The 112,885-nt window shown below is 70.7% G+C and carries 110 protein-coding genes and 3 pseudogenes; 48 read left to right on the top strand and 65 right to left on the bottom strand.

Annotation, left to right across the window (positions count from 1 at the left end; all coding sequences use genetic code 11):
- Positions 1–112: 112 nt before the first annotated feature.
- Entirely contained in the window at positions 113–481 is a 369-nt protein-coding gene (locus ITP53_RS01385) for a hypothetical protein (RefSeq protein WP_207755402.1), read from the bottom strand.
- A gap of 60 nt (positions 482–541) precedes the next feature.
- Between ITP53_RS01385 and ITP53_RS01380 the strand changes: the two genes are divergently transcribed.
- Positions 542–988, top strand: coding sequence for a hypothetical protein (locus ITP53_RS01380; protein ID WP_195893464.1), 447 nt, complete (start codon positions 542–544; stop codon positions 986–988).
- Between the two features lie 130 nt (positions 989–1,118).
- Complete coding sequence (locus ITP53_RS01375; RefSeq protein WP_328813636.1) at positions 1,119–2,855, top strand: BCCT family transporter; 1,737 nt, start codon at positions 1,119–1,121, stop codon at positions 2,853–2,855.
- Between the two features lie 45 nt (positions 2,856–2,900).
- Here ITP53_RS01375 and ITP53_RS01370 read toward each other — a convergent pair whose 3' ends face one another.
- The 4 genes from ITP53_RS01370 to ITP53_RS01355 are packed head-to-tail and all read right to left on the bottom strand — an operon-like array spanning position 2,901 to position 7,254.
- Positions 2,901–3,632, bottom strand: coding sequence for an aspartate/glutamate racemase family protein (locus ITP53_RS01370; RefSeq protein WP_195893392.1), 732 nt, complete (start codon positions 3,630–3,632; stop codon positions 2,901–2,903).
- A complete protein-coding gene (locus ITP53_RS01365) occupies positions 3,632–4,282 on the bottom strand; it encodes a GntR family transcriptional regulator (protein WP_195893391.1) in 651 nt (216 codons plus the stop codon). The genes ITP53_RS01370 and ITP53_RS01365 overlap by 1 nt, the downstream gene beginning before the upstream one ends.
- Positions 4,283–4,297: 15 nt before the next feature.
- A complete protein-coding gene (locus ITP53_RS01360) occupies positions 4,298–6,055 on the bottom strand; it encodes a thiamine pyrophosphate-binding protein (protein ID WP_207755401.1) in 1,758 nt (585 codons plus the stop codon).
- A 50-nt stretch (positions 6,056–6,105) separates the two neighbouring features.
- A complete protein-coding gene (locus ITP53_RS01355) occupies positions 6,106–7,254 on the bottom strand; it encodes an NAD(P)/FAD-dependent oxidoreductase (protein ID WP_207755400.1) in 1,149 nt (382 codons plus the stop codon).
- A gap of 120 nt (positions 7,255–7,374) precedes the next feature.
- Here ITP53_RS01355 and ITP53_RS60910 point away from each other — a divergent pair.
- Positions 7,375–7,554: pseudogene (locus ITP53_RS60910) on the top strand (ankyrin repeat domain-containing protein); the annotation flags it as partial.
- Positions 7,555–8,330: 776 nt separating this feature from the next.
- Here ITP53_RS60910 and ITP53_RS01345 read toward each other — a convergent pair.
- Positions 8,331–8,966: an FMN-dependent NADH-azoreductase gene (locus ITP53_RS01345; RefSeq protein ID WP_195893388.1), complete on the bottom strand. Its 636-nt coding sequence runs from the start codon at positions 8,964–8,966 to the stop codon at positions 8,331–8,333.
- A gap of 127 nt (positions 8,967–9,093) precedes the next feature.
- On the opposite strand from ITP53_RS01345, the gene ITP53_RS01340 reads away from it, so the two are divergent.
- Complete coding sequence (locus ITP53_RS01340) at positions 9,094–9,711, top strand: TetR/AcrR family transcriptional regulator (protein WP_207755399.1); 618 nt, start codon at positions 9,094–9,096, stop codon at positions 9,709–9,711.
- Between the two features lie 48 nt (positions 9,712–9,759).
- On the opposite strand, the gene ITP53_RS01335 is transcribed toward ITP53_RS01340, so the two are convergent.
- A complete protein-coding gene (locus tag ITP53_RS01335; protein ID WP_195893386.1) occupies positions 9,760–10,908 on the bottom strand; it encodes an FAD-dependent oxidoreductase in 1,149 nt (382 codons plus the stop codon).
- Between the two features lie 123 nt (positions 10,909–11,031).
- Here ITP53_RS01335 and ITP53_RS01330 point away from each other — a divergent pair, with 123 nt between their 5' ends.
- On the top strand, positions 11,032–11,613 hold the full coding sequence (locus ITP53_RS01330; RefSeq protein WP_195893385.1) for a TetR/AcrR family transcriptional regulator: 582 nt from the start codon (positions 11,032–11,034) through the stop codon (positions 11,611–11,613).
- Here ITP53_RS01330 and ITP53_RS60905 read toward each other — a convergent pair.
- Positions 11,610–12,002 (bottom strand): ATP-binding protein, encoded by a 393-nt coding sequence (locus tag ITP53_RS60905; RefSeq protein WP_407941208.1) that lies wholly within the window; start codon positions 12,000–12,002, stop codon positions 11,610–11,612. The genes ITP53_RS01330 and ITP53_RS60905 overlap by 4 nt on opposite strands.
- On the opposite strand from ITP53_RS60905, the gene ITP53_RS01320 reads away from it, so the two are divergent.
- From ITP53_RS01320 to ITP53_RS01310, 3 genes are all read left to right on the top strand, one after another.
- Positions 11,957–12,361: a DUF5753 domain-containing protein gene (locus ITP53_RS01320; RefSeq protein ID WP_328813677.1), complete on the top strand. Its 405-nt coding sequence runs from the start codon at positions 11,957–11,959 to the stop codon at positions 12,359–12,361. The two genes, ITP53_RS60905 and ITP53_RS01320, sit on opposite strands and share 46 nt — an antisense overlap.
- Complete coding sequence (locus ITP53_RS01315; protein WP_195893382.1) at positions 12,352–12,570, top strand: DUF397 domain-containing protein; 219 nt, start codon at positions 12,352–12,354, stop codon at positions 12,568–12,570. The genes ITP53_RS01320 and ITP53_RS01315 overlap by 10 nt, the downstream gene beginning before the upstream one ends.
- Positions 12,571–12,648: 78 nt before the next feature.
- Positions 12,649–13,551 carry an NAD(P)H-binding protein gene (locus tag ITP53_RS01310; protein WP_195893381.1) on the top strand — a complete coding sequence of 301 codons (903 nt, stop codon included), beginning with the start codon at positions 12,649–12,651 and terminating at the stop codon, positions 13,549–13,551.
- A 346-nt stretch (positions 13,552–13,897) separates the two neighbouring features.
- On the opposite strand, the pseudogene ITP53_RS60900 reads toward ITP53_RS01310, so the two are convergent.
- From ITP53_RS60900 to ITP53_RS01295, 3 genes and pseudogenes are all read right to left on the bottom strand, one after another.
- Positions 13,898–14,086, bottom strand: a pseudogene (locus tag ITP53_RS60900) (hypothetical protein); the annotation flags it as partial.
- 558 nt (positions 14,087–14,644) lie between these two features.
- Complete coding sequence (locus ITP53_RS01300) at positions 14,645–15,475, bottom strand: carbohydrate deacetylase (protein ID WP_195893379.1); 831 nt, start codon at positions 15,473–15,475, stop codon at positions 14,645–14,647.
- Positions 15,472–16,872: an MFS transporter gene (locus ITP53_RS01295; RefSeq protein ID WP_195893378.1), complete on the bottom strand. Its 1,401-nt coding sequence runs from the start codon at positions 16,870–16,872 to the stop codon at positions 15,472–15,474. Before ITP53_RS01295 ends, ITP53_RS01300 begins: the two co-directional genes overlap by 4 nt.
- Before the next feature lie 273 nt (positions 16,873–17,145).
- On the opposite strand from ITP53_RS01295, the gene ITP53_RS01290 reads away from it, so the two are divergent.
- Complete coding sequence (locus ITP53_RS01290) at positions 17,146–18,816, top strand: glycosyl hydrolase family 28-related protein (protein ID WP_195893377.1); 1,671 nt, start codon at positions 17,146–17,148, stop codon at positions 18,814–18,816.
- Between the two features lie 92 nt (positions 18,817–18,908).
- Here the strand turns inward: ITP53_RS01290 and ITP53_RS01285 are convergent, their stop codons facing one another.
- Positions 18,909–19,535 (bottom strand): TetR/AcrR family transcriptional regulator, encoded by a 627-nt coding sequence (locus tag ITP53_RS01285; protein ID WP_328813630.1) that lies wholly within the window; start codon positions 19,533–19,535, stop codon positions 18,909–18,911.
- A gap of 82 nt (positions 19,536–19,617) precedes the next feature.
- Between ITP53_RS01285 and ITP53_RS01280 the strand changes: the two genes are divergently transcribed.
- Positions 19,618–20,820 (top strand): cytochrome P450, encoded by a 1,203-nt coding sequence (locus ITP53_RS01280; RefSeq protein ID WP_195893376.1) that lies wholly within the window; start codon positions 19,618–19,620, stop codon positions 20,818–20,820.
- 36 nt (positions 20,821–20,856) lie between these two features.
- Here the strand turns inward: ITP53_RS01280 and ITP53_RS01275 are convergent, their stop codons facing one another.
- Positions 20,857–21,492 carry an SDR family NAD(P)-dependent oxidoreductase gene (locus tag ITP53_RS01275; protein WP_207755396.1) on the bottom strand — a complete coding sequence of 212 codons (636 nt, stop codon included), beginning with the start codon at positions 21,490–21,492 and terminating at the stop codon, positions 20,857–20,859.
- On the opposite strand from ITP53_RS01275, the gene ITP53_RS01270 reads away from it, so the two are divergent.
- Positions 21,475–21,660 carry a hypothetical protein gene (locus ITP53_RS01270; RefSeq protein WP_195893375.1) on the top strand — a complete coding sequence of 62 codons (186 nt, stop codon included), beginning with the start codon at positions 21,475–21,477 and terminating at the stop codon, positions 21,658–21,660. The two genes, ITP53_RS01275 and ITP53_RS01270, sit on opposite strands and share 18 nt — an antisense overlap.
- 4 nt (positions 21,661–21,664) lie before the next feature.
- On the opposite strand, the gene ITP53_RS01265 is transcribed toward ITP53_RS01270, so the two are convergent.
- The gene (locus ITP53_RS01265; RefSeq protein ID WP_195893374.1) at positions 21,665–22,909 is read right to left on the bottom strand and encodes an ROK family protein; all 1,245 of its coding nucleotides are present in this window, start codon (positions 22,907–22,909) and stop codon (positions 21,665–21,667) included.
- A gap of 133 nt (positions 22,910–23,042) precedes the next feature.
- Between ITP53_RS01265 and ITP53_RS01260 the strand changes: the two genes are divergently transcribed.
- Genes ITP53_RS01260 through ITP53_RS01240 form a run of 5 tightly spaced genes read left to right on the top strand, consistent with a single transcriptional unit; the run spans position 23,043 to position 27,446 of the window.
- Positions 23,043–24,095: a sugar ABC transporter substrate-binding protein gene (locus ITP53_RS01260; protein ID WP_207755395.1), complete on the top strand. Its 1,053-nt coding sequence runs from the start codon at positions 23,043–23,045 to the stop codon at positions 24,093–24,095.
- Positions 24,096–24,138: 43 nt separating this feature from the next.
- Positions 24,139–25,122 carry an ABC transporter permease gene (locus ITP53_RS01255; protein WP_195893373.1) on the top strand — a complete coding sequence of 328 codons (984 nt, stop codon included), beginning with the start codon at positions 24,139–24,141 and terminating at the stop codon, positions 25,120–25,122.
- The gene (locus ITP53_RS01250; protein WP_195893372.1) at positions 25,119–25,874 is read left to right on the top strand and encodes an ATP-binding cassette domain-containing protein; all 756 of its coding nucleotides are present in this window, start codon (positions 25,119–25,121) and stop codon (positions 25,872–25,874) included. Before ITP53_RS01255 ends, ITP53_RS01250 begins: the two co-directional genes overlap by 4 nt.
- A gap of 25 nt (positions 25,875–25,899) precedes the next feature.
- Positions 25,900–26,769, top strand: coding sequence for a sugar phosphate isomerase/epimerase family protein (locus ITP53_RS01245; RefSeq protein ID WP_207755394.1), 870 nt, complete (start codon positions 25,900–25,902; stop codon positions 26,767–26,769).
- On the top strand, positions 26,766–27,446 hold the full coding sequence (locus ITP53_RS01240) for a nucleoside/nucleotide kinase family protein (RefSeq protein WP_195893371.1): 681 nt from the start codon (positions 26,766–26,768) through the stop codon (positions 27,444–27,446). Before ITP53_RS01245 ends, ITP53_RS01240 begins: the two co-directional genes overlap by 4 nt.
- Before the next feature lie 111 nt (positions 27,447–27,557).
- On the opposite strand, the gene ITP53_RS01235 is transcribed toward ITP53_RS01240, so the two are convergent.
- Together ITP53_RS01235 and ITP53_RS59970 are read right to left on the bottom strand one after the other, a co-directional pair.
- Complete coding sequence (locus ITP53_RS01235) at positions 27,558–27,773, bottom strand: hypothetical protein (RefSeq protein ID WP_195893370.1); 216 nt, start codon at positions 27,771–27,773, stop codon at positions 27,558–27,560.
- Positions 27,764–28,036, bottom strand: a complete 273-nt coding sequence (locus ITP53_RS59970; RefSeq protein WP_207755393.1) for a hypothetical protein — start codon at positions 28,034–28,036, stop codon at positions 27,764–27,766. Before ITP53_RS59970 ends, ITP53_RS01235 begins: the two co-directional genes overlap by 10 nt.
- A gap of 212 nt (positions 28,037–28,248) precedes the next feature.
- Between ITP53_RS59970 and ITP53_RS01225 the strand changes: the two genes are divergently transcribed.
- On the top strand, positions 28,249–28,926 hold the full coding sequence (locus ITP53_RS01225) for an SDR family NAD(P)-dependent oxidoreductase (RefSeq protein ID WP_195893369.1): 678 nt from the start codon (positions 28,249–28,251) through the stop codon (positions 28,924–28,926).
- A 497-nt stretch (positions 28,927–29,423) separates the two neighbouring features.
- A complete protein-coding gene (locus ITP53_RS01220) occupies positions 29,424–30,134 on the top strand; it encodes a sigma factor (RefSeq protein WP_236050258.1) in 711 nt (236 codons plus the stop codon).
- 83 nt (positions 30,135–30,217) lie between these two features.
- Here the strand turns inward: ITP53_RS01220 and ITP53_RS01215 are convergent, their stop codons facing one another.
- The 8 genes from ITP53_RS01215 to ITP53_RS01180 all read right to left on the bottom strand — a co-directional run bounded on the left by ITP53_RS01215 (position 30,218) and on the right by ITP53_RS01180 (position 42,114).
- Positions 30,218–32,812 (bottom strand): CBM35 domain-containing protein, encoded by a 2,595-nt coding sequence (locus ITP53_RS01215; protein WP_195893368.1) that lies wholly within the window; start codon positions 32,810–32,812, stop codon positions 30,218–30,220.
- 63 nt (positions 32,813–32,875) lie between these two features.
- Positions 32,876–33,727 carry a carbohydrate ABC transporter permease gene (locus ITP53_RS01210; RefSeq protein ID WP_207755392.1) on the bottom strand — a complete coding sequence of 284 codons (852 nt, stop codon included), beginning with the start codon at positions 33,725–33,727 and terminating at the stop codon, positions 32,876–32,878.
- Positions 33,724–34,671: a carbohydrate ABC transporter permease gene (locus ITP53_RS01205; protein WP_207755391.1), complete on the bottom strand. Its 948-nt coding sequence runs from the start codon at positions 34,669–34,671 to the stop codon at positions 33,724–33,726. The genes ITP53_RS01210 and ITP53_RS01205 overlap by 4 nt, the downstream gene beginning before the upstream one ends.
- 95 nt (positions 34,672–34,766) lie before the next feature.
- Positions 34,767–36,086: an ABC transporter substrate-binding protein gene (locus ITP53_RS01200; protein ID WP_195893367.1), complete on the bottom strand. Its 1,320-nt coding sequence runs from the start codon at positions 36,084–36,086 to the stop codon at positions 34,767–34,769.
- Between the two features lie 12 nt (positions 36,087–36,098).
- Positions 36,099–38,258, bottom strand: coding sequence for an alpha-galactosidase (locus tag ITP53_RS01195; RefSeq protein ID WP_195893366.1), 2,160 nt, complete (start codon positions 38,256–38,258; stop codon positions 36,099–36,101).
- A 192-nt stretch (positions 38,259–38,450) separates the two neighbouring features.
- Entirely contained in the window at positions 38,451–39,530 is a 1,080-nt protein-coding gene (locus tag ITP53_RS01190) for a LacI family DNA-binding transcriptional regulator (protein ID WP_195893365.1), read from the bottom strand.
- Positions 39,531–39,625: 95 nt separating this feature from the next.
- Entirely contained in the window at positions 39,626–40,090 is a 465-nt protein-coding gene (locus ITP53_RS55750; RefSeq protein WP_207755390.1) for a hypothetical protein, read from the bottom strand.
- Positions 40,091–40,251: 161 nt separating this feature from the next.
- Positions 40,252–42,114: a sensor histidine kinase gene (locus ITP53_RS01180; protein ID WP_195893364.1), complete on the bottom strand. Its 1,863-nt coding sequence runs from the start codon at positions 42,112–42,114 to the stop codon at positions 40,252–40,254.
- A 91-nt stretch (positions 42,115–42,205) separates the two neighbouring features.
- Between ITP53_RS01180 and ITP53_RS01175 the strand changes: the two genes are divergently transcribed.
- Entirely contained in the window at positions 42,206–42,865 is a 660-nt protein-coding gene (locus ITP53_RS01175) for a response regulator (protein WP_195893363.1), read from the top strand.
- Here ITP53_RS01175 and ITP53_RS01170 read toward each other — a convergent pair.
- Positions 42,862–43,236: a response regulator gene (locus ITP53_RS01170; RefSeq protein ID WP_195893362.1), complete on the bottom strand. Its 375-nt coding sequence runs from the start codon at positions 43,234–43,236 to the stop codon at positions 42,862–42,864. The genes ITP53_RS01175 and ITP53_RS01170 overlap by 4 nt on opposite strands.
- Positions 43,237–43,409: 173 nt before the next feature.
- Here ITP53_RS01170 and ITP53_RS01165 point away from each other — a divergent pair, with 173 nt between their 5' ends.
- A complete protein-coding gene (locus ITP53_RS01165; protein WP_195893361.1) occupies positions 43,410–43,961 on the top strand; it encodes an ATP-binding protein in 552 nt (183 codons plus the stop codon).
- Between the two features lie 76 nt (positions 43,962–44,037).
- Here the strand turns inward: ITP53_RS01165 and ITP53_RS01160 are convergent, their stop codons facing one another.
- Positions 44,038–44,688 (bottom strand): cytochrome b/b6 domain-containing protein, encoded by a 651-nt coding sequence (locus tag ITP53_RS01160; protein WP_195893360.1) that lies wholly within the window; start codon positions 44,686–44,688, stop codon positions 44,038–44,040.
- Positions 44,672–45,064: a hypothetical protein gene (locus tag ITP53_RS01155; RefSeq protein WP_195893359.1), complete on the bottom strand. Its 393-nt coding sequence runs from the start codon at positions 45,062–45,064 to the stop codon at positions 44,672–44,674. Before ITP53_RS01155 ends, ITP53_RS01160 begins: the two co-directional genes overlap by 17 nt.
- Positions 45,065–45,194: 130 nt before the next feature.
- On the opposite strand from ITP53_RS01155, the gene ITP53_RS01150 reads away from it, so the two are divergent.
- From ITP53_RS01150 to ITP53_RS01140, 3 genes are all read left to right on the top strand, one after another.
- A complete protein-coding gene (locus ITP53_RS01150) occupies positions 45,195–45,698 on the top strand; it encodes an RNA polymerase sigma factor (protein ID WP_195893358.1) in 504 nt (167 codons plus the stop codon).
- Positions 45,691–46,362, top strand: a complete 672-nt coding sequence (locus ITP53_RS01145; protein WP_195893357.1) for an anti-sigma factor family protein — start codon at positions 45,691–45,693, stop codon at positions 46,360–46,362. Before ITP53_RS01150 ends, ITP53_RS01145 begins: the two co-directional genes overlap by 8 nt.
- Before the next feature lie 149 nt (positions 46,363–46,511).
- A complete protein-coding gene (locus tag ITP53_RS01140; RefSeq protein WP_195893356.1) occupies positions 46,512–47,453 on the top strand; it encodes a metallophosphoesterase in 942 nt (313 codons plus the stop codon).
- 64 nt (positions 47,454–47,517) lie between these two features.
- On the opposite strand, the gene ITP53_RS01135 is transcribed toward ITP53_RS01140, so the two are convergent.
- From ITP53_RS01135 to ITP53_RS01125, 3 genes are all read right to left on the bottom strand, one after another.
- Complete coding sequence (locus ITP53_RS01135; protein ID WP_195893355.1) at positions 47,518–48,123, bottom strand: TetR/AcrR family transcriptional regulator; 606 nt, start codon at positions 48,121–48,123, stop codon at positions 47,518–47,520.
- Between the two features lie 40 nt (positions 48,124–48,163).
- Positions 48,164–49,357 carry a cytochrome P450 gene (locus ITP53_RS01130; protein WP_195893354.1) on the bottom strand — a complete coding sequence of 398 codons (1,194 nt, stop codon included), beginning with the start codon at positions 49,355–49,357 and terminating at the stop codon, positions 48,164–48,166.
- 120 nt (positions 49,358–49,477) lie between these two features.
- Positions 49,478–51,094, bottom strand: a complete 1,617-nt coding sequence (locus ITP53_RS01125) for a glycosyltransferase family 2 protein (RefSeq protein WP_195893353.1) — start codon at positions 51,092–51,094, stop codon at positions 49,478–49,480.
- Positions 51,095–51,523: 429 nt separating this feature from the next.
- Here ITP53_RS01125 and ITP53_RS58935 point away from each other — a divergent pair, with 429 nt between their 5' ends.
- Positions 51,524–51,655, top strand: a complete 132-nt coding sequence (locus tag ITP53_RS58935) for a hypothetical protein (RefSeq protein ID WP_268960877.1) — start codon at positions 51,524–51,526, stop codon at positions 51,653–51,655.
- A 179-nt stretch (positions 51,656–51,834) separates the two neighbouring features.
- On the opposite strand, the gene ITP53_RS01120 is transcribed toward ITP53_RS58935, so the two are convergent.
- The 4 genes from ITP53_RS01120 to ITP53_RS01105 are packed head-to-tail and all read right to left on the bottom strand — an operon-like array spanning position 51,835 to position 55,092.
- Positions 51,835–52,638, bottom strand: coding sequence for an ABC transporter permease (locus tag ITP53_RS01120; RefSeq protein ID WP_195893352.1), 804 nt, complete (start codon positions 52,636–52,638; stop codon positions 51,835–51,837).
- Positions 52,635–53,600 (bottom strand): ATP-binding cassette domain-containing protein, encoded by a 966-nt coding sequence (locus ITP53_RS01115; RefSeq protein ID WP_195893351.1) that lies wholly within the window; start codon positions 53,598–53,600, stop codon positions 52,635–52,637. The genes ITP53_RS01120 and ITP53_RS01115 overlap by 4 nt, the downstream gene beginning before the upstream one ends.
- 17 nt (positions 53,601–53,617) lie before the next feature.
- Complete coding sequence (locus ITP53_RS01110; RefSeq protein WP_236050256.1) at positions 53,618–54,553, bottom strand: DUF4097 family beta strand repeat-containing protein; 936 nt, start codon at positions 54,551–54,553, stop codon at positions 53,618–53,620.
- Complete coding sequence (locus ITP53_RS01105; RefSeq protein WP_195893350.1) at positions 54,553–55,092, bottom strand: toxin-antitoxin system HicB family antitoxin; 540 nt, start codon at positions 55,090–55,092, stop codon at positions 54,553–54,555. The genes ITP53_RS01110 and ITP53_RS01105 overlap by 1 nt, the downstream gene beginning before the upstream one ends.
- A gap of 141 nt (positions 55,093–55,233) precedes the next feature.
- On the opposite strand from ITP53_RS01105, the gene ITP53_RS01100 reads away from it, so the two are divergent.
- A complete protein-coding gene (locus ITP53_RS01100) occupies positions 55,234–56,208 on the top strand; it encodes a zinc-binding alcohol dehydrogenase family protein (protein ID WP_195893349.1) in 975 nt (324 codons plus the stop codon).
- Between the two features lie 9 nt (positions 56,209–56,217).
- Here ITP53_RS01100 and ITP53_RS01095 read toward each other — a convergent pair whose 3' ends face one another.
- The 6 genes from ITP53_RS01095 to ITP53_RS01070 form a co-directional block, all read right to left on the bottom strand.
- On the bottom strand, positions 56,218–56,715 hold the full coding sequence (locus tag ITP53_RS01095; protein ID WP_195893348.1) for a hypothetical protein: 498 nt from the start codon (positions 56,713–56,715) through the stop codon (positions 56,218–56,220).
- The gene (locus ITP53_RS01090; protein WP_236050254.1) at positions 56,712–57,983 is read right to left on the bottom strand and encodes a molybdopterin-dependent oxidoreductase; all 1,272 of its coding nucleotides are present in this window, start codon (positions 57,981–57,983) and stop codon (positions 56,712–56,714) included. Before ITP53_RS01090 ends, ITP53_RS01095 begins: the two co-directional genes overlap by 4 nt.
- Before the next feature lie 171 nt (positions 57,984–58,154).
- Positions 58,155–59,567 (bottom strand): glycosyltransferase family 87 protein, encoded by a 1,413-nt coding sequence (locus ITP53_RS01085; RefSeq protein ID WP_207755389.1) that lies wholly within the window; start codon positions 59,565–59,567, stop codon positions 58,155–58,157.
- A 90-nt stretch (positions 59,568–59,657) separates the two neighbouring features.
- The gene (locus tag ITP53_RS01080) at positions 59,658–60,635 is read right to left on the bottom strand and encodes an NAD-dependent epimerase/dehydratase family protein (protein WP_456238089.1); all 978 of its coding nucleotides are present in this window, start codon (positions 60,633–60,635) and stop codon (positions 59,658–59,660) included.
- A gap of 53 nt (positions 60,636–60,688) precedes the next feature.
- Positions 60,689–61,339, bottom strand: a complete 651-nt coding sequence (locus ITP53_RS01075; RefSeq protein ID WP_328813608.1) for a TIGR04282 family arsenosugar biosynthesis glycosyltransferase — start codon at positions 61,337–61,339, stop codon at positions 60,689–60,691.
- Entirely contained in the window at positions 61,336–62,001 is a 666-nt protein-coding gene (locus tag ITP53_RS01070) for a glycosyltransferase family 2 protein (protein WP_195893346.1), read from the bottom strand. Before ITP53_RS01070 ends, ITP53_RS01075 begins: the two co-directional genes overlap by 4 nt.
- 355 nt (positions 62,002–62,356) lie before the next feature.
- Here ITP53_RS01070 and ITP53_RS01065 point away from each other — a divergent pair, with 355 nt between their 5' ends.
- The gene (locus ITP53_RS01065) at positions 62,357–62,968 is read left to right on the top strand and encodes a methyltransferase domain-containing protein (RefSeq protein ID WP_195893345.1); all 612 of its coding nucleotides are present in this window, start codon (positions 62,357–62,359) and stop codon (positions 62,966–62,968) included.
- Between the two features lie 129 nt (positions 62,969–63,097).
- Positions 63,098–63,358: pseudogene (locus tag ITP53_RS60895) on the top strand (hypothetical protein); the annotation flags it as partial.
- Between the two features lie 29 nt (positions 63,359–63,387).
- Here the strand turns inward: ITP53_RS60895 and ITP53_RS01060 are convergent.
- Both ITP53_RS01060 and ITP53_RS01055 read right to left on the bottom strand, forming a co-directional pair.
- Positions 63,388–63,918, bottom strand: a complete 531-nt coding sequence (locus ITP53_RS01060; RefSeq protein WP_195893344.1) for a hypothetical protein — start codon at positions 63,916–63,918, stop codon at positions 63,388–63,390.
- Positions 63,919–63,952: 34 nt separating this feature from the next.
- Entirely contained in the window at positions 63,953–65,113 is a 1,161-nt protein-coding gene (locus ITP53_RS01055; protein ID WP_195893343.1) for an epoxide hydrolase family protein, read from the bottom strand.
- A 137-nt stretch (positions 65,114–65,250) separates the two neighbouring features.
- Here ITP53_RS01055 and ITP53_RS01050 point away from each other — a divergent pair, with 137 nt between their 5' ends.
- Entirely contained in the window at positions 65,251–66,222 is a 972-nt protein-coding gene (locus ITP53_RS01050; RefSeq protein ID WP_195893342.1) for a helix-turn-helix transcriptional regulator, read from the top strand.
- Between the two features lie 54 nt (positions 66,223–66,276).
- On the opposite strand, the gene ITP53_RS01045 is transcribed toward ITP53_RS01050, so the two are convergent.
- The 6 genes from ITP53_RS01045 to ITP53_RS01020 form a co-directional block, all read right to left on the bottom strand.
- Positions 66,277–66,528 carry a hypothetical protein gene (locus ITP53_RS01045; RefSeq protein ID WP_195893341.1) on the bottom strand — a complete coding sequence of 84 codons (252 nt, stop codon included), beginning with the start codon at positions 66,526–66,528 and terminating at the stop codon, positions 66,277–66,279.
- Between the two features lie 138 nt (positions 66,529–66,666).
- Positions 66,667–68,163, bottom strand: a complete 1,497-nt coding sequence (locus ITP53_RS01040; RefSeq protein WP_195893340.1) for a sodium:solute symporter family protein — start codon at positions 68,161–68,163, stop codon at positions 66,667–66,669.
- Between the two features lie 35 nt (positions 68,164–68,198).
- Positions 68,199–69,323: an N-acetylglucosamine-6-phosphate deacetylase gene (locus ITP53_RS01035; RefSeq protein WP_207755388.1), complete on the bottom strand. Its 1,125-nt coding sequence runs from the start codon at positions 69,321–69,323 to the stop codon at positions 68,199–68,201.
- Positions 69,320–70,576 carry a neutral/alkaline non-lysosomal ceramidase N-terminal domain-containing protein gene (locus tag ITP53_RS01030; RefSeq protein ID WP_195893339.1) on the bottom strand — a complete coding sequence of 419 codons (1,257 nt, stop codon included), beginning with the start codon at positions 70,574–70,576 and terminating at the stop codon, positions 69,320–69,322. Before ITP53_RS01030 ends, ITP53_RS01035 begins: the two co-directional genes overlap by 4 nt.
- Positions 70,577–70,668: 92 nt before the next feature.
- Entirely contained in the window at positions 70,669–71,421 is a 753-nt protein-coding gene (locus ITP53_RS01025) for a sugar isomerase domain-containing protein (RefSeq protein WP_195893338.1), read from the bottom strand.
- 90 nt (positions 71,422–71,511) lie between these two features.
- The gene (locus ITP53_RS01020; protein ID WP_195893337.1) at positions 71,512–72,501 is read right to left on the bottom strand and encodes a LacI family DNA-binding transcriptional regulator; all 990 of its coding nucleotides are present in this window, start codon (positions 72,499–72,501) and stop codon (positions 71,512–71,514) included.
- 97 nt (positions 72,502–72,598) lie between these two features.
- Here ITP53_RS01020 and ITP53_RS01015 point away from each other — a divergent pair, with 97 nt between their 5' ends.
- From ITP53_RS01015 to ITP53_RS01000, 4 genes are read left to right on the top strand one after another with little or no spacing between them, the layout of a single operon-like run.
- The gene (locus tag ITP53_RS01015; RefSeq protein WP_195893336.1) at positions 72,599–73,855 is read left to right on the top strand and encodes an AGE family epimerase/isomerase; all 1,257 of its coding nucleotides are present in this window, start codon (positions 72,599–72,601) and stop codon (positions 73,853–73,855) included.
- Positions 73,852–74,625, top strand: coding sequence for a glucosamine-6-phosphate deaminase (locus ITP53_RS01010; RefSeq protein WP_195893335.1), 774 nt, complete (start codon positions 73,852–73,854; stop codon positions 74,623–74,625). The genes ITP53_RS01015 and ITP53_RS01010 overlap by 4 nt, the downstream gene beginning before the upstream one ends.
- Complete coding sequence (manD, locus tag ITP53_RS01005) at positions 74,622–75,830, top strand: D-mannonate dehydratase ManD (protein WP_195893334.1); 1,209 nt, start codon at positions 74,622–74,624, stop codon at positions 75,828–75,830. Before ITP53_RS01010 ends, manD begins: the two co-directional genes overlap by 4 nt.
- Entirely contained in the window at positions 75,827–77,173 is a 1,347-nt protein-coding gene (locus tag ITP53_RS01000) for a mannitol dehydrogenase family protein (protein WP_207755387.1), read from the top strand. Before manD ends, ITP53_RS01000 begins: the two co-directional genes overlap by 4 nt.
- Before the next feature lie 57 nt (positions 77,174–77,230).
- On the opposite strand, the gene ITP53_RS00995 is transcribed toward ITP53_RS01000, so the two are convergent.
- Together ITP53_RS00995 and ITP53_RS00990 are read right to left on the bottom strand one after the other, a co-directional pair.
- A complete protein-coding gene (locus ITP53_RS00995; protein ID WP_195893332.1) occupies positions 77,231–77,863 on the bottom strand; it encodes a response regulator in 633 nt (210 codons plus the stop codon).
- A complete protein-coding gene (locus ITP53_RS00990; protein WP_207755386.1) occupies positions 77,856–79,091 on the bottom strand; it encodes a sensor histidine kinase in 1,236 nt (411 codons plus the stop codon). Before ITP53_RS00990 ends, ITP53_RS00995 begins: the two co-directional genes overlap by 8 nt.
- A gap of 141 nt (positions 79,092–79,232) precedes the next feature.
- Between ITP53_RS00990 and ITP53_RS00985 the strand changes: the two genes are divergently transcribed.
- The 5 genes from ITP53_RS00985 (at position 79,233) to ITP53_RS00965 (ending at position 84,591) form a co-directional block, all read left to right on the top strand.
- Positions 79,233–79,778 (top strand): hypothetical protein, encoded by a 546-nt coding sequence (locus tag ITP53_RS00985; protein WP_207755385.1) that lies wholly within the window; start codon positions 79,233–79,235, stop codon positions 79,776–79,778.
- A gap of 47 nt (positions 79,779–79,825) precedes the next feature.
- Complete coding sequence (locus ITP53_RS00980) at positions 79,826–80,305, top strand: PH domain-containing protein (RefSeq protein ID WP_195893330.1); 480 nt, start codon at positions 79,826–79,828, stop codon at positions 80,303–80,305.
- Positions 80,302–81,912 carry a PH domain-containing protein gene (locus ITP53_RS00975; RefSeq protein ID WP_195893329.1) on the top strand — a complete coding sequence of 537 codons (1,611 nt, stop codon included), beginning with the start codon at positions 80,302–80,304 and terminating at the stop codon, positions 81,910–81,912. Before ITP53_RS00980 ends, ITP53_RS00975 begins: the two co-directional genes overlap by 4 nt.
- A gap of 72 nt (positions 81,913–81,984) precedes the next feature.
- Complete coding sequence (locus tag ITP53_RS00970) at positions 81,985–83,403, top strand: M20/M25/M40 family metallo-hydrolase (RefSeq protein ID WP_195893328.1); 1,419 nt, start codon at positions 81,985–81,987, stop codon at positions 83,401–83,403.
- Between the two features lie 135 nt (positions 83,404–83,538).
- A complete protein-coding gene (locus tag ITP53_RS00965) occupies positions 83,539–84,591 on the top strand; it encodes a sulfite oxidase (RefSeq protein WP_195893327.1) in 1,053 nt (350 codons plus the stop codon).
- Positions 84,592–84,609: 18 nt separating this feature from the next.
- On the opposite strand, the gene ITP53_RS00960 is transcribed toward ITP53_RS00965, so the two are convergent.
- Together ITP53_RS00960 and ITP53_RS00955 are read right to left on the bottom strand one after the other, a co-directional pair.
- A complete protein-coding gene (locus tag ITP53_RS00960; protein ID WP_195893326.1) occupies positions 84,610–87,228 on the bottom strand; it encodes a helix-turn-helix transcriptional regulator in 2,619 nt (872 codons plus the stop codon).
- A gap of 337 nt (positions 87,229–87,565) precedes the next feature.
- A complete protein-coding gene (locus tag ITP53_RS00955) occupies positions 87,566–88,501 on the bottom strand; it encodes a LysR family transcriptional regulator (RefSeq protein WP_195893325.1) in 936 nt (311 codons plus the stop codon).
- 279 nt (positions 88,502–88,780) lie between these two features.
- Between ITP53_RS00955 and ITP53_RS00950 the strand changes: the two genes are divergently transcribed.
- The 8 genes from ITP53_RS00950 to ITP53_RS00910 all read left to right on the top strand — a co-directional run bounded on the left by ITP53_RS00950 (position 88,781) and on the right by ITP53_RS00910 (position 97,378).
- Positions 88,781–90,088 carry an MFS transporter gene (locus tag ITP53_RS00950; protein ID WP_195893324.1) on the top strand — a complete coding sequence of 436 codons (1,308 nt, stop codon included), beginning with the start codon at positions 88,781–88,783 and terminating at the stop codon, positions 90,086–90,088.
- A 90-nt stretch (positions 90,089–90,178) separates the two neighbouring features.
- The gene (locus ITP53_RS00945) at positions 90,179–90,835 is read left to right on the top strand and encodes an RraA family protein (RefSeq protein WP_195893323.1); all 657 of its coding nucleotides are present in this window, start codon (positions 90,179–90,181) and stop codon (positions 90,833–90,835) included.
- Between the two features lie 4 nt (positions 90,836–90,839).
- Complete coding sequence (locus tag ITP53_RS00940) at positions 90,840–91,778, top strand: sugar kinase (RefSeq protein ID WP_195893322.1); 939 nt, start codon at positions 90,840–90,842, stop codon at positions 91,776–91,778.
- Positions 91,775–93,046 (top strand): mannonate dehydratase, encoded by a 1,272-nt coding sequence (locus ITP53_RS00935; protein ID WP_195893321.1) that lies wholly within the window; start codon positions 91,775–91,777, stop codon positions 93,044–93,046. The genes ITP53_RS00940 and ITP53_RS00935 overlap by 4 nt, the downstream gene beginning before the upstream one ends.
- Positions 93,039–94,847 carry an Hsp60 family chaperonin gene (locus tag ITP53_RS00930; RefSeq protein WP_195893320.1) on the top strand — a complete coding sequence of 603 codons (1,809 nt, stop codon included), beginning with the start codon at positions 93,039–93,041 and terminating at the stop codon, positions 94,845–94,847. Before ITP53_RS00935 ends, ITP53_RS00930 begins: the two co-directional genes overlap by 8 nt.
- Before the next feature lie 98 nt (positions 94,848–94,945).
- On the top strand, positions 94,946–95,818 hold the full coding sequence (locus tag ITP53_RS00920; protein ID WP_328813593.1) for an SDR family NAD(P)-dependent oxidoreductase: 873 nt from the start codon (positions 94,946–94,948) through the stop codon (positions 95,816–95,818).
- 40 nt (positions 95,819–95,858) lie between these two features.
- Positions 95,859–96,362, top strand: coding sequence for a 2,4'-dihydroxyacetophenone dioxygenase family protein (locus ITP53_RS00915; protein ID WP_195893319.1), 504 nt, complete (start codon positions 95,859–95,861; stop codon positions 96,360–96,362).
- A 74-nt stretch (positions 96,363–96,436) separates the two neighbouring features.
- Positions 96,437–97,378: a LysR family transcriptional regulator gene (locus ITP53_RS00910; protein ID WP_195893318.1), complete on the top strand. Its 942-nt coding sequence runs from the start codon at positions 96,437–96,439 to the stop codon at positions 97,376–97,378.
- 66 nt (positions 97,379–97,444) lie between these two features.
- On the opposite strand, the gene ITP53_RS00905 is transcribed toward ITP53_RS00910, so the two are convergent.
- From ITP53_RS00905 to ITP53_RS00880, 6 genes are all read right to left on the bottom strand, one after another.
- Positions 97,445–98,740, bottom strand: a complete 1,296-nt coding sequence (locus ITP53_RS00905) for an amidohydrolase/deacetylase family metallohydrolase (protein WP_195893317.1) — start codon at positions 98,738–98,740, stop codon at positions 97,445–97,447.
- Positions 98,741–98,750: 10 nt separating this feature from the next.
- A complete protein-coding gene (locus ITP53_RS00900; RefSeq protein ID WP_207755384.1) occupies positions 98,751–99,236 on the bottom strand; it encodes a RidA family protein in 486 nt (161 codons plus the stop codon).
- Positions 99,237–99,343: 107 nt separating this feature from the next.
- On the bottom strand, positions 99,344–100,891 hold the full coding sequence (locus ITP53_RS00895; RefSeq protein ID WP_207755383.1) for an aminotransferase class V-fold PLP-dependent enzyme: 1,548 nt from the start codon (positions 100,889–100,891) through the stop codon (positions 99,344–99,346).
- Between the two features lie 178 nt (positions 100,892–101,069).
- Positions 101,070–102,296, bottom strand: coding sequence for a cytochrome P450 (locus ITP53_RS00890; protein WP_195893315.1), 1,227 nt, complete (start codon positions 102,294–102,296; stop codon positions 101,070–101,072).
- Positions 102,297–102,386: 90 nt separating this feature from the next.
- A complete protein-coding gene (locus tag ITP53_RS00885; RefSeq protein ID WP_207755382.1) occupies positions 102,387–103,520 on the bottom strand; it encodes an FAD-dependent oxidoreductase in 1,134 nt (377 codons plus the stop codon).
- Positions 103,517–103,882: a hypothetical protein gene (locus ITP53_RS00880; RefSeq protein WP_195893314.1), complete on the bottom strand. Its 366-nt coding sequence runs from the start codon at positions 103,880–103,882 to the stop codon at positions 103,517–103,519. The genes ITP53_RS00885 and ITP53_RS00880 overlap by 4 nt, the downstream gene beginning before the upstream one ends.
- 295 nt (positions 103,883–104,177) lie before the next feature.
- Here ITP53_RS00880 and ITP53_RS00875 point away from each other — a divergent pair, with 295 nt between their 5' ends.
- Positions 104,178–106,052, top strand: coding sequence for a DUF2264 domain-containing protein (locus tag ITP53_RS00875; protein ID WP_195893313.1), 1,875 nt, complete (start codon positions 104,178–104,180; stop codon positions 106,050–106,052).
- 55 nt (positions 106,053–106,107) lie between these two features.
- Here the strand turns inward: ITP53_RS00875 and ITP53_RS00870 are convergent, their stop codons facing one another.
- On the bottom strand, positions 106,108–106,659 hold the full coding sequence (locus ITP53_RS00870; protein ID WP_195893442.1) for a GNAT family N-acetyltransferase: 552 nt from the start codon (positions 106,657–106,659) through the stop codon (positions 106,108–106,110).
- A complete protein-coding gene (locus ITP53_RS00865) occupies positions 106,646–107,080 on the bottom strand; it encodes a DUF3159 domain-containing protein (protein WP_195893312.1) in 435 nt (144 codons plus the stop codon). Before ITP53_RS00865 ends, ITP53_RS00870 begins: the two co-directional genes overlap by 14 nt.
- A gap of 77 nt (positions 107,081–107,157) precedes the next feature.
- Between ITP53_RS00865 and ITP53_RS58925 the strand changes: the two genes are divergently transcribed.
- Positions 107,158–107,280 carry a hypothetical protein gene (locus tag ITP53_RS58925; protein WP_268960875.1) on the top strand — a complete coding sequence of 41 codons (123 nt, stop codon included), beginning with the start codon at positions 107,158–107,160 and terminating at the stop codon, positions 107,278–107,280.
- Between the two features lie 92 nt (positions 107,281–107,372).
- Here the strand turns inward: ITP53_RS58925 and ITP53_RS00860 are convergent, their stop codons facing one another.
- Entirely contained in the window at positions 107,373–108,842 is a 1,470-nt protein-coding gene (locus tag ITP53_RS00860) for a DHA2 family efflux MFS transporter permease subunit (protein ID WP_195893311.1), read from the bottom strand.
- A gap of 78 nt (positions 108,843–108,920) precedes the next feature.
- Here ITP53_RS00860 and ITP53_RS58920 point away from each other — a divergent pair, with 78 nt between their 5' ends.
- Positions 108,921–109,322 carry a MerR family transcriptional regulator gene (locus tag ITP53_RS58920; RefSeq protein ID WP_195893441.1) on the top strand — a complete coding sequence of 134 codons (402 nt, stop codon included), beginning with the start codon at positions 108,921–108,923 and terminating at the stop codon, positions 109,320–109,322.
- Positions 109,323–109,425: 103 nt separating this feature from the next.
- Here the strand turns inward: ITP53_RS58920 and ITP53_RS00850 are convergent, their stop codons facing one another.
- The 4 genes from ITP53_RS00850 to ITP53_RS00835 all read right to left on the bottom strand — a co-directional run bounded on the left by ITP53_RS00850 (position 109,426) and on the right by ITP53_RS00835 (position 112,728).
- Positions 109,426–109,620, bottom strand: a complete 195-nt coding sequence (locus tag ITP53_RS00850) for a ferredoxin (RefSeq protein ID WP_195893310.1) — start codon at positions 109,618–109,620, stop codon at positions 109,426–109,428.
- Positions 109,621–109,645: 25 nt separating this feature from the next.
- Positions 109,646–110,197, bottom strand: coding sequence for an aromatic-ring-hydroxylating dioxygenase subunit beta (locus tag ITP53_RS00845; RefSeq protein WP_195893309.1), 552 nt, complete (start codon positions 110,195–110,197; stop codon positions 109,646–109,648).
- Positions 110,194–111,483: an aromatic ring-hydroxylating dioxygenase subunit alpha gene (locus tag ITP53_RS00840; protein ID WP_195893308.1), complete on the bottom strand. Its 1,290-nt coding sequence runs from the start codon at positions 111,481–111,483 to the stop codon at positions 110,194–110,196. Before ITP53_RS00840 ends, ITP53_RS00845 begins: the two co-directional genes overlap by 4 nt.
- Positions 111,484–111,552: 69 nt before the next feature.
- Positions 111,553–112,728, bottom strand: coding sequence for an NAD(P)/FAD-dependent oxidoreductase (locus ITP53_RS00835; protein ID WP_195893307.1), 1,176 nt, complete (start codon positions 112,726–112,728; stop codon positions 111,553–111,555).
- Positions 112,729–112,885: the final 157 nt, after the last annotated feature.

The raw sequence follows: 112,885 nt of genomic DNA, 5'->3' as shown, positions 1-112,885 counted from the left end.
GTCTGCATTCCACGAAATGGGGCATCGACGGCGTCCACGATGACATTCGCGACTACCTGGTCGACTACCTAGCGATCTTTGGTCGCGGGTTTCTGTAGGTTTGTGTCAACTTTCACGACACCCGGGGAAGTCGAGCTTGGGCGGCGTAGTCGTCGACGTGCTGGGTGATGGTCTTGAGCGCCGACCGGAGTTCGAGTGGCGCTTGGGGCTGATCGGCCGCAGTGAGCGGGACGAGTAACCGGTTGTAGATCTTGGTGTAGAAGACGGCGATGCGCACGCCGTCGTCGGTCAGCACGTAGCGGTTGGACCGTGGGAGTCGGCGGATCAGGCCGTTGAGCCGCAGTCTGCGGAGGTCGTAGGTCATCTGGCCCGTGCTATAGCTGGTGGTGCCGAGCAGTCCGGTCATCAAGACGCGAAGGTTCTTGTTGGTGAAGCCGGTCGCGGCGAGCAGCGTCTGGCACAGGGCGCCGGCCAGGGCCATGACCCGAGGATCGCCGAAGCGTAGCGCCGGGGTCCTCCGCCCCACCTCATCGGTGGTGGGGTGCGCGATCCGCTCAAAGGCTGGACTCGCAAGGACGCAACCCTGGCCGGCACGTTCGACTTCCGCTCGATCAGCGTCAAGGTCAACGCCTTTCAGGATCATGAAAGCGCCCTGGACGACGCCGACTTCATGTGGCGTTCGATGCGTGAGTTCTCCGGCCAGACGCGCGAAGCGCCGTACAACACGAAATATGGGGAGATCAAGCAGCTCTCCGACCTGGGTGACGAGGCGTACGCGATCTACAACGAGCACACCGTCAGGCACAACGCGACAGCCTGGACCTACATCGTCAGAGGCAACGCCACGATCGAGATCCGCTTCCTCGGCACCGACAACAAGGGGCGCGAGATCCTCTCGGACGAGAACAGCCGGCCGGTCCCCGAGGAGGAACTGCTCGCGGGCCTGGAGGAGATCGCCAGGGAGGTGGTCAACGGACTGACGGGGTGATCCGGTAAGGAGGTTTACAAGATCGCAATACTTTTCTTTTGGTTCTTCGAAGATCGTTCGGTAGCGTCGGCGAAAGTCGCACATGTACATCGAGGACAGACGCGGACACGAGAGAAGGCCAGAGAAGCTCGTGGAACAGGAAGCGCAGCACACCGAAAAGATCATGGAGACCTCGGGAGGTCTGAGGGGCGCCCTCCCGCCCCGGACGGACTGGGTGGTGTTCGGGGTGGCCGCCGCGCTGACCCTCGCCTTCGTCGTCTGGGGAGCCGCCGACACCGGCTCGCTGGAGGGCGTGTCGACCTCGCTGCTCAACTGGACGATGCACAACCTGGGCTGGGCCTTCGTGCTCGCGGCCTCGGGCTTCGTGGTGTTCGCGCTGTGGCTGGCGTTCAGCAAGTACGGCAAGATCACCCTGGGCAAGGAGGGCGAGGAGCCGGAGTTCCGGACGGTGTCCTGGATCGCGATGATGTTCAGCGCGGGCATGGGCATCGGGCTGATGTTCTACGGGGTGAACGAACCGCTCACGCACTTCACCGAACCGCCGCCCGGCACGCACGCGGCCACCGCGGCCGCGGCCGAGCGGATGGAGACCTCGCTGGCCACCACGCTCTTCCACTGGACGCTGCATCCCTGGTCGATCTACGCCGTGGTCGGCCTGGCCATCGCCTACAGCTGCTTCCGCCGTGGCCGGCGGCAGACGATCAGCGCGGTGTTCACCCCGCTGATCGGCGCCCGGCACGCCAATGGGGCGACCGGCAAGGTCATCGACATCCTGGCCATCTTCGCCACCTTGTTCGGCTCGGCCGCCTCGCTCGGTCTCGGCGCGCTGCAGATCGGCAGCGGGGTCAGGGAGGTCGGCTGGATGTCGGAGGTCGGCGAGGTCCTGCTCATCGTGATCATCGCGGTGCTGACGCTGGCGTTCGTGCTGTCGGCGGTGTCCGGGGTGGAGAAGGGCATCCAGTGGCTGTCCAACATCAACATGGTGCTGGCGCTGGGGCTGGTCCTGTTCGTCTTCGTGGCCGGCCCGACCGTGCTGATCCTGGACCTGGTGCCCACCTCCATCGGCTCGTTCGTCGGTGACCTGGCCCAGATGGCGGCCCGCACCGAGGCCACCGGCGGTGACGAGGTCGCCACCTGGCTGTCGGGGTGGTCGGTGTTCTACTGGGCGTGGTGGATCTCCTGGACGCCGTTCGTCGGGATGTTCATCGCGCGTATCAGCCGGGGCCGTACCATCCGGCAGTTCGTCGGCGGCGTGATCCTGGTGCCCAGCGTGGTCAGCCTGGTCTGGTTCGTGATCTTCGGCGGCACCGCGATGGAGCTGGAGGCCGGCGGTGCGGGGCTGACCCAGGAGGCCACCGCGGAGGGGCAGCTGTTCGCACTGCTGAACCAGTATCCGATCGTGGGCGTCACGACCCTGGTCGTGATGATCCTGGTGGGCATCTTCTTCGTCTCCGGGGCGGACGCCGCCTCCATCGTGATGGGCACGCTCTCGCAGCGCGGCACCATGGAGCCCACCCGGGTCGTGGTGGTCGTCTGGGGCGTGCTGACCGGCGCGGTCGCGGCCGTCATGCTGCTGCTCGGCGGTGGCGGCGACTCGGCGCTCACCGGCCTGAAGAACCTCACGATTTTGGCGGCGGTGCCGTTCATGCTGGTGATGGTGGGCATGTGCGTGGCGCTCACCCGCGACCTGCGGCACGATCCGCTGATCCTGCGCGGGCAACGCGGCGAGGAGGCTGTGGAGAACGCCGTCATCAGCGGCCACGAGCTCTACGACGGCGACTTCGAGCTCGGGATCGTCCCCACCGACGGCAACAGCGCCGAGGACGCGGGCGAGACGGCCGTCGCCGGTAGGCCGCGCGAGGAGTAGATCTACTCGGCCGCGCCGATACGTCAAGGACCTGCGGAAACGTTGCTAACTGCGCACTACGGCCGAATGCAGTGAGTGCACCAGGGTGACCACGTCCCAGACGGGACGACCGGTCGCGGCGCGTACGGCGGCCGAGTACGGCGGCATGTTGGTGCATTCGACGACGAACGCGCCAATCGATTCGTCCTCTTCCACCGCCCGTGTCGCGGCATCCACCATCTCGCGCTCGGCGGCGGCGACATCCAGCATGCGCGCGCCCTGAATGAGCGCGGGATACAGGTGCCGTGACTTTTCCAGGCCGACCACGGTGATCCGGTCGAGAAGTTCCGGCCCCACGCCGGCGCCGGCGAAATGACGATGATCCAGGGTGCTCGCGTTGATGGTCAGGACGCACACCCGCCGGCCGGGTGAGATGAGCCGGAGTGCCTGCGGGATCTGGAGCAGGCTGGACGTGGCGACGGGGACGTTCACCGCCTCGGCGAGTTCTTGCTGGTAGATGGCGAGAAAGCCGCAGGCCGTGGTGATCGCGCGGACACCCGCGCGTTCGAGCCGTCGTGCGCCCGCCATGAAGTCCGGCAGGAGCCCTTCCGCGGCGCGCTCCACCACCAGGTCGGGCGCCGCGGGGGCCACCACCTCGTACAGGACGGGGAAGCCCCACGTCGCGGCATGCCCGATGTCGCCCACCGGGCGGGGCGTGTCGTTGTTGAGCAGGAGGATCCCCACGTCGAAGCCGTAGAACGGCAGGCCGCCCCGCAGGGTCCGAGTGTCCTCCGCCATCAGAACATCTTGTCCATGACCTGGTTCAGGGCATCGGTGACGTGCTGGGACGCGATCTTCCTGGCGCGCTCCCCGTCGCGCTGCACGATCGCCGCCACGAGTTGCTCGTGCTGACGTGAGGACGCCGCGAGCTCGTCGGCGCTGTACATCGCGGCTATCTGCCGGTTGAAGAAGTAGAGCTTGTTCTGCTCGAGCATGTCGGCCAGCCGGGGGTTGTGCGCCGACTCGGCGATGTGCCGGTGGAACTGATCGTTGATCGCGACCCGCTCGTCGCGGGCGACCATGTGGAAGCTCGTCGCCTGCGGCTCGAGCTCCTTCAGCCGGGCCAGGTCACGCTCGGTGATCCGCTCGCACGCCAGCTTGGCCGCCTCGCCCTCCAGCGCGGCGCGCACCTCGTAGATGTGGCGCACCTCCTCGGCGCTGTGCTCGTAGACCACCCAGCGCCGCCGCTGCGACACCACGAGCCCGTCCATGGCGAGGCGCTGCAGGCTCTCCCTGACGGGGGTGCGGGACATACCGAGACGCTGGGCCACGTCGGCCTCGACGATCGGCTGGTTCGGCCGGAGCTGCCCGGTGACGATCTCTTGGCGTAGCCGCTTGTACACATCGAGGACGAGACGGCTTGACGGGGTGCCTTCCTGGACACTCATCCGATGAACCCCTGGCTAGTAGACGGGACGGGCTCCGCCATTCTCGACGGCATCGCGCCAGAACGGCACCGGCGGCAGGTAATCGATCATATGCGGTACCGTCACGTCGACATACAGCGGCGACGGCGCGTTCCTGAAGGCGCGCAGTGCCTCGCGGAGCTCCTCTGAGTCATGTGCGCGCAACGCCCTCAACCCGGAGGCCTCGGCCACGGCCACGGCGTCGATGGGGCCAGGATCAACCCCAAAGTACCGTTTTTCCGCATAAAGGTGCTGGAGCATTTTAATCCATCCGAAACTATTATTTGTCATCTGAATCAGGCATATAGGGAGTCCTAGCCGGGCGATGGTCTCCAGCTCCCCCGACGCCATCGCGAAGCTTCCGTCGGCCGTGAAGCCGACGACGGGCCGGTCAGGCACCGCCAGCGCGGCCCCGACGGCGGCGGGGATGGCCCACCCCATCGGACCGTGCCCCCGGGGGATCAGGACGGACCGGCCGGGCGCGGTGCAGGTCCAGTACGCCGCGACGTTCGGCGTCGGCGTCCCGGGATCGGCCACGACGGTCATGTCGGAGCCCAGGACGGCGGCCACCTGCCGCACCACCTCCTCGGGAATGATCATGCCCTCGGGAGCGGGCGGGAACTCCTCCGGTCGCGCCGCGCGACCGGTCCACCACGGCGGTTCGGTACGCCGGCCGGCCACCTTCTTGACGAGTTCCCGGAGCGTCGCGGCGGCGTCGCCGACGAGCGGCAGGGAGCCGGGATAGTTCCGTCCCGCCCGGGACCGGTCGATGTCCAGATGGATCACCTCGACCCCGCTGCGAGGTGGCGATCTGAAGCTGTTGGTGTCGGTGGCGTTGGCCCGGGTGCCCACGAACAGGACCACGTCGGCCTCGGAGAGAGCGTCGTTCGCGGGTGGCGAGCCGCCGTTGTTCCCCGCGACGCCGAGGCTCAGCTCGTGCGTCTCGGGGATCGCCCCCTTGCCGTGGATGGACGTGGCCACCGGTGCGGACAGCTTCTCGGCCAAGGCCAGGAGTTCGTTCGCGGCTCCTGAGGAGTGCACCCCTGAGCCGGCGTAGAGGACCGGGCGCCTCGCGTCGGCGATCAGGGCCGCGGCGGTCTCGACCTCGTCGACTTGTGGGACGGGCCGATGAGCGGGCACCCGCGGCGTCGTACGACCAGGCGCCGATCGCAGGTCGAGCCCGGACACGCCCTCATCGAGGACGTTCTCCGCGATGATCAGCGCCACCGGTCCTGGACGTCCGGTGGTGGCCTGGGCCATGGCCTCGGACAGCAGGCCGGGAATGTCAGCGGCCACGTCGACCCGGGCGGACCATTTGGTGACGGCCGAGAACAACGCGATCTGGTCGATCTCGGTCAGCGCTCCGGAGCCGCGGCTCGACTCGTGGATGTCGGAGCTGATGACCAGCACCGGAACCCCGGAGGCGTACGCCTCTCCGAGGCCGCCGATCACGTACGTGCAGCCTCCCCCGCTCGACACCTCCACGACCCCGACCTCGTTGGTCGCGCGCGCGTAGGCATCGGCCATGATCGCCGCGTGCCGCTCGTCGCGCGTGAGCACATGCCGCACGTCACCCGTACGCTGTGCCAGCGCGTCGTAGAACATCACCCCCGTGTCCCCCGGGAGGCCGAAGATCACCTGCACTCCCGCCGTGACGAGGCACTCCACCAGCAGGTCGGCTCCGCGCCCGGTGAAGCTCGTGATCGTCTCGTCGATCAAGGTGCCCGGCTGATCGTCTGGGGCCATCGACTCCATCGACCATCTCCTCTCCAGCGGTGTGTCACCGCTCGATCCGGCTGCGATTGCTAGAAGGTGAAGGACTCCTCGGACGGGACGCCGCCCGAGAACCGATCAGGATCGAGAGCGCTCAGATCGATGATCGGGCTGCCGTGCAGCAGCCACGCGGCGACCGACTCGCCGATCGCGGGCGAATGCATGAAGCCGTGTCCCGAGAAGCCGGCGGCCACCCACAGGCCGCGTACGGCACCGATCGGGCCGACCAGCGCGTGATCGTCGGGAGTCATCTCCCTGACGCCGGCCCAGCCACGGGTGACGGCCGAGTCGCCCATGGCCGGGATGCGTTTCGTCAGCGCCTTGATGAGGATCTCCAGACGATCCCAGTCGACCGCGGTGTCGAACCCGGGCGGTACGTCACGGTCGGTCCCGCCGACGATGCCGCCGGAGAACTCCGGGTGGAAGTAGCCACCGCTGGCGAGGTCCACGGTGAACGGCAGCGACGGGTTCATCCAGGGCATCGGCCCGACCGCGAACGCCTGCCGGCGCCGCGGGGACACCGCCAGGTCGACGCCGAAGACCGTCCGCGCCCGTGCGGCCTCCGGTCCCGTGGCGATGACGACGGCGTCGGCGCCCAGGGTCGTCCCGTCCGCCAGGCTCACTCCCGTGACGCCGCCGTCGGCGTCCTTCTCGAGTCCGCGCACCTCCGTCGCTTCCCTGAAGGTGACGCCCGCGCGCCTGGCCGCCGACGCGAACCCGCGCACGGCGTCCTGCGGCGACGCCGACCCGTCCGTCGGGCAGTACGCCGCCGCCACCAGATCGTCGGTCCGCACCTCGGGAAAGATCCCGGACACCGCCTCGGGCGCCAGCAGCTCGGCGGGCACGCCCAGCTCGTTCTGCAGCGCCACCGCAGCCGACAGTTCGGCGGCAGCCGCCTCGTCGTCGATCAGGAACAGGTAACCGTGCCGGCGGAAGTCCAGCGGCTGCCCCGTGGCCTCCTCGAACCGGCCGAAGAACTCGACCGATCCGCGGGACAGCTCGATGTTCACCCGTGAGGAGAACTGCTGCCGGATTCCTCCCGTACCGCGCGCGGTGGTGCCTTCCCCCAGCCGGCCGCGCTCCAGCACCACGACGTCGCCGTGCCCGAGGACGGCCAGGTGATAGGCGATGGAGACACCGATGATCCCACCCCCGACGATCACGATGCGACTGTCCCCCACCACATTTTCCCTTCAGCCGTGCGGCGCGCATTGCATGCATAATCGCATGCGGAACCCCTGACGTAAACACCAAGACCGTGGCCGAGATCGCGCCGGACAGTCGGGGAGGCCGAGGAGGTCAGGCGGCTGCTGGGCCGCGGCGCGTCCTCGGACGCGCGCGGCGAGGATGGCGGCACGGCCCTCTACCAAGCCGCGGTGCGGGGAGACGCTGACATCGTGCGGCTGCTGCTGGACGCCGGCGCCGACCCCAACGGGGAGAGCAGGGGAGACAGCCAAGGGCTGCCCCTGTGCGCCGCCGCGTGCTGGGGACACACAGGGGCCGGTGACCGCGCTGCTCCACGCCGGTGCCGACCCGGACCGGCGGGAAGACGTCGACAGGAGCGCGATGACGGCACTCCACTGGGCGGCCTCCACGAGTGCCTGGCCGTCGTGACAACGCTGCTGGACAGAGGCGCCGATCCGGACATCACCGACTCCGCCGGGCGCACGCCCTCTCCCACGCCGCCGAGCGCGGGGCCGCGGCCGTCGTCCGAACGCTGCTCGCCTCTGAGGCGGACCCCGCATCGGCCGACGGCCAAGGCCCGCGCCCCATCGACCTCGCGAGGCGATACGCGGGCCGCGACATCGAGGCGGAGGTGGTCGCGCGGGCCACGGAGCACGCACCGCGGGGAGCGCGGATCACGGTCCGCCGCGAGAGGTCGGAAGGGGGCGACGTGCGTGTGGTGGCGGAAGTACGCGACCACGCGGGCGACCTCCGCTCGGAGTCGTGGCTCGGCACCGGCCACGCGGAGATCGTCCGCCTCCTGGAGGCCCGAGCCCGACCGGCACGATGCTGGAGAAGCGCGTCGACGCCAACCGCGGCGGTCCGCTGCGACCGCTCACCAACGAGGAACTGGGCGCCAAGTTCGCGCTGGGCGCGCGGCGCGTGCTGCCGGATGAACGGGTCAGCAGGCTCAAGCAGGCCGTGCTGTCACTGGCGTCGGCCCCCTCGGTTCGCGACGTGGTCGCCCTCACCCGGCAGGTGGGGCGTACGACATCGAGAGAAAGGAGCTCTCAGGGTTATTCGGCTGTCAGGGCTATTTGGCGGCCAGGGAGCGGCCGGTGTGGTGGGCGGCGGCGCGGGCCTCGTCGTGTCGTTGGGCGGCGAGGTCCTTGAGATGGTCCAGGGCGGGGTTGACGCCGACGAGGGTGAGTTCGCGTTCGACGATGGTGAGGTCGGCCTCCCAGATGTCGGCGAGTACGCGCCGCAGGTAGGGAGTGGAGTGGTCCCAGCCCTCGCGGGGGGCGCCCGGCCCGTAGCCGCCGCCGCGGACGGTCACCAGCACGGTGGGCTTGTCCTTCAGCATGCCCTGGACGGCTGGTCCCGCTGCGCCGATGACCAGGTCGATCCAGACCTTGAAGTGCTGGGAGACGCCGTAGTTGTAGAGCGGGACGGCCAGCAGGACGGCGTCGGCCTCGGTCAGCTCCGCCTTCAGGCCGGCGGCCAGGGCCAGGGCGTCGCGCTGGGCCGGGGTGCGCCGGTCTTCGGGGGCGTAACCGGCGGTGGTCGCGAGTGTCCAGGCTTCGGCCGGCAGCGGGTCGGTGCCCAGGTGGCGGCGGACGATCGGCTCGCCGGGGTGGGCGGCGGACCATTCGGCTTCCACCAGGTCGGCGAGCTCGGCGCCGGCCGAGGTGGCGGGCATGATGCTGGCGTCCAGACGGAACAGGCTCATCAGTTTTTCTCCAGGTCGGTGCATGGCACATCCGGGACGGGGCCCGGCTGGTGTGCCGGCGATGTCGCCGTACGCAAGAATAAGCGGACTTTACCCCGCTTGTCATTCCGGCGGTAGAGTGAGTCCCGTGGATCGACCCGTCCTGCCCCTGGTTGGAGCGCCTCGCGCCGAGCGTGCCGACGCCGTACGCAACCGACGGCAACTGCTGGCCACGGTCCGCGAGATGCTCGCCGAGCAGGGTGTGGACAAACTGACCATGGACGCGCTGGCCGAACGGGCGGGCCTGGGCAAGGGGACGGTCTACCGCCGGTTCGGCACCCGGGCAGGGATCTTCCAGGCGCTGATCCACGACGACGATCAGACCTTCCAGCAGCAGATGCTGTCCGGGCCGCCACCACTGGGCCCGGGCGCCCCGCCGGTGGACCGCCTGATCGCCTACGGCCAGGCCCGAGCCGCATTCATGATCGAACACCGCGAGATCTTCTGTGCAGCACTGGACGGCCGCCAACCTGTACCGGTCGGAACGGAGATGAACCTCTCCCGGATGCATATCCGCATGCTGCTCAGGCAGATCCCCCTCGGCGCCGCCGACGTCGACGTCCTGGCCGTCCAGCTCACCGCGGCCCTGGAAGCCCCCCTCCTGCTCTACATGTCAGAGGCCGACTTCACCGACGACGCCCGCCACACCCAGGAAGCGGCCGCCCGCGGCTGGCAAGATCTCATCCAACGCGTCTGCCGCCCCTGACCGGGGCTCGGCGATCTGGGCACCCGGCAAGCTCGGTATGTCGAGCGATCACCGCTGGGGCGGGCCGAACACTGCGATTTCGCCGCTGTCGTGTCGCTCGAGCAGGGCCTCGGCGCCGTTTTCGAGGATCCGGGCCGCGTCCGCCGAACGGGGGAGCATGGTCTTCTCGTAGGTGGCGATGGCGTCGCCGACCGTGGTGGAGCCGGCCAGCGCGAGGGCAAGTTCGCAGGCGTCGAGCATGGCCAGGTTGGCGCCGACGCCGAGCGGGGGCATGAGGTGGGCGGCGTCGCCGAGCAGGGTCACGGTCGGTGTTTGTTCCCAAGCGTGTGGGACCGGCAGAGCGAACAACGGACGATCGACGTACGGCCCGTCGTTGTCGTTGATCATCTGGAGCATGGGTGGCGACCAGCCGGAGAAGGCGTCGAGCAGCCGGGCGCGGATCCCGGCGGTGTCGTCGGCACTCAGACCGCTCGCGGTGATCCAGTCGGCGGGTAGGCGCTGAATGATGTAGACCCGGATGTGGTCGCCACTGTTGCGCTGGGCGAACAGAGCGCGGTCGCCGTCGGCCGCGGTGGCGCTGCCCTGGCCGACGAGAGCGGCGAGGTCGGGGTGCGCGTTCTCGACATCCTGGAACCATGCCTCCAGGAAGCCGACGCCGGTGTACTGCGGCGCGGCCGGCGACACCGCCGGGCGGACTCGCGAGAATGCACCGTCGGCACCGATCACCAGGTCTGTCTCGACGGTCGTGCCATCGAGGAAGTGCACCCGTCGCGGGCCATCGGCCGGGCCGCCGACCTTCTCGACGGCGTGGTCCCACCGCACGGTCCCCGGCTCCAGCGAGTTGAGCAGCAGATCGCGCAACTGGCCGCGGTCGCTCTCCGGTTTGAAGAGCTCGTCTTCGGCCGGGACGTGGTGGCTCAGGATCGACCCCGTCGGATCCAGATGGCGCATCTCCTGTCCCTCCGGGCGTGCCAGCCTGAAGAACCCGTCGATCAGGCCCGCCTCACGCAGGGCGAGCTGCCCGTCGTCGGCGTGCAGGTCGAGGGTGCCGCCCTGGTTGCGCGCCTCCGGGTGCGGGTCGCGGTCATAGACCGTCACGGGGATGCCGTGCTGCTGCAGGATGCGGGCACAGGTGAGGCCACCGGGACCTGCTCCGATGATGCCGATCCTCGCGGTGGCCGGTGCTGGTGAGTTCATGGCTGGTCCTCTCGTTCATGACTGTGTACGAGCCGCGGCCCGCCCCCTTAGAAAAGCAGAACGAGTAAAAAGGTGCAACTGGTCAACTAATTGACCATGACCACCTTTTGGTAGGATGCGCGCATGGACAAGCCACCTGTCGCCGGTCGCCGCGAACGCAAGAAGGCGGCAACCCGTCAAGCGATCGCCGACGCCGCCCTGCAACTGTTCCTGGAGCGGGGCTACGACCGGGTGAGCATCAGAGACATCGCCGAAGCGGCCGACGTGTCGACCACAACGCTGTTCAAGCACTTCCCCGGCAAGGAGGCGCTCGTCTTCGACCAGGAGGCAGACCGAGAGGCGGAGTTGGTCGCCGCGGTACGTCAACGCCCCGCCAGTCAGGGCATCGTCGATGCGCTCCGCGAGCACGTCCTCACGTCCTGGCTCCCGGTCGCGACCCACCCGCGCCGGGCCGAATTCACCGATCTCGTGAACTCCACACCGGCGCTGCACGAGTACGCCGAACGTATGTGGACCCGGCACACCGCCGCCCTCAGCGCGGCCATCGCCGATGACGCCGGCACAAGCCACGACAACATCGCCTGCCACGCACTCGCCCGGTTCATTCTGGAGATACCGGCACTCACCGGAGGCCGGCAGGACCTTCGAACGGCCGTCGAGGAGATCTTCGACCTCCTCACACACGGCTGGCGCCCGCCCGGCTAACGGCTGGGCCCCGAGCCGGACTTCACACTCCCGGCGACCGGGACATCAGAGGGGATGGGGAGTTCGAACCACACGGTTCTTCCGAGTCCCTTTCTCCTGACTCCCCACCTCGTGGCCGTCGCCTCGACGATTCGCAGGCCACGGCCGCTGGTTTCGGTGGGGTCGTTGCGGAGTCGCGGTCCCGACCACCAGCCCTGGTCCAGTACCTCGACACGGACCTGGCGGTCGCTGAGCCACATGCGGACCCGGAATGATCCCCGCCTCCATCGGCCGGAGATCGTGTGTTTCATGGCGTTGACGGAGAGTTCGGTGGCCAGGAGACGCAGATTGTCAGAAGTTCTGGATCCAGGCGCGAATGGAAAGGCAAGCCATATTCGACAGGCCGACACCTCCACAGTTTCTTGCGGTGCTGGACGAAGGCATTCTGTACCGCCCGGTTGGAAGCAATTCCGTGACGCTGCGACAACTGGAACACCTGATCGCGCTGACCGAAACCGAGTGGTTCACCCTCCAGCTACTCCCCTACGAGGCTCTGTGCACAGCAATGCTGGTGGGCTCAGTTCTCTTGGCGCAGGAGAATGGAGTGACCACCGCCGCGTACGTCGAATCAGCCGCCCTTGGTCAAGTTGTGGACAAACCCAGCGAGATCAAGCGAATCGTGGATCGGCTCGAGCGTGTGCGGAGCGCTGCGCTTCCCGAGTACTTGTCAGTGCAGCGGATCAAGGAAAGAGTGACAACATGGAGCTGAGCGAGGAAATCATCAGGCAGATCGCTGACCCAACCGGATGGATCACCGCGTCCAGCGACCAAGGCGGTGACTGCCTGGAGGCCAAGCACTTGTCCGATGGCCGCGTCGCGCTGCGCGACACTGAGCAACCCGACGTCCAGCCATGGGTCCTCCGCCGGGCTGTCTGGGAAAAGTTCATCACCGGCGCGAAGACCGGCCTGTTCGACTGACCACGATGGCCCCCGGCCATCTGCCCGGGGGCCATCGTGCGTCTTGGCCCCTATCAGCACACAACTACCCGGGACGGCATGACCACGCTGCTGACGATCGTGGAGCACCGCAACATCCCCGGCCACGTGCCCACCGCCGGCCCGGTCGGGCGTCGCCTCGCCGCCCGGCTGGCCGCGGCCGACGAGGCGACGCGGGTGCTGACACCGCCATTCGAGGCCGCCGGCTGGCCGGACGGCGTCGAGGTGGTCGTCGGGGACGTCACCCGACCCGCGGAGTCCGCGGCGGCGTTCGCCGGCATCCGGCGACTGTTCCTCGCCGGAGCCGTCCCCGAGACCGCGTACGAGCTGGTCACGCTGGCACGGGAGGGCGGCGCCGACCGCATCGTGGTGTTGTCGTCGCACGGCCCCGAGTTCGAGATCCAGTACGAGCCCGAGGCATGGCACTGGCTGGCGGTCGAGGTGGTGGTCGAGCGCTCCGGGGCGGGGTGGACGCACCTGCGCCCCTCCCCCGTGATGGCCCACCAGACCCTCCAGGACGGCTACTCCTACACCGGGTCGAATTGGGCGGACACCATCAAGCACGGCGGAGTCATCCGCGAGCCGTACGCCGACGCGCGCTACCCCCTCATCCACGAGGACGACCTCGCCGCCGTCGCCGTGACGCTACTGGCCGACGACCGGTACGCGGGGCGGACGGTGACGGCGTACGGACCGCCGATCAGCCCACGCGAGCAGATCCGGCTCATCGGCCAAGCGCTCGGCCGGGAGATCCCGTTCGAGGAGATCACCCTGGAGCAGGCCGCCGAGCGGGACCGCCAGGCCGGCGTCGCCGAGGAGCTGATCGCGCTGGGTCAGTCGGTGGGCGCGGACCTCCTCGCCAATCCGGTGGAGCCGGACGACACCGTGGCGCGCCTGCTGGGCCGCCCACCGCGCAGCTACGCCGAATGGCTGGCCGACAACCTCGACGCCTTCCGCCCCTGACCGCCCGTGCGTTCGTCGCGGTGATATTGGCGCTTGGAGGGATGATGATCTTTGAAGGCGCCCGGTGCCGAAGCCGGAGCATCGACGGGTAGCCGTCCTCCGCTCGGACGACGTACTGGAGATAGTCGGTCACGATCTCGCGGATCACCTGCTGTCCGGTGCTGCCCTCGATCAGTCCTTCTCCTTCCGGAGAGGTCTTCGAGAAGTCCCAGAGGACATCGATGCCGTCCGTGGCCAGTTCCGGGGCGACGAGAACGTACTGTCCGTATTCTCGCTGGAGCCGCTCCAGGGCGGGACGGATCTTGCGCGGCTTCACTCCTGCGGCTCGCAGCGCATCCAGCACGTATGCCTCGGCCATGGCCACGAAAGGAACGGTGGCCATGCGATGCTCGGCCGGCTGCGGAAGGACGTGCAGCAGCGGGCGGCCTCTTTCGTAGCCGCGCGCCCAGTGATTGAACGCCTGCTGGGGGATGCTGAGGAAGCGGGCGGCGTCGCTCTGGTTGAGCAGGCCGTTCCGAGTCCTGATGTCGTCCATGCCGCGCACCTCCTCTGTGGCTCGCTGTCATCTTCTCTCACCGACTCGATGGTGCACAGGGTGGCCCGCCGATTGAGCTTGTACAGGGCCGCAACGCTACACGCACATCCATAGGTCCTGATGGTGATTCCGAGTTGTGCGGCAGTCGATATTCCGGACTCCACCGCGTGCCTGACAACCGTCAGGCGCTCACCTTCAACTGGTGGACGCGTTGCTTTGACAGGCCCATGACCCGTGCCGTATCCGGCTCCGACCAGTGGCTCGTGAGTACCTTCGCAGTCTTGACGGCCAGTTCCGCGGCGCGCTTGGTGTGAGCTTCACGAAAGAGCTCCGGGTCGCGAGTTCAGGATCGATACGAACATAGCGGCCTGGAATTCTGGCCTCGTTGAGATCGCCATTTTCGCCTGTCACCAGGAGGATGGCGACGCCCCTGAGACGCTGGCGCTCGCCGGCCGACGAGGTACGCAGGGCATCAGTCCTCCTGTAACACCTGGGCGGCAAGGGGCACCACCGGCGACAGATCAGCGGCAAGCCAGGGGCCGTCGGCCGGCTCGTGGGTCAGGTCCACCAGCCTCCGACGAGCTCGATGCCCTCGCTCTCGAGGGCGTCGTGCCACGCCGGGTCACGCAGCAGCCGCGCCTCCCAGGTCCGCACGACGCCGTCCGGTCCCGTGACCGCGTTCTCGCGCGACGGGTGGAGGAACAACTCGCTCGTGCCCTCGGGCAGGGTCGCGAGCCGGCGGAGGTAATCGTCCCGCAGTCGCTCGTAGGCACCGAGTTCGTGTGCGCCGCGCCGGTTGGTCGCGATCGTCTGCGGGATGGACACACCCAGTGCGTCGGCGAGGGCGACGGCGCGCTCGTGCGCCGCCGCGAGCGGCGGCGGCAGCGGACCGCCGAAGTACGGCTCCGGGTCACGGGGCAGCCGGAAGGCCAGGCCGTGGTGCGCGCACCACTCAAGCGCCTCGGCGAGCCACGATCTGCCGTGCAGGCCGTAGAGGGTGCCGGCGTGGGAGTCGGCCGCCTCGGGCACGGGACCCCGGTCGCGCATCCAGTGCAGCTGTGCGTCCGCCTCCCGTATGACGTCCTGGGCCACGCCGCGGGCTCCGAGAGCCAGCGGATCGTCGCTGAGTGTCCCGTCCGGATCGACGAGGCTCGCCGCGCCGTCGAGGGGCCGCCAGCGCGGGAGCCCGCGCTCGCTCGTGAGCGTCACGTGCAGCCGGGGCACGACGCCGAGCTCCCAGACCCGGCTCGCGGCTTCCTCCGCGGCCGGCGAGACGCATATGAGCGTCGTCGCGGTGACATGTCCCTCGGCGAGCAGTGCGGCGATGACCTCCGTCGTCCCGGGTTCCCGGCCGAGATCGTCGGCTGTGATCACGAGGCGGCGGGTCATCGGGGGCGCTCCACGGCGGACTCCTCCACGGGACCGGAGGGCGGCTCGGGCGGCGGCTCGACCGGTTCGGCCGCCTCGGGCGGCGTCTCGATCGGGACCGAGATGAGCCGCGCCGCGAACGCGCCGATCGTCGTCAGCACGAACGGGTACACGCACAGGTACACCCGGAACGCGAGCCCGGGGTCGGTCCCGGGGTCGTCGCCCGAGTTGTAGCCGAAGAACACGCCCAGCGAGGTGAGCGCGAGTCCGGTCACGATCCCGTTGAGCCGGCCGAAGAAGCCGAACGCGGACAGGAAGAGCCCTTCGCGGTGTTCCCCGTTGCGTGCCGCGTCGGCGTCCAGCACGCGCGCGACGATGAGGTCGTTCGTCGCGAGCATTCCCGACCATCCGGCCCCGACGAGCACCCCCGCGGCGATCCCGGTGGCGAGGTCGGTGGCGAAGAACAGGGCCGCGAAGCTCGCCGCGAGGACCGCGAAGGCGAGCCGCCAGGTCCACAGGGCGCCGCGGCGTGCGATGACGCGCGTCCACACCACGAGGCCACCCGCCGAGACGAGGATGACGATGCCCTGAAGGTAGAGCGCGTTCACGACAGGAAGCCCGAGCGAGTAGCGGACGTACAGCTGGATGCCCGAGAGTACGAGCGCCATGGCTATCCCGTAACAGGCGCCGGTGAGCCCGACCGTCCAGAACGTCGGGTTGCGCACGATCGACCACACGCTGGGCAGCAGCAGCGGCCGCTCGCGCGTGGAGTAGCGGGGACGCTCGCGCGCGCCGAGCGCCATGAACACGATCACGACGAGGGCGATCGCGCCATAGACGATCGCGGTGATCTGGAAGCCCTGGGTGGATTGCTCGGTGCCGAACACGCCCGTCGTGAGCAACGGGGTGACCGCGAGCGAGATCACGAGCGCCACGAGCTGGAAGCCCTGGCGCAGACCGTTGGCGACGGCACGGTCGCGCTCCCGCGGGTAGAGCTCGGGGAGCAGCGCGCCGTAGTTCGCGTTGAGCATCGAGTCGAAAGCCTCGCACAGGATCGCGAACACCGCGAACCAGAGCACGAGGCCGATCCCCCGCAGTGAGGCCGGCGCGGAGAAGAACGCGATCATGCAGGCCGCGAGCATCGGCGCGCCGACGAGCAGCCACGGCCGACGCCGGCCGAACCGGGTTCTGGTGCGATCGGAGAGGTGGCCGAGCAGCGGGTTGTCGAACGCGTCGATGACCGCGTAGATGACCATGACCACGCCGTAAGCGCGAACGTCGAGCCCGAGAATGTCGACGTAGAAGAGGATCATCGACCCTTTGATCATGTTGATCGGGATGGAAGTGCCTAACATCCCGATGGCGTAGCGCCACGCGGGAGTCCGTCCCGGGGCGGAGGCCGTGCCGGGCTGGGACACGCGATCACCTTCCTTGCGGATTCCGACGCTGTGCGCGGCGCCACCTTCGCACTCGAAGGCGAACAGCGGGTGAAGCGGAGTCGTGCCGCGCCGGACGTCGACTGCCGGTCTGTCCCAGTGTTGCCGGTCTGCGATCACGGGCAAGATCAAGGACATGCCCGGCCACGAGACAGACCACGCCGACGCCGATCGCCGGCGTGTGCAGGTGCACAGTTTGGCCGGTGCGGACAGGAAAACGAAAGAGCTTTGAGGAGTTCCATGCATCCTTCCCACATGAGCCGCCGCGCGCTGATCGGTGGCACGGCGGGCGCCGCGCTCACCACCATGGCCGCACCGGCATCGGCACCACCGGCGGGGGCGGCGGTCACGGGCGGGGCGGAGGACACGTCGGCGGCGCTGCTGGACCAGTGGGCGCAGGCGGAGGGCTCGCACCCGGTGGTGCCCGACGTCGCGCGGGCGGGCTACCGTCTCGGCTCGCCCTTACCCACGCCCCGCACGGTGGCCAGGGTGACCGACTTCGGCGCCCGCGCCGACGGGACGACCGACTGCGCCCCGGCCTTCAACGCCGCGCTGCGCTCCGTCGGGGAACGCGGCGGCGGTGTGGTGCTGGTGCCACGAGGCACCTATCGGCTGTCGTCGCCGGTGTTCGTGCACTGGTCGAACGTCGTCCTGCGGGGCGCCGGGCGCGAGGCGACCGTGCTGCACTTCACCCGGACGCTCGACGACGGATACCGGCCGGCCCGGCAGTCCAACGGCAACAGCCGCTGGTCGTGGACCGGTGGTCAGATCTGGTTCGTCGCGGCCGAGCGGCGGGCCCGGTCGGAGTCCGAGGACTACGCGGGGACCGAAGGCTGGCTCCTGGGCGACACCCTGGCCGAGGCCGGCGCCGCCTCGCGGGGCCAGCGGACGCTTGTGGTGTCCGACACGAGCGGGCTGCGCGCGGGCGACATGGTGGTGCTCGAATGCGACAACCCGCCGGACGCGACGCTGCTGATGCACCTCGCCGGCGACGTCCCCGGCACCAGGTCCTACGACTGGCCGCGCCGTGCGCCACAGCTCGTGACCGGCTCGGGCGGGCAGTATGTGCAGTACGCGACCCTCCAGTGGCCGGTCCGGGTCGAGGCGGTGCTGGGCGCCCACCTGGTCAGGCTGGCCCAGCCGCTCAGGTACGACCTCCGTCCCGGCTGGCCCGCCCGGCTCCGCGCCCCCGGGCCGACGGTGCACGACAGCGGCGTCGAGGAGCTGACCGTGCGCAACGAGCTCGTCGCGATGACCGCGCACAACAGGCACCCCGGCTCGAACGGCGTGTGCTTCCAGGCCGTGCACGACTGCTGGGCCAGGGACGTCCGGGTGGAGAACTGCGACCTCGGGTTCGGCTTCACCACGGCCAAGTCGAACACCCTCCACCGCGTCGCCGTCGGCGGCCGGTCCGCCCACCACAGCTTCGCCTGCCGGATGCAGTCGCACGACAACCTGGTGGACGACTTCGAGATCGAGGCGTTCACCGTGCCGGTGCCTTCTGGGGCGGTTCACCACGGCCTGAACCTGGAGGGCCTGTCGTCGGGCAACGTCTGGCGGCGCGGGCGGATGGCCGAGGGCACCTTCGACACCCACCGGGCCATGCCGTTCGAGAACGCGCGGACGAACATCACGCTGGTGAACAACGGCAGAGTCGGCGGGTCCGCCGCCTCCGGCCCGCTGTTCGGCGCTCGGATCGCGCACTGGAACGTCAGGCTCACCAACGGCAGCCCGTACGCCGTCACGATCGCGGACGTCGCACCCCGCAGCGTGACGGTCGGCGTCCAGGGCGCGACCGGGACGGACAGCGAGCTGACCCCCGACTTCGCCGGGGACCTGGAAAGCGTCATCGCCGACCACGGCAGCCGCCCCCGGGTCACGGACCTCTACGCGGCCCAGCGCGAACGCCTGCGCCTCATGGGCTGAGTTCGGGAGACGGGGACGGCTCGACACCCCGGCCAAAGCGCCGGGCAGCCCCCTACGAGGGCGCCCTTCGCGAGTAACCCCGGCCGACGGCTTCAGGCCGTCGGCCGGCCGTCTCTGCGGTAGAGGGCCACCAGCAGCGGCCGGGTCAGGGCGGCCATCTCGGCGGGCGAGCACGGGCATCCGTGCTCGAGCCAGTCGGTGGCGACGCCGATGAGCGCTCCCGCGGTGAACGCCGCCGGCACGTCGTGCGGGATGCGCGCCGTGTAGTCGACAGGCGATGGGGCGTCGTCTCCTGTGGTGGCACGCCGCGCGCCGACATAACCCGCCACGGTGGCACGGCGGCGCACGTGGTCGATGACGCGCGCGCTTCCCTGGGGCCCGAGCACGCCGCGGTAGAGGCGGGCGTGCTCGGCGAGGTGGGCGAAGAAGGTCAGCAGCGTTTCGGTGGTGGTGTCCGGGGTGTCCTTGGTCCCGGGGTTGGGTATGGCCTCGACGAGGTCGTCGATCATCGCGGTGCAGGCGGCCTCGGCCAGTTCGTGCACGTCCCGGTAGTGGTCGTAGAACGTCGAGCGGCTCACACCTGCGCGCTCGGCGACGTCGGCGACGCTGATCCGAGGCAGGTCGCGGTCCTGGACGAGGTCGATCAGCGCGCGTCGCAGGGCCGCCTGTGTGCGACGCACTCGCGGGTCGCTCAGCTCGCTGTTCCTCTCGTGTGCCACGCCTCAGCGTACTGTTCCCTACACATGTAGGTTAACCTACATGTGTAGGGAAGTTGGAATGGCATGTTGATTGGGGACAATCGTGACCGCTGACTCCGCTGAGACGCTCCAGATCGCCCGCATCTGCCCGTACGCTCCGCCCGAGCAGCACCTTCGCCTCCTGCGCGAGGAGCCGGTCGCCAAGGTCGCGCTGCCGGGTGGTTCGGCCGCCTGGGTCGCCGCCCGTTATCAGGACATCCGCACGATCCTGAGCGACCCGCGATTCAGCGCCGACCGCCGCCATCCCAACGCCCCCAAGTTGAACGGCGAGATGGGGCCGGGCGAGTCGCCGCTGCCCAAGATGATGCTGGAGATGGACCCGCCGGAGCACGGTCCAGCACGTCGCGCCGTGGTCGGGGAGTTCACCGTCAGGCGGATGGCGGCGCTGCGGCCGCGCATCCAGCAGATCGTGGACGAGCACCTCGACGCCATGCTCGGCGGCCCACGCCCGGTCGACCTGGTGCGGGCGCTGGCCCTGCCGGTTCCCTCGCTGGTGATCTGCGAGTTGCTCGGCGTGCCGTACGACGATCATGACTTCTTCCAGATCCACTCCGCGCAGTTGCTCAACCACACCATCTCTGCGCAGGAGCGGCAGCACGCGGCCCTCGAAATCGCCATTTACCTGGACAAACTGATCAAGGCCAAGGAGGAGGACCCCTCCGACGACCTGCTCAGCCGCCAGGTGCTCAAGCAGCGCGAGAGCGGCGCGGTCGACCATGGCGCGCTGCTCAGCCTGGCGTTCCTGCTGCTGATCGCCGGGCACGAGACCACGGCGAACATGATCTCGCTGGGCACGTACATGATGTTGCGGCATCCCGACGCGCTCGCCGCACTGCGTGAGGACCCGGGCAAGACGCCGGGCGCCGTCGAGGAGCTCCTGCGCCACTTCACCATCGCCGAGTTCGCGATGATGCGGGTGGCCATCGAGGACGTGGAGCTCGGCGGCACGGTCATCCCCGCGGGGGAAGGCGTGCTCACGCTGACCAACACCGGCAACCGCGATCCCGAGGTGTTCGCGGACCCCGACACGTTCGACATCGAGCGCGACGCTCGCAGCCACCTGGCGTTCGGCTACGGCCCGCACCAGTGCCTGGGCCAGAGCCTCGCCCGCGTGGAGCTGGAGATCGTCTTCAACACCCTGTTCCAGCGGGTCCCCGGCCTGCGGCTGGCCGTCCCCGACGAGCAACTCTCGTTCAAGGACCACTCCAACGTCTACGGGATGCACGAGCTGCCCGTCACCTGGTGACGAGGACACCATCAGCACCGCGGCCGGCGCGTTCGGCTACCAGGGCACGCGCCCCTGGTCGTTGAAGAACCCGCCGGTGGGACCAGCGCTGTCCAGCGTGGCCAGATCCACGATGACCCGGGCGCCCTCCTCGACGGTGCGGGTGCCGCGGTGCCCTGTGAGGTCGGTAGCGGTGTACCCGGGCGTCGCCGAATTGATCTTGATGTGGGACAGGCCAGGGTCCTTGGCGAAGGCGTGAGCGTACTGGACGGTGAGCATGTTCAGCGCGGTCTTCGACGACGAGTACGCGATCCGGCGCTCGGCGTCGCCGCCGAAATCGGCACCACCGCTCGTCAACCCCAACGAGGCGGTGGTGCTGGACACGTTGACGATGCGCGGCGCGAGCGAGGCGCGCAACAGCGGCAGCATCGCGTGAATGACCGTGACGACGCCGAAGACGTTGACCTCGAAGGTGTGGCGCATCTCGACCGCCGTGGTGTCCGCGGCGAGCCGATCCACGACGGTCCCGGCGTTGTTGACCAGCACATCGAGCCGCCCATGTTCCCGGCGCAGCCGATCTTCCGGCGGCTGATCAGCCTCTCGGCCGTGGATCCCGAGGCCCAGCAGGTCATCGCCGGCCGAGAGCACTGGCGATACGAACAGATCAGCACGTTCGTGCAGCGCCTGGCCCACGCCGGCCGTCTCCAGGCCCCCTTCGACGTACGGCAGGCCACCGCCGTCGTCGGGACCGTGACGAGCTTCCCAGCGTGCGACGAGATCGCCACACGGCTTCAGACGGACCTCACCGAGTTGGACCGCATATTCCTGCCCTTGCTCGCCGGTGTCGTCCGACTCGACTGATCCCTTACGCCTTCAACCGCGAAATTTCCGGCGTATGACAGCCGGCCACCGCGCCCTCCACGAGCTGCTGGACCCGCGCAGGGGTGTAGATGCCGTCGACCAGCAGCTGCGCCAGGCCGAGCACGCCCGCGTGCGGGTCGAGGTCGCTGCGCACGATCTGCAGGTTGCGGGTGGCCAGGGGCAGTGAGCGCCGGTAGACGATCTCGCGGATGCCGGCGAAGAGCTGCTCGTCGGTGTGGGCGAGCTGCCCGCCGATGGCGATGACGCGCGGGTTGAACAGGTTGACCGTGTCGGCGATGGCACCGCCGAGAATGCGCGCCGCGCGCCGGGCGAGCCGCACCGCGACGAGGTCGCCGCTGCGGATCAGGCGTACGGCGTCGTCCACGGTGCTCACGTCACGGCCCGCCTCGCGCAGGTCGCGCACTATGGCCCAGCCCCCGGCGTACGCCTCGACGCAGCCCGCGTTGCCGCATCGGCAGATGGGCGGCTCGGCCACGTCGCCCACCGTGACCTGGATGTGGCCGACGTCGCCGGCCGCGCCGTCGGCGCCGCGGTGCACCTTGCCACTGGCGACCAGGCCGGTGCCGACGCCGGTGCCGATCTTGAGCATGAGCAGGTGGGGCACGTCCGGGTAGCGCAGCCGCTGCTCGCCGTACGCCATGGCGTTGACGTCCTTGTCCACCAGGACGGGGCAGTCGAAGCGGGAGCGGAACCAGCCGGGGATGTCATAGCGGTCCCAGCCCGTCATGATCGGCGGGCTGACGACCCGCCCGGTCTCGAAGTCCACCGGGCCCGGCACGTCGAGCCCGATGCCGAGCACCTCGTCGGGCTTGCGCCTGACCGCTGAGAGTATCTCGGTGAACAGGTCGTCCACGATGGTGAGAACGGCTTGTGGGCCCGCCGTCACCTCGGCGCGGACCTCGCGTTCGGCCCGCACCTCGCCGGCCAGGTCGCACAGGGCGGTCCTCAGGCCGGTCGCGCCGATGTCGGCCACCAGCAGCACCCCGCGGTCGCGGTTGACCACGAACTGGCCCGCCGGGCGGCCGCGGGTACGCGCCTCCTCCTCGGCGGGCATCAGCAGGCCGGCCGCCAGCAAGCCGTCGAGCCGCTGGTTGACGGTGGTGCGCGACAGGCCGGTGTGGCGCATCACGTCGGCCTTCGTCAGGCCGTCGGGGGCGTCGCGGAACAGGCTGAGGATCTCGCCTGAGCTGGCCCCCAGCCGCGGGCTCGGCAGGCTCGGTGCATCCATACGAGTCACTCTAGCTATGTCTCCCACTACACGTAAGTTAGTGATGTTTCGACATAAAAAGTCGAAAGAAGGGTTGTCATCTATCGGAAACACTGGTTACGGTCATGTCATTGACGCCTGAAAGGGACATCCGATGATGGCCAACACCAGAGGTCGCCGCACCGCGGCCCTCAGCGCGGTTCTCGCCGCGGGCGCGCTCGCGCTGTCCGCCTGCGGTTCCGGCGAGACCACCGGCACCTCCCCTGCGGCCGGGGGAGCGAGCACCGCGACGCCCAAGATCGCCGCTGTGATCAAGGGACTGGACAACCCGTTCTTCCAGACGATGAAGCAGGGCATGGACGAGCAGGCCGCCACGGCCAAGGCGCCTGTCACGGTCCAGGCGGCCAACGCCATCACGGACACGACCGGTCAGGCGGACAAGCTCAACGGCCTGGCCGGGCAGGACTTCTCCTGTTACGTGATCAACCCGATCTCCGGCACCAACCTGGTCCAGGGCCTGGCCCAGCTCTCCGCCCAGAACAAGACCGTGGTCAACATCGACAGCCCGATCGACGCGGCGGCGGCCAAGAGCGCGAACGTCAAGCCGGCGACGTACATCGGGACCGACAACGTCGAGGCCGGCAAGATGGCCGGGCAGCGCATGACCGAGTTGCTGCCCGACGGCGGCGAGGTCGCGGCCATCGGCGGCATCGCGGGCGACGTGACCAGCGGCGCCCGGATCGAGGGCTTCCAGCAGGGCATCGGGCCCGAGGTCAAGGTGCTGCAGACCGTCGCGGCCAACTGGGAGCGGCAGACCGCGCTCACCGCCGCCACCGACGTGATGCAGGCACACCCCGAACTGGCCGGCTTCTTCGTCGCCAACGACGACATGGGACTGGGCGTGGCGCGCGCCGTCGCCAACGCCGGCAAGACCGGCAAGGTCAAGGTCATCAGCGTGGACGGCATCAAGGACGCGCTCAACGCGGTCAAGGCCGGCACCCTGGACGGCACCGTCGCCCAGTACCCGTACGCGATCGGGCTGATGGGCGTGGAGGCGTGCCAGGCGGCGGCGGCCGGCAAGACGCTGCCCACCAACGTCAAGGCCCCGGTCGAGCTGGTCACCAAGGAGAACGCGGACAAGGCGCTGGCGGCCACGCCCAAGCCGTTCGGCAGCTATGACGACCCGTTCACGTCCCTCATCAAGTAGCGCCTACCGCCGTCCTGCCCGGCAGGACCTGGAGTGACAGACAGTGACAGACAGGGCAAACGCAACGCTCGTGGCCGGCGACGGGGAGCGCTGGGCCGCGAAGCTGAAAGACGTCGGGTTCTGGGCGGAGTGGGCGGCCCTCGTCGGACTGATCCTCCTGGTGATCGTGTTCCAGGCGCTCAACCCGACGTTCCTCAGCCCCGGCAACATCACCTCCATGCTGCTGGCCGCCGCGATCCTGATCGTGCTGGCCGTGGGCCAGACGTTCGTGATCGCCACCGCCGGCATCGACCTGTCGATCGCCTCGGCGATGACGCTGGGCGCGGTGGTCTTCGGCCAGGCGTACACGGCGCAGTGGGGGCTGGCGCTCTCCGCCGTGGCGGGCGTGTTCGCCGCGGCGGTGGCGGGCCTGGTCAACGGCCTGATCACCGCCTGGGGGAGGATCGCGGACTTCATCGTGACACTGGGCATGCTCTCGGCGGCCTCCGGTCTGGCGCTGATCCTCGCCGACGGCAAGCCGGTCACGATCATCGACCCGGCGCTGCTCACCCTGTCCACCGGGAGGGCGGGGATCTTCGGCTACTCGTTCCTCATCGCGATCGCCGTCGCGATCGTGGCGCACGTCGTGCTGTTCCACAGCAGGTTCGGCACCCATCTGCTGGCCACCGGCGGCTCACCGGAGTCGGCCAACGCGATGGGCATCAGCACCCGGCGGATCAAGATCGCCGTCTACACCATCAGCGGCATGCTGGCCGGGCTGGGAGCGCTGCTCCTGGTCGCCCGCGTCGGCGCGGCCGAGCCCGCCTCCAACACGTCCTTCCTCCTCAACTCCGTGGCCGCGGTCGTGCTCGGCGGGGTGAGCCTGTTCGGCGGGCGGGGCACCATCATCGGCCCGGTCGTCGGCGCGCTGCTGCTGACCGCGCTGGTCAACGGGCTGACCCTGCTCGGAGTCTCCCAGTTCTACCAACCGCTGGCCGTCGGCGTCGTCGTGGTGCTGGCCGCCCTGCTCACAAGGTTCCAGCGATGACCGAGAACGACACTCCCCTGCTCGAGACGCACGACGTCTCCCTGGCCTTCGGCAACGTACGCGCACTGGTCGACGTCTCCCTCACCCTGCGCCGCGGCGAGATCACCGCGCTGGTCGGCGACAACGGCGCGGGCAAGTCCACCCTCGTCCGCTGCGTCTCCGGCATCCACCGGCCGCAGAGCGGGCGCATCGTCTTCGACGGGGCGGAAACCGACTTCCGCTCCCCCGAGGACGCCCGCGACGCCGGGATCGAGACCGTGCACCAGAACCTCGCGCTGGTGGAAGACCTCACGGTGTGGCAGAACCTGTTCCTCAACCGCGAGATCGTACGCAGGCTCGGCCCGGTCGCCCTGCTCGACCGGCGCGCCATGCAGGCCCGCGCCCGCGAGATGGTCTCAACGCTCGCCGTCAACGTGCCCGCGGTGAGATCTCGGGTACGCCGACTCTCCGGCGGCCAGCGCCAGGCCGTCGCCATCTGCCGCGCCGCCGGATTCAGCTCCAAGCTCGTGATCATGGACGAGCCCACGGCCGCGCTCGGCGTGCAGGAGACCGCCCGGGTCGAGGAGCTGATCCTCGGACTGCGCGATGAGGGGCATGCGATCCTGCTCATCAGCCACAACTTCGCCCAGGTCATGCGGCTCAGCCAGCAGGTGTGGGTGATGCGGGCCGGGCGGTGTGTGGGCGGGCGGCGTACGGCCGAGACCACCGGCGAGGAGATCGTCGCCCTGATCACGGGCGCGCTCAGCAACTGACGCCCCAGAAAGGCGGGCCATTCACATGACCATCAACCCCATCGGTGTCCACGCCCTCGTCTGGGCCGGGGACACCAGCCCGGCGTCGCTGGCGTACGCGATCGACAAGACCAGTGCGGCCGGCTTCGACCTGCTGGAGATCTCGCTGCACGACTCGGTGAACCTCGACGTCGCGGCGGCGCGTGAGGCCCTGCGCGCGGCGGGGCTGGGCGTGGCCTGCTCCCGCGGCCTCGCCTTCGACGCCGACGTCTCCAGCGACGACCCGGCCGTGGTCGAGCGCGGCGAGAAGCTGCTGCACGACTCCCTGGCCGTCACCCGTGCTCTCGGTGGCACCCACTTCACCGGCGCGCTCTACAGCGCGCTGGGCAAGTACGGCCGCCCGCTCACCGAGGCGGGACGGCGCAACGTGGTCACGGTGCTGCGCCGTCTGGCCCAGGAGGCGGGCGGTCACGGCATGACGCTCGGCCTGGAGGTCTGCAACCGGTACGAGACCAACGTGATCAACACCGCCGGGGACGCGCTGCGGCTCGCCGACGACATCGGCGAGGACAACGTCCTGATCCACCTCGACACCTACCATATGAACATCGAGGAGGACGATCTCGTACGCCCCGTGCGCGAGGTCGGCGACCGGCTCGGCTACGTCCACATCGGGGAGAACCACCGTGGCTATCTCGGCTCCGGCCACCTGGACTTCACCGCGTTCTTCCACGCCCTGGGCGACATCCGCTACCAGGGGCCGATCACCTTCGAGTCGTTCTCCTCGGCGGTCGTGATGGAAGGGCTCTCCAACGACCTGGCGATCTGGCGCAACCTGTGGGACGACGGCGAAGACCTCGCCCGGCACGCCCGCGCCTTCATCGCCGGCCACCTCCGCACCAGCCGGGCCCGATGACCCCTCCTCAGAGCCTGGACGATCTCGTGGCCCGGGCCCGCGCCTGGAGCGGCCGGCGGGCCCTGCTGGGCATCACCGGCAGCCCGGGCGCGGGCAAGACCACGCTCGCGGTGACCCTCACCCGCCTGCTCCGCGGGGAACCACCCCCCGGCCTGACCGCCGACTGGGTGGCCCACGTCCCGATGGACGGCTTCCACCTGGCCGACTCCGAGCTCGACCGGCTCGGCCGCCGCGACCGCAAGGGCTCCCCCGACACCTTCGACGCCGCCGGCTACGCCGCCCTCCTCCGCCGCCTGCGCGCGGACGAGGAGGACATGGTCTACGCCCCCGCCTTCGAACGCGACCTGGAGCAGCCCATCGCCGGCAGCATTCCGGTCCCCCGCGCCGCCCGCCTGATCATCACCGAGGGCAACTACCTGCTGCTCGACGAGGGCGACTGGGCCCGCGTACGCCCCTGGCTGGACGAGGTCTGGTACTGCGATCTGGACCACGCCGAGCGCCTGCACCGCCTGATCACCCGGCACATACGCTTCGGCAAGCCGCCCGACCACGCGGTGAGCTGGGTGGAGGAGGTCGACCAGCGCAACGCCGAGCTGATCGCCGCCACCAGACCGAAGGCCGACCTGATCGTCCCCGACGCCGTCATCCAATCGATCGAGCACCCCGGCGGCATGTGAGCGGGATGCCCGCGCCGGTAACTTCTTTCGTCCAACATGCATGACGCGCATCAATGCATGATGTGCACGTTTCCTATGGACAAGAGCCACGACGGGGAACACCATGGCCGCTCACAGCCAGCCGTCCTCGCCGGCGCCCGGGTGTACGCGGCCGATCCCAAGCGTGATGCGTGGGGACCGGCCAAGCAGCAGCTCCGGCAGCCAGGCCGACCAGCCCCGGCCGGTCAGCGCGGCCACGCCGGCCACCGCCGCGAGCGCGCCCCCGGCCGCCGTCAGCAGGCCCACCAGCAGTGGCCGCGGCCGGACGAGCGCCACGATCACCGCCATCCCACAGGTCGCCAGGTCACGACCAGGGCGTCCGCGTGGCGAGGCGAGGCCACCAGCCGCGCGCCGTAGCGCTCCGCGTCGTACACCGGCCCGAAAGCCGACGCGATCTCGACCTCGCAACCGTTGCACGAGCCCGCGTCCACATGCCGCAACTGGACCGACCCGCCCAGCTCCGCCGCCTTCGGCGGTATCTCGCTGTTGGCACGCTCCGGCGCGGGCTCGGCCACCCGGCCCGTTTTCACGATCTTTCGCCACAACCGCACTGCAGTGTCTCCCTGCCTTGCACAACCTTTCAGGCCATCACGTCGGCAGGAAGTCAGCGACGTCTCCCGTTACGGGCCTCCCGACCCTGGTGGAACCGACGAAGCCATGAGGTCCCGGCCCACCGCGTCGCTGCTGTCGCCGTCGCCGACGTCGTGGTCAGGCGGTGAGACGTACGATGATCATGCTGTCGCGCCGAGGATGTGGAGCTGTCATGGGACACGTACTGGTGACCGGGGCCACTGGCGGGATCGGGGTGGCGCTGGTCGGCGCGCTGGTGGAGGCCGGGCATCGGGTGACCGCCGTGGGGCGCGACGTGGGGCGGCTGAACGTGCCGGGGATCGAGGCGGATCTCTCCGAACCCGAGACGCTGGCCGCCACGGTGGGAGCGCTGGAGGATGCCGGCGACCTGGAGGATGTGCAGGCGCTGGTGTACTGCGCCGGTACCTCCCCCGTCGCGTCCGTCGCCGACGCTGGTCCTGAGACGTGGCGGCGGACGCTGGCGGTGAACGTGGCCTCCGCCGCCGAACTGGTACGGCTGACGCTGCCCCCGCTACGGCGCTCCCGCGGTCACGTGATCTTCGTCAACATCGCGCCGGGAACGACCGGGGTCGCCGGATGGTCGGCCTTCGTCGCCAGCAAGGCGGCGTTGCGCGAGCTGGCGGATTCGCTGCGCGAGGAAGAGGCGGCCTCCGGGGTCCGGGTCACCACGGTCTACCCCGGCGCGACGGCGACCGACCTGCTGGGCGAGGTCAGGAGCGCCTTTGGCCGCCCACACGATCCCGCACAGTGCATCCGGCCGCAGTCGCTCGCCGCGATGATCGTCTGGATGCTGAGCGCACCCGCCGACGCCTACGCCTGCGAAGTGTCCGTACTGCCGTCGCCACGCTGACCGCCGCCTGCCGTCGCGGGAGGCGCTCCTGTCACCCGCGTGGTCTGGTGGCGCCGGCCTTCTCCTTGGGCTGTGCGGGTGCTTCGATGATCACAGGGCACAGCGCACCGAGGCGACCGCCATGCCGCTGGCCGCCATGCCGGCCATGAACGCGGCGAGCAGGCCCGTCAGGGCGATGCCCAGCAGCCGTTGGGTCGTCCACGGAGATTCTCCCCTTTCCGGTCAACCGGTCGCCACTAGGACAGGACAGCCTCCGGGCTCGTGACAGGAAGGCGACCGGCGCTACGCCTTGCGTCGACAGCGAAGATTACCGCTCTGATGTCGATCACGGCGAACAAGCCCTTTACACCGGTTCAAACCCCAGTGTCGCGTGGGCGGCCGCAACCAGTGGACCAGGGTACCCACCAGGGTCTCCCAAGGGCGCGATGGAGGGGCCGGAGAAGCGACCGTGATCGCAGTGGCATCGCCGGATGCCGTGTGTGAACGGAGCCGATACCATGATCATGAATTTGCTGGAGGCGCGCAGACACGACGCGGCGCAGACCGGTCCGACGGTCTCCGCCGCTGAAGAGCGGTTGGTCAGCCGGTTGGACGCGGCCACCGCGGTGTTCGTCACCACGGCGCCCCGGCTCTCCGCGATCGGTCTGCGCATGCTCGGAGACGTGGGTGAGGCCGAGGACGTGGTGCAGGAGACGTGGCTGCGGTGGGCACGCGCCGACCGCTCGATGGTCATCAGTCCGCCCGCGTTTCTCGCGATGACCACCACCAGGCTCGCCATCAATGTGACCCAGTCCGCCCGGCGGCGTCGCGAGACGTGCGCCGGCCCCTGGCTTCCGGAAACGGCGGACCGTGGCGTCAGCCCCGAGACGGCGGCCGAACGACATGAGGCCGTCGAGGCGGCGGTCCGGCTCCTGCTGGAGAACCTGACGCCGGCCGAGCGGGCGGCCTATCTCCTGCGCAAAGCGTTCGACTATCCCTACCGGCGAATCTCCGAAATCCTTCACCTGGGTGCCGACCACACGCGGCAACTCGTGCGGCGCGCCCACGAGCACATCGCCACCGGGCGACGTCAGCCGGTGAACGCCGCCGCGCATCGGCGCATGGTGCGGACGTTCCTCGCGGCGGCGCAGACCGGCGACCTCGCCGAACTGGAAGCCCTTCTCGCCGCTGACGTGTCCGCCAGGTCGACGACGGCGACTCGGGGGTGAGGTCCGCCTCGAGTCGCCGTCGCCGCACCGGTGACCGGATCTCCACAGAGCCGGCGCGAGCCGGAACGGTGCGCCGTCGCGTGTCAGTTGTCGATCTCGACGACCAGCCGTGCGAGTTCGAGCCGGTCGATGTTCGGGCCGTGCGCCCCGGCGTTGCCGAGGACGATCGTGCCCTCGCGCGTGGTGAGGGTGAGGGGTGTCGCCTGCGGCCAGAAGTTGTCCCAGGCGTAGTTGTGCCGGAACACCCCGCGGGTCGTCGTGCCACCGGTCTCGGTGATGTCGAGGAAGCGGCTGATGACGTCGGTGTTGTACGGGTGGCCGGTGTTCCTGTCGGCGTTGGCGTAGCGGATCAGCAGGACATACTCGCCGGGGCCGAATCCGGCCGGGCGGGTGAGGGTGAGGGTGTTGCCCGCGCCGTTGCCGAGGTCGCCGACGTACGCGCCCGCGGAGGCGTTCGAGCCGCTCGTGGCGGGGACGGTGACCACGTTCGCCGTTCCGGCCCGCTGCGCCCGCTCGGCCTCGACCCCGTGGACCGCGGTGTCCGCCCGCTCGGCCCGGACCGTGGTGAGCTCGCGCAGTTCCAGGCCGGCCGGGCCGCCTATGTCGATCTTTGAGATGCCGACCGGGAGGTATACCCGCACGCGGGAGGTGCCCTCGCCGGGACGCGTAGCCCGCAGGCCGGTGATCTCTCGCCCGTCGAGGCGGACCCGGAGGTCACCCCTGCCGCCGGCTCGGTAGGAGAGCTTCACGTCGTGGTAGCCGTCCTCGCCCGCGGCGACGAAGAACGTGGCGCGTGCGCCCCCGCCGAGAGCGATGGCCGGTCCGTTGCCGTGGCGGGTGATCCGCGCCCCGCCGGACAGCCGCGCCTCGTCGGCGGGGTATGCCGCCCGCGCTGCCCCGGTGGTCTCCGTGAGGTCGAACCTGTCGAGCGTGATGTCGCTGCCCGGCAGTCGCGTGGTGCCGTCGGCGCCGGCGCGCAGGGACAACTGATGGGTACCGGCCGTCAGTTCGATCTCCACGTCGGTACGGCCGCGGTAGGTCCAGCCGAGGTTCGCCGAGTACTGCACGACTTGGTCGAGTACGCCGTCCACGAAGAGCGCGTGCCTGCCGGGCACCTTGTTCGCGCCCTGGTAGATGCCCAGGCGGTAGCGGCCGTCCCGTGGCACGGTGACCGGGAACGTCACGGCCGAGTCCGCCCGGTTCATGGCACCGACGTCCCGCTTGCCGGAGGTGGCGTAGCGCTGGGGGTCCGCCGTCGTGTCCTGGTCGAAGACCTGCGCGGAGGTGAGCGTGGCGGACTCCGCCTCGACCGAGACCGTCCACGGCGCGTCGGGCGCCGGGGCCGTGCCGCTGGAGGGGACGATGGTGACCCGGTAGGCGGCCATCACGTCGCCGCCGGGCAGGTCCACCTGGAGCCGCCCGCCCCGTACGGCGACGCGACGGGCGTCGACGACCGGCGGCTTGAGCGCGTCGCCCTCGTATCCGGTCCAGGTCGTCTTCGACACGACGACGTCGACCTGCTTGCCGAAGACGCCGGGGCCGAGCCCGGAGACGTCGAGGCGAACGGGCTCCGAGCCGCCGCCGACCAGGACGGTGCCGCGCCGTGCGGACTCGTCGATCGCCGCTACGGCCTGGATCGTGTCGGCGACGTTCAGCCGGGGCGGGACGGCCCTGACGGTCTGCCCGGTCAGATCCGCGTACCACTTGAGCAACCACCAGCCGCCGTTGGCCTGACGGGTGCGCACCGCGTGGTCGTCGAGGTTGCCGGCATAGGTCCAGTACGCCATGTCGGCGTCGACCTTGGTGTCCTCGAACAGGGAGATCCACTGGATCATCTGGCCGGGGACGGACATGTCGCGCCGGTTGCCGTACTCGTCGATGTTGATGGGCAGCGGGCCGATGCCGAGCTCGCGTTCCATCCGGCGGTAGTGCTCGTGGTGGCCGCGGTAGTCGGCGAGACGGCTGCGCTGCAGTTCGTGCCAGGCCATGATGTCCGGCAGGCAGTCGCCCTCGGGGTCACCGGCGCAGGTGGCGTCCCTGGCCCAGGTGAGGAAGTCGCGGAGCCTGCCGGGGTTGTAGTTCGCCTCGTTGGGGCCGACGATGCGGGCGGTGGGATCGATCGAACGGATGCGCTCGAACACCGCCTTCCAGTCGCTGAAGAACTTCTGCTTCAGAGTGGCCCAGTCCCGGTACCAGATGCCGTCCGGCTCGTTGAACGGCACCCAGACGAACTTGTCCTTGTCCCGCGGCCGCTCTCGGACGACCTTGCGCACCATGGTGTCGACCTTGGCGAGGTAGTCGTCGATGCCGAGGTTCTCGTACGGCCACTGGCTGTATACGTCCTGCATGTAAACGACGATCTCCTCGCCGCCCGCGGCGAGGAAACCGTCCGCGATCGCCAGCGCGTCACCGTTGGGATGCTGGTCGCCGTCCGGGGCCTTCTGCGCGACGGTACGCGGCCGGGCGCCGGCGAGGAGGGTGTCTCCCGGCACGCCCGGGTCCGACAGGCCGTACAGCATGCCGGTCGCCCCACCGTGGACGGGACCGGTTCGCTGCGCGAAGTCCACGGTGACCACGCCGGGAGCGGCGGCCGTGGCGGCCGGCGCGGCGGTCAGGGCGGCGAGCGCCACGACGGCGGCCACCGCGTGGGCATGCCGGAAAATCCGATGTCGATGCATGACTGTCCTTTCCTGGTACCGGGCGAATCCTGGTGCCGGGCGAACGCTCTTTCCTGCGGCGCCTTACTTGACGGCGCCGCCGGTGATGCCGGAGATGATCCTGCGCTGGGCGACGGCGAAGAGGACCAGGAGAGGCAGGCTCATCAGGATGATGTAGGCGAAGATCAGGTGCCAGTTGTTGAGATAGAGGCCGGCGTTGGCGACCTGGAAGAGGTTCAGCGGGAGGGTGTCGAGGCGGCCGCCGACGACGAAGAAGGCGTAGAAGACGTCGTTCCAGACGTACAGGCAGATGAGGATGGTCGCGGTGGCCAGCACCGGCCGGAGGAGGGGGAGGATGACGGAGACGAACACGCGCACGGGCCCGGCGCCGTCCATGCGGGCGGCCTCCTCGATCGACAGCGGCACGGTGCGGACGAAGCCGGTCACGAAGAAGATGACGGTGGACATGTAGATGCCGGCGTAGACGCCCACCATCCCGACCGGGCTGCCCGCCAGGCCGAGCTGGCGCAGCAGGAGCACGATGGTGACCACGGCGGGCGGCAACACGATTCCGCTGATGGCCAGTGCGTACAGCACGGCGGTGAGCCTGCCCGCGCGGCGGGCGAGGATCCAGGACGCCATCGAGCCGAGCGTGAGCACCAGCACGACCGCCGGGGCGACGACGAGCAGGCTGCCGAGGAAGGCCGCCGGCACCTCGCCCTGCTGCCAGACCTGGGCGAGGTTCTCCCACAGTCGCCAGCGCGAGGGCGGGGACAGGTTCGGTGACAGGGCCTCGCTCTGCGACTTCCCCGCGGTCACGACGATCAGCCACAACGGCACGCCCATGACGGGCACGACGAGCGCGACGACGGCGACGGGACGCAGCCTGGCGGCAAGTCGCCGGGCTCGGAGAGCTCCCTCGCCTCGCTTGGTCACAGGATCTCCTCCCTCTTGCGCAGGACGCGGATCACCGGGAAGGCCAGCGCGGCCACCATGAGGAACAGCACCAGGCTCATGGCCGTGGCCTGGGCGAACAGGCCCTGGCCGAAGGTTCTGTAGATGAAGATGTTGAGGATCTCGGTGCTGCGCGCGGGCCCGCCGCCGGTGAGCGCCTGGACGATGTCGAAGCCGTTCATGGAGCCGAGCAGCGCGGTGGCGACGTTGAAGGTGACGGCCGGGGCCAGCAGCGGAAAGCGGACCGACCAGAACGCCTGCCAGGCCGAGGCGCCGTCGATGCGGGCGGCCTCCGCGACGTCCTCGGGGACGGTCTTGAGCCCTGCCAGGTAGATGAGCATGGACAGGCCCATCCACTTCCAGGCGTGGATCACCGCGGCCAGCACGAGGGTCCAGGTGGTGCTGCCCAGCCAGGCGATGGTCACCGGCTGCCCGGTCAGCGCCGAGAGCAGGTCGTTGAGGCTGCCGTCCGGTTTGAGCAGGGCCTGGAAGACGTAGCCCACGGCCAGGGCGGACATCAGCACGGGGATGAGGAAGACCAGGCGGGCGGCGCGGTTGAGCCAGGTGTCCCGCTCCAGCAGGACGGCCAGGCCGAAGCCGAACAGGTTCTGGAACAGCGCTACCAGGACGGCGTAGATCACGGTGATGCGCAGCGCGCCGAACAGGGTCCCGTCCGACAGCAGGAAGCCGAAGTTGTCGAAGCCGACCGGCCGGATGTCGCTCTTGAAGCTGGACCAGTTGGTGAAGGCGTAGATGAAGTTGAACAGGGTCGGCAGGAAGAAGAAGAGGAACAAGATCACGAACGCCGGCGCGAGGAACCACATGGGGTGGGTACGGTTGCGCCCGGTCATCGCCGGCACCGGCCGCTTGGCGGGTGCGCGGCGTGCGGCGAACGGACGGGCGAGCGTCTCCTGACCGGTCGGCACGAGCGGCTCCTTGCTGGTGGGTGGCGCCGGTGGATGGCGGGAGTGGCGTCGGTGGGTGGCGGGAGGCGGACGGCCTCCCGGGGTCGGGTCGCGGGTCAGAAGCCGGAGGCTCCGGCCGCCGTGGCGAGCTGGGCGAACTGCTTCTGCGTGGCGGCGGCCACCTGCTCGGGGGTCAGACCGCCGGTGATCATGTCAGCCAGGTTGAGGTACAGGTCGGGGTTGGCCACGGCGAGCGCCTGCATGGAGCCGACCGCCTGGCCGAGTGAGGCGTGCACGTCCAGCAGCGCCCGCGGCACGCCGTCGGGGGTGGGCACGTCGGTGCGCAACGAGACGGTCTTGCGGTCGGCGACGAAGCCGGCGTAGCCGGGCCCCATCCAGTACGCCAGCAACTGCCGGGCGGCGGCCTCCCGCCTGGCGTCGCCGGTACGGAAGGCGACGAGCGCGTTGGACTGGTCGGGGATGAACGTGCCGACGTTGCCGGACGGCGAGATCGGGAAGAAGCCGATCTTCTTGTCCAGCTCCGCGGTGCCGGCCTTGGCCTGGAGCTGGCCGAAGAACGAGTTCACCTGGATGACCATGGCGGCCTTGCCGGACAGCAGCGCCGTTCCCTGGTCCTCGAACGTGGCGGTCTTGATGTCCGCGTTGAACAGGCCCTCGTCGATCAGCGCCCGGTACTTCTCGATGGCGTCCAGGATGGTCTTGTCCTCGAAGGTCTCCTTGCCGGTGTTGATCCGCTCCCACAGGCCTTCCTTGGCTGCGTCGGCGAGCTGGACCTGCACCCACCACTGGGTGGCCCACTTGTCGCCGGCCATCTCGAAGAACGGCGTGACGCCCTTGGCCTTGAGATCGCGTGCGACCTCGAGCATCTCGTCGAAGTTCTCCGGCGTCCCGGTGATGCCGTTGGCGGCGAGGACCTCCTTGTTGTAGTAGACGCCCTCGACCGCGGGACTGGTGACGAGCGCGGCGTAGCGGGTCTTGTCCAGCAGTCCCGTGATGTCGCGCAGTTCGGGCGAAAGGGAGGAGATCCAGGGAGCGCCGTCGAGCGGCTGGAGGTTGGCGCGGGCGTTCAACGCGGTGAGCATGGACGCGGTGGGCTGCCAGAACGCCAGGTCCGGCTTGTCGCCGGTGGCGACCTTGGTCTGGACGCCCTGCTCGTACGGGTCGGGGATGGTGACGACCTCGACCTTGGCGCCGGTCGCCTGGGTGAAGGCGTCGGTCACGGCCTTGGGGGCGGTGTTGCTGTTCTGCGCGGCCCAGATGGTCAGCGTGACCCCGTCCAGGCGGCCGGCGGGCGAGGGCCAGGCGGCCGGCGAGCCGCCCGCGGCGGGCGCGGCGGGTCCGGAGGCCGGGTCGCTGCAGGCCGTGATGGCCAGGATGAGGGCCGCCGCGGCGGCGAGATGCTGTGCGAGCTTCACGGTTCTCTTCCTTTATCCGTGTTCGGCCTGTCCGTGTTCGGCCACCGTGGGCGGCCGAGCGTCCCGTTCAGCGGGCTGGAGGGGACGAAGGCGCAGGATGCGGGCGGTGGGCGCGGGCAGCGCGGCGGTGACGGTCAGCTCGGCGGTCCGCGGGTTCCACGCGTACGTCCAGCCACCGGCCGCCGCGGGATAGGCGATCTCCACGCGCAGGTCTCGCCCGGTCAGGTGAGGAAGCGAGAGCACGGTGGTGTCCGCGGCTCCGGGTCTGCGCCAGATCCCCAGATGGGTGCCCTCCCCGGCGCGCAGGCCGAGGGCGAGCCACGGGTCGTCCCAGCCGGGCAGGCCCAGCGGCCAGCACGGCATGGCACGCAGGAGGTCGGGCCTGAGGCTCTGGTGGAGCCGGACGCCGTCCCGGACCAGGGCGAGCTGTTCCCGCGTCATCCGGTGCAGGTTGCCGGACAGGTAGAGGCGCCCCAGGATGCCGGTGCACAAGGTGAAGGCGATCTCCTCCTCGGTCATCTCGGGCTGGGGGTAGGCCCAGTTGGCGGCCTGCTCGGGCAGCATCGCCAGCGGCGCCGCCACTGCGATCGGCGGGTAGCGCAGGAAGTCCTGCTGGTCGCTGGTGGACTGCAGCTGCAGGCGCGACAGCATCGCGTAGTCCATGCGCATCGCACCGGAGCCGCAGTTCTCCAGCACCAGGTGCGGGTGCCGGTCCAGGACGTCCTCCAGCCAGGCCAGATGGGCGCGGTTGTGCGCGAGCAACCCGGCGCCGACGCTCGTGGCGTCCCGGTCGGTGCCCGCGCCGGGGTTGACGTTGTAGTCGAGTTTGAAGTAACCGGCGCCCAGCTCCTCCACCAGCCGGTCCACGACCTGGTCCAGGTGTGCGACGGCGGCCGGGTGGCGCAGGTCCAGGTGATAACGGCCGTGCTCGGCGACGCGGGCGCCCCCGCGCTGCAGGAACGCCTCGTCGGGCAGCTTGCCGGCCATCGGGCTGCGCACGCCGATGACTTCCGGCTCCACCCACAGGCCAGGCGTCATGCCGTGGCCGGCGATGCGGGCCAGTACCTCCTCCAGGCCGCGCGGGAAACGTGTCTGGGAGGGCTGCCACTCCCCCACGCTGTCCCACCAGTCGCCGCCGTCGTCGTACCAGCCCGCGTCCACGCAGAACACCTCGGCGCCCGCGGACGCCGCGGCATCGATCAGGGGCAGCAGCTTGTCCGTCGTCGGGTCGCCCATCAGGGTGTTCATGTAGTCGTTGAACACCACCGGCAGCCGGGCGCGGTCGGGATGGGGGCGCAGCAGGGCGCGCCGGTGCGCGGTCAGCGCCGCCGCCGCACCCTCCAGGCCGCCGGCGGAGACCGCGATCGAGACCGGCACGGTCGTGAACGACTCGCCGGGCGCGAGCAGTTCGCTCCACTGGTGGTCGAGGTCGGTCGGCCCGGTCAGGGCGACGTACGCGCCGTCCAGCCGGTCGCCGGTCTCCCACCGCCACGGGCCGTTGTGCTCGATCTGCCACAACCAGGTCTGACCGGTGCCACGGTCGGTCAGGCCGCCCATCGGCACGTACCGGCCGCTGGACCAGGTGCCCGAGCTGGTCAGGGCGAACGTGCCCTTGCCGTGCTGACCGTGCGCGCCCAGGCCGAAGTCGGCCAGGTGCCCGCCGAGCGACCGGCTGGTCCAGCGGCTCTCGCCCAGCCACTCGCTGTCGGCGTACAGCACGTCCAGCTCGCTCGCCGGCCGGCCGCGGAAGCCCGCGGCGAAGGAGGTGACGGCCAGCAGCAGGAGCGGCTCCTCCCCCAGGTTGGTCAACCGGACCGACGACTGCACGGCCGCCACCCCCTCACGCGAACGCAGCGTCACCTCCGCGCCCAACGCGGATCCCTCGTCGCGCATCAGGATCCGCAACTCGTGCCATCCGCCCTCGGCCGACTGCTCGGCCCCGGCGTAGCGCAGCCGGCAGCCCACCGCCGTCTCCGACAGCCGCTGCGAGGCCCTGGCCCGGCCCTCACCGGGCACAAGCACCTCCACCAGCGGCTGCGACACCTGCGCCGCCAGGGTGGGCGGCCCTGGCGACAGCTCGCGCAGCACTACCGGGTGATCCGGGTGGATCTCCACGATGGCGGTAAGGCCGGCATGCCCCCAGCGCAGGTGTTCGACGACGTCAGCAGGCATCAAGGGCTCACTTTCTGGAGGTGAGGTCGCCCGGCGCCGATGGCGAAGGACCCGCGGCGGACCGTCGTAGGCGTGACGAGGGCACGGATCCCCCTTCCTGACGAAGACGGCGGCAGTCGGTGTGACCGGTCACATTCTGAGCGCCAGTGTGAGCGGTCACATGTCGTGAGGGAAGTCCCCTATGCGGGATCGTTACGTCCGTGTTTCAGGAATGGGGCGTTTCAGGAACGGGGGCGGCGGCGCGGTGGACTCGCGTACCACGAGGCTCGGCGCGACGAGATCCGCCCGGGGCTGCTCCTGCCCGGTCAGTTCGGCCACGGTCGCACGGAAGCATGCCCGTCCCAGTCCCGCGAAATCCATTCGTACGGTGGTCAGCGCCGGCGTCCAGAACGCCGAGCCGGGAATGTCGTCGAAACCGACGATGCTCACGTCCACCGGCACGTCCTTGCCCGCGTCGTACACCGCCCGCCGCACGCCCTGCGCGATGTCGTCGTTGCCGCACAGGATGGCCGTCACGTCGTCCCGGGCGGCCAGCCGCTGCCCGGCCGCATAGGCGGAGGCGATGTCCCACCCACACGCCAGCACCTCGGGAATCTCCGCATGAGCCTGCCGCAGCGCGTCGCGCCACCCCGCCAGCCGGCCCCGGGGACCGCCCTCCGACGGAATCGCCACGTGGTGCACGGTACGGTGACCCAGCTCCAGAAGATGCCGCGTGGCGTCGGCCGCGGCACGCCGCTCGTCCAGTGCGATCGCCACCCGTCCACGGTCGGGCGCGGCCGGCTCGGCGGCGGCGACGGCGGGCACGTGATCCGGCAGCGCCTCCAGCACCGCCACGCCCATCGGGTCGAACGCGATCACCACCACGCCGCCCGCGCCGGCGTCGCTCACGTAGTCCACGGTCTGCTTGACCTCGGCCGGCTCGGCCGACTCCACCACCCGCACGCCCACCGCCATGCCCTCGGCGCGAGCGGCCTCCTCGATTCCCTGCAACGTGGCGGCGTAGCCGTACAGCACTGTGTTGGACGTCACCACGGTGATGCCGCGGGCGCGGCCCAGGCTGAGCGCGCGGGCCACGCGACTGGGCCGGAAGCCGAGCCGCTCGATGGCCGCCAGCACAGTGGCACGCGTCTCCGGTCGCACCCGCGGCGACTCGTTCAGCACGCGCGAGACGGTCTGGTACGACACTCCCGCCGCGGCGGCGACGTCCCGAATGCTGGGCACGGCCACATCGCGGGCGCCAGAACGGGACACACGCCGGGGAGTCGAGGTCACGGTCACATGGTAGGCCCGGCCAGGCCGGATCCCTTCCCGATCTTGTGCTGGCCGGCGGGACGTGGCGCCGATCGGCTTTATGGCGGGGCGCGGGTTCAGAAGTCTATGAATCCGTACAGCGCCAGATGGTTTGACTTCGTACCGCTTACCGTGTGATCGATGCTCGACGGTTGTACGGCGCCCTTGACGAACAGATAGTCGATCTTTCTGGAGGCCATGGTCGCCTTTGCTCCATAGCCGGTCATGCCGAAGCCGCCGAGTGTCGCAGGGGCGATGTTCGTGCGATTCGCGTCAATCCCGATCACGCGGATCGTCGACGCGTTGTGGTCGTAGTGGCGAGTGCGACGGCCGCCGCGAGCGCCATCGAGCGATAAGTGAATGACATTGTCGCAGAGTAGCGACGTCCCGGGCCGGCGGCAGCGCTGGGGTAACGCCTTTGTCTTCCGCCGCTCATGATGGCGGGGAGTACGGAACGCCGGTGTTGATGAGGGCGAGGAGACGGTCGAGGACCGGGCGGTACTCGACCGGGAACGGGTCACCGGCCCGCTGGATGTCGTCATCGCCGGGGACGAGGACCAGGTCGAACGCCGGCTGCGACGGCTCGAAGACGCAGGCGTGACCGAGTTCTTCGCCGCGCCTTTCGGCGGCCGGGAGGAACAGGACCGCACCATCGAAGTGATCGCGGCCCTGGCCGAAGCCCAGCGCCGCACTTGAGTGATCTTCAGTGCGGGTCTCGTGGATCGATGTCGAGGGGGATCTTCACCAGCAGCGTCGTGCCGCTTCCAGCCGGGCTCGAGATCTCGAGCGTTCCGCCGAGCGCCTCCACCCTGTCCGTCAGGCCGATGAGGCCAGAGCCGCGGCTCGGATCCGCGTTTCCTACCCCGTCGTCGCGGATGGACAGCCGCGCCACACCCTCCTCCGCGGTGACGGAGACCTTCGCGAAGGAGGCGTGCGCGTGTTTGGCGATGTTCGTCAGGGCCTCTGACACGACGTAATAGACGGTCACCTCGACCCGCTCGGCCAGCTGCCGGCCGATGTGCAGATCGAGCTCGACCGGCACCGGGGATCGGCGGGCCAGCATCTTCAGCGCGGGGTCGAGGCCGCCGCTGGACAGGATGGCCGGATGCAGGCCGCGGGACACCTCCTGTAGCTCCTCGACCACGCTCTTGACGGTTCGCACCGCGTGCGACAACTGATGCCTGAACTCCGCGCACTCGGGCGGCAGCCCGACCTCGGCCGCACGGAGTTCGAGCCCGAGGGAGATCAGGCGCTGCTGGGTGCCGTCGTGCAGGTCACGCTCGATGCGGCGCCTGGTGTCGTCGGCGGCCGCCACGACACGGGCGCGGGACTCGGCGAGCTGCGCGTGCGCCTGGGCGTTCCCGATCGCCGTGGCGAGCAGCTCGGTGAACTCCAGCATGCGCTTCTCCACGCCCTCGGGCAGCACGTCAGGATTGGAGGAGACGGCGATCATCACGCCCCACATCCCTCCCTCCACGACGATGGGACAGCCGACGGCGCAGGCCACCGCCCGCCGCCGGGCCCAGTCGGCGATCTCGCCGGTGGTGGCGGCGTAGTCCGTCTTGCGCGCCGGCTGCCCGGTCTCCCACACCAGCGCGCCCACGCTCGGCTCGTCGACCGGCCACCGCGAGCCCACAGGCATGCGGTATTCGTCCCCTCGTGCGCTCCAGGATCCGACGTAGACCATCGTGCGGTCCTGGTCGTAACGCACGACCGCGGTGGTCTCCACGTTCAGGATGCGGCCCATCTCACTCGCGACCGCGCTGAACAGCTCCGACGGTGAGACGCCACGGGCGACCAGCGTGGCGACACGCCGTAGCGCGGCCTGTTCCTCGATGATGTGCCGTAGCTCGTCACGGCTGCTGTCCAGGGCGCGCGAGATGTCGGTACGGTCGCTCACCGCGCGCAGGAGAGCCACGAGCGAGGGCATCAGCCGCTGTGCCGAACGTGTCAGCGTCGCCTCGGCGCGGGCGGGGACGAGGAGCGTCCCGAAGCGTGACGGGCCCTCCTGGATCGGCACGGCCGCGCGCCCCTCGGGGGCGCTCACCGTCCCGAGCTCGATCGTGAGGCCGGGCGCCTCCAGTGCCTCGGCCAACAGGCACGAGACCGCCGAGAGAGCCTCGCGCAGGTCCTTCGCGCCCAGCATGAGCCGGGCCATCCGGGCGGCGAGGTCGGCCTGGCGACGGCGCTCGTCGATCTCCGCGACCAGCGTCCGCACCATCGCCGCGACCAGGGCGACCATCAGCGCGACGACCAGGAACACCCCTGCCTCCAGCCACTCTCTGGAGCCGGCCAGGCCGGGGGTCATCAGAGGTGCCACATAGAGATGGGCGAAGACCAGGCCGCTGGCGGCGGCGGTCGCCGCTCCCAGCCACAGGCCCCACACCAGCGAGATCGCCAGAATCCCGGGAATGTAGACTTCCGCCAGAGCGCGAGCCGGCGTCATCTCCACCAGTGCCGCGGCCAGCAGGGTTTCGGCTGCGACGCAGAGTGCGCCGACCACGATCCCAAGGGCGATCGGCGGACGTCTCGGGCGAAGCAGCGACGGCAGCAACCCTTCGCTCATAATAGGTAACTATACGCTCATCAGTGCTGGTAGAAGCCTTGGTGGAGTCCGGTGCGGGGTGCCCTGCCAGGCCAGGAAAACGGGACGGGACATGAACGCAAGCCCGACGCGAGTGGTGCTGGCGGACGATGACGTCCTGCTCAGGGAAGGGCTCTCCATGCTCCTCGAACGCGCCGGATTCACCGTCGTCGGCCAGGCCGGGACCGCGCCGGAGCTGCTTTCCCTGGTCCGCGACCAACGGCCGGACCTGGTAATCGTCGACATCCGGATGCCCCCTGGCCACTCGACCGAGGGTCTCGACGCGGCCCGCGAGATACGCGCCGAGTGGCCGGACACGGGGATCCTGCTGCTGTCGGCGCACATCGAGGCGGAGCGGGCGATGGAGTTGCTGGCGACCGGCCACCGGGTCGGTTACCTGCTCAAAAGCCGGGTGATCGATGTGGCGGACTTCATTGGAACGATCCGGACCATCGCCGAGGGCCGGTCGGTCGTCGATCCCAGCCTGGTCCAGGAGCTCATCGCCGCCCGCCACAGGAACGACCCGCTGGAGCAGCTCACCGAACGGGAGCGGGAAGTGCTCGCCTTGATGGCGGAAGGCCGCTCGAACGCCGGCATCGCCCGCCAGCTGTGGATCACCGAAGGCACCGTGGAGAAGCACGTACGCAGCATCATGACCAGGATGCGGCTGCCCGAGACGGAGGACGACCACCGGCGCATCCTCGCGGTCCTGGCCTTTCTCGAATCCCGCTAGACGCCCTTGTGATCCGCCCTGCGGAGGATGGCATGGATCGCTTCGGCGGACAGATCGGACTTCGACAGGAATGCGAGGGCGGTGCTCTGTGCGATCAGGTCCGAGAAGTCGCTTTCCGAGTACGCCGAGATGAGGATGACGTTCGACGGCCCTTCCGCTCGCTGGCCGGCCAGTCGCCGCGCCAGCTCGAAGCCGCATTCCTCGCCGAGCTGGACATCGATCAGGGTGACGTCCGGGCGGCACTCGCCGAAGCGCTCCATCGCCTCGGCACTCGTTGAGGACACGCCGACGACAGTGATCCCCTCTCGTTCCAGCAGCCCGCGTGCGGCCTGGAGAAAGTGATCATTGTCATCGACGATGAGGCAACGCACAGCCACACCTCCAGAATCTCAGCTGGCGGCACTCCCCCACATTGCAGGTGGCTGGAATCCGCGCCTTCCCGCTGCCTGCCATCCAAGATGGAGGCTGGCATCGAAGACGGCGCGTGCTACCAGGCGAATCCTTGATAGAGAGAGCAGCTCTATCAAGAAGGCGACACGATCCGATGAGTGCAACATACCTGTTCGATGGGGTCCCGATGGCCGCCCCGCATTGTGGCGTGCGCCGTGCCGGCGGCGACCCCGGCCGTCCGGGGATTCGGCTGAATCAGTCACGCGCGCTCCGCTGGCCCGACTCGATCATCCGGCGGCTTCGCGAGTTCACCGGGATCGGCGGGCCCGTCACAGACCACCGGGCATCGTGGGTCCTGCCGGACGATCTGTCCTCGGTACCGGCCGGACGGCGATTGATCCACGCGCAACTGTCCGAATGGGAGTTCCCCGGTGAAACAGACGTCGTGGAGCTCCTCGTCGACGAGTTGGTCACCAACGCGTTGCGGCATGCCCGGGGGCAGCCGGTTCTCACCCTCTCCATCAGGGCGGGCGTGCTTCGATGCGTGGTCGAGGACGAGACCTCCGAGCTCCCGCACGCCGAGTCGCCCACCGGCTGCGAAGAGAGCGGCCGCGGGTTGCAGATGGTCGAACTGCTGTCCCGCCGCTGGGGCGTCGAGCCCACGCGTACCGGCAAGGCCGTGTGGTTCGAGGTTCTCTCGGATTGACGAACCATGACGGAGAGCCCGGCCGAAGCGGCGTGGCGAGCGGTTTGCTCCCACAGCCTCCGGTGCTCTCCCGCCTTCAGGACTTCTGGCGGGCCGCCCACCCCGGCCACAGCCGGAACGCCACCGATCTGTCAAGGCGCCCGCCCAGGTGCATTGAGCGCCAGACCCCGCGATACCCGGGCAGCACTCCGGACGCGACCGCGATGTGGCCGGCGATCAGCCAGGTGATGAGCTGCGTCGTCCAGACATGGACCTGAGCGAGAAGCGCGAAAACCGGTCCGCCGTGGAGCGACGCCATCCCGGCTCCCGTGCCGGCGAGCACGAGCAGTCCGCCGGCCAACATCAGGTTGATCAGCCGCTGCCCCGGATCGAAATGCCCGTCGTGATGGGCGAACCGGCCGGTCAACGTCGCGGCAGGCCAGCGGGCGAACCACCACAGATCCGTGCGCGTGAAACGTACCGACTCTCTCACGAACGTGCGCGCCCCGCGGAAGCCCCATGCGGGTCCCGCCACAGCGAGTGCCACGAATGCCCAGCCCACCGCCGTGTGCAGGGTGGTGTCGGGGATGCCGGTCAGCCACGCGAGCGGGCTCGGCCGGCCTTCCCGGCCTGCCAGCAGCCACCAGCCGGTGCCCAGCAGCGTCAGCGTCGTGAGGTAGACGCCGGCATGGAACCATCTGGTCCGCCGGTTGTGGCGGCGAACCCAGCGGTCAGTAGCCGCCGCCATAGCTCTGCTCGGGCTCAGGGGAGGCGCCGCCGCCGGATCCGGTCACGTTCACGGTGATCTCGTCCGACGCGCCGGCCGCGGAGTGGTCGGCGTGCTGCAGGGTGACGCTCACCGTGTGCCGCCCAGGGGGCAGCCCCGTGACCTGGAACGGCGATGCGGTGACCACGGTGTAGTCGTCGGCCTGGCCGTCGGTGGAGACGTGCACGTGGTGCTTGCCCGAGGTGGTCGGGCCGATCTCCTCGCTGGAGCTGAAACGCAGGGCGAACGACGACCCGACGTCCGCGCCGTCGGCGGGGGCCGAAATGGTGACCGTCGGTGAGCCCGAGGTCCCGGTCGCCGCGCCACAGCCCGCGATCAGCAGGCAGGTTGCGGCCATCAAGGAAAATCTTGTCATGTGAGGTTGTACGGCCCGCGACACGAAATCGGATTCACTGTGAAGCCAAAACGCTGATCGTCTCCGTAGAACGGTCATGTGGGCTCTTTCCGATGAGTCGCTCCTCGTCGGCATGGCTTCGGGGGACGCGCAGGCGGCCGCCGCTCTGGTGCGCCGCTACCAGGCCAGGGTTTTCGGGCTGGCGCGGACCATCGTCCGCGAGCCCGCGCTGGCCGAGGAGGTGGCCCAGGAGGCGTTCGTCAGGGCGTGGCGGCACGCCTCGGCCTACGACTCGCGCCGTGGTGCCGTGGCGACGTGGCTGTTGACCATCACCCGCAACCTGGCCATCGACGCGTTACGACTCAGGCGCGAAGAGCCGGTCGATCCCCAGGTGCTGCTGACCAGACTGCTCGCCGTCGAGCCGGCCGACGAGGCGCCGCAGGACGAGGAGTTCGTCCGGCATGCGCTGCGCGGGCTACCTGAGGCGCAGGCCAGGGCGATCGTGCTCGCCGTGTTCTACGGGATGTCGGGTAGCAAGATCGCGAAGATCGAGGGGATACCTTTGGGTACCGCCAAGACCCGCCTGCGCAGGGGCATGGCGAAGCTCCGCGACCAACTGGAGGTGAGCGATGACTGAGCCCTCCGGCTGCCGGCGGGCCCGCGATGTGATCCCCGAGTTGGCCACCGGCACGCTGTCAGGGGAGGAACGCGCGGCAGCGCTGCACCATGTCAATGACTGTCCGGGCTGCCGCCGGCAGTTGGAGGAGGCGGCCAGGCTGGTCGACGCCCTCACCTCGATCGCACCCGCCGAGGAGCCGCCTCCCGCGTTCGAGTCACGCGTCTTGGCCAGGATCGCCGAGGTCAGGAAGCCCTCACTGCTGCGCAGGCTGACCCCGTATCTGATCACGGCCCTCGTGGTGAGCATGGTCGCAGGCGGGACGGTGTGGCGCGTGACGGAGGCGGACCGCGAGCTGGCGGCAGGCTACCGGGCCACGCTTCAGGTGGCCGACGGCCGCTATCTGACGGCCGCCGGCCTCTATTCCGGCCGGGAGGCGGTCGGCCATGTGTTCGGCTACCAGGGCTCGCCCAGCTGGCTCGTGTTCACCATGGAGGAGGCGGAGGGGTCGTACCAGGCCATACTGGTCGGCCTGGACGGCGGGCTCGCCGACCTCGGCCGGTTCACGCTCTCTGGACGGCAACGGTCGTGGAGCACCACCGTCGAGCAGCCGATCGGACAGATCGCCGAGATCCACCTGCGGCGCCCCGGTTTCCCGGACATGGTCGCCAGATTCCGCCGCTGATCGGCAGAAGGGCGCGCGGCGACTCGCGACGCCGAGGCACAGCACCTCCGGATAGTTCACAGTTTGTCCAGTTTGGGATTAGACGATCTTTGCTCAGGGGTGATGCCATTGGCCCAGCCGATTACCGCGAACATCTTGGAGTTTTGCCGATGAAGGCGCTACCCATGGCCCTCTGTGCCGCGCTCACCCTGTCGCTGGCGAGCGTCGCCCCCACGACCGCCTGGGCCGATGGCCGGCATGACGGTCCGACCGGCCACGGCAACGCGGCGTTCTCGTTCGGCTTGATCGCGGACCCACAGTATTGGAGCGGCCCCGCCCAGGGCACCCGCTACTACGCGGACTCCCTCCAGAAGCTGGCCGAGAGCGCCGCCACGATCAACGACGCGAAAGTCAGCTTCACCGTCCAACTCGGTGACATGGTCGACCGCGATCCCAAGAGCTTCGACGAAATCCTGCCGATCTTCGAACGGATCCACGGCCCCCGCTACAGCGTGCTCGGCAACCACGACTTCCCGGGCATCTCGAGTGACGAGGCCGTCGAGCGGCTGAGCATGCCCAACGAGTACTACGACTTCACCCACCAGAACTGGCGCTTCGTCGTGCTCGACAACAACGACGTCTCGCTCTATGCCAACGCACCTGGCTCGGCGGACTACGTCAAGGCGCAGGAGATCATCGACGAGCTGCGTGAGCAGGGCGCGATCAACGCCCAGACGTACAACGGCGCCCTGGGCGACGAGCAGATGGCCTGGCTCAAGGCGACGCTCGCGGACGCGGACGAGAAGGGGCAGCAGGTCATCGTCATCGGTCACATGCCGCTCGCGGGAGGCGAGACCGAGGACGCCCTTGACGCCCCGGTGATCCGGCAGGTGCTGGAGTCGTACCCCAACGTGGTGGCCTACCTCAACGGGCACTATCACCCGGGCGCCTACCAGGTGGTCGACGGAATCCATTACGTGACCATGAAAGGCATGGTCGAGCAGCCTTACCCGGCCAACGCGTACTCGGTGGTGACCGTGCAGCAGAACAAGGTACGCATCGACGGCTTCGGCCTCCAGCAGGACCTCGTGCTCGACGCCCGTACTCACTGACCGGCCCCGCACGCGAAGCATCATGAGAGCCCGATAGGGCCGCTCCTCACCATGGCGGTGAGCGTCAGGGGCTCGGGTCCAGGATGCGGCGCGCGGAGGGCGCGGGCAGGTCGTCGTCCGACGGTCGCAGGGTGGTCAGCAACAGGGCCAGGTAGCGGCGGGGATCGTGGTGGGCGGGATCGGCCGGGTGGGCGGTGGCCAGCGCCATGACGACGATCGCCGCCAGGTCTCGTACGGACAGGTCGGCCCGCACCTGCCCCGCCCGCTGGGCGCGGGCCAGCACGCCGCCGAGCGGCCCCATGAACCGCGCCGCGATGTCGACGGAGAACGCGCCCGACCGCCGCGCCGCCTTCAGCAGCCCGTGGTGGGCGGCCAGGGTGTCGACCGACGCCGCCAGCGCCCCGGCCAGCGCGCTCCCGGCGTCGGCGGCGTCGCGGGCGGCCAGCACCAGCGGCTCGACCTCCTCGGCGAAGTACGTCTCGAAGGCGGCCCTGATCACGCCGTCGCGGTCGCCGAAGCGCCGGTAGACTGTGGCGCTCCCGATGCCCGCCTGCCGGGCGATCTCGTCGAGGGAGACCTCGGGGCCACGTTCGCGCAGGATCTCGATCGCGGCCCGGACGATCTTGTCGGCGTTACGCAGCGCGTCGGCTCGCTGTCGCTGCTCGTGCACAGGCGAACGCTAGCAGCCGTGGCGCGACGGGCAAGACCGCCTACCAGGCGACCTCGAAGGACGCCAGGCCGTACACGACGTTGAAGGAGCGGAACTCGGGCGCGGTGCCGGCCTCGCGCAGCCCGGGGAAGCGCTCGAACAGCGCCGGGAACGCGACCCGCATCTCCATCCTGGCCAGCGGCGCGCCCAGGCAGTGGTGCACGCCGTGGCCGAAGGCGACGTGGCCGAGGTCGCCGCGGGCGATGTCGAGGCGGTCCGGGTCGGAGATGAACGCCGGGTCGCGGTTGGCCGCGGGCAGCGCGCACATCACGAGTTCGCCGGCCGGGATGCGGGTGCCGGACAGCTCGACCTCGGTGGTCGTGATCTTGCCCGTGCCCGAGTGCACGATGCTGAGCCAGCGCAGCAGTTCCTCCACCGCCGGGCCGATCCGCTCGGGGTCCTTCCTGAGCAGGTCGAGCTGGTCGGGGTGGCGCAGCAGGGCCAGGGTGCCGAGCCCGAGCATGTTAGAGGTGGTCTCGTGGCCGGCCAGCAGCAACAGCCCGGCGATGCCCACCAGTTCGTCGGTGGACAGGTCGTCGCCGTGCTCGCGGACGAGCATGCCGAGCATGTCGTCGCCGGGCTCGGCCTGGGCGCGGGCCACGAGCTCGGACATGTAGGCGCGCTGTTCCATGCTCGCCGCCGTCCGTTCCTCGATCGGGAGCGAGATGTTCAGCAGCTTGCCGGTACGCCGCTGGAAGTCGTCGCGGTCCGCGTACGGCACGCCCAGCAACTCGCAGATGACCAGGGAGGGGATCGGCAGGGCGAAGGCGGAGACCAGGTCGACCGGCGATCCGGTGCGCTCCATCGCGTCCAGGTGCTCCTGGACGATCTCGTGAATGCGCGGCTCCAGGCGGCGCATCCGCCGCATGGTGAACTCCGGCGTCAGGATGCGGCGCAGCCGGGTGTGCTCGGGCGGGTCGAAGGCGAGCAGGTTGCCCGCCCGCATCGTCGCGAGCTGCTCCTCGGTGTACTCCGGCCCGCCGACCGGGCTGAAGACGCGCTGGGCGTTGCTGAAGCGCGTGGCGTCCCCGAGCACCTCGCGGACGTCGGCGTGGCGGCTGACGACCCAGGCGTCGACCCCGAACATGGTGGGCACCCGCCGGACGCCCTCCTCGTCGCGCATCGCCGACAGCTCGGGGTCGGGATCGAACGCGTTGCGCCGCATGTGCAGGGGCAACGTCACGGAATCGCTCATGTCATCTCCCGAGAGGAGTCGGCCTCGGTCGTACTTGACTGACAGCGTGTCATCAAAACGAGAGTAACCCATCACTTCGGCGGTCCGCGCGGCGACTCGGCGCTTCGCCGTCAGGAGTGATCAGGTGAGCGGTTTGCGGCGGAGGGCGCGTTTCACCGTGCCGGACAGGATGGCGCGCATGCCGCGCTGGGCACGGGTGGCCGCGTGGACCTGGCGGCGCAGCGTGCCGACCTCGCGGCGAAGCTCCACGGCGCTCTTGCGCCAGCGCGCCGCCTCGTCGCGCCACTTGGCGACCTGGGCGCGCAGCCGCTCGGTCTCCTTGGCCAGGCGGGCGGCCTCCGCCGCGGCCTGGGTCCCGGCCTGGTAGGCGGCCCGCCGCCCGTGCAGCTCGGCGGGCTCGCGGGTGAAACCGTACTTCTCCCCCTCGACCCACCGGACGGCGGAGACGTCGTCCACGGCGTCGTCGAGCGGCTCGCCGGGCCGGGCCACCAGGCGGGCGCGGGCGAAGGCGGACACGCGTTCGAGCCGCGCCGGCACGACCCCCTCGGGCGTCTCCTCCAGCAGCACGTTGACCAGGCCCGCCCCGTCGGCGCGGGCCACGTTGAGCAGCCGGCTCACGCTGTCCTCGCCGGGCACCCAGCCCGGCGGCAGCCGCAGGACGAAGGGGACGGACGGGTGCACCTCCTCCTCGACCACCAGGCGCACGCGGCTCTCGTGCTCGTAGTGCCCCTGGACCAGCACGAGGTCGAGGTCCGGGTCCTTGAGCGGGGCGCGGCGGTCACGGTCGAGCTTGTCCCACGGCCCGACCAGGACAACGGACAGGTCCGTGACCGTGCCGGCGAGTAACGCGTCCACGGCGGCGCGGACGGCCTCGTAGCCGGCCGTGCCGTCCAGGACGGCCGTCACGTTGGGGATCTTCCACTGCCGGTACGGATGCGTGCGCAGCCACTGGTAGGCGGGGATGCGGTCGGCGACGAAGGCATGGCTGACCCGGTCGATGCGCTTCTGGTGCCGCATCCGCATGGTGGGGCCCAGATGGTAGGCGCGGGCCCGCGGCTCGGGCACGAACACCGCTCCGGCCTGCGCCAGGCGGTAGCCCATCTCGGTGTCCTGGCCGACGATCAGCTCGTCGTCCATGGGGCCGGCGGCCTCGACCAGGCGGGCACTGACCGAGGTGGCGCCGCCGACGTGCAGGCTGAACGGGCGCGGCGAGTAGGCGGTGAGGCCGTCGGTGCGCTCGACCAGACCGACGAGCCAGGCGTGCGGCTCGGCCGGCTCGAACGCCTGCTCCAGGTCGTCGGGAAGGACCGCCGGCGGCTCGACCTCGGTGAACCTGATGTAGCCGGTGACGGAGAGGTACGGGGCGGCGTGATGCCAGCGCATGTGCGCCTCGATCGCCCCAGGAGTGAGCACCACGTCGGAGTCGAGCCAGTGGATGACGTCGCCCACGGCCTCGGCCAGCCCGGCGTTGCGCGCGCTGGCGCGCCCGGGCTCCTCGCAGCGGACCAACCGGGCGTCCACCCCGGCCGGGAGCCGCAGCGGGGGCACGCTGCCGTTGTCCACGACGATGATCTCGGTCAGCTCCGCCGGGTACGTCTGCCGCGCCAGCCCCTGCAACACCAGGTCCAGTTTGTTCTGGGCGCCGTAGGCCGGGATGATCACGCTGACCCGCAACTCGGGGGTGAAGTGCTCAGGCGGCTCAAGGACTCTGTAGTCGTTGCCGCGTACCCGCTTCACGCCGCCACCATCAGCGGGCTCAGGCGGAGTCCGGGCCACTGATCGGCCCCGCCCTCCGGCGTGCGCGTGAGTCCTCGGGGATATGCGGACATGCGTGGTGGCGCTCCTTGGCGGTCGGCTCGGGGACGGCGACAGGTGACTTTACGCCGCTTTCCTGAAGATCACCTGGTCATACCGCTTCCGACCGCTGTTTACACAGGTCAGCCCCTTCAGCAAACACACTGGAACCGGGCCGCGCGCGACCATCGACCACTACCTCGAGCACCTGTTCCGGTGGAGAGGGCTCAGGTGGTGAGCTGCTTGCCGGCCGTCGACACGTCGCCCGGACTGAGCGAGGAAAGATAACGTCATCATCACAGGTGCTTCTCACTGCGATCCGGACCGGTCCGTTGCCCGAATGCGGGGCAGAGACCCGAATGGAGGCACTCCATGGCCAGACGATTCCCCGCGCTGCTCGCCCTTACCGTCTCGGCGCTGGCGCTGTTCACCGGCCACGCCGCCGGACCCGCCAACGCCGCGACAGCCATCGAGTACGGGCTGATCGCCGCCCTGTGCCCCTGACCTCCCGGACTCCGAGACCACACGGCCGCCGATCGCCGTAGTGAATCACCTGCGAGGGCCGCGGACGGCCAGGCGGCCGCAGGTGAGCTCTCCGGTGACCTGCACGTGCGGTCTGCCCGGACGTCGATGGTCGGTTGCCTTGCAGGTCACGACCACGCCCCCGGTCGCCTCGCGCGGGGTCATCGGCTGACAGCCCTCTTGTACAGCCGCGTGGCCAGCGGCACGAACACCACCAGGAGCAGGGCCGACCACAGCAGCGACGCCGTCACCGCGTGCCGCAGCGGCCAGGCGCCGGACACCGGCATGGCCGCGTTGGTGTTGCCGAACAGCTCGCGGGCGGCCTGGACGAGCGTGGAGACGGGGTTCCATTCCGCGATCGGCTTCAGCGGGCCGGGCAGGCGCGCGCTGTCGGCGAAGGCGTTGGACAGGAAGATCAAGGGGAGCGACACGAGGGTGGCCACGTTGTTGAAGACCTCCGGCGTGCGCAGGGCCAGCGCGACGGTCGCCGTCACCCACGAGAAGGCGTACGCGAACAGCAGCAGCGTCAGGAAGCCCAGGGCGGCCTCGAACGGCGAGGTGTGGATTCGCCACCCGACGAGCAGCCCGACCAGCGCCATGGTGACGATGCTGGTCACGTTCATGATCACGTCGCTGACGGTCTGGCCGGTCAGCACCGCCGAGGGCGACATCGGCAGCGTGCGGTAGCGGTCGAAGATGCCCTTCTGCAGGTCCTGCGTCAGCGTGTAGCCGGTGATCTGCGCGCTCTGGACGATCGTCATGACGAAGATCCCGGGGACCATGTATTCCCCGTACGACATGCCGGGCAGGCTGATCATGCTGCCGAAGACGTAGGAGAACAGCAGCACGAACACGATCGGGAGCAGGACCACGCCGCCCAGCAGGTCCGGTGCCCGCCTGATCTTCAGCGCGTTGCGCTTGGCGATCGTCACGCCGTCGGTCATCGCCAGTTGCAGGGTGTTCATCGCACGGTCTCCTTGATCTTCTCGTCGGCCTCGTGTCCCGTCAGGGTCAGGAACACGTCGTCCAGGGTCGGCCGGCGCAGTCCGGCGTCGCGGACGGGGATCCGCTCGGCGGCCAGGTGGCCCAGCGCCGTGGTGAGCGTGGCCGCGCCGCCGGCGACCGGGATCGTCACCTGGAAGGCGGTGGCGTCGGTCTGCACGTCTCCGGCGGCCAGCGGCGCCAGCAGGCGTCGTACGGCCTCCAGGTCCGCCACGCTCGTCACCGACAGCTCGATGCGGTCGCCGCCCACCCTGGCCTTGAGCTCGTCGGAGGTGCCGAGCGCGATCACGTGACCGTGGTCGACCACCGCGATGCGGTCGGCGAGCCGGTCGGCCTCCTCCATGTACTGGGTGGTGAGCAGCACCGTCGTGCCGGCCGCGACGAGCTCGCCGATGACGTCCCACAGGCCCGCCCGCGCCCGCGGGTCCAGGCCGGTGGTCGGCTCGTCGAGGAACAGCACAGGCGGGCTCGCGACCAGCGCGCCGGCCAGGTCGAGCCGGCGCCGCATGCCTCCGGAGTAGCCCTGCACCGGGCGGTCGCCCGCCTCTGCCAGGTCGAAGCGTTCCAGCAGTTCGCGGGCGCGTTGCTTGCTGCGCCTGACGCCCAGGTGGTAGAGGCGGCCGACTATTTCCAGGTTCTCGGCGCCGGTGAGGTGGTCGTCCACCGCGGCGTACTGGCCGGAGGCGCCGATGTGGGCGCGCAGCCGGTGCGCGTCGCGTACGACGTCGAACCCGCCGACCGTGGCGTGGCCCGCGTCCGGTCTCAGCAACGTGGTCAGGATCCGCACGGTGGTGGTCTTGCCCGCGCCGTTCGGGCCGAGCAGCCCGAACACCGTCCCCTCGGGAACGGTCAGCTCCATCCCGTCGAGGGCCACCACGTCGCCGTACTTCTTGACCAAGCCCTCGGCGACTATCGCGTCTGGCATGAGATTCTCCCTGGTTGTCAGGAACGGTGGATGATGATGTCGCCGTAGGTGGTGTGGGCCCGCACCTCGACGGTCCTCTCGGACTGCGCGGGGCCGTCGCCGGCGTCCAGGGCGACGTCCACGGTGCCGTGCTGCGAGCTCACGTCCAGCCAGGCGGGGGTGCCGCCGGGAATCCCGAGCTCCAGCCCGCCGCCGGTGGTCTCCATGACGACCGAGCCGGACACCGCCTCGCCGATCCTGAGGCTGCCGTACGCGGTCTTGGCGGCCACGCCGGACAGGGCGCGATCGACGGTGATGTCGCCGTACGCGGAGTTCAGCCGCAGTTCGCCGGCCACCTCACCGAGGGTGATCTGACCATGGGAGGTCTTGACCAGCGTCGTGCCCCGCATCTCACCGATGCGGATGTCGCCGTGGGTGTTGGTGACCTCGGCGTGCCCGGCCGCGCGGGTGACCGAGATGTCGCCGTGGGTGGAGCTCAGCCGCATCCTGCCTGCCTGCTCGACCCGGATGTCGCCGTAGGAGGTGGTGAACCTCAGCTCATCGAGGCTGCCCCGGCAGCGCAGGCTCGCCCCCGTGGTGGCGTCGACACGGGATCCGGCGGGCAGGTCGATCGTCACGTCGACCGAACTGCCCGAGGCGACCAGCGAACGGAGCCATTGCGCGGGCGCCTCGACCAGCTTGTCGAGCGAGCCCCACCCGGACATCGACGCGGCCGGCCTCTTGTCCGCCTTCACCAGCAGCCTGCCGCCGGCGTAGTAGACCTGTGCCTCCTCGGCCATCTGCACGCTGGTGTCGTCGAACTCGTCGCTCGGGCGTATCTCGACGACGGTGTCGGTGCGATCGCTCGCGTTGATCCGGATGTTGGCGGCCGCCACGTCGATGATGACGGAGATGGGTTCAGGGGTGTCGAAGGCCGGCATCTCGGTGCCCTCCTCATGGATTCGAGTGGTCATCAGCGCACCCAGCCCGTGTAGCGCGTGCCGGTCTGCGGGGCCGCGCGCGGGCCGGAGCGCCGGCTTCCCCCGCCGGGTTCGAGCGCCGCGGAGACCGCGCGGACGAGCCAGGCGTTGACCGAGAGCCCGTCCCGGGCGGCCGCCTCCTCGATGCGCGGCTTGAGGTGCTCGGGGACGCGCAGCGAGATCCGCGCCGTCCCGCCCTCTTCACCGTCCGGCGGGGGCGGCGCGGCAGGCGGCCCGGCGCCTCCCTCGGTGTCCCCGGTCTCGCCCGCGGGCTCGAACGGCCGGCCGGCCGGCGGTGATGTCACGACGAAACCGGGGTCGCGGCCGCGCAGGCGCACCTCGACCGAGCCGGGCGCGAGGTCGCGGGTGATCTCGTCCGCGGCGGCGGACAGTGCTTCGAGCAGGGCGAGCCGGGCGGCCGACTCGAGTGCGGCGGCGAGCCGCTCGGCGAGCGCGCGAGCTTCCTCGCCGCCTGCTCCGGCGGCGATCGCGAGTTCGCGGCGGAGCTGATCGACATACGGCGCAAGGTCCATGACGTCATGGTGACATCAAATTGACGCCATACGCAACCCAAGCGAGGCCGGGGATGACGTCAGCTGGGTCAGAATGGTCCTCATCTGCTGTGCCGGGCCGCTCGACGACCTGGCGCTCGACCTTTGTCTGGAGGGGCCGCCATGCGTGCCATCGTGATCGAGAGGTTCGGCGGGCCGGAGTGCCTGGTGTACCGGGACCTACCGAAGCCCGAGCCCGAGGTGGGCCAAGTCGTCATCGAGGTGAAGGCGTTCGGCCTCAACCACGCCGAGATGCACATGCGCAGGGGCGAATGGGCGGAGGCCGCGCCGGTGAGCGGCATCGAGTGCGTCGGCCTCGTCCACGCCTGCCCCGGCGGCGAGTTCCCCCTCGGAGCAAAGGTCGCCGCCCTGATGGGCGGCCTCGGGCGCACGATCAACGGCAGCTACGCCGAGTACACCCGGGCGCCCGCGTCGAACGTGGCACTCATCGAGTCCGGCCTGCCCTGGGCCGACCTGGCCGCCATCCCGGAAACCTACGCCACCGCGTGGACCTGCCTGTTCCGCAATCTGGAGATCGCCCCAGGGCAGACCCTGCTCATCCGGGGCGCGACCTCCTCCTTCGGGCAGGCGGCGATCAACCTCGCGGTCGACGCCGGCGTGCGCGTCATCGGCACCACCCGCGACCGCGACCGCTTCGCTTTGCTGGAAGACCTCGGCGCGGAGCGCGGCGAACTGGAGGGGCCTGATCTCCACCTGCGGATCGCCGAGGCCAAACAACTGGACGCCGTGCTCGACCTGGTGGGCAACAGCACCATCCTGGACTCCCTGGCGATACTGCGCCGGGGCGGACGGGCCTGCCTGGCCGGATGGCTCGGCGGGCTCGACCCGATACCCGACTTCAACCCGCTGTCGCAGATGGCCAGTGGCGTCCATCTCACCTTCTTCGCCAGCTTCGTCTTCGGCACGCCCGGCTTCCCGCTGTCCGACGTGCCGCTCCAGGCCATCGCCGACAAAGTGGCGGCCGGCCGCCTGCGGGGCAAACCCTCGCGGGTGTTCGCCTTCGAGGAGATCAGGGAGGCCCATCGCGTGATGGAGGCCGGGGAAGCCGGCGGCAAGATGGTGGTCGTCCACGACTGAACCGGGCGCTCAGCGGCCGATCCGCCCGGCGGCCAGGCGTCGCAGCACGTAGAGCAGTGCTGAGGCGGCGAAGAGCACAAGGGTGATCAGGATCCATCGGGTGAGGTATGGAAGGGTGCTCAGCCCGACCGCTGCCCTGTAGTTGGGTTCGGCGCGGCGCAGGATGAGCGGGAACCACACGAGCAGCAGCAGGCCGGAGAACACGGCCGGCACGCGCAGGTAGTTGATCGGAGCCGACCGCCGCCGGTACCGAGCAGGTCTGCGACTGCGGCGACGGGCATGGGCGGTGACGGACCCGGCGGCGAAGTCGGCAGCGGAGTAAAGAGGAAACAGCACCAGATCGTGGATGATGACGGCCCCGAAGAACCACCCCAGAAACCCCAGCCAGATTCCCGCTTCGACCACCCGGGTGGCAGCGTAACCGGCGACCAGGAAACAGAGGGCGAGTGCGAGCAGGTGCCACGGCGAGGCGCCGTAGGCCCTTGCCCACCGGCTCCGGCCGTTCATGACCTCTCCTGGGTGAAGTCGAGCTCGCGCACCCATTTCGTGTTGTGCACCCCGGGGGCGTTGGGGACGATGACCCGCGCGGGGTATCCGTGATCGAGGGACAGGTCGGCGCCGTTGACCCGTAGCGCCAGCAGCGAGCGCGGGTCGGCGACCTGCGCGGCGCGGAGCGAGGCCTGACCGAAATAGCCCCAGCGTTGCAGGGACCTGGCCGTGACACCAGTCGAGCCGGTCCGGATCCCGGCGAGGCGGGCGAGGTCGGCCAGCCGTACACCAGTCCAGGTCTGCTGGGTCGACCAGCCTTCCACGCAGGCGATCGGCAGGGCGTAGGTGTGCAGCGGCATCGCCAGCAGGTCCGCGCGGGAGAGTTCCAGCCGATGCGGTCCGATGAGTGTCAGCCGCCAGGACTCACCGGTTCGGGCCGGCGTGACGCCGAGGCCCGCCGCCGTCTTGTTGACCTGGAAGTCGTTGGGGCCCGTGCCGTAGTCGCGCCCGTGGGGAGCGAGCAACGCGGTACGCCGCAACGGCCCGTCGAGGCACTGGCCGGCCGACAGGCCGAACATGATCAGCGAGCCACCGCCCGCGAAGGCCAGCAGGCCGCGCCTGGACATCGTGGCGGGTGCCGGGTCGGTGGCGACCAGGCCGTCGGGGTCGGGAGGCTCCGGGCGGGTGTCCGCCAAGGAGGTGCGCAGGTGGTCGCGCAGGCCCTGCGTCCGCAGGGTGTCGATGACGCGGGGCAGCTTGATGGCCACGTGTACGACGAAAGCGGCCAGGAAGATCCATGCGCCGTAGAAGTGGGCCGGGTAGAAGGAGAACGGGAAGACGTAGAAGAGCTGGACGTTGAGGATCCCGGTAGCGAACTGGAATACCGCGCCGCCGACCAGGAGCAGCAGGCTGGCCCGCTCGACGGCCTGGGCCACGGAGCGGGCGGGCGGCCAGGAGAACAGCTTGGGGATGACCGACCACAGCTTGGCCAGCAATATCGGCACCAGCGTCAGCCCACCGATGACGTGCGCCCCCTGGGTGACCCGGTACATCCAGACCGGGTCCGTGGGCCAGTCGAACAGGTAGAAGCCCAGCAGGCCCTTGCCAGGGGTCATGTCGTTGCCCGGCAGCCGAGGCTCGTAAGCGGCGTACGACAACAGCCCGGTGATCACGACGACGGTGATCCCGGCGAGCAGGACCAGCCCGAGCACCGAGGTCAGCCAGGGGCCACGCAGCGGGCTACGCCAGAACTCCGGCCGGAAAGGCCCGGCGGGCCCTTCCCGCAACCATGCCGCCAGGCGGCCTGTCCTAGCGGATGTGCCCTCACGGCCACGTGACGCATCCGGCACTGACTCCCCCCGAATCCAATGTCAGCCGCTTGTTGTCCTTACCGGAAACGCTCTTTCCAAAGCAAACGCCCCAGTACGTATTCGGCAATGTCCGGCTGCTCGGCGGATTCAGAGAGACGACCTTCCGTAGATCCGCGCCGGCGACGAACGAATCCGTGCACGCGCGACGAACCCCCCTGTCACCACCAGCGCGGCGAGGGCATAGGCGACGGTCCCGGAAACGGCGCCGGCGCCCAGGTACGCCGCGCCGCTCGCCAACGGGACGCCGAGCCACTCCCACCGGCCGTCAAGGGCGACCAGCGCGACGACCAGCACGGCGTACCAGGAATAGCCGGGCGTGAACACGAGCAACGCGACCCCGGTCACCACCAGGGCGCCGCGCCATGGCCGGTCCGCGTCACCGTGGCGGAGCACGTGGAGGACCGCGATCCCGAGGATGAGGAGGGCCGTGGACAACGCCCACGAGTCGGGAAGAACCAGCCGCAGCAACGCGTAGCGGTCCTTGCTTCCGGCCTCGCCGTAACCCTCCTCGTCCACGTAGCCGGAGAAGTAGCCGAGGACCGAGCCGCGCGAGGCCAGAACGTACGGCAGGTAGGCGAGCGCCACGACGAGAGTGACGGCTCCGAGGATGGCCAGGGCGTCGAGCATCCGGCGCGCCGGTGTCTTTCCGCCTGCGGCCAGGATCCCGGAGAGCGCTCCGGGCACGGTGACGGCGGGCAGCAGCTTGACAGCGGTCGCCGCGCCGAGCAGCGCGCCGCCGAGGACCCTGTGTCTGTTCGTGACGGCCAGGGCGATGACGGTGAGCAGGACCCCGAGCGCGTCGACGTGGGCGTTGTTCACCAGTTCGAGCGGGACGGCGGGACACCACGCGTAGCAGGCCGTGTACGCCGGAGCCCGGTCCCGGAAGCCGGCCCGTCCGCTGAGCGCGATCAGCAGCACGGCCGACGTCGCGAGTGCCAGGAGGGCACCACCGATCTGCAGCGGCTTGTGCCGCGCTCCTTCGGGCGAGAGCCCGTGCACCAGGAGGAAGTACGCCTCGGCCAGGGGCGGGTAGATCGTGTGCACGCCGGGACGGTTGATCCGCGTGCACGACGTGGCCCCGCCGGCGGAGGGGATCGGATAACGATCGGGCCCCCCGCAGCCGGTGCCGCTGGGGAAGAGCCAGCGGTCGCGCAGCGGGGCCAGCGCGGCCTCGGCCGGGGCGTGATCGTAGGGCGAGACGCCCGCGGCCTGGACACGTCCGTCCCAGGCGTAGCGGTAGGAGTCGGTGCTGGTGGTGGGCGCCGCGAGGAGGCCGGTGGCGGTCACGGCGATCCCGCCGGCGATCATCAAGCACATCGCCTGACGCCTCGGCAGCCCGTGGACGGCCCACACCGCCACGCCGAAGAACACCCACGCGAGCATGTACGGCCAGAACAGGCCGAGGCGATCGATGTGGGCGGCGTCCTTGCCGACCGCCCGCGCGAGCGTGCAGACCAGGGCGGCCAGCAGGACGGCCGTCCCCACCGCGCGGCGGGTCACGCTTGGCGAAAATTCATGGTCATCCCCGTGGCGTGGGTCGTCTTGGAGGTCCAGTGGACGGTGCCGTGGCACGGCCGTCGGTGCCGGCGGTCAGGCCAGTGGCGCGGTGGCGAACTCCTTCATCCCCTCGTCGAAACCGATCCGGGCATGGAAGCCGAGCTCCGCACCGGCCCTGTGCGGCGCGGCCACGATGTGACGGACATCGCCCAGCCGGTACTCCCCCGTCGTCACCGGCTCCGGGCCGCCACGCTGCGTGGCCAATGCCACGGCCATGTCGCCGACGCTGCGCGGCTCCCCGCTTGCGACGTTGTACGCGGCCAGCACGCCCGGCCGGCCGCCGGCGAGGGCGGCGACGTTCGCGCGGGCGACATCGCGGACGTGAACGAAATCCCGCAACTGCCCGCCGTCCTCGAACACCCTGGGGGCGCGCCCGGCCTCCAGCGCGGACCGGAAGATCGCGGCGACCCCGGAGTACGGCGTGTCCCTGGGCATCCTGGGCCCGTACACGTTGTGGTACCGCAAGGCGACGGCCGTACCGCCGGTCTCCCGCGCCCAGTTGGCGGCCAGATGCTCCTGCGCCAGCTTGCTGGTGGCGTACGCGTTCCGCGGGTCCGCCGGCGCGTCCTCGTCGATGGGGACGCAGACCACCTCCGCGTCGCACCGGGGGCACCGAGGCTCGAAGAGCCCGCGCGCGAGAGCGGCGGCGGAACGTTGCGCGGGCCGCACCCGGCCATGCCGCGGACAGTCGTAGGCGCCCTCGCCATAGACCACCATCGACGAGGCCAGCACCAGCCGCCCGACCGCGTGCCGCGCCATCGCGGCGAGCAGCACGGCGGTGCCGTACACGTTGACCGAGGCGTAGTCCGGCAGGTCCGCCACGTTCACGCCGAGCCCGACCTTGGCCGCCTGGTGCACCACGACGTCGGCACCCGCCATCGACCGGTCGAGCGCGGCGGCATCGCGCACATCGTCGCCGGTCCTGATGTCGAGACGGACCACCTCGTGTCCGGCCGCCTCCAGCGCCTCCGTCACATGGCTCCCGATGAACCCGGCGGCACCGGTGACCAGCACCTTCGCCTGTCGAGCCTGTCGAGGCTGTCGAGGCTGTCGAGGGGCGGTCATCACCACACCGCCGTTCCGGCGAGCGCGGCCGCGAAACGTGACCGCGGAGCCAGCGCCGCCACCTCGACCGCGTCCGCCATGGTGTCCACATCGGTAAGGCAAGGCATGCGGGCGACGCTCAAATCGGCCTCTCTCAGTCTGTTCAGCTGGATCTCTCCCGTGGTCGGTTCGGACATCGGCACGCCGAGCAGCAGGCCGGGGTCGGGGGCGCGCAGCCCGAGCAGCCAGAACCCGCCGTCCGTCGCGGGGCCGAACACCGCGTCGTGGGTGCCGAGGAGGGACACGGCGTCGGCCAGCATGCCGGCGGAGACCTGCGGGGTGTCCATGCCGATGAGCACGATCGGGCCGGGCGACAGGCGGTGGGCGTCGTCGAAGGCGGCGGCGAGCCGTTCGTCCAGACCGCCGCCGCGCTGCGGAAGGACCGTGAACCCGGCGGGAAGCCACGCTCCCGGAGCGCCGTCGAGCACGATCACGCCGCGGGCCGCCGGAACCCGGGCGACCGTCAGAAGCGTGTCCTCCATCGCGGCGCCGGCCAGTGCCGCGGCCTCGCGCGGAGTGCAGGGCGGGGTCAGACGGGTCTTCACCTTTCCCGGTACGGGCTCCTTGGCCATCACCAGGATCTGCGCGCCGGTGTCGTGGTCCGGCCTCACGCCGTGCCGCCCTTCCCGGCCATGACCCGGCGCATGTCGCCGATCGCCCGTAGGGTGCCGCGCACCGTACCGGTCACCTTCGACCGCCCCGTACGGGCCAGATAGTCGACCTCGACCTCGGCGATCCGCCAACCCGCCGCACCGGCGCGCAGCACCATCTCCAGGGGGTAGCCGAACCGCCGGTCCGCCAATTCCAGCCCCAGCAGGGCGGCACGTCCGCACGCCCGCATCGGCCCCAGATCGTGCAGGCCGGCGCCGGTGCGACGGCGCAGCTTCCGAGCCAGCACGGCGTTGCCGAGCCGGGCGTGCAGCGGCCAGGAGGCGCCGGGCCGAAGAACCCGGCGACCGAGCACCAGATCGGCCGCACCCGCCAGGACCGGTCCCGCGACCCGCGGCAACTGCTCGGGATCGAGCGACGCGTCGGCGTCCATGACGCACACCACGTCCGCCGTCGCGGCCGTCAGCCCCGCGTGGCACGCGGCACCGAATCCGGGCAGGGGCTCGCTCACCACCCTCGCCCCGAGTCCGGCCGCGACCTTCGCGGATCCGTCGGTCGATCCGTTGTCGACCACGATCGGGCGGAAGCCGGACGGCATCCGCCCGAGCACCCAGGGCAGGGCTGCCTCCTCATTCAGGCAGGGCAGCACCACGTCGATCTCCATGGGCCGACGCTAACGCGGCGCCGGCGCCCCCTCCCCTGAGGAAGGAATGATGTCTTTCCGAAAAATGACCAGTTCAGGTCCACGGAGATACGGTGCAGGGAAGGACACCGCGGTTCAGGCCGCCGGATCCCGCGCCCCCGGCAGGCAGGTAACTCGTCCCGCTCCACCAGATTTGACTTTCCGCTGAAGACGTTATGGCGGCGTTTTACCAAGACGGTCATAGCCGCGCGTCCGTAACGGTTCCCCAGGGATCGGCACCGACCTGTTGCGGGCAATGTCCCAGCATGATCAGCCGTAGTGGCCCGAACGTTCGGGCAACCCTTCTTCCCATCGCCTTCTGCTGCGGAAAAGCCGCATGATGGGCGCTTTCTACGAGGATTCTCTGAAGGGGGAAGACGTAGACGTCGAATATGCGGACGGCCGGGTGCGGCCGCTCTCCGCCGAGCGCTGGCTCCGGCACAACGAGGGCGACGAGCACGTTCTGGCCCGATGTGGCGGGCCCACTCTCGACGTCGGTTCTGGACCTGGAAGGCTGACCGTGGCGCTCACCCGGATGGGGATTCCGGTCCTGGGCATCGACATCACGCCCCTGGCCGTCGAGCTGACCCGCCGCGCGGGCGGCCTGGCGCTGCGCAGGTGTGTCTTCGAGCCCCTTCCTGGAACAGGACGGTGGGCCGAGGCGCTCCTGGCCGACGGCAACATCGGCATCGGCGGCGACCCGGCGGCCCTCCTCCGGCGCCTGCGCGAGCTGGTCAGGCCCGGCGGAACGGTGATCGCCGAGCTCTCCCCGCCCGGATCGCAGAGCAGGGTGCACAGCGTACGGCTGCGCCAGGCCGGGCGGGCCGGCGACTGGTTCAGCTGGGCGACCGTCTCGGCCGACGACATCGCCCCCCTCGCCGAGCGATCCGGGTTCCCTGCCGTCGAACGCTGGAACGCGGCGGGGCGATGGTTCGCGTCCCTCTCATGACTCGCCCGGTGGTCTCGCGGGCCTGCGCCGTCGAGGATCTCGCCACTGCCACCGTTGTTCGTACTCGGACTGACCTCGCAGACGTACGGTCTCGGAGCGTTCCGGAGCCGCCAATTGGCAGTCGAGCGGGTGCGTGACGACAGCGTCGTCGTGGACGACGCGAAGGTCGGGCACTCGGGCGACAGCGCGAAGAGCCGGACCTGGTGGCGGATCGGTCCGGGTGATGAGGACTTCCTCACCCAGACGATCCAGGTGCACTTCGTGGAGCTCCCCCCTGAGTCGTCGAATCACGGGCACGGGCACCAGAACGAGGCCGCCTTCTACATCCTCGAGGGCAGGGGCTACGAGATCCACGACGACCAGCGCTACGACTGGAGCAAGGACGACCTGGTCTTCGTGCACACCGACTCCGTGCAGCGTCAGCCGCCGGGGCCGGTGGGCTGGATCGGGGCGCCGTCGCCGTTCTCGGGCAGGTCGCCGCGCTCGACCGGGCTCGGCGGAGGACTGGGCGTCCCGTCGCCGACGGCCTGCCGGGCGCCCTCCGCGGCCTTCTTCAGCACGGCCCGGTCCACCTGCCCGGCCGGGCAGGCCAGCCGCACGTAGTGGCCGGCGCGCACCGCGACGTACTCCTGCCGGCCCTCGTGCTCGGTGTACCAGCCGTCGCCGTCCCGCCGGCACGTGCCCGCACACGTGTACGGCCCCCGATCGACCCGCATCTCCACCTGCCTGCCGTCGGGCGCGGTGTAGAAGGCGCCGAACCCCTCCTCGTTCACCGCGCCCACCGACTGCTCGGCCAGTTCGTATCCGGGCAGGTCCACGACGTACATCAGGTCGGGCGCCACGCCCTGCCGGGTGGCCTGGTCGATCACCGCCTGGCTCAGCGCCGAGCCGGAGCCGCAGCCGGACAGCACGATCAGCGCCAGAAGCGCGAGCAGAAGACGTGACGGCATCCTCCGAGTGTGGCGCGCGCGAGCATCGTTCAGGTCACGCGCCGGATGTCGTCGGCGTGGTTCGGCGGACCTTGGCGAAGAACTCGCGGATGTCGGCGGCGACGTGGCCGGGCTGCTCCATGGCGACGAAGTGGTGGCCGCCCGGATTGTCCTGCGGCCAGTGCAGGATGGTGTTGTGCCGTTCGGCGAGCCGGCGGATTCCCGGCGGCCCGCTGTACACGCCGGTCGGCGCCGCCGTCTGACCCTCCGGCCAGCCGGAGCCCGTGCTGTCGTAGTAGGGCCAGGAGGAGGTTCCCAGCGTCCCGGTGAGCCAGTAGAGGCTCACGTTGGTGAGGATCAGGTCGCGATCGATCACCTGCTCCGGCGGCTTCGCGGCGACGGTGAACTCCTTGAACTTCTGCGTCATCCAGGCCAGCGCGGCGACCGGGGAGTCGTGCCACCCGTAGGCGAAGGTCTGGGGCGCCGCGCGCAGCAGCCCATGATGGTCCACGCCGCTCATCCAGTCCTGCTTCTGGAGCTGCGCGTACGCCGCCCGCTCGTCGTCGGTCATCTCCGGAACGTCGTCCGGGGTGGGGAAGCCGAGCCCGCTGATGACATAGACGCCGATCACGTGATCCGGGGCGACCTTGGCTACTTCCGGGGCGACGTACGCCCCGAAGTCACCGCCCTGGGTGCCGTAGCGGTCGTATCCGAGGCGGCGCATCAGCTCCGCCCAGATCCGTGCCACGCGCGTGGCGTTCCAGCCGGTTTCGCGCGGCGGCGCCGAGAATCCGAACCCGGGCAGCGACGGCACGACGACGTGGAACGCCTGGGACGGGTCGCCGCCGTACGCGCGGGGATCGGTGAGGGGGCCGATGAGGCCGGTGAACTCCACGAAGGAGTTCGGCCAGCCGTGGGTGAGGATGAGCGGCAGGGCGCCCGGCTCGGGGGAACGCACGTGCAGGAAGTGGATGTCCTGACCGTCGATCTCGGTCATGAACTGCGGAAACTCGTTCAGTCGCGCCTCGTGCCCGCGCCAGTCGTAGCCGTCGCGCCAGTATTCGCTCAAGTCCTTGAGGTAGCCGTCGGGGACGCCCCGGCTCCACTCCTCGCCGGGCAGCGGCCGGGGCCATCGGGTGCGGGCCAGCCGGTGGCGCAGCTCGTCCAGGTCAGCCTGGGGGATGTCGATGCGGAACGGACGGACCTCGGTGCTCATGACTCTCCTCGGTGGGTTACGCGGTGCCCCGCCACGTCGTCCCCGGGCAGGCCCGGGTGGTCGCGTCGCGGTGACCTGATCGAGGCTAGGAGCCATGTAGGTCAGTTCCTGTCCCACATGGCCGGGATGATGGATCCATGAGCGACACCCCCGCAAGACTGCTCACGCTGCTGTCCCTGCTGCAGACTCCGCGCGACTGGCCAGGCAGTGAGCTGGCCGAGCGCCTGCGGGTCAGCCGCCGTACGATCCGCCGCGACATCGGCCGGCTACGCGAGCTGGGTTATCCGGTGCGGGCGGCGATGGGGGCGGTGGGCGGCTACCGGCTCGCGGCGGGTACGGCCATGCCGCCGTTGCTGCTGGACGACGAGGAGGCGGTGGCCATCGCGGTCGGCCTGCGCACCGCGGCGGCGACCCCGGTGGACGGCATCGAGGAGGCGTCCGTACGGGCCCTGGCCAAGCTGGAGCAGGTGCTGCCGTCCCGCCTGCGGCACCGGGTCGCCGCGCTGGCCGCGGCCCTGGTTCCGATGCTGGGCGGGAACGGGCCCGGCGTCGATCCGGGTAACCTGACGGTGCTCGCCGGCGCGGTCGCGGGCCGCGAACGCCTGCGGTTCGCCTACCAGGCGGGTGACGGGAGCGAGACCAGACGCCTGGTCGAGCCGTACCGTCTGGTGGCGGCCGCGCGCCGCTGGTACCTACTGGCCTACGACAATGATCGCGATGACTGGCGGACCTTCCGCGTCGACAGGATCGGCGATCCGCGGCGAACCGGCGTGCGGATCCCGCCCCGCGAGCCGCCCGAGCAGGACGCGGCCGCCTTCGTCACCGGCAAGCTGTACTCACTGGCACCCACCTACGAGGTGGTGGCGACCCTGCGGCTGCCTGCCGACCAGGTGGCGCGACGGCTCGGCACCGCCGCGGGCGACGTCCAGCCGATCGACGAACGCAGTTGCCGCCTGCACGGGCGCGCCGACACCCTGGAGTGGCTGGCCTCGCGGCTGCTCATGCTCGGCTGCGAGTTCGAGGTGCACGAGCCGCAGGAGCTGCGGGCGTACCTGCGGGCGGTGGCTGCCCGCGCCATCCGCGCCGGCACGTGCGAGAGGACGGCGTAGCCGGTGGCGCGGAGGCCGGTCGGGGCGAGCGCACCGCGGCCGGCGAACGTGCGATCAACGGTCACGCCCGCGCTGCCGGCGCGCGAGGGCGGCGATCATCGCGGACCAGCCGTCGCCGTCGTCCTGTCCGGCGGGAACGAGCTCGCGGAGACCGGCCCGGTCCAGCTCACCAGGTGGGGTCCGGCGCGCCATCCGCGCCGCCGAAGTCCACATGGTGATGGTCCCGTCGGCGCAGCCGGCGATCAGTTGGGCGCCGTCCGGTGTCACCGGCGCCGCGCAGTTCCGCGCCTGACTCCACAGTCTCACCGTCCGCTCGCACGCAGCCACCGCGGGCCACCACGCTACGGAACCTTCAGCGATCTTTCCACTGCGGCGTGTGAACCGCCATGTCACGCGGCGCGCTCCCGGTTCACGCCCCGCCGGCCATGCTCGTCCTCGCGCGGATCAGCCGTTGCCGGCCTGCGCGGCCTCGGGCTGCTCGGCGTTCAGCGAGTCGATGAGCGCGTCGGCCTCGGCGTCGCGTACCGGAGCGACGAGGCCGACGAGCACGAACACCACCAGCGCGGACAGGACCGGGGCGGCCACCTCCACGGTCTGGCCCTGACCGGGGAAGACGTACTTCAGCAGCGCGAAGACCACGAGCCCGGTCGCCCAGGAGGCGATCGCGGCCGCGGGACCGCAGCGGCGGAACATCGGCAGCATGCCGAGCAGCATCGGGATGGCGATCGGACCGACCAGCGCGCCGAACCAGAGGATCAGCAGGCCGAGCACGCCCCCGAAGCTGTCCGCGCCGAGCGCGATGCCCATCGACAGCGCGATGAACAGGAACGTGGAGACCCGGCCGGCCAGCAGCTCGGACCTGGACGACAGCCGCTGTGCCCGCTTCCAGACCGCGGGGACGATGTCCCTGATCACGACCGAGGAGATCGCGTTGGCGTCGGAGGAGGTCATCGCCATCGTGTGCGCGAACATCCCGGCGAGCACGAGGCCGATCAGCCCGCCGGGCAGCAGCTGCTGGGTCAGCAGTGCGTAGGACTGGTCCGGCTCGGCCAGGTTGGGCAGCAGGACCGGCGCGGCCCACATCGGGAAGAACAGCACGAGCGGCCAGAAGAGGTAGAGGCCCGCGGAGAACAGTGCCGCGCGCCTGGCCGAATCCCCGGTCGGCGCCGCGATGAAACGCTGGGCGAGGTTCCAGGTCCCGCCGTTGTAGGAAAGCGTGTTGATCAGCAGGTAGACCAGGACGAAACCCATGGTGTACGTGCCGTTGAACGGCTGGCCGTGTCCCTCCGGAAGCCGGTCCCACAGCGTCCAGATCGCGGACACGCCACCGAGCTGGGCGAGCACCGCGACGAACAGCGTGATCCCCGCGACGAGCTGGATGACGAACTGGCCGAGGTCGGTGAGCGCGTCGGCCCACAGCCCGCCGATCGTCGAGTAGATCAGCGTGACCCCTCCGGTGAGCAGCACGCCCCAGGCGATCGGCACACCCGCGAACACCTGGAGCAGCAGCGCGGTCGCCGCCCACTTGGCGCCCACGTCGAAGACCTTGAGCGCGGTGCCGCTCCACGCGAGCACCTGCTGCGCAGGCACGTTGTAGCGGGTCGCGAGATATTCCAGCGGCGAGATGATCCCGAGCCGCTGCCGCAGCCGGGGCCAGCGCGGCGCGAACAGGAACGCCCCGACCAGCATCGCGAACGTGATGCCGATCGCCCACCAGACGTACAGGGTGAAACCGGCGGTGTAGGCGATGGCGGCGTAGCCGACGAAGACCGCCGAGCTGTAGCCCGACATGTGGTGGGAGATACCGGACAGCCACCAGGGCATCCTGCCCCCGGCGGTGAAGAAGTCCCTGGCGTCGCGGATGCGGGACTTCGCCCAGACGCCGATCGCGATCATCACCACGAAGTAGCCGCAGATCACTAGCCAGTCGAGAAAACCCATGAGATCTCCCAGGTGGGGGTGGGGAGCGGTGCAGGTCAGGCGCTGTGGACGGGCACCCCGTTCACGAAGGTGCGCAGGACGGACAGGTCGGGGGTGGTGACGATCAGGTCGGCGGACGCGCCGGGTTCGACGCGGCCGCGGGCGGTTCCGAGCAGCCGGGCCGGGTTCGCCGCGGCCAGGCCCACCGCGGTGGCGAGATCGACCTCGGTACGCGTGACCGCCCAGGCGAGGCACTCGATCAGCGAGCTTCCTGAACCGGCGAGCAGGTCACCGCCGGGCAGCGTCACCCGGCCGTCCTCGCGCACCGTGATCCGGCCGCCGACCGGGGTCGTGTAGTCGCCTGGAGCGCAGCCGGCCAGCGCGACGGAATCGCTGACCAGCAGCGCGCGGCCGGTCCCCTTGGCACGGAGCATCGCGGTGAACGTGTCGGCGGGCAGGTGGTGCCCGTCCGCGATGAACGTCGCGGCGAGCCTGTCCTCGGCCAGCTGCGCCCAGATGTAGTTGGGATGCCTGCGGATCAACGCGTGGGCTCCGTTGCCCAGGTGGGTGGAGAGCCGCGCACCCGCGCGTACGGCCGCCTCGACGTCGGCGGGCGCCGCCGCGGTGTGCCCGATGGACGCGACGACGTTCCGCCGGGAGAGCTCGGCGATGTAGCCGACGGCGCCCGCCCGCTCGGGAGCCAGCGTGACGATCTTCACGAGCCCGCCGCTCGCCTCCTGCCAGCGCCCGAACTCGGCGAGGTCGGGATCGCGCAGGTGCTCGGCGTCGTGCGCGCCCCGCGGCCCGTCCTCGGGCGCCAGGTAGGGCCCCTCCACATGCACGGCGGGTATGGCCTGCCTGACCAGCGGATCGGCCTCCCGCGCCGCCGCGATCACGCGCAGGTTTCTGATGATCTTGTCTTCCGGCGCCGTGATGATCGTGGGGCACAGCGTCGTGGTGCCGCGCTTCCACAGCTCGCGTACCAGCTCGGCCACGTCGCCGGTGGAGAGGTCGTCCGCGTTGAAGTCGCGGCCGGCGTACCCGTTGACCTGGATGTCGACCAGGCCGGGGAGGATGAGCGCGCCGGGCGCGTCACGGATCTCGGTGATCGCGGCGATCCGCGGTCCGTCCACCTCGACGCGTACGGGCCTCCCGTCCGCGAGCCTGCCCTCGATCGTCACGCCGCCTCCCCGGCGAGTGCCCTGGCCGCCGCCATGACCAGGCGGCCGGCGGCGGGCGTGAACGCGGCGCGCAGCCCGTACGCCCGATGGGCCTCGCGGATCTCGTACCCGCCCGCGGCGTAGTGCGTCTCCGGGTAGGGCAGGTAGCCGGGCACCCCGCCCGTGTAACCGGCGACGAGCAGCCCGGGATCGCCGAGCGCGGCCCGCAGCTCCACGGCGAACTCGACGAAGGGCTCGCAGGGGAGGAAGACCAGCGGCACGCCGCCCCACCGGTGCACGGCGACCTGGACCTCGACCGCGGCGGGACCGGGGTCGGCGAGCTGGGCCAGCGCCCACTCCACCCAGATGCCGCCGGGTTCGTCCGCGAGCACGCGCAGCTCGCCCGGCGTGAGCGGATCGCCGAGCGGCAGCTCGACGCGGGTGGCGGCCACCGACACGGGCCCGGCGACCGGTTCCGTGGCGGCGCCGTACGCGGCCTCGGCCACCGAGGTGCCGATCCGCTCCGCGGCCTGGAAGGTCCTGCCCGGTTGTGGCTCGGTGCCGCGCAGGCTGTCGAGCGCGGTGTGCCCGGTGTTGAGCTGGCCGCAGCAGCCCTGGAGGAACACGGCCACTCCCCCGATCCTGGACTCCAGGTGCCGCCGGGCGTAGCCGGGCCAGTCCGCGGTGACCTGGAGGTTGCCGGGGCCGAGCGTCACCGGGTGGCAGGCGTGGGAGAACACGGTGGCGATGGGCTCGCCGTTCTCGCGCTCCAGCCGTACGACGGGGACCGCCGGGTCGGTGAGGGTCCCGCCGCGCCGGTTGTGCGCGACGCCGTGGAGCGTGCCGCAGCCGCGGCGGAGCACGGCGGGCGTCAGCGCGTCGAGCGCGGTGGCGGCGGCGCCGGCGATCCGCGAGCAGGCGTGCCCGACGTATCGGGGATCGGCGACGCCGCCGATGCCGCCCCTGGTCACCGCGGGCCCCGCGTGCGTGTGCGTCACCGCCACGGCCACCCGTTCCTCCGGGACCCCGGTGCGCTCGCGCACGTCGCCGGCGATCCGCCGGGTGGTGTCCGGGTCGAGCGCGATGAGGTCGGCGGAGATCACGATGGAGGTGGTCACGCCGTCGGAGACCGCCACAGCGGTGGCCAGCAGCGGGTCGTGCACCGCGGTGGACGCGGAGACCCTGGCGGCGTAACCGGCGAGCGAGCCGCCGGTCCGCGGCGTGATGTCGGCGACCGCGGCCCCCGCGAGCAACTGCTCCCCTCCGCTGGCCACAGCCCTCGGATCTTCCCTGGTCACGGCCCTCGGATCCGCCCCGGCCACAGCCGTCGAATCCGCCCGGGTCAGCGCCCTCGGACCCGCGCCGGTCACAGCCATCGGATCCGCCCGCGGAAGCGGTCGAGGAAGAGCGCGTTGCGCTCGTCGCCGCCCGGCGCGTTCCCGCTGCGCCAGATCTCGGGAACCGTGCCGCGCCCGGCCAGCTCGGCGATCGCCGCCGCCATGACGCAGTTGAGCGTGTACGCGTTGGCGAACGTCGAGATCGCGCCGACCCGCTCGGGCACCCCCTCGATCTCGAGTACGGCGTCGCCGATCGGCACCTTCGTGTCGATGTGCAGGTCGGCGAGGTCGTGCAGGTTCCGCTTGGTGGGGTGCCTGGCGGGGTGGCCGGGCGCGGTCCGGTCGGCGTGTTCCCTGGAGGAGACGCCGATGACGGTGACGCCGTGCTCGCGGGCGGTCAGCGCGGCGTCGATGAGTGCGGCGTTGATGCCGTACGCGTTGACCAGGATGAGCAGGTCCCCCGCGCCGAGCCTGTTGTCCTCGATGACGACACGGCCGTAACCGGGGGTGCGTTCGATCGCCATCGAGCGCAGCGCGCCGCCGGACAGCAGCGTGCCCTCGTCGAGGATCGCGCTGACGTTGACGAGGCCGCCGGCGCGGAAGAACACCTCCTGCGCGGCGAGGTTGGAGTGCCCTCCAGGGCCGTACACGTAGATCAGCCGGTCCGCCCCGTGCCGGGTGAGGTGGTCGGCGATGAGCGTCGCCGCCGCCCCGATGGCGTCGGTCTCCTCGGTCTCGATCCGGCCGATCAGGCTCACGACTTGCTCGGCGTACGTACGCATGAGCGATGCGTGCCGTCCGTTTTGCACCTGCGGACTCCTCGTGACCGATGAAAGCGATTGCAGGCATTTAAGACGATGACCCCATCTCGGTCAAGAGGCGGACCGCGGTCCCGTGGAGTCGCGCGCGACGAAGACGCCGGGCAGCCCGACGTGCTCACGATCGCCGCCCGGCGTCTCGATCTGCCTGGTCAGGACCCGTACAGCGGTGGCGCCGAGGTCGTCCATCGGCGCGGTCACCGTGGTCAGGTGGGGCGTCACGGTCCGTGCGAGAAGCACGTCGTCGCAACCCACGACGCTGCGTTCGCCTGGCACGGCGACGCCGCGCCCGGCCAGTTCCGCGAGCACCCCGCACGCGGTGAGGTCGTCGAAGGCGAACGCGGCGGTGGCGGTGGTCCCGAGCAGCGCGGCGCCGGCCTGCCTGCCGCCCTTGAACGTCGCGCGGAACGGCCCGAGCTCCGTGAGCTCGACCTCGCGCCCCCGCGCCCACCTGCGGATCGCCTGCGAGCGCCGGGCCGCGGCCCACGACGCACTCGGCCCGGCGAGCAGCGCGAACGAGCGGTGACCGTGCTTGTGGAGATGCTCGCCCGCGTCGAAGAGCGCGCTGGTGTTGTCGCAGATCACCGAGGAGAGGTCGCGCAGCGGGCGGTTGAGCAGGACGCAGGGAAGCCCTCTCGCGGCCTCGCGCAGCGCCGCCGACGACGAGCGGGGCGAGGCCACGATCACCCCGTCCACCCTGCTGCGGAGCCGGGCGACGTGCGCCACCTCCGCCGCCGCGCTCTCCTCCGCGTCGACCAGCATGACCGAGCTGCCCATCCGCTCGGCCGCACGCTGGATCGCCCGCACGAGCAGCGGGAAGAACGGGTTGGTGATGTCGGGGACGATCAGCCCGATCATCTCGGCCCTGCCCGTGACCAGGCCGCGCGCGGCCGAGCTCGGCTGGTAGCCGAGCTCGCGGGCGGCGGCCATGATCTGCTCCCTGACCGGCGCGCTGACCAGCTCCGGGCGGTTGAAGGCCCGCGACACGGTCGCGGCGGAGACCCCGCACCGCTGGGCGATGGAGTAGATCGTCGGCTTGCTCACACCGCGCTCCTCGGCATTGTGCTCGGTTTGACCGGAGTACTCTAGCGAAGACAGAATCCATGCAATCGCTTTCATTGTCCGGCATGGAAAGGACGGTATGGGTTCCGAGCGACCCGAGCAGATCGCCCGCAGGCAACTCGAAGACGTCATCCTTCCGTTCTGGCTGGAGAACGGGATCGACACCGAGCACGGCGGGTTCCACACCTGCTTCGACAACCGCGGCAGGCGCCGGCTGTCCACGAACAAGTTCACCTGGTCGCAGGGGCGTTTCGTCTGGCTGCTCGCCCGCGCCGCCCGGCTCGCCGACCGCGGCCTGCTGCGTTTCGACTCGGGCACGCTCGTACGGCACGCCGAACGCGGCGCGGCCTTCCTGCTCGACCACGCCATCGGACCTGACGGCCGGTGCGCCTACGTCCTGGACGAGCGGGGCGGGACCGCGCTCGACGCGAAGGGCGGGCCGCTGCCCGCGGAGCGCAGCATCTTCGCCGACGCCTTCGTGGCCATGGGGCTCGCCGAGCTCACCCGGTACACCGGCTCGCCCGGCCACCTCCCCTTGATCGATGTGATCGTCCAGCGGATCGCGGACGACGTGGAGGCGGGTGATCCGCCGACGCCGCCGTACCCGCTGCCGCCCGGCTGCTCGGGGTTCGGCGCCCGCATGATCGTCCTCAACGCCCGGCTCGACCAGGCACGCGCGCACCAGGCGGTGTCCGCGCGAGATCCAAGAGACGCCCTGCCCTACGCGGACGAGTTGCGCGCCGCGCGCCGCGCGATGGTCGCGCACCGGGAGGAGAGCGGCCTGTTCACCGAGACGTTCGTGGCCGATCCCGGCATGCGGGACACGATCCTGGCCAGGCACCGCACCCCCGGTCACGCGCTGGAGGGGATCTGGATGGCGCTGGAGGCGGGCGACCTGCTCGGCGAGACCGGCGACCACGGTGACCTGGTCGCGGGCGTCTCCGCGCTGTGCGAATCCGGCTGGGACGACGAGCACGGCGGCCTGTTCCGCTACGTCGGCGTCTCCGGCCGGCCATCCGGCGGGCCGTACGAAGACCTGGTCAGGCGGACCTGGTCGACCAAGCTGTGGTGGGTGCACACGGAGGCCGCCTACACCACCCTGCTGGCGGCCGAGCGCTACGGCGATCGGGAAGCGGCCCGCTGGTTCGACCGGATCTGGGACTACACGCTCGGCACGTTCCCCGGCGGAGCGGACGGCGAGGAGTGGGTCCAGATCAGGGACCGGGCCGGGGCTCCGCTCGACGAGGTCGTCGCCCTGCCGGTCAAGGATCCGTACCACATCTCCAGGAACCTCATGCAGATCATCGAGCTCCGCGCTCAGGGAGACCAGCCGTGACGGCCACGAACACCGATCCCGTGATCAGGCGGGTCGCCGGACGTCTCGATGTCCGGATATACAGCGACAGGGCGGAGTCCGGCGCCGCGGCGGCGCGGGCCGCCGCCGCGGCGTTGCGGACGGCGCTCGCCACCCGCGACGAGGCGAGGGTGGTCTTCGCGGCCGCGCCCTCGCAGCGGGAGACGCTGGCCGGCCTGCGCGCGGCCGAGGGGATCGACTGGTCGAAGGTCGTCGTCTTCCACATGGACGAGTACATCGGCCTGCCCGCGGACGCGCCCCAGCGGTTCGGCCGCTTCCTCCACCACGAGCTCTGGAACGCCGTACGGCCGGGCGCGGTCCACGTGATCGACCCGGGCGACGACCCGGAGGCGGAGAGCGCGCGCTACGCCGGGCTGCTCGGCCGCGGCCCGATCGACCTGGTCTGCCTGGGCATCGGCGACAACGGCCACCTGGCGTTCAACGATCCTCCGGTGGCGGACTTCGCCGATCCCCTCGCGGTCAAGGTCGTCGAGCTCGACGACGCCTGCCGGCGGCAACAGGTCAGCGACGGGTGCTTCGCCACGCTCGCGGACGTGCCAGAGCGGGCGATCACCCTGACCGTTCCCACGCTGATGGCCGGGCGTACGCTGGTCGCCACCGTACCGGGCGTGAACAAGAGGGCCGCGCTCGCCGCCGCGCTCGACGGGCCGGTCGCCGAGAGCTGCCCCGCCTCCGTCCTGCGTACTCACCCGGACTGCACGCTCTTCGCCGACCTGGAGGCCCACCCTTGAGAATCACCGACGCCAAGGTCATCGTCACCAGTCCGGGGCGGAACTTCGTCACCCTGAAGATCACGACCTCGGACGGTGTCACCGGCATCGGCGACGCGACGCTCAACGGCAGGGAGCTCGCCGTCGCGTCCTACCTGCGCGACCACGTGTGCCCGCTGCTCATCGGCCGCGATCCCGCGCGCATCGAGGACACCTGGCAGTACCTCTACCGGGGCGCGTACTGGCGGCGCGGCCCGGTCACGATGACCGCGATCGCCGCCGTCGACACTGCCCTGTGGGACATCAAGGGCAAGGTCGCCGGGCTGCCCGTCTACCAGCTGCTCGGCGGGCGCTCCCGCGAGGGCGTCACGGTGTACGGCCACGCCAACGGCGAGACGATCCCCGAGGTCCTCGACGAGGTCGCGAAGTACGTCGACCTCGGCTACCGCGCGGTCCGCGTGCAGTGCGGCGTCCCCGGTCTCGACGCGACCTACGGCGTCAGCAAGGACAAGATGTTCTACGAGCCCGCCGACGCGACGCTGCCGAGCGAGGCCACCTGGTCGACCGAGCGCTACCTGCGCGTGGTGCCCGAGCTGTTCGCCGCCGTACGCGACCGCTTCGGCTACGACCTGCACGTCCTGCACGACATCCACCACCGGCTCACCCCGATCGAGGCCGGCGGGCTCGGCTCCCGGCTGCAGGAGTACGCGCCGTTCTGGCTGGAGGACCCGGTGCCGGCCGAGCTCCAGGACGGGTTCCGCCTGATCAGGCAGCACACCACGGCGCCGATCGCGGTCGGCGAGGTGTTCAACTCGATCTGGGACTGCGAGCAGCTGATCCGCGAGCAGCTCATCGACTACATCCGGGCCACGGTCGTCCACGCGGGCGGGATCACCCACCTGCGGCGGATCTTCGACCTCGCCGCGCTCCACCACGTGCGCACCGGCTCCCACGGCGCCACCGACCTCTCCCCCGTCTGCATGTCGGCCGCCCTCCACCTGGACATCGCCGTCCCCAACTTCGGCATCCAGGAGTACATGCGGCACACCGAGGCCACCGACGAGGTGTTCCCGCACGGTTACCGCTTCGCCGACGGTTACCTCCATCCGAGCGAGGAGCCCGGCCTCGGCGTGGACATCGACGAGAAGCTCGCCGCGCGCTACCCGTACGAACCGGCCTACCTGCCGGTCAACCGGCTGACGGACGGGAGCATGCACCATTGGTGAGGCTCAGCCGCGCCACCCTGTCCAGGATCGCGCCCGCCGCGCGCCCGCTCGCGGAGCCGCGCGTCACCGGCGTCGTGCACCTGGGCATCGGCGCCTTCCACCGGGCACACCAGGCCGTCTACACCGAGCGCGCCATGGCCGCGACCGGCGACGACCGCTGGGGCATCTGCGGCGCCAGCCAGCGCAGCACCGACGTGGCCGACCGGCTCCGCCCCCAGGACTGCCTGTACGGCGTGCGCGCCGGCGACGAGGTCCGTGTGGTCGGATCCGTGCGCGACGTGCTGGCCCCCGGTGACGACCTAGCCGCACGGCTGGCCGCACCGGAGACGGCGGTCGTCACGCTGACCATCACGGAGAAGGGATACCGCCGCGACCCGCCGCCCACCGCGATCGGGAGGCTCGTCTCCGGGCTGCGCGCCCGTGCCGCCGCGGACGCGGGCCCGCTCACCGTCATCTCCTGCGACAACCTCCCTGACAACGGCGCGACTCTCGCCGGGCTCGTGGCGGAGCTGTGCGAGCCGGCGCTGCTCGAATGGGTCGGGCAGAACGTCCGCTTCCCCGCGACCATGGTGGACCGGATCGTCCCCGCGACCACGCGGGCCGACCTGGACGACATGGCCGCCAGGCTCGGCGTGATCGACCTGGGCGCGGTCGTCACCGAGCCGTTCGCGCAGTGGGTGATCGAGGACTCCTTCGCCGGGGAGCGGCCGGCCTGGGACAGGGCGGGCGCGCTCCTGGTGGGTGACGTACGGCCGTACGAGCGCATGAAGCTGCGCCTGCTCAACGGCGGCCATTCGGCCATCGCCTACCTGTCGGGGGCGGCGCACGTGTCCGAGGCCATGGGCGACGCCGCGTTCGCCGGGTTCCTCCGCCGGCTGATGGACGACGACCTCTCGCCCACCTTGGACGGGCTGGAGGGGTTCGACCTCGCTGAGTACAAGGAGTCGCTGCTGACCAGGTTCGCCAACCCCGGCCTGCGGCACCGCGTCGCGCAGATCGCGGCGGACGGCTCGCAGAAGCTGCCGCAGCGCCTGCTGGACCCGGCCCGCGACCGGCTGGCCGGCGGGCACGAGCCCCGGTGGATCGCGCTGGTCGTGGCCGGGTGGATGCGGCACGTCACCACGTCACGCGAACTGGACGACCCGCTGGCCGGCCGTCTGCGCGGAGACGCGACGGCCACCGCCGCGGCGACCGTGAACCGCCTGCTGGCCATCGAGGAGGTCTTCGGCGCCGACCTGCGGGAGAACCGGGTCTTCCGCGCGCTGGTCACGGACGGCCTGGAGCGGCTCAACGCCGACGGCGCCGCCGCCACCCTCCGCGCGCTCGACGCCGGCCCGCCGTGACACAGGCCGCGGTCCTGCGCTGGTCAGGACAGCAGGCCGTCGGTTCTGCGCTGGTGGTCAGGACAGCAGGCCGCGATCCAGCGCGGCCATCACGGCGGCCGTGCGGTCGGAGACGCCGAGCTTCTTGAAGGTCCGAAGCAGGTACGTCTTGACGGTGGCCTCGCTGATGAACAGCGCGCCGCCGATCTCCGCGTTGGTCAGGCCCTGACCGACCAGCCGGAGGACCTCGCACTCACGGTCGGACAGGGGTGATGGCCCGGCCCCGCGGGCGCGGAAGAGCTTGCCGGCGAGGGAGGGGGTGAGCACGGTCTCCCCTCGGGCGGCGCTTCGGACGGCGTCGATGAGTTCCCTGCGTGAGCTGCCTTTCAGCAGGTAGCCCGCAGCGCCCGCCTCCACCGCACGCAGGATGTCGGTGTCGTCCTCGTAGGTGGTGACGATGACGACCCTGCTGCCGGGCGACTGACGCAGGATGTGCTCGGTGGCCGTGACGCCGTCCATGCCGCCCATGCGCAGATCCAGCAGGATGATGTCCGGCCGGAGCGCCTGCGCCTGGACGACCGCCTCCTCCCCGGAGCCGGCCTCGCCGACGACGGTGATGCCGTCCGCGGACTCCAGCATGGCGATGAGGCCCTCCCGCACCACCGGGTGATCGTCGGCCAGCAGGACCCTGACCGGACTTCCCTCAGCCACTCTTGACCATGCTCCCCATGGGTACGTCCACTTCGACGACGGTGCCCTCACCGGGGTGGCTGGTGACGGTCACCGTCCCGTCGATCTCCTCCACCCGGGCCCGCATGCCACGCAGACCGTACCCTTTCTGGGCGTCGTCCGGCGTGAAGCCCTCGCCGTCGTCACGGATCAGCAGGCGGACGCCGTCTTCCTCGAAGGTCATCGTCACCTCCACCGTGCGGGCCCGCCTGGCGTGCTTGCGCACGTTGGCGATCGCCTCCTGCACCGAACGCAACAGGACGACGTTCATCGGCATCGGCAGCGGTCTCTCCGCGCCCTCGACCGAGGTGCGCACGTCCAGGCCGGTCTCGGCGGCCAGGTTGTCCGTCTGACCGCGTACGGCCTGCACCAGCGAACCGCCACGCAGGGTGGGCGGGGTCAGGGCCGCGACGAAGCCGCGAGCCTCGGCGAGGGAGTCCCTGGCCACCTGCCCGGCCCGCGACAGCTGCCTGGACGCCTGGTCCGGCGCGTCGCGCACATTCGACTCCGCCGCCTGGACGAGGCTGATGATGCTGGTCAGGCCCTGGGCAAGAGTGTCGTGGATCTCTCTGGCCAGCCGTTCGCGCTCGGCGGAGATGCCGGCCTCGTGGGAGAGCCGGGCCACTCGCTCCCGGCTGCGCCGCAACTCCTCGATGAGCCGGCCGCGCTCCCGGCTCTGGCGGGTCACCCGCTTGATCCACAACCCGAGCAGGATCGACAGCGCGAGGCTCAGCAGCGAGATGGGGAGCAGCCCCCAGACGCTCACCTCCGGCTCCTCGCTCCTGGCCCACACCATCGCCACCGGAAACAGGTTGGCCACGGCGACCAGCACGACGGCCGGCTTCATCGGCAGGCTCATGATCAGCATCGGGGCCACCGCGAACATCGCGAAGAAGCCGATGTAGCCGAACGTCGTGGTGACGCAGAACAGCAGCACGAGCCCGAGCGCGAAGACGAGGTTCTTCGGCCCGTACGTGTGAGTGGTCATCAGGCTTCGCCCGAGGCCGGCGTACCAGGGCACGATCAGCGTCAGCACGCCGATCGCGATGGCGTGGTGGACCTGGGAGTCGTCGGAGATGAACAGCAGGGCCGACGTGACGAGGTAGGAGACGGCGAAGATGCCGTCCCACAGGCCGAACCAGCCGGCCCCCGCCTCGGGGCCGTGGCGCTCGCCGGCCTGCTCCTCGTCGTCGTGAGATCGCTTGCGCACGTCAACAGTCGTATCACGGGCGCGCACCGTGTCCACCGAACGGTTGACAACCGCAACCACCGTTCGGTCGTCTCGCGCGAAAACGCCCGTCCCTACGGTTCAAGTAGGCGAGAAAAACCCCCACGAACTTGGATTTACCCAATGAGCCAGTTCCTCTCCGCTCTCATCGCGAGCGGCTCCATTCTGACCATCATCCTGGCGACCGACCTGGGACACCGCCGCATCACCACGATGCGGATGCTGCGGTCGATGATCGCGGTCGCCGTGATCATCGTGATCTTCGTGCACTCCTTCCCGACGCAGGGCAACGACCTGTCGCTGCAGCTCGTAGGGATCGGCACAGGGGTGATCTGCGGGCTCATCGCCGGCGCCCTGCTGCCCGCCTACGTACATAAGTCCTCCGGTGAGCTGCACACCTTCGGCGGGATCGGCTACGCGCTGGTGTGGATCGTGCTCTCCGCAGGCCGGGTCGTGTTCGCGTACGGCGCCGACAACTGGTTCGCCGAGGACCTCGTCCGGTTCTCCATCGACTACCGGATCAGCGGGCCGGACACCTATGCCAACACCTTCGTCTTCATGGCGCTGGCCATGGTCCTGACCCGTACCGCCGTCCTCCTGACCAAGATGCGCAAGCTGAGGGGCGGAGCCGCGACGGACGAGGACCCCTTGCCGGCGAAGACCCCTTGACGTTGACCCCTTTGACGAGGAAGCGAGACAGCCAAGTGAAAAACACCATGAGGCTCCGGCCGCCGCGCAACCGGGTGGACAGCCGCGCGATCGGCTGGTGGACGGCACAGTCCGCGGTGTTCGCCCTGCCCCTGCCGCTCACCTTCGGGATCCTGTGGGCCTCGATCCCGCCGACCCGTCAGCTCTTCATGTGGTTCACCGTGCTCTCTCTGATCCCCGGACTCCTCTACATGGCCGTCATGCCGTCGTGGCGTTACCGGGTGCACCGCTGGGAGGCCACCGAGGAGGCGGTCTACTCGGCCTCCGGCTGGCTCTGGCAGCAGTGGCGGATCGTCCCGCTGTCCCGCGTTCAGACCGTAGACACGCTGCGCGGCCCGCTCCAGCAGTTGTTCGGGCTCTCCGGCGTCACCGTGACCACCGCCTCGTCCTCCGCGGTCACCATCAAGGGGCTCGATCGCAGGACCGGTGACGATCTCGTCGAGCTCCTAACGCGATACACGCAGGCCGTACCGGGGGACGCCGCATGACGTACGAGAACGATCTCCTGCACCCGGCCTGCGCCGAGCCCCGCCCATGGGGGCGGCTGAGCGGCCGGCTCATCCTGGTCAACCTGATCGTCCTGGTCGCCCCGCCGGCCATGCTCCTGATCAGCCTGCTCGTCACCGGCGGGGAGACGAACCTCCAGATCCTCATCACCCTCGGTTCGCTGGCCATCACCTGCCTGGTCATCGGCGGGGCCGGGATGATGCGGCTGGCGACCACCAGGTACCGGATCACCGGCGAACGGTTCGAGCTCCACTCGGGCCTGTTCTTCCGCAGCCGGCGATCGATCCCGGTCGGCCGCGTTCGCGGCATCGACCTGACGGCCGGCCTCGTGTACCGGATCTTCGGCCTGACCACGCTCAGGATCGACACCGGCGGACAGAGCGCCGCCGCCGGGCGCGGAGTGCGGCTGGACGGCATCGCCAAGGCGGACGCCGCCGCGCTGCGCGCCCGGATCATCGAGCTGCGCGACGCGGGTCACGTCAGGAGCGCGGCCGAGAGTGATCTCATCAGCGAGCTCGACCGGTCCTGGCTGCGGTACGGCCCACTCACCGTCTGGGGAGTCGGCGGCGTGCTCGCCGCGGCGGGCAGCGTCTACCGGACCCTGCACGAGATGAAGATCGACCCCCTCGAACTCGGTGTCGTCAAGGACCTCGTGCACCGCTTCGGCTCCGTCCCGCTCTGGTACGGCGTCCTGATGTCGGTCCTCGTCATCGTCGCCCTCGGCATGGCCGGCTCGACCGCTGCCTTCGTCGAGAACTGGAGCGGATACGAACTGCGACGCGGCGACGGCGGGATCTTCCAGATCCGCCGCGGGCTGCTGGCCACCCGCTCGGTGACCATCGAGGAACGGCGGCTGCGCGGAGTCGAGCTGGTCGAGCCGATCCCGCTGCGCTGGGCCGGAGGCGCCAAGCTCAACGCCGTCGCCGGTGGCCTGGGCGACCAGGAGGAGAACCGCAGGCGCCGGGCCCTGACCCCGCCGGTCCCCCGTGCCGAGGCCCTGCGGATCGCCGCCGAGGTGCTGCCGGCCGTCACCCACTCCGAGAGCGAACCGCTGAGCCGAGTCGGCCTCGCGCCGCACCCACGGGCCGCGCTGCGCGGGAGGATCAACCGGGCACTGGCCGCGGCGGTCCTGATCGCGGCCGTCCCCGTCGGTCTGGGGCTGTGGCTCGGCCCCGCGCTGGTCGCCGTCGGCTGCGTCACCGGCCTGGTGCTGGCGTTGATCTTGGTGGCCCTGGCCTATGACGCGTACCGGACGCTCGGCAACGGGATGCGCGGCCGTTACCTCGTCGCCGCCTCCGGGGCGTTCACCCATCGCACCGTCGCTCTCCGGCAGGAGGGGATCATCGGCTGGACCATCACCCGGTCGGCGTTCCAGCGCCGTACCGGCCTGCTCACCCTCGGCGCCACCACCTCGGCGGGAGACGGCGTCTACAAGGTCCGCGACGTGTCCATGGATCATGGACTGGCTCTCGCCGAGGCCGCGGTACCCCGGCTGCTCGCCCCGTTCATCGAGCATGAGAGGCAACCGCGGACTCTCACACGTGTGAGTGGCCGATCGCGCACCCGATCAGCGGAATCCGTCAAGTGATCTAGACGGACCCAGTTCGGACGCATATTTTTCAGGGAGCCCCACCACGGCATCCTCGAAAAAGGGAGCGCGATGAACCATCAGCCTTCTCAGGATCAGCGGCTCACCCGACGGCAGGCACTGGCGGGAGCGGCGGCCGTCGGCGGCGCACCGCTCATCATCGGAGCGGCGGCTCCGGCATCGGCGTCGACCGGACACCACGGCCATGAACCCAGCACCGAATTACGCCGCATGCTGCGCGAGATAAGCGCGGGGAACATCAAGCGGACCGTCATGAAGCTCGTCTCGTTCGGCACCAGGAACACCCTTTCCGCGCAGGACGACTCCAGCCGCGGCATCGGCGCCGCCAGGGACTGGCTGTTCGAGGAGTTCAAGAAGGCGGCGGCGCCGTCCGGCGGCCGGATGACCGTGGAGTTGCAGACCTTCGTCCAGCCGGCCCAGCCCCCGCGGTATCCGCAGCCGACGCCGGTCACCAACGTCGTGGCGACGTTGCACGGCGCCCAGGCCGAGTCGAAGGGCCGTACCTACGTGGTGAGCGGCCACTACGACTCGATGCCCACTCTGGTCACCGACTTCGCCGGCGACGCGCCTGGGGCCAACGACGACGCCTCCGGGGTGGCCGCCGTGCTGGAGATGGCCAGGGTGATGGCGACCCGGACGTTCGACGCGACCATCGTCTTCATGGCCGTCGCCGGCGAGGAGCAGGGTCTGTGGGGCTCCACGTACTTCGCCGAGCAGGCCAAGCAGCAGAACCGCGACATCGCCGGCATGTTCACCAACGACATCATCGGCAGCTCCGTGGGGCAGAACGGCATCCGCGACCCGTACACGGTGCGGATCTTCGCCGAGGGGCTGGCGTCGGTCCCGGCCACGGCCGAGGCCGACTGGCGGCGGTACGGCGGCGGCGAGACCGAGTCCTCCTCCCGCCAGCTCGCCAGGTTCGTCAAGGAGGTCGCCGAGAATGAGGCGACCCGCATGAAAGTGAAGATCATCTACCGTCGCGACCGGTTCGGGCGGGGCGGCGACCACATCCCGTTCCTGGAACAGGGCTATTCCGCGGCGCGGTTCACCGAGATCAACGAAGACTGGCGCCACCAGCACCAGGACGTGCGCGTGGAGAACGGCGTGCAGATCGGTGACCTGCCCGAGTTCTGCGACTTCGACTACATCGCCCGGGTCGCCCGGGTGAACGCCATCTCGCTCGCCTCGCTGGCGATCGCGCCGGCCGCGCCCACCGGCGCCGTGATGGACACGAGCGGCTTCGACACCGACACCACGCTCACCTGGATCGCCAACACCGAGCCCGACCTGGCCGGCTACGAGGTCGTGATGCGGGCGACGACCGACCCGGAATGGACGAAGACCATCGAGGTCGGCGACGTCACCACGGTCACGCTGAAGAATATCTTCAAGGACAACCATTTCTTCGGTGTACGGGCGGTCGACGAGGCGGGTAACCGCAGCCCGGTCAGCTTCCCCGGCCGCGCCTAGCGAGCTTTGAACGGCCTGGTCCTCCCGGCGAGCCGATGAAGGCGTCCGGTAATCCGCGATGGCACCATGACAAGCACGTCGTACCAGGTGAGAGGTGCTGAGGATGAGTCGCGAGCGCCGGGGTGCGGTCACGTCGTGAGCGAACGCAAGGTCGTCAAGCCGACTCCGGCCGAGCTCATGGAGGACACCGGGACCGGTGTCGACTACGGGGTCCGGCCGGACCGCCTGCCCGGCTTCCTCACCCCGATCGACCGTTTCTTCCTGCGCGGCCACGCGCCGACTCCGCGCCTGGACGCGGCGACGTGGTCGCTAAGGATCGAAGGAGACGGGGTACGCGAGCCGGTCACCTACGGCTACGCCGATCTGTGGGAGCGCTTTCCGCTGGTCTCGATGGTCCGCACGATCGAGTGCGCGGGTAATCGCCGGGTGCTCTTCGGCGAGGCGTACGGACGCGGGTTCGCGGGCACGCAGTGGGGGCGCGGCGCGATCGGCACCGCGGAATGGACCGGTGTCCGGCTGCGTGATCTGCTCGAACGGGCGGGGATCACGGCAGAGGCCCGTGAGGTCATGCCGGAGGCGCTCGACCGGATCCGGGCCCGCCGTCCCATGCCGCTGGCCAAGGCGCTCGCCGACGACACCCTGCTCGCCTTGGCCATGAACGGCGAGACGTTGCCGCCCGACCACGGATTTCCCGCCCGGGTGGTGGTGTCCGGCTGGCTCGGCGCCGCCAGCATCAAGTGGGTGGGCCGGATCGAGGTCTCCGAGCAGCCGCTGCGTGTTCCGTGGAACACCGAGGACTACGTACTGATCGGCCCCGATTATCCGTCCGGCCCGGTGCCGATCACCGGCCTGCCGGTGGCGAGCCTGGTCGAACTGCCGTGGCCGGCCCGGCTGCGGCCGGGACCACAGGTCGTCCGGGGGCGTGCGTTCGCCGGGGAGAACGCGGTCACGGCCGTCGAATACCGCGTCGACGACGGCCCGTGGCGGCCGGCGTCGCTGACCGAGCCCCGGCTGCCGGCGATCTGGGTGCGCTGGCAGTTCGCCTGGGATGCCCGGCCGGGCGATCACACCATCCAGGTACGCGCCACCGACGATCAGGGCCGCACCCAGCCCGGCACCGTTCCGTGGAACGATCTCGGCTACCTCAATCACGCGGTGCTGTCCCATCCCGTCCGGGTCGAGCCGTAGAGGGGGTCCCCGACAAGATCATGGTGCGACATGGGTGCCGTCTCCGTCGACGAGCGCGGCCAAGTGGGCGCGACCGGATATGCCCAGCTTGACGTATGCCCTGGCCAGGGTGTTGTTGACGGTTGAGACCGAAAGTCCGAGTTGTTCGGCGATCTGCCGGCTGCTGCGCCCGGCCGCCAGCAGGGCCACCTCTCGTTCCCTGCGGGTGAGCAGGGTGGTGAGTTCGCCGCGGCCGAGCAGAGGGGTCTTGGCGCCCTCGCATCTGGCGAGCAACTCGGCCGCCCGCTGCCGGGACAGCGTCGCGATGGACCCCTTTCCGTGCGCCCGATGGGCGCGGGCGGCGGCGGAGACCGCTTCTGCGGCCAGCAGGTGGTGCCCCAGCGAGGCGAACGCGGTGCCCGCCTGGCTGAGGGCGTGTCCGTCGGCGTCGCTCAGGCCGGCCGACGCGGTCGCCAGCGCGTGGGCCAGCGGGGTGTCCAAGCAGCCCGCCAGTTCCTTGAGACGTGCTTGTTCACCGGCGCCCCCGAGGCGGACGGCGTGGTAGCGCGCCATGGCTTCGACGGCGGGAAGCCCGCTCGCCTGGGCGAGTCCGGCGGCACGCCCGCATCGCGCCGCCGCCTCGGTGATGCTTCCCTCGGCGGCCAGGATCCAGGCGTGGGCGAGTTCGGTCCATGGTGCGAAGAGCCGGTTCGCACCGTTGGCCTGCCGGTCGGCCTGATCCATCCACGTGCGGGCGGCGGCGGGGTCGCCACCGATCGCGGTCGCGGTGGCCAGAGCGGCCAGGAAGAAGCGGGTCAGCCGGAAGGTGTCCCTGCCCTCCAGGGCGACGATCGCCTGGCGTAGCGATGCGGCGGCACTCTTCGGACGGCCCTGGGCGCATTCGATGAGTCCGCGGAACCCGAGAAAGCCCGGCGACATCAGCGGGGACGGCCCGGACAGAACCTCACGGTAACCGTCGTCGGCGATCTCCCATGCCACGTGGAGATCACCCAGGACGAGCCCCGCCAAGGATCGGGCGATGCCCAGCTCCACCGTTCCCCAGGGCAGCTCGGCCTGGCGGCGGCCGGCCACGGACAACCCCTGCTGGTAGTAGCGGGCCGCCAGGTCGGCGCGTCCCAGGAACCCCGTCGCCGCGGTGGCCGCCGCGGCGGCCCAGACCACGGCCTGCGGATGGGCCGAGTCCGATGCCAGGAGTTCGTCCGCGAGTTGGAGGGCGGCCGGGCAGCGCGCGTCGAACAACAGGATCCAGGTACGGATCCCGTCGGCCAGCTCGCCATCGGGCGCGCCCGCGGCCAGGTCCAGAGTCCGCTCGGCGGCGTCGGCGTCACCGGAGCCCCAGTACAGCGTCTCAGCGCGGGCGACGGCCCACCGCACCCGGCCGGGGCCGGAGGGTGGCGTGGTGGAGAGGACCGCCGCGGCCTCGGCGCTGCGGCCGCGATACTCCAGGATCTGCGCCAGGAGCGCGTCGGCCTGGGCGCCTGGCCGCGCACTACGGGCCGCTCGCGCGAGCCGCTCGGCCAGAGCCAGGTCGGCCCGGTCGACGGCCTGGCGGGCGCCGCTGCGCAGCAGGTCAGGACGTACCGGCAGGCCGCATTCGACCTGCCACACCGCCGCCCGCAGGGCGTCGTCGCGACGTCGCAGAGGCCCGCTGAGCGTGGCTTCGAGCAGCCGGCGCCGCAGTTGACGCGCCCGGGCCGCGGACATCGCGTCGATGATCACCTCCCGGTACAGCGGGTGTACGAGCCGCATGGACCTGCGGGCGCCGGAGCGGTCGGCGGTGACCATCCCGGCCGTCTCGGCCTGCTCGACCGCGGCCAGGTCCGCGACCTGCTCGAGCACGCTCAGTGACAACGGCTCTCCGCAGGCCAGCAAGTCGCACACCAGGCGGGCATCGGCACTGATGCCGTCCAGCCGGCCGATCAACAGCGCGCGAAGCCTCTCATGAGGGGCGAAGTCGTGCGCCAGCCGCCACACGCCGTAGTCCTGGCTCAACGCCCCCGAGTCGATCGCCCCGAGCACCAGCTCACGCAGGGTCAAGGGGTTGCCCTCTGACCGCTGGTGCAACGCCCGGCGGGTGTAGCCGTCCACATCGCCGGGCAGCACACGATCGAGCAGTTCGTCAACGGCGCTGACGGGCAGCGGCACCACCTCGGTGCGATGGCAGAAGCCGTCCTTCCACAGCGCCGTGATCGCATCGGACGTCTCGACCCCGCGGCGAACGGTGATCAGCAGGAAGGCCAGCCGGTGGCTGGCCAGGTGGCTCAGAACGGCGGCCGACGCGTCATCCAGCAGGTGAGCGTCGTCGACGCCGATCGCCACCCGCGTACGCCCTCCCCGCTTCCGCGCATTGGTGGCGATCGCGGATAAGACGGCCAGCCCGTCACCATCGGGACGCCAGTCATCAGGCAGCAGATGCGCCACCGCGCCGAACGGAATCGACCCCATCGCGGCCGTGGCCGCCACCCAGCACGTCGTGATCCCGTCCGAGGCGATGCCGTCCAGCGCCTCGCGCGCGAGCCAGGTCTTGCCCACCCCGGCCTCGCCCGTCAGGACGACACCGGAGACCCCTATATCGGAAAAACTGGCTCGAATGCTTTCTATCTCCGCCTCACGCCCCACGAAAGGCCACAGCCGCATTACGCCTCCATTTGCCAGCATCAACAGTGTTTCGTCACTCGGCATCGCGTGGATGGCCTGACGCTGCACCCCCCTGGTCCAAACCGGTAACCGCCCCGGCACGAGATGCCCAAATAGGGCATTTACGGGGATCTATCCGCCGATTTCGCCCAGAAATACGGTCGGCGCGGTCCGCACTTCCCACGGTCAGCCCTTTACCGTTTTCACATGAGCGCGCCCCGCGATGACGTGGCGGTCCGGCGCTGCGCCGAATCGTTCAGCACGCGCGGGACCGCCGAACGTCATCCAGGTTCGAGCGGTTCGGTGTCCGATGGCACCGGTGCGGGACCGCCGAACGTCATTCGGGTACGAGCGGTTCGGTGTCCGGTGGTACCGGGATGGTGAGGATCTCGCGGAGGAGGGTGCGTGCGGCCGGGGTGAGGGGGCGGGTGGCGTCCCAGTGCACGGCCACGCGCCGGCCGCTGGGCGCGTCGAGGCGGCGTACCCGCACGCCGCGCGTGTCGGCCGTGGACACGGCCAGCCGGTTGGTCACGCCGATCCCGAGGTTGGCGCGTACCAGCGAGATCAGTGTCTGCGGCTGGTTGGTGGCCTGTACGGCCTCGGGCTCGAAACCCTCCCCCCTGAACGCCTGGTAGGTCTCGAAGCCGAGCGCGGAGGAGCCGAGGCGGCCGATCGTGATCAGCGGGTACGCCGCCACGGCGGCCACCGGCAGCGGGTCGGGTAACTCCGCCAGTGGGTGACCGGGAGGATGCACGACCGCGAGCGTCTCGTCCCACAGCGGCCGCCAGCGTACGGAAGGCCCGGCGGGAGGCGCCATCGGGCGCAGGTAGACGTCGATCTCGCCGGCGGTCAGGGCGGCGTCCAGCTCCAGCGTCGCCCGCTCGACGAGCACGACCTTGATGGCGGGCCGGGTGCGCGCCATGTGCTCGAGCAGCCTCGGCACGAACGCGGCGCCGGCGCTCGGATAGCTGCCCAGTGTCACCAAGCGGCGGGCGGAGCCGCGGCGCGCGGCCATCGCCTCCTCCGCGTTGCCGAGCTGGCGCAGGATGGTGCGGGCGTGCTCGGCCAGCACCGCGCCCGCCTCGGTCAACTCCACGGGCCGCTTGCTGCGGTCGAACAGTGACACGCCCGCTTCCCGCTCCAGCGCGGCCACATGCGTGCTCACCCTGGGTTGTGAGCGGTGCACGGCCTCGGCGGCCGCGCTGAAACTGCCGGTGTCGATGACGCCTAGAAACGAGACGAACCACTCGAGACGGAGCTCCGGTCGCAACATGCCCCATGCTCTAACCCAGCCCGGCGGCGGCAACAAGGCCCGGCGGCGGAAGCGAATGAGCCGGGATCCGTTTTCCGAATATTCGTATCCGTAACGTGCGCTTAACACGAAACCTGGTCACTCATAGGCTCACTTTCATCCCGGCCTCGCGGAACCAGCCCAGCCTCGGAACCAGCCCAGCCTCGGAACCAGCCCAGCCTCGCGGAACCAGCCCCCACCTCCCCCTTGCCGTCCGCTCCGGTGTGCTCGTGGACGGTGCAACACCCCCGAGGAGCCTGCATGACCGCATCCCCCGCTGTTCAGACGACACCCGCGGGACGGGTCAGATGGACGATGATCTGGCTCGCCTTCGGCTCCATCACGATCAACTACCTGGACCGGGCCAACCTCGGGGTGGCGCTCCCGTACATGACCGAGGACCTCGACCTGTCCAACACGGCCACCGGGCTGCTGCTCGGGGCCTTCTTCTGGACGTACGCCGCTTTCATGCCCGGCGCGGGGTGGCTGGTCGACCGGTTCGGGCCACGCAGGATGATGGCGTTCGCGCTGGCCGCCTGGTCCATCGCCACCATGCTGGTCGGCGCGGCGACCGGGTTCGTGGTGCTGCTGCTGATCCGGCTGCTGCTCGGGGCCGTCGAGTCGCCCGCGTACCCGTCGAGCTCGCACGTCGTCGCCCGCTGGTTCCCCACCCGCGAGCGAGGCCTCGCGGCCTCGATCTTCGACAGCGGCGGCCGGGCGGGCACGGCGTTCGCGCTGCCGATCACCACCGCGATCGTCGCGCTGCTCGGCTGGCGCGGGTCGTTCGTCGCGGCCGGCGCGGTCGGGCTGATCTACTGCGCGATCTGGCTGAAGTTCTACCGCGACCCCGACGAGCACGCCAAGCTCACGCCCAGCGAGCGCGCCTACATCCGCGACGGCGGCGGCAAGGAGGCCGGCGAATCGGTCCCGCCGATGCCGTGGGCGCGGTTGTTCCGCTACCGCACGGTGTGGGGCATGGTGCTGGGCTTCTTCTGCCTGTCGTTCGTGCTGTACTTCTTCATCACCTGGTTCCCGTCGTACCTGGTGGACGCGCGCGGCTTCAACCTGCTCACGCTGGGCTTCTTCGGCATGATCCCGGCTCTGCTCGCGATGCCCGCGCAGTGGTTCGGCGGCTGGGTGCAGGCGCGGCTGATCGGCCAGGGCCGCAGCGTCACCTACGCCCGCAAGTTCCCGCTGATCATCGGGCTGGTCCTGTCCTCGGTGATCGTGTTCGCCGGGCTCGTCGAGGACGCCTGGCTGGCGCTGGCGCTGCTCGCCCTGTCGCAGAGCGCGCTCTGCTTCGCCGCCTCCAGCCTGTGGGCGCTGCCTGTCGACGTCGCCCCCACCACGGCGAACGTCGGGTCGCTGGCCGGCATCCAGGGATTCGCGTCCAACGTGGCCGGGTTCGTCAGCCCGCTCGTCGTGGGCATCCTGCTGGACTCCTTCGGCGGGTCGTACATCGTCCCGCTGGCCGTCGCGGGCGGTGTGTCGCTGCTCGGCGCGCTGGTGTACGGCGTGGTCATCCGCAGGATCGTCCCGCTCGGCAGCGACACCGTCACCACGACATGAAGCACGCCGCGAAGCGCGGCGCGAACCTCCATCTCCCCCGACGGCCCCGACGGGGGCCGACAGACTCCCGACGACGAGGAGACATTCCGCATGCCCCCATACTCCGAGGACGTCCTGGAGGCGTTCCGTTCCATCGCCACCGCGTCGGTCGCCGACGCCGTCGAGCAGCACGGCGTCCGCGGCTACCTCTCCGGCGCGGTCGGGCAGGTCACGCCGGGCGCCCGCACGCTGGTGGGGCCCGCGGTGACCGTGCGGGAGGTGCCGACGTCGGAGTCGCAGCCGCCGGCGCACGCGCTCGCCGCCATCGACGAGTCCCCCGCGGGCAGCGTCGTGTGCATCGACGCGGGCGGCGCCGACGTGGCCGTGTGGGGCGGGCTGATGACGGCGGGCGCGGTCGCCCGCGGGATCGCGGGCTGCGTGCTCGACGGCGGCGTACGCGACGTCACCGAGATCCAGCGCGACTACCCTGGCTTCCCCGTGTACGCCCGCTCCAGCGTGCCCGCCACCACCCTGGGCCGCTACCGCACGGTCTCGCTCAACCAGCCCGTCGTGCTGGGCGAGGTGACCGTGCACCCGGGCGACCTGGTCGTGGCCGACCGCGACGGCGTGGTCGTCATCCCGCGGGCGCTGGTCGAGGACGTGCTGCGGACCGCGCTGGAGATCGAGGAGCGGGAGAAGGAGCAGACGCGGCTCATCATCGCCTCGGGCTCGCTGCGCGACGGGCTCGCCAAGTACAACCGGATCTGAGCCGATGCCGCACCCGCAGATCCTGGCCCTCGGCGAGCCGTTGCTGGAGTTCAACGCCGCGGCCGAGGGTTCGCTCGATGACGCCGCCGCCTTCCACCTCGGCTTCGGCGGCGACACCTCCAACATGGTGATCGCCGCCGGCCGGTCCGGCGCCGCCGCCGGATACCTCACCCGCGTCGGCGACGACGCCTTCGGCCACGCCCTGCTGCGGCTGTGGAAGAGCGAGGGCGTCGACGTCCGGCACGTCACCTGCGAGCCGGGCGGCGCCACCGGCATCTACTTCGTCACCCGGCACGGCGAGGGCAGGCACGCCTTCACCTACCGCCGCGCCGGATCGCCCGCCAGCCGCCTGTCGCCCGCTGACGTGCCCGGGCAGGCCGTGGCCGAAGCCCGGATCCTGCACCTCAGCGGCATCACGCAGGCGATCAGCGCGTCGGCCTGCGACGCCGCGTTCCACGCCATCGACGTGGCCGGACGGTCGGGCACCCTCGTCTCCTACGACCCCAACTACCGGCCCGCCCTGTGGCCGCTGGAGCGGGCCCGCGCGGTGGTGCTGCGCACCGCCGAGCTGGCCGACGTCGTCCTGCCCAACCTGGAGGAAGGCCGCCTGCTCACCGGCCTGGAGGAGCCGCGCGAGGTGCTGGCCGCGTTCGCCAGGCGGGGGCCGTCGATCGTCGCGCTGAAGATGGGCGCGGACGGCGTGCTGCTCGGCACCGGCGACCGGGTCACGCACGTGCCCGCGCACCCGGTGACGGCGGTGGACGCCACCGGCGCGGGCGACACCTTCGACGGAGCCTTCGCCGCCCGGCTCCTGGACGGGGACTCCCCCGTCGAGGCGACCGGGTACGCGGTGGTCGCCGCCGCCCTCACCACCACCGGGCCCGGCGCTGTGGGCCCCATTCCGCATCGTGACACCGTCCTGGCAGAAAGGTCACCCACGTGACGGAGAACCAGAGTTCCCGCCGTACCTTCCTCAGGCGCTCCTCCTCCGTGGCCGCCCTCTCTGCGGCCGGGCTGGCGGGCGCCGCCCTGCCCACCACTGGGCCCACCACTGGGCCCACCACTGGGCCCACCACTGGGCCCACCACTGGGCCCGCCGCCGCCGACCGCGGCGGGGACCGGCCGTTCCCCAAGCTCAAGTGGCCCGAGCAGGTGCAGGAGGGCCGGGACACGCCCAAGCTGTGCCAGTGGTTCTCGCGCGACCCCGACGAGGCGACCGTGCGCCGGTGGCGTCAGGCCGGGGTGAACGGCGCCCTGGTCACCGACGTGCCCGACGTGCCGTGGCAGGCCGAGGAGCTGAAGGCCGACAGGGAACGGCTGGAGGGGTACGGGCTGCACGTCACCGCGTACCTCATCAGCGCACCCGACGCGGTCGTGCGCGGGCAGGACGGCCGGGACCAGGCCATCGAGGACATCAAGCAGTCGCTGAAGGCCGCCGGGCAGGCGGGCATCCCGGTCGTCGAGTACAACTGGTACGTCCACCGCCTGATGGAGGGCTACTACGAGGAGCTCGACACCGGCGCGCGGCCCGGCGCCGGCTACACGGCCTTCGACCTGGACCGCGAGGTGGACGGCGGCAAGGTCAGGGACCTGCCGCGGCCCGAGGGCGTGCCGGCCTTCACCCGCGAGCAGCTCTGGGAGCACTACGAGCACTTCCTGCGCGAGGTGATCCCGGTCGCGGAGGAGGCCGGGGTGCGCATGGCGGTACACCCCAACGACCCGCCCGCCGAGATCAGCCGAGGCAACCCGCAGATCATGGGGTCCGTGGCCGACTGGAAGCGCATGGTCGAGACCGTCGACAGCCCGTCGAACGGCATGACGGTGCACGCCGGGGTGACCGCCGAGGTCGGTTTCGACGCGGTGACGTTCCTGCGCTGGATGGGCGGCAAGGACCGGGTCAACCACATCCACTACCGCAACGTGCGGGTGGACGAGCCGCGGGTGAAGTACGCCGAGGTGTTCCCCGACAACGGCCAGACCGACATGTTCGCCTTCATGCGCGAACTGGTCCGTCAGGGCTACCACCTGGGCATCCTGGCCGAGCACCCGCGCGCGCTGGACTTCGACAGGGAGAACGGCTCGACCTCGGGCAACCAGTACGAGGACGTCGGCGGCGGCGGGCACGGCGGCGAGCTGTACGACACCGGGTACGCCCGCGCCATGATGCAGGCCGCGCTGATCATGGAGCGCGGGACGTTCGAGGATGACTGAACTGCTGCTTGGCCCGGCCGCGCGCCGCGCCCTGCTGCGCGGAGTGGACACGGTTGCCGCGGCGGCCCGGGTGACACTCGGCCCGCGAGGCCGGGCGGTGGTCCTCGACGGCCCGGTGGTCACCCATGACGGAGCGTCCGTGGCCAAGGCCGTGGAGCTCGCGGACCCGTACGAGAACATGGGGGTCTCGCTCGTCCGCGAGGCGGCGAGGGCCACGCGGCGGGACGCGGGCGACGGGACGACCACGGCGATCGTGCTCGCGCAGGCCATCGCCGCCGGTGGTGCGCGGGCGATCGCCGCCGGCGCCTCGCCGGTGGCGGTCTGCCGGGGCATCTCCCTGGCGGTCGACGCGGCCGTCGCTTGGCTGGAACGGGCGGCGCGGCCGGTCGGCGGCGAGCGCGAGACCGCGGCGGTGGCGGGGAGCGCGGCGCGGGACGCCGAGCTGGGGTCGCTGATCGCCGGCGCCTTCGCCAAGGTGGGGGCCGACGGGTCGATCTCGGTCGAGGAGGGCCCGGGGCTGGAGACCGAGCCGCGCTTCGCCGACGGGTCGCGTTTCGACCATGGGTTCCTGAGCCCGTTCATGGTCACGCACCCGGAGCGGATGGAGGCTGTGCTGGAGGATGCCTACCTCCTGCTGCACCACGGGAACATCACCGCGCTTGGCCGGCTGCTCCCGCTCATGGATCGGGTGGCGGCGACCGGGCGGCCGCTGCTCGTGGTGTCCGGCGAGATCGCGGGCGAGGCGTTGTCCGCGCTCGTCATGAACAAGCTGCGCGGCACGCTGCCGTCGGTGGCGGTGCGGGCGCCCGCGCTGGGCGAGCGCCGTCACGCCCGGCTGGGCGACCTGGCGGCGCTCACCGGCGGGGAGGTGGTGACGGCCGAGAAGGGTTCCGCGCTGGAGTGCGCCGGGCTGGAGATGCTGGGGCGTGCTGCCCGGGTGGTCGTCACCAAGGACTCGACGACGGTGATCGGAGGTGCGGGTACGGCCGGGGCCGTGTCGGCGCGAGTCGCCCGGCTGCGGCGCGAGCTGGGGCGGGCCGGATCGGACTTCGACCGCGAGGTGCTGCGGGAGCGGCTGGCGAAGCTGGCCGGTGGGGTGTGCGTCGTGCGGGTGGGGGGCGCCACTGACGTGGAGCGGCGCGAGCGCGTCCGGCGGGTGTCGGACGCGGTGGCCTCCACCCGGGCCGCCCTGGAGGAAGGCGTCCTCCCCGGCGCCGGCGCCGCCCTCGCCCACGCGACCCCCGCCCTCGACGCCCTGCTCGACACCCATCAAGGCCCTGACACACCACCACTCACAGCCCCATGCCCACCCACGACCGCTGCGACGAACGGCCCACCGACCCGCGACCCCCACGAGCAAGCCGGGGCAGCCGCCGTGCGCGACGCCGACGAGCGGGCCGGGGTGGTCGCTGTGCGGGACGCGCTCGCTGCTCCGCTGCGGTGGATTGCGAGGAACGCGGGCGCGGACGGGTCGGTGGTCGCTGCGGAGGTCGCGCGGTTGCCGGACTGGCACGGCTGGAACGCGGTCACGGGCCGCTACGGCGATCTGGTCGCGGACGGCGTGCTCGATCCCGTACGGGTGCCGCGCACGGCACTGCGGAACGCCGCGTCGGTGGCCCGGCTGCTGCTGACCGCCGAGACCCTGGCCGCCGACCGCACGCCCCGCGATCCGGACGCCGTGAGCTGGCGCCGCCGCGGCCACGGCCACGGTCACTGGAACGGGCACGGAGACGGGCACGGGCACAGGGACGGGCACGGGCACAGGGACGCGGACGGGCATGGGGGTGGGGGCGGGCGTTGATTCGAATGGCCCTCATCCCCGTCCCGCATGATCGATGGCGGAGAGCCCGGCCGGGGGTTGAATCGCAGATGTCGGCACCCTCAGCGGGGAGGATCAGAGTGAACGAAGCACAGGGTCCGGGCGGCGCCGAGGACGGCCGCACCGTGGTCGTCATCGGCGGCACCAGCGGCATCGGTGCGGCCGTGGCCGAACGCTTCGCCGCGTCGGGAGCCGAGGTGATCGCCGCCGGACTCGGCGCCGACCCGGCCGCGCACCCCCCGCCAGGCCCGGCCGCCGGACAGCCCCCGCACAGCCCGGCGACCAGACCACAGGCCGGACAGCCCCTGCCCAGCCCAGCGGCCGGACCGCAGAACGGCCCGCACAGCCCAGCGGAAGGGCCGCAGAGCGGCCGGCCGCTGCCCGGCGCTGTGCGGGCGGTTGAGCTGGATCTGACGGAGCCCGGCGCGCTGGAGGGGTTCCTGGGCGGGCTCGGCAAGCTGGACGTGCTGGTGAACGCCGCCGGGGTGATCGCCAGGAACGCGGAGTACGACCCGGAGGTGTTCGCCCGCGTGATCGACGTCAATCTGACCGGCACCATGCGGGCCTGCGTCGCGGCCCACGACCTGCTGCGCCGCTCCCGGGGATGCGTGGTGAACGTCGCGTCGATGCTCAGCTTCTTCGGCGGCCCCAAGTCGCCCGCGTACACGGCGAGCAAGGGCGGGGTCATGCAGCTCACCAAGGCGCTGGCGGTGGCGTGGGCGGCGGAGGGCATCCGGGTCAACGCGGTGGCCCCCGGCTGGATCCGTACCGCGCTGACGGCCGCCCTGCACGAGGACGGCGCGGCGGCCAGGCGGATCGTCGAACGCACACCGATGGGCCGCTGGGGCGAGCCCGGGGACGTGGCGGGGGCGGTCGCGTTCCTGTGCGGCCCCGACGCCCGGTTCATCACGGGCGTGGTCCTCCCGGTGGACGGCGGCTACCTCGCCGCATGACGACCGACCTACGAGTCCAGACAGACACAAGGAGCAGCTCATGAGTGCAGCGCAGGGCCCCGTGATCCCGATCTCCTCCGTGGTGCCGCCGGAGATCGCCGTCGCGGCCGTCCCCGAGGACGAGCGCGTGTGGGTGCCGCAGGCGCCTGACGTGTGGTTCAGGCCGCTGATGTTCAACACGGTCATCGGCCAGTGGTGCAACCTGCTCAAGGTCACCGCCGCGGGCATCGTCTCCAGGCACCGCCATCCCGGCGCGGTCTTCGGATACGTGATCAAGGGCAAATGGCACTACTACGAGCACGAGTGGGTGGCCGAGGCCGGCCATTTCGTCTACGAGCCGCCGGGCGAGATCCACACCCTGGCCGTGCCGGACGACTGTGCCGAGATGATCACGTTCTTCAACATCACCGGCGCGATGGCGTACGTCGACGAGAACGGCACGCAGATCGGCTACGAGGACACCTTCACCAAGATCGACATGTGCCGCGCGCACTACGAGAAGGTCGGCCTCGGACCCGACTACGTCGACCAGTTCATCCGCTGAAGTCCGTCTAATACGGGTGTGCGCCGTTCGTCCCTCGCGGTAGGCTCCGGTGCCGCGGCGAGGGAGCGGGGCTGATGGACATCCGAAACGTGCACCACTATCGGATCGACTGGATCGTCAGCTTCGTGGCCGTCGCCCACCACGGCGGCTTCTCGGCCGCGGCCAAGGCGCTCTACCGCTCGCAGCCACGGGTCAGCAGCCACGTCGCCGAGCTGGAACGCCTGCTCGGCGCGCGGCTGCTCGATCGTTCCCTGCACCCCACGGTGCTCACGCCGGAGGGCCGCGCGCTGCTGCCGCACGCCGAGGAGATCCTGCGCAGGCTCAGCATGCTCACCGAGCTGACCGGAGGCGTCGTACGCGGCGAGGTGCGGCTGGGCGCCTACCCCAGCGCCGCCTCCTACCTCTATCCGCTGGCCGTGCGGGCACTGCGTGTGACGCACCCGCACGTGCGGATCGTCCTGCGCGAGGGGCCGAGCGTGGCGCTGGGCGACGACCTCGTCGAAGGCGGCGTCGACCTGGCGATCCGGCCGCTCCAGCCGCTCATCAACTCCGACGAGGTGGTCAGCCAGGTGCTCTGGCGCGAGCCGCTGGTGGCCGTCTTCCGCGACAACCACCCGCTCGCGCACGCCGGCAGCGTGCGGCTCACGCAGATCGCCTCACTGCCGGTGGTGACCATCGGCGAGAGCGGCGAGGGACACGGCCGCCAGTACGAGGCCAACCTCGCCTTCGCCATGGCCGGCCTCAACCCGGTCATCGTGTCCCGTACCAACCAGCCGCAGACCCTCATCTCCCTGGTACGCCACGGCATGGGCACCGGCATCACGAACTGCCTGGCCATGACCACGGCCAACACCGACGGAGTCACCCTGGTGCCTGTCGCCGAGCCGTACTGCGAGCGGGTCGTGGCGGTGTGGTGGCGCGCGAACGCGGTGGTGTCACCGGCGGTGGAGGCCGTCCGCCAGACCCTCGCGACCCTGCCCGCACCCCACTGGCCCTGGGACGAGCAGCGGCCTTGAGAGCTCCCCCGCACGGCAACGGCTCCCGCCTCTCGCGAGGGGCGGGAGCCGTTCTTCCCGTGTGGGTCAGTGCTCGCCGGCGCCGTCGCCCCTTCCGGAGCCCGGCTTCCAGGCCTGCGCGGTCCTGCCGTTGAGGTCCCAGACCACCTCGCCGCCGCGGACGGTCAGCTCGCAGACCAGCTTCTCCTTGCCGTCGATCCTGAATGCGAAGCTGTCGACGAACCCGAACTCGCCCTTCTCCAGCGTGAACACCGAGATGTCGGCCGGCGCGCCCACCGACAGGTGCCCCAGCTCCTCGTGTCCGATCGCCTGGGCGGGCCGCCAGGTGGACGCCGCCACCACGTCCTTGAGCGGCATGCCGAGGGCGAGGAACTTCGACATGACGTTCGCCATGTCCTTCATGCCGGAGTTCATGCTGGTGATGTGCAGGTCAGTGGAGATGGTGTCGGGCAGGAAGCGTTCCTTCATCGCCGGTACGGCGACCTCCCACGCGAAGCTGCCACCGCCATGACCGACGTCGAACAGCACGCCCCGCTCGCGACCGGCGTGCATGCCCGGGTTGAGCTTGCCGTCCTCACCCAGCTCACCGCGGTTACCCGAGTAGGCGTGGGAGTAGATGTCGCCGGGCCGCAGCTTCTCGGTCAGCAGCTGGTCGAGCGGCCGCTCTGGCCGGTTGGCGCCGAAGTCGACCATCACCGGGACGCCGGCCTTCTCCCCTGCCTCGACGGACCGCTCCACCGGATCCCATTCCGGGCCCTCGTAGTGAGCGGTCTTGATGCCGACGATGACGTCGGGGTTCCGCATCGCGACCTCGGCCGCCGGGCCCGCCTGCATGTCGTTCAGGTCCTGCTCGAAGTCGCCCCCGGCCATGCCCTTGCCGACGATGTTGAGAAAGGCCAGCACGCGGGTCTTCGAACGGTCGATGACGTTCTTCTTGAACTCGGCGAAGTTCGACGCGCCGGACGAGCCGGTGTCGACGGCGGTGGTGACTCCCGCGCGGAAGGTGAACCCGTCAGGCGCGACGCTCTGGTAGCCGTTGGAGTAGGCGTCCTCCGGGCCGGCGAACAGGTGCGTGTGCAGGTCGATGAGGCCCGGGGTGACGTAGTCGCCCTTGGCGTCGACCGTCCGCTCGGCGTCCTGGGCGTCGATGCGCTCCCCGACCATGGCGATCTTGCCGTCCTTGACGGCGATGTCCCTGACCGCGTCGATGCCGTTCTTCGGGTCGATGACGTGGCCTTGGCGGATCAGGAGGTCGTACTGCGGCTCCTGGGCCCGCGTGGTGGCCGCGGCGGTGGAGGCGCCGACGACCAGGGTGAGAACCGCGGGGATGACGGCCCGGCCGGCTCGCGATCGAAGATTCATGTCCGTCCTTTCAGATGACGGCGATGCAGTCGATCTCGACGAGGGAGTCACCGGGGATGCCGGCCGCCGCCGCGATCGTCGTACGCACTCCCGGCTCGGGGCCGAACCGGCCCTGGTACACCTCGTTCATGGCGTCGTAGTCGGCGAGGTCGTTCAGGTAGACGTTCACCTTGAGGACGTTCGCCATGGATGAGCCGACGGCTTCGAGGTTGCGCTCCAGCTCGCTCAGCACGTGCTCGGTGTGGGCGCGGATGTCGCCGTCGAAGTGCGCGCCGATGCCGGACAGGAAGACCAGGCTCCCGTAGGTGACGACCGGGCTGAACAGGGGATCCTCCGGCGGCTCCGAACCCGGGTAGTGGACTTCTTTCTTCGGCTTGCGGTCCCTGGATTCACGGTCGTCCGCGGCGGCCGGGGCGGCGCCGGCGATGACCGGGATGGCGGCGGCCGCGGCGACGACGGGGGCCTTGCGGATGAAGTTCCTGCGGTTCTCTGTCAACACTTCCTCCTTCGTCCACGCCGGACCGGCGTGGGTCGGTTCCATCGGGGGACGGCGATGGCGCGGCCTGGCCCTTCGGCTGCCGCACCTGGCCGTCCGGACCTGGGTCAGGCGCCGCGCGTGGCCGTCCAGGTGGCCTTGAGGTACTCGCCCATGTCGAGTTCGCCGTTGATCGCGTCGCCCTTGACGGTGCCGGTGAACGTGAAGTCGAGCGAGTCGCCGTGCTCTTCGCCGTACGTGCTGCGGACGCTCACCGTGTCACCGCTGACCGTGCCCGTCAGCTTCCTTTCGACGAAGTCGCCGGTGTGCGAGCCGGTGACGGTGGCGCCGTCCTGGGAGAGCCGCAGCCGGTGGGCGTCCGAGCTGCCGGCCAGGTACTTGATCTGCAGGGACCAGTCGCCGCTGACGTCGACCGTGGGCGGCTTGTCCGGCTCAGGCGGCTCCGGGGGGTTCTTCAGCAGCTTGACGAGTTCCCTGGCGATGACCTTCTCGTCGCCGGGCGTCAGCATGTAGGGCGTGATGGACACTCCGGTCGTGCCGTCGCCGCTCGCGGGGTTCAGCGCGATGCGCGGCTCGCCGTCGTAGAGGGTGTCCGTCACGGTCTGGCCGGACACTCCGAGCCGTTCCTCGTCCCACAGCACGTTCAGCGACGGGGTCCGGTTCGACAGGCCCTCGGGCTGCACGATCGAGGTGGTCACGGTGGGGATGCCGGACACCTGGCCGGCGATGTCCTTGAGCCAGCCGGTCCACCGCTGGTACTCCGCGTCGTGGTCGCGCCGTACCCACATCTCCACCGCCATGAGCATCCCCATGGCCTCTTCCTTGCCGACCTTGAAGCCGCGCGCGAAGCCGTGGTGGGGGGCGCTCTGCACCCACGCGGCCCTGACCAGGCCCTCGCGGCCGAGCAGCAGGCCCGCCGACTGAGGGCCGCGGATGGCCTTGCCGCCGCTGTAGGCCACCAGGTCCGCGCCGTAGCCGAGGTGCACGTTGGGGACGGTGAGGATCTCCGCCGCGGCGTCCACCAGCACCGGTACGCCCTTGGGCTTCGCGACCTCGGCGATGACCTTGGTGTTGATCTCGCTCTCGTCGACCTTCGGTCCCGCCATGATGTAGACCAGCGCGGTCTGGGGGCCCATCGCCGCCTCCAGTTCGGCGCGGGTCGACACCTCGACGACCTTCAGCCCGACCGCGCTGACCGCCGCCTCGTAGACGTTGCGCGAATGCTTCGGGATGATCACTTCCGTCTTCTCGAACCCGGTCAGGTCGGGGATGCGTATGTGCAGGTCGGGGTTGCCGCCGGCCACGCAGGCAGCCGTCGCGTGCGTGAGCGCGGCAGAGCAGCCGGAGCTGACCAGGCCGAACTCCGAGCGGGTCAGCTCGCCGAGGCGCTTGCCGACGGCGTCGGCCAGTTCGTCCAGGTGCACGTACTGCCTGGCCGCCGCGTCGACGGCCGCGCGCACCTCGGGCAGCATGAGCGAACCGCTGAGGATGGTGAACGTGCCGCGCGCGTTGATCAGCGGGCGCACGCCGATCGCCTCGTAGACGTCCTTCGCCTTGTCCGGCGCGCCGGGGGGCGCGGTCCCTGCTCCGGCGGCGGCCACGGCCGCCTCCGCCGGACCGGCGAGCAGCGGGCCCAGCGCGAGCACGCCGCCCATGCCGGCACCGAGTCCCAGGATCCTACGTCGAGAGACAGCATCAACAGCCACGTGACCCCCAGCCAGTCCATGTCTTATCGGCCTGACCAGAACGGTAGGTAGTGGTGTGATCCGTGTTAAGCGCGTCTTTTTGATGACACTATTCGACATGGGAATAGTGGCACCGTACGGGGAACCATCACCCGCCATCCGGATGACGAGGGCGCACGCCGTCGACGTCGACGAGGAGGTGCTGAGGTCCCCGCAGGTTCGCGGTGTGGCGGTAGGGCGGTGGATCGGTCACCAGTTCGGGGTTGATCAGCCGGCGCGTGAGCTCGGTCAGCGCGAGCTGGGTCTCCAGCCTGGCGAGGGGCGCGCCGAAGCAGTAGTGGATGCCGCCGCCGAAGCCCAGGTGCTGGTTGTCGTGGCGATCGGGGTCGAAACGATCGGGGTCGGCGAATCGGTCGGGGTCGCGGTTGCCCGCGGCGAGTACCAGGACGATGACCGCGCCTTTGGGGATGGTCGTGCCGGCGATGTCGATGTCGGCGAGCGCACTGCGCCGCGGGCCGGGCATCTGGATCGGCGGCTCGTAGCGCAGCAGTTCCTCGACCACGCGTACGACGAGGCCGGGCTCGTGGCGCAGCCGTTCCAGCACCTCGGGATGGCGCAGGAGCGTGAGCATCCCGTTGGAGATGAGGTTGACGGTGGTCTCGTGGCCCGCGACGAGCAGCAGGGCGGCGGTGGCCAGCAGGTCGGGACGCGGCATCTCGCCGTCGGCGACGAGGGCGGAGAGCAGATCGTCACCGGGTGCCCCGCGACGCGATTCGACCAGCTCGTTAAGGTATCTACCGAGTTGGGCCATGGTCTGGAAGCGTCGAGTGTTCCGCTCGACCAGGGTGCCGGTCGACGGGTCGTTGGTCCCGATCAGGATCTGTGACCAGTGGTGGAACGTCGGCTCGTCCCGCCGGGGGACTCCGAGCAGCTCGCAGATCACCGTGACGGGGAGCGGGTAGGCGAAGTCGTCCACGATGTCGATTCGGCTCTTGCCGGCGAATCCGTCGATGAGATCCGAGATGAGCCGGTCCATCTCGGGTGCCAGGCCGCTGATCCGGCCAGGGCAGTGCGGCGGCCCGAAGTATTTCATCGCCATGGACCTGAGCCGGTCGTGGTCGGGTGGATCACGGCGGATGAACTCCGGCGGCAGCTCCGAGGTCTCCTGGATGTCGGCGATCTCGGGTACGTTGCGCAGGTCCGAGCTGACGCGCGGGTCGTGGAGCAGCGCGACGATCTCCCGATAGGTGCTGACCACGTAACTGCCGTCCGGTTGCCGTGCCACCGGCGTCCTGCGCAGCTCGGGGAACAGCCGGTACGGGTCGGCCCGGTTGGAGTAGTCGAGAAACTGTTCGTAGGCGCCGGCCGCTGTCATGACGCGGCTCCTCCTCCCCCGTGATACGCCTGATGTGTCACTCGCGCCCGCTCACCAGCGTGGCACGCCGTTCGTCCGGATCGTGGCCGGTCACCACCACGGTGGCGTCATGAATGGCCGAGACCCGCTCCGGGATCCCCGCCGGCACGGGGCGTGCGCCGGCCCCGCGTCGCAGCCCACGCCCCACACGCCGGCGGCCAGCCCGGAGCCCTCCAGCCATTCGACGTTGCGTTCGGCGCCGAGCGCCACCACCGCCACCGCGGCGTCGACCGTGCTCCCGTCGGACAACCTGGCTCGGCGCAGCCGTCCGTCCCCGTCTCCTTCCAGCGCCGTCACCGTCACCCCGCAGCGCAGGTCCACGCCGTGCTCGCGCTGGACGTCCGCGGCGATCGCGCCGATCACCTCGCCCAGCGCCCCGACCAGCGGCGCCGGGCCCCGCTCCGCGACGGTCACGGCCACCCCCAGGTCCCGGCAGGCGGAGGCGATCTCCGAGCCGGTGAAGCCGCCGCCGATCACCAGCACCCTGTCGACGCCGTCACACAGCCGCCGCCGTAGCTGGGCCGCGTCCTCACGGCCGCGCAGCACGAACACCCCGTCCAGCGCGGCCTCCGCCGGGTTCGGCCACGGGCGGGCGCGTACTCCGGTGGCGGTCAGCAGCCGATCGAACCCGACGTGCCGGCCGTCGGCGAGCAGCACCCGCTTGCCGGCCGAGTCCAGCCCGGTCGCGGGGGTGCCCAGCAGCCAGTCGGCGTGGAGTTCGCCACGCCGGGGCAGCATGGTCTCCTCCGCGACCACCTGCCCGCTCAGGACCTGCTTGGACAGCGGCGGCCGGTCGTAGGGCTCGCCCAGCTCGTCCCCGATCAGCGTCAACGACCCCTGGTAGCCCTCCCTGCGCAGCGTCGCCGCGGCGCGCAGCCCGGTCAGCGAGGTGCCGACGATGACGATGCGGCCGACCCGATCAGGCGTGCTCCCGTCGTCGGCGATCCCGGACTCGCCGGCCTTCTTCGTGGACTTCTTCGGGCGTCCGAGCGCCCCCCACTCATCGATCACCATGGCTTGGACCGGGCAGGCCGCGACCGCTCGCATGACCTGCTCGCGCTTGCCGTCGCCGGGATTGAGCTCGTACATCAACGCTTCGGAACCAGCCATCCTGAACACGTCAGGCGCGGCGAAGGCACACTGCCCATAGCCCTGGCACCGCGTGAGATCGACGACAACTCTCACCGCAACCGTCCCCCTCCGACCACGATGATCACGCCATGGGCCCGGGAATCCCCCATTCCCGGTTGTGATCGCTGATGTCGGCTTCTTCTCACGCTAGCAATTTCCCTCGCACGGCCTGTAGGGGACCCATGGCGCCGACAGGACTGCTGGAAAATTCTTCGTGGCGGGATGTCGTTGGGGAACTCGATGCCGCCGGCCACCTCACGCACCACCCCGTCCGGCGTGATCAGCGCGATGTAGCCGGGCACGAAGCCCGCACGCTCCCGCCAGGGGACGTCGTCGGCGTAGTCGTCGAGCTTGTCCAGGAAGGCCGTGAAGTCGAAGTCCGCGCCGTTGACGTAGACGTTGCCGCGCCCGTCCACGACGCGGCGACTCGCCGATGACGAGATCGGACAGCAAGACCTGTGGCATGACAAGCCTCCTCGTGTGTCGTGAACTGTCACCTTTCACACGAACGGCGGATCCCCATATCGACACCGGCGAGCCTGAGCCCGCCGGGGGCCGTACCAGAGCGGACTTTTCGTGGAAACGTATCCACTCAGAGGGATATCTCTTGACAGTTAAACCATGTCATGCTGCGATCATTGCCGAGTAAACGGTTAAACAGCTGTACACACCTGCCTCCGAGCCCCGCGACCCTTCCAGGAGTCCTTTGTCATGCCGCTGCGCCTCCCCTCGCCCGACGAACGACTGTCCGGCCACACCGGCTGGACCCGGACGCACTGGGAGGCCGTGGCGGATCACCTGCTGGCGTCCGTGGTGCCGTACGCGACGGACGGGTTCGCCCAGTTCCGCCTGCCCGGCGGGGCGAGCCGGTCGGGGCCGGTGAGCGACGGTCTCGAAGGCTTCGCCCGTACGTTCCTGCTGGCCGCGTTCAGGATCGCCGGCGCGGGTGGCGACGTGCCGCCCGCGCTGATCGAGCGGTACGCCGGTGGTCTGACCGCCGGGACCGATCCGGCGCATCCCTACGCCTGGCCCGCGCTGACCGACATGTCCCAGCAGCTCGTCGAGGCGGCCTCGGTGGCGCTGGCGCTGCACGAGACCCGCCCATGGCTGTTCGACCGGCTGTCGGCGGCCCAGCGGGAGCGGGTGGTGGACTGGCTGGCGGACTTCGTCGGGAAGCGCACGCCGGACAACAACTGGGTGCTGTTCCGGGTGATCGTCGAGCAGTTCCTGGCCGAGGTGGGCGGGCCGTACGAACCGGGCGAGATCACCGGCGGACTGGAGCGGATCGAGGACTGGTACGCCGGCGACGGCTGGTATTCCGACGGCCAGGGCAAGAACTTCGACTACTACGGCGGATGGGCGCTGCACCTGTACCCGTCGCTGTGGGCGCGGATGGCCGGCGACACCGCCCGCCAGGAGCTGTACGCGGCCCGGCTGCGCCGCTTCCTGGAGCAGTACCAGCACTTCTTCGCCGCCGACGGCGGCCCGATCCACCAGGGGCGGTCGCTGACCTACCGGTTCGCCACGGTGGCGCCGCTGTGGCTGGGCGCGCTGACCGGCGCCTCTCCCCTGCCGCCCGGCCGGACCCGGCGCATCGCCAGTGGTGTGCTGCGCCACTTCGCGGAGCGGGGCGTGCCGGACGAGCACGGGCTGCTCACCCTCGGCTGGTACGACCCGTTCCGGCCCATCGCGCAGGACTATTCGGGTCCGGCGTCGCCGTACTGGGCGAGCAAGGCGTTCCTCGGCCTGCTCCTGCCTCCCGGGCACCCGGCCTGGACGGACCCCGAGGAGGCGGCACCCGTCGATCTGGCCGACCACGCCGTGGCGATGCCGGCGCCCGGCTGGCTGCTGCACGCCACGCGCGCCGACGGCGTCGTACGGCTGGTCAACCACGGCAGCGACCGCGACCGCGTCCAGGACCAGGACGGCCCGCCCGACCCCCACTACCTCAGGTTCGCCTACACCAGCCACACCGGACCCGAGCTCGGCGAGAAGGCGCAGGGCGTGGACAACCACCTGGCCGTCATCGCGCCAGACGGGACGTCCTCGCTCAGGCGGCGCATCGAACCGCTGGCCGTCTCCGACCGGTTCGCCGCCTCGGCCTACCGGGACGGTCCCGTCCGGGTGGTGACCGCCTCCGTGGTCCACGGAGCATCGGAGATCAGGATCCACCGGGTCACGGCCCCCGCCGGGTGCCAGGTGCGCGACGGCGGCCACTCCCTGGCCGCGGGCGCCCCGCTCGATCTGGGGGACGGGGACGGTGTGGCGCTGGCCCTGCGGCCGGACGGGCTGAGCAGCGCCGTGCGCGGCCTGCACGGCTACACCGGCTCGGGGCTGGCGACGGCGCAGGGCGCCAACGCCTTCGGCACGCACTCGGCGACGCCGTACGTCATCGCCGACGCCCATCCCGGAGGCACCGCGATCTACGTCAGTCTCGTGCGGCTCGCGAGGACCGGACAGGAGCCGCCCCCGCCGGGCGTACACGTGGAGGGCGACCTGGTTGTCCTGGCTCTGCCCGGCGGGGAGACGGTGAAGGTCCGCCTGGGCGACGTCCCCGCGTGCGAACGCGTCCCCGCCCGGCGTTGATCCAGGCCCGCGGTTCGCTGGGATCGGGCGGACGCGGACCCGCGCAGGCGGTGTTTCAGACCTCCTGCCGGGCCGTGCGCCATTCCGGCGCGAGCACCGACCAGATCTCCATGTCGAGCCGCTTTCCCCGATAGGGGTAGCTCTCCCGCAGAACGCCGTCTCTGGTCATCCCGAGTCGCCGGGCCACGGCGATGCTCGCCTCATTGCCGGACGAGACCACCCACTCCACGCGGTGGATGCCGCGCTGCTCGACGGCCCAGTCGATGATCATCCGGGCGGCCCCGGTCACTAGCCCCTTGCCCACCGCCGACGGCTCCAGCCAGCAACCCACCTCGGCGGTGCCCCGCTCGACGTCCATCGTACGGAAGAGGACCCCGCCGACCAGCTTGCCGTCCGCCCAGATGCCGTAGATCCGCGCGGTGTCGGCCGCGGCCTGGTCGGCGTACGCCTGGAGGTAGGAGCGGCTCGGCTCCAGATCCGTGACCTTGTCCGGCAGCGCGATGTGCCACCCGATGAACTCCCGGCCCCGGTCCATGTGCTCCAGGAACGTGGCGGCCTGCCACGGCTCGAGCGGACGCAGCTCCGCGCCGTCGTCACCCAGGGATATAACGCGGGTGGCCGGTGAGGAGGGCCAGCAGCAGGCCGATCGCGAAGCCGGCGCAGACCAGCGCGGCCAGGCCGTTGAACCGGCGCTCGACGGCGGCGGCCATCAGCACGCGGACGAGGGCGGCCGCCGCGGCCGGCGACAGCGAGGTCTCCTCGTCCATGCCGGACCAGCGACAGGCGTAGTAGACCGCGACGGGCAGGACCACGTCCGGGACGAGCGTCACGATGTCGCGCCCTGCCATCCTGAACCGTCTGATCTCCAGGCCGGGAGGGCAGTCGCCGAGGAACATCCGCAGGCTCTCCGGCAGCTCGCGGCGGCGCTCGTAGAGTGCGGTGACGGCGGGCTGGGCCCGGCTCGCGAGCACGCCGTCCTCCGGGATCGGGCTCTCGCCGAGGAACTGACTTCTGTGCGTGGCCAGCACCTCCCCGAGGTACGGCAGGTTGCCTGGGCAGGGCGGTGGCGCGCGGCGAGGCCAGGCCCGCCGCGCTGAGGCCCCGCGTGGCGACCGTGCCTGTCCTCCTCCTGCGCCAGGAATATCTGATGAACCCGGACGCGAGCATCTCCGAGGAGACCCTCACCGAACTGGTCGACGAGGTCTTCCTCCCCATGGTGAGGCTCTGACCGACCTCAGACGACGAGGTCCTCCTGCCCATGTGCGGCTCTGCCGGGCGCCTCACGCCCTGCGGGGGGCGCCACAGGCCCTGCCGGACGCCTCAGACGAGGTGGTCGCGGCCCGATGGGCCGCCCGCGAACGAGGCCGCAGCCCGCGTGGCGGTGTCCAGGGCCCGGCGCCCGGTGCTGGCCAGTCCCAGGACCAGGATGCCGACGCCGAGCCCGAGCACCAGCCACCACACGCCGTGTTCCGCGTCGGTGAACGCCGTCCCGCCGCGGGCCAGGGCCGATCCCACGATCGTCCCGGAGATCGCGACGCCCAGCGTGGTGCCGGTCTGCCGGCCGGCGGAGGACAGCGAGGTGGCCAAACCGGCCATCGAACGGGGCATTCCGGAGACCGCCGTGTTGGTGATCGGCGGGTTGACGGTGCCCAGGAAGACGCCGAACAGCAGGTAGATCGCGAGCACGTACGGTAGCGGGGTGGCCGGGCCGAGCCAGAGAGACGCGCCGCCGCCCAGTGCCAGCGCGGCCCCGGCGACCACCAGCGGCAGCCTGGGACCGCGCGCGCCGACCAGCCGGCCGGTCAGCGGGGAGAGCACCACGATCAGCACCCCGACAGGGAGCAGGCACAGACCGGCCGTGAGCGCGGACATGCCGCGTACGTCCTGGAGGTATTGGGTTGTCACGAACAGGAACGCGCTGAACCCGCACAGGGCGAAGAGCGCCGTCAGGATCGCCGAACTGAACGGCACGCTGCGAAAGAGGCGCAGCTCGAGCAGCGGGTCGGCGCGGCGTGGCTCGTAACCGAGGATGCCCAGCGCGCCGAGCACGGCGACGGCGAGCGAGCCGAGGACCACCGGCGAGGTCCAGCCCGACCCGCCGGACTCGATGACCGCGTAGACGACGCCGCTCAGCATCACGATCATCAGGCACTGGCCCACCGGGTCGAACCGCCGCGCCCGCACGGCACGGGACTCGGGCACGAACAGCGCGGTGAACACGATCGCGGCGGCCGCGATCGGCACATTGATCCAGAAGATGAAGTGCCAGCCGAAGCCGTCGACCAGGGCGCCGCCGAGGATAGGGCCCAGCGCCAGCGACAGGCCGGACATCGAGCCGAACACGCCGATGGCCCTGGCCCGCTCGGCCGGGTCGGGGAACGTGGTGGCGACGATCGCCATCGCCACCGGGTTGAGCATCGTGCCGCCGACGGCCTGCAGCGCACGCGCCGCGATCAGCCAGCCGACGCCCGGCGCGAGGCCGCACAGCAGCGAGCCGAGCCCGAAGACGGCGAGGCCCACCTGGAAGACGCGCCGGCGTCCGACCCGGTCGGCGGTGGACCCGGCCAGCACCAGGAAACCGGCCAGCACCAGCGTGTACGCGTCGACCGTCCACTGCAGGCCGGACACCGAGGCGCCGAGGTCGCCGCGAATCGCCGGCAGCGCGACGTTGACGATGGAGATGTCCATGACCACGACGATCATGCTGGCGCAGCAGATGGCGAGCACCAGAAGCCGCCGGCGCCTGCTGAGCTCGCCGGCCGTGGCCTGGAGCGGCGTTGAAGAACTCATGACCCACGACGCTAGGATTTAGAGCATGCTCGAAGTCAAACCGCGGCCGGCGCGCTCCGACCCCCAGGCGGGCCTAGCATCGCCGAGGCCGCCCACCGCACCGGCGTCAGCGCCCACACCCTGCGCTATTACGAACGCGCCGGCCTGGTCGTCACCCCCGTCGACCGCACCGCCGGCGGGCGGCGCCGCTACCACCAGCTCGACCTGGACTGGATCACCGTCTGCACCAGGCTGCGGGCCACCGGCATGCCCATCAGGACCATCCGGCGCTACGCCGAGCTCGTGGCCGCCGGGCACGGCAACGAAGAGGAGCGACTCGCCCTCCTGGAGGCCCACAGCGCCGACGTGGCCGCCAAGCTCGCTGAGGTACAGGAAAACCTCAAGCTCATCGACCACAAGATAGACGTCTACCGAGGCCGGCTCGCCGCCGGCGACGCCGACCGCCTATGGGCCCCCGGCCGCCGCACGGCCACCGGCTGAGCACGGCACGGATGCCGGCTGAGCACGGCACGGATGCCGGCTGAGCACGGCACGGATGTCGGCTGACCGCCGCGTGGACGCCGGCTGAGCACGGCGCGGACGGTCAGTCCTCGAGGGTGAGGGCCTGGACCGGGCAGCTGCGCACGGCCTCCTCCACGGCGGCCCGCAGCTCCGCGGGCGGCCGCTCCCGCAGGATGATCGCGGTCCCGGCCTCCTCGTCCAGGTCGAAGACGTCGGGCGCGGTCAGCATGCAGTTGCCGTACGCCTGGCAGTTCTGGGTGTCGAGAATGACGCGCATCAAAGGGTTCCTTCCGGATCGGCGCTCAGAGGAAGATCGCCAGGTTCTTGGTGCCGAGGGTGGCCTGGTCGAGGACCACGCGGCGGCGGGCGATCCGGAGCCGGCCGCCCTCCAGCCGCAGGAGGTCCTGACGCTCCCCGGACAGCAGGTCGTGCGTGCCGCGGTCGCCACGGCTGCGGTAGAGGAGCAGGTAGCTGCGTGCGGCGAACTCCTCCACGCTCTCGCCCCAGACGACCTTGACGTTGGTGACGAACCGCCTGGTGAAGGAGGGCGGGTCCTCGGCCCAGGCGACGTTGGTGCCCAGCCGGCGGACACGCAGGCCGAGGCTGGTCTTGTTCTCGTCGAAGTGGAAGATGTCGTCCACCACGTCGGGGTTGCCCAGCCGCCGGGTGATCCGCACGGGCACGCGGTATTCGGTGTCGTCGGTGAACTGCTCCAGCCACTCGTCGAAACGCCGGGAGTCGAGCAGCTCGGCCTCGTCCACCAGGAAGTCCTGGACCGCGATCCGCAGCTCCAGCGGCACCCGCGCGGCGGGCGTGAAGCCGGCCAGCAGGCCGGGGTCGATCGTCACGGTCATCGCGTCTCACCTGCCACCAGGTCGAGCCAGCGGCGGTAGAACGACCGGGCCGCGGCTTCGTTGAACTTGCCGTCGTAGACGGTCCCGAGGCCCGGGAAGTCGCGCATCGGCTCGCGCCCGATGCCCATGCCGTAGTGCAGCATCACGGGCTCGTCGAGCGTCAGGGCGATCTGGGAGTTGCGCGTCTGCGCCTCCCAGTTCTCCGTGTCGTCCTGCTCCAGCATCCCGGAGGTGCCGAAGGTCTGGATGTACGCCTTGCGCCCCAGCTCCTTCCACCACTCGGGCGCCCCCTTCTCGACGAGGTGCCACGACCACGCCTGGATGCTGTCGGGCCCGATCGGCTGCCACTGCCGCAGCGTCATGCCGGTGACCCGGCGCCCGCCGAACTCGATGACGTTGGGGATGAGGAACGACAGGTTGGGGAAGACGTTGCCGTGGAAGTTCTTGATCCGGTCGAGCAGGGCGAGCTGGTCGGGCGACAGGTTGCGCTCATATTCCTGGCGCAGCTCGGGTGGATACCACGGCCCGTCGTCCTGCACCCCGATGCCCAGCCCGTGGCCGTTGCCGGCGTCGACGTGGTAGCCGAGCCGGCCGAAGTCGACCCCGCTGACCAGGCCGAGCTTGGCGAGGAAGGCATGCGTGGTGGCGGTGTGGTAGGCGTCGGAGGCGAAGTTCTCGGCGGGCAGCTTCCAGGCCGTTGGCACGATCCAGCGCTGCGGCGTGCCGACGACTTCGAACTCGGCCCGGCCGACCAAGATGTCGAGATACCAGGTCATGGCGCCGAGGAAGTCGGCGAGCGGCTCGGCCGCGCGGTTCCAGGTGGCGAAGATCAGCCCGCCGTAGGCGTCGCTGCGGGCCTCCACGAGCCGCAGCGACTCACGGTCCAGCCCTTCTGAGTAGGCGAAGCGCTGGTACGGCGCGCCGAGGAACGAGCCGTCGTTGCGGAAGGTGAAGCCGTGGTACGCGCAGCGCCACGACGGGCCGTTGCCCAGGTCCTCGCAGGCCAGCTTCATGCCGCGGTGCCGGCACGAGTTGAGGAAGACCCGCACCTTGCCGTCGTCGCCCCGGGAGACGATCACGTTGGCCTCGCCCATGTCGCGGACCACGAAGTCGCCCGGCTTGGGGATCTCCGACTCGTGCGCCACGAAGAGCCAGGCACGGCCGAACAGCCGCTGCAGCTCCAGCCGGTAGACGTCGGGGTCGGTGTGCACGTACGCCGGGATGAGGCCTTCCTCCGGCAGCACCGTCTTGTGGAGCCGCTCAGCGGTCTCCGAGGGAGTTTCCATATCTATCGCCCGCACTCGTGGTTTCTGGTGTGTGTCAGTCAACTTGCTGCTCCAAGGTGCTTTTGCCGGTCACCGGGCCGCGGCCGGCTGCTGAGGGGTCGTGAGGAGGCGCCGATAGGGCAGCAGCGCACGGGCCGTGCCGCCGGTCACCGCGCCGACCAGTGCGCCCGCGCGGCGGTATTCGGCCACGAAGCGGCCGCTCGCCGGGTCGCCCTCGACCAGCCGCGTCTCGTCGGCGAGGGCCGGGAGGCCGACGCCCTGGAGCCGGATGCCGAACTGGTCGCTCCAGAACGACGGGATCGGGCTGCACGGCGCGGCGGCCGGGCCGTGCAGCAGCCGCCGCGCCGCGGTCGCCGCCTGCTCCGCGGCGTTCGTCCAGTGCTCCAGCCGCAGCAATTCGCCGCCGAGCATCGGGTGGGGCCAGCGGACCACGTCGCCGGCGGCGACCACCCCGGGCAGGCCCGCGACGCCCAGCCCGGCGTCGCAGACCACCCCGTCGTCGAGGCGGGCGCCTGAGCCCCGCAGCCAACCGGTCTCCGGGGCGGCGCCCACCGCCACGACCAGCACGTCGGCCGGCAGCACGCGGCCGTCGGCGAGGACGACCTCCGCCACTCGCCGGCCACCGCGCACCTCCTCGACGGTGGCGGGATGCAGGATCCTGACACCGTGGTCGGCGGCGCGCGCCGCCGCGCCGGCGGACAGCGGGCCCAGGGCGCGGGCGAGCACGGGGTCGGGGGTGACCAGGGTGACGTCGAGGCCGAGCGTCCGGCAGCTCGACGCCACCTCGGTGCCGATGAAGCCGCCGCCCAGGATCACGACGGACGGGCGGCCGGCCAGCGCGCTCCGCAGGGCGACCGCGTCGTCCAGGGTGCGCAGCGTGAGGACGCCGTCGAGGTGATGCGGGATCGAGGGGATGCGGCGGGCCGTGGCCCCGGTGGCGACGACCAGGCCGTCGTAGGGGACCCGTCGCCCGCTCGCCAGCACGACCTCGCGGCCCGCGGCGTCCAGGGCGACGGCGCGCTCGCCGAGGTGCCAGTCGGCCGCGAGGCCGGGCTGCTGCCGCAGCGCCACCGCCGCGGGCTCGGCCGTCCCCGTGAGCACGCCCTTCGACAGGGGCGGGCGGTCGTACGGCAGGTGGGTCTCCGCGCCGATCACGTCGATCCGACCGGCGTAGCCCTCGCGGCGCAGCGCCTCGACGGTACGGAGCCCGGCGAGCGAGGCGCCCACCACCACTACGGAGTGCATGGCTGAAAACTGTATACAGAATAACGCCGAGTTGGCAACGGTCCCCCGGCGAGCTGTGGGCAGGTCAGCCCGCCGTCAGGGCGCCGTCGGGACGCGCGGTCAGGGCGGGCAGCCAGGGCGGGCAGTCGGGACGGGCAGTCGGGACGCGCGGTCAGGG

This window comes from Nonomuraea cypriaca, assembly GCF_015645445.1.
Classification (GTDB): Bacteria; Actinomycetota; Actinomycetes; order Streptosporangiales; family Streptosporangiaceae; genus Nonomuraea; species Nonomuraea cypriaca.
The sequence above is the reverse complement of the archived record's forward strand: the minus strand, read 5'-3'. Positions and strand labels throughout refer to the sequence as shown.

Bases quoted from the DNA above. Each gene is read 5' to 3' on its own strand.
- ITP53_RS00875 (WP_195893313.1), top strand. From the start codon at position 104,178: ATGCCGCTGCGCCTCCCCTCGCCCGACGAACGACTGTCCGGCCACACC.
- ITP53_RS01235 (WP_195893370.1), bottom strand. From the start codon at position 27,773: ATGGCGGTGATCGTGGCGCTCGTCCGGCCGCGGCCACTGCTGGTGGGC.
- ITP53_RS01360 (WP_207755401.1), bottom strand. From the start codon at position 6,055: ATGGAGTCGATGGCCCCAGACGATCAGCCGGGCACCTTGATCGACGAG.
- ITP53_RS01215 (WP_195893368.1), bottom strand. From the start codon at position 32,812: ATGCATCGACATCGGATTTTCCGGCATGCCCACGCGGTGGCCGCCGTC.
- ITP53_RS01155 (WP_195893359.1), bottom strand. From the start codon at position 45,064: ATGGCCGCAACCTGCCTGCTGATCGCGGGCTGTGGCGCGGCGACCGGG.
- ITP53_RS01145 (WP_195893357.1), top strand. From the start codon at position 45,691: ATGACTGAGCCCTCCGGCTGCCGGCGGGCCCGCGATGTGATCCCCGAG.
- ITP53_RS00860 (WP_195893311.1), bottom strand. From the start codon at position 108,842: ATGAGTTCTTCAACGCCGCTCCAGGCCACGGCCGGCGAGCTCAGCAGG.
- ITP53_RS01180 (WP_195893364.1), bottom strand. From the start codon at position 42,114: ATGAGCGAAGGGTTGCTGCCGTCGCTGCTTCGCCCGAGACGTCCGCCG.
- ITP53_RS00975 (WP_195893329.1), top strand. From the start codon at position 80,302: ATGACGTACGAGAACGATCTCCTGCACCCGGCCTGCGCCGAGCCCCGC.
- ITP53_RS00980 (WP_195893330.1), top strand. From the start codon at position 79,826: ATGAGGCTCCGGCCGCCGCGCAACCGGGTGGACAGCCGCGCGATCGGC.
- ITP53_RS00960 (WP_195893326.1), bottom strand. From the start codon at position 87,228: ATGCGGCTGTGGCCTTTCGTGGGGCGTGAGGCGGAGATAGAAAGCATT.
- ITP53_RS01370 (WP_195893392.1), bottom strand. From the start codon at position 3,632: ATGGCGGAGGACACTCGGACCCTGCGGGGCGGCCTGCCGTTCTACGGC.
- ITP53_RS01015 (WP_195893336.1), top strand. From the start codon at position 72,599: ATGGGTTCCGAGCGACCCGAGCAGATCGCCCGCAGGCAACTCGAAGAC.
- ITP53_RS00895 (WP_207755383.1), bottom strand. From the start codon at position 100,891: ATGGGCGGCGTGCTCGCGCTGGGCCCGCTGCTCGCCGGTCCGGCGGAG.
- ITP53_RS01115 (WP_195893351.1), bottom strand. From the start codon at position 53,600: ATGCCAGACGCGATAGTCGCCGAGGGCTTGGTCAAGAAGTACGGCGAC.
- ITP53_RS00835 (WP_195893307.1), bottom strand. From the start codon at position 112,728: ATGCACTCCGTAGTGGTGGTGGGCGCCTCGCTCGCCGGGCTCCGTACC.
- ITP53_RS01095 (WP_195893348.1), bottom strand. From the start codon at position 56,715: ATGAACGGCCGGAGCCGGTGGGCAAGGGCCTACGGCGCCTCGCCGTGG.
- ITP53_RS01315 (WP_195893382.1), top strand. From the start codon at position 12,352: ATGGAGCTGAGCGAGGAAATCATCAGGCAGATCGCTGACCCAACCGGA.
- ITP53_RS01100 (WP_195893349.1), top strand. From the start codon at position 55,234: ATGCGTGCCATCGTGATCGAGAGGTTCGGCGGGCCGGAGTGCCTGGTG.
- ITP53_RS01345 (WP_195893388.1), bottom strand. From the start codon at position 8,966: ATGAGCCTGTTCCGTCTGGACGCCAGCATCATGCCCGCCACCTCGGCC.
- ITP53_RS01060 (WP_195893344.1), bottom strand. From the start codon at position 63,918: ATGCCGTCACGTCTTCTGCTCGCGCTTCTGGCGCTGATCGTGCTGTCC.
- ITP53_RS01175 (WP_195893363.1), top strand. From the start codon at position 42,206: ATGAACGCAAGCCCGACGCGAGTGGTGCTGGCGGACGATGACGTCCTG.
- ITP53_RS01225 (WP_195893369.1), top strand. From the start codon at position 28,249: ATGGGACACGTACTGGTGACCGGGGCCACTGGCGGGATCGGGGTGGCG.
- ITP53_RS01120 (WP_195893352.1), bottom strand. From the start codon at position 52,638: ATGAACACCCTGCAACTGGCGATGACCGACGGCGTGACGATCGCCAAG.
- ITP53_RS00955 (WP_195893325.1), bottom strand. From the start codon at position 88,501: ATGTTGCGACCGGAGCTCCGTCTCGAGTGGTTCGTCTCGTTTCTAGGC.
- ITP53_RS00950 (WP_195893324.1), top strand. From the start codon at position 88,781: ATGACCGCATCCCCCGCTGTTCAGACGACACCCGCGGGACGGGTCAGA.
- ITP53_RS01245 (WP_207755394.1), top strand. From the start codon at position 25,900: ATGACCATCAACCCCATCGGTGTCCACGCCCTCGTCTGGGCCGGGGAC.
- ITP53_RS01290 (WP_195893377.1), top strand. From the start codon at position 17,146: ATGAGCCGCCGCGCGCTGATCGGTGGCACGGCGGGCGCCGCGCTCACC.
- ITP53_RS01130 (WP_195893354.1), bottom strand. From the start codon at position 49,357: ATGAGCGATTCCGTGACGTTGCCCCTGCACATGCGGCGCAACGCGTTC.
- ITP53_RS01105 (WP_195893350.1), bottom strand. From the start codon at position 55,092: ATGGACCTTGCGCCGTATGTCGATCAGCTCCGCCGCGAACTCGCGATC.
- ITP53_RS01300 (WP_195893379.1), bottom strand. From the start codon at position 15,475: ATGACCCGCCGCCTCGTGATCACAGCCGACGATCTCGGCCGGGAACCC.
- ITP53_RS01240 (WP_195893371.1), top strand. From the start codon at position 26,766: ATGACCCCTCCTCAGAGCCTGGACGATCTCGTGGCCCGGGCCCGCGCC.
- ITP53_RS01265 (WP_195893374.1), bottom strand. From the start codon at position 22,909: ATGGATGCACCGAGCCTGCCGAGCCCGCGGCTGGGGGCCAGCTCAGGC.
- ITP53_RS01150 (WP_195893358.1), top strand. From the start codon at position 45,195: ATGGCTTCGGGGGACGCGCAGGCGGCCGCCGCTCTGGTGCGCCGCTAC.
- ITP53_RS01365 (WP_195893391.1), bottom strand. From the start codon at position 4,282: ATGAGTGTCCAGGAAGGCACCCCGTCAAGCCGTCTCGTCCTCGATGTG.
- ITP53_RS01250 (WP_195893372.1), top strand. From the start codon at position 25,119: ATGACCGAGAACGACACTCCCCTGCTCGAGACGCACGACGTCTCCCTG.
- ITP53_RS00985 (WP_207755385.1), top strand. From the start codon at position 79,233: ATGAGCCAGTTCCTCTCCGCTCTCATCGCGAGCGGCTCCATTCTGACC.
- ITP53_RS01160 (WP_195893360.1), bottom strand. From the start codon at position 44,688: ATGGCGGCGGCTACTGACCGCTGGGTTCGCCGCCACAACCGGCGGACC.
- ITP53_RS00930 (WP_195893320.1), top strand. From the start codon at position 93,039: ATGACTGAACTGCTGCTTGGCCCGGCCGCGCGCCGCGCCCTGCTGCGC.
- ITP53_RS01055 (WP_195893343.1), bottom strand. From the start codon at position 65,113: ATGAGCACCGAGGTCCGTCCGTTCCGCATCGACATCCCCCAGGCTGAC.
- ITP53_RS00940 (WP_195893322.1), top strand. From the start codon at position 90,840: ATGCCGCACCCGCAGATCCTGGCCCTCGGCGAGCCGTTGCTGGAGTTC.
- ITP53_RS01310 (WP_195893381.1), top strand. From the start codon at position 12,649: ATGACCACGCTGCTGACGATCGTGGAGCACCGCAACATCCCCGGCCAC.
- ITP53_RS00845 (WP_195893309.1), bottom strand. From the start codon at position 110,197: ATGACCGTGACGATCGACCCCGGCCTGCTGGCCGGCTTCACGCCCGCC.
- ITP53_RS01330 (WP_195893385.1), top strand. From the start codon at position 11,032: ATGGACAAGCCACCTGTCGCCGGTCGCCGCGAACGCAAGAAGGCGGCA.
- ITP53_RS00905 (WP_195893317.1), bottom strand. From the start codon at position 98,740: ATGAATCTTCGATCGCGAGCCGGCCGGGCCGTCATCCCCGCGGTTCTC.
- ITP53_RS01140 (WP_195893356.1), top strand. From the start codon at position 46,512: ATGAAGGCGCTACCCATGGCCCTCTGTGCCGCGCTCACCCTGTCGCTG.
- ITP53_RS00915 (WP_195893319.1), top strand. From the start codon at position 95,859: ATGAGTGCAGCGCAGGGCCCCGTGATCCCGATCTCCTCCGTGGTGCCG.
- ITP53_RS01110 (WP_236050256.1), bottom strand. From the start codon at position 54,553: ATGACCACTCGAATCCATGAGGAGGGCACCGAGATGCCGGCCTTCGAC.
- ITP53_RS55750 (WP_207755390.1), bottom strand. From the start codon at position 40,090: ATGACGACATCCAGCGGGCCGGTGACCCGTTCCCGGTCGAGTACCGCC.
- ITP53_RS00970 (WP_195893328.1), top strand. From the start codon at position 81,985: ATGAACCATCAGCCTTCTCAGGATCAGCGGCTCACCCGACGGCAGGCA.
- ITP53_RS00910 (WP_195893318.1), top strand. From the start codon at position 96,437: ATGGACATCCGAAACGTGCACCACTATCGGATCGACTGGATCGTCAGC.
- ITP53_RS01040 (WP_195893340.1), bottom strand. From the start codon at position 68,163: ATGGGTTTTCTCGACTGGCTAGTGATCTGCGGCTACTTCGTGGTGATG.
- ITP53_RS01385 (WP_207755402.1), bottom strand. From the start codon at position 481: ATGGCCCTGGCCGGCGCCCTGTGCCAGACGCTGCTCGCCGCGACCGGC.
- ITP53_RS00850 (WP_195893310.1), bottom strand. From the start codon at position 109,620: ATGCGCGTCATTCTCGACACCCAGAACTGCCAGGCGTACGGCAACTGC.
- ITP53_RS00945 (WP_195893323.1), top strand. From the start codon at position 90,179: ATGCCCCCATACTCCGAGGACGTCCTGGAGGCGTTCCGTTCCATCGCC.
- ITP53_RS00890 (WP_195893315.1), bottom strand. From the start codon at position 102,296: ATGACAGCGGCCGGCGCCTACGAACAGTTTCTCGACTACTCCAACCGG.
- ITP53_RS01165 (WP_195893361.1), top strand. From the start codon at position 43,410: ATGAGTGCAACATACCTGTTCGATGGGGTCCCGATGGCCGCCCCGCAT.
- ITP53_RS01335 (WP_195893386.1), bottom strand. From the start codon at position 10,908: ATGAACTCACCAGCACCGGCCACCGCGAGGATCGGCATCATCGGAGCA.
- ITP53_RS01065 (WP_195893345.1), top strand. From the start codon at position 62,357: ATGATGGGCGCTTTCTACGAGGATTCTCTGAAGGGGGAAGACGTAGAC.
- ITP53_RS01220 (WP_236050258.1), top strand. From the start codon at position 29,424: ATGATCATGAATTTGCTGGAGGCGCGCAGACACGACGCGGCGCAGACC.
- ITP53_RS01195 (WP_195893366.1), bottom strand. From the start codon at position 38,258: ATGCCTGCTGACGTCGTCGAACACCTGCGCTGGGGGCATGCCGGCCTT.
- ITP53_RS01260 (WP_207755395.1), top strand. From the start codon at position 23,043: ATGATGGCCAACACCAGAGGTCGCCGCACCGCGGCCCTCAGCGCGGTT.
- ITP53_RS01050 (WP_195893342.1), top strand. From the start codon at position 65,251: ATGAGCGACACCCCCGCAAGACTGCTCACGCTGCTGTCCCTGCTGCAG.
- ITP53_RS01070 (WP_195893346.1), bottom strand. From the start codon at position 62,001: ATGGAGATCGACGTGGTGCTGCCCTGCCTGAATGAGGAGGCAGCCCTG.
- ITP53_RS01025 (WP_195893338.1), bottom strand. From the start codon at position 71,421: ATGCGTACGTACGCCGAGCAAGTCGTGAGCCTGATCGGCCGGATCGAG.
- ITP53_RS58935 (WP_268960877.1), top strand. From the start codon at position 51,524: ATGGCCAGACGATTCCCCGCGCTGCTCGCCCTTACCGTCTCGGCGCTG.
- ITP53_RS00840 (WP_195893308.1), bottom strand. From the start codon at position 111,483: ATGGAAACTCCCTCGGAGACCGCTGAGCGGCTCCACAAGACGGTGCTG.